Source organism: Paenibacillus haidiansis (assembly GCF_036553665.1).
Classification (GTDB): domain Bacteria; phylum Bacillota; class Bacilli; order Paenibacillales; family Paenibacillaceae; genus Fontibacillus; species Fontibacillus haidiansis.
In genome coordinates this window covers 455,510-570,852 of sequence record NZ_JAZHPZ010000001.1, presented here as the reverse complement: position 1 = coordinate 570,852, position 115,343 = coordinate 455,510, and the positions used below count along the sequence as shown (strand labels likewise).

Below are 115,343 nucleotides of genomic sequence, written 5' to 3'. Positions count from 1 at the left end.
CGGCAGAATCGACGGCCTTATCGATATTATCGCTTATACGTATAACGATCCCGTTCGCGGGGCGATCGACAAAGAGGTTCATTATTACCTCGTGGAGAGCCGGGGCGGCGAGCTGCGGCCCCAACTGGAGGAAATCCGCAGCGTGGCTTGGTACGAACCGATGGATGCCTGGGAGAAGCAGCAAAAATCGGGGTATGACAATAACGACTTCATTCTGGAAAAAGCGCTCAATATGCTGGGATTGGAATTTTAGCCGCTACGGATTCTTCGGCAGTGCGGGGCCGGCCGGTGTTGACTCGGGCGGCGGGTCCAATCTTGACCAAACCGGAAGGTAACAGGCCGGTAAGGCCAGCAAAGAGCAAACGACATTAAAGATCGTTTGAGAATGGGCGATTTGCGCCGCCGGTTCGGAGGACAGCCAGGCGGCGGCACCCTCCAGCCAGGGCGTAAGCGGCAGAAACAGGGCGGCCCCGATCGCGTTCAGGGCGACATGCGACCAGGCGACAAAGCGGCCGGAACGCGTCCCGCCAAGGGAAGCGATCACCGCCGTAACGCAGGTGCCGACATTGGAGCCGATTACCATGGCGATGCCGAGCGGAACCGGCAGCGCGCCGGTGGCGACGAGTCCCATCGTCATCGCGATCGTGGCCGCGCTGCTGTGGATGAGCGCGGTTAGCAGCGCGCCCGCGGCGGCGCCCCAGAGCAGGCTGTCTCCGGCATGGCCGAGCAGCCAGTCGATGATGCCGTAAGCCATGAGCGCGGGGCCGGTCGACTGCATCCAGCGGATCGCGATCATGATCAGGCTGAACCCGGATACGGCTAACGCGCCGTATTGCAGCGTCTCAAGCAGCGAAGCCCATCCCCCCGACCGCCGCTTGGGGAGCATTTCCTGTGCGGTTACGGCCCCTGCCCAAACGAGTAAGGATAGAATGAACAGCGGAACGCCTATACTGGAAATATCCAGGGCGATCAGCTCGGTGGTCAGGCAGGTGCCGATATTGCTGCCGAGAATGATGCCGAGCGTGCGGGCGTAGGTCAAGAGCCCGGCGTTCACGAGACCGATCGTCATGACCGTGATCGCGGTGCTGCTTTGCAGAACCGCCGAGACGAACGCGCTGGATAGCAGCCCGGTCCAAGGCGTCTTCGTCGCCGCGCGTAGCACCGCGATCAGCCGGGGGCCGGCCCAGGCGTGCAGCGCGCCTTCCATCACCTTCATGCCAAACAGAAAGAGGGCCAGTCCGAATGTGACGGGAAAAACAATGTCTTGAAACACCGGAAAGCGTCCCCCTCTCGCAAAAAAAGTGTACAAGTTACATATATGCCCCGCCGCCCCGGTCCATGCCATAGAGGACGCCGAAAAGGCCGAAGTGGCGGGCGGGACCTGTGGGCGTTAAACAAACGGGGGAATAAGTAACGCTCACAAAACTAAGCGGATGCTTTCGAAGCAAGTTTGTACGAAGTAATTCGCAAAAGTAACGCTCATAAAACTGAGCAGATGCTTTCGAAGCAAGTTTTGTACGAAGCATTTTCACAGTGGTAACGCTCACAAAACTTTAGGAGTTGAACATATTGGCATCCGTTATATTGACGCGCAGCCGCAAAAAGCGGCTGGAACAAGGCCACCCTTGGGTATACAAAAGTGAAATCGAAAATGTGGAAGGGGAACCGGCGCCGGGAAGCCTGGTGGAAATTTTGGATCACCGCCGCCGCTTTCTGGCCACGGGCTACTACAATCCCGCCTCGCAAATTACGGTCCGGGCCGTTTCTTTTACGCCGCTTGAGGCGATGGATGCCGCCTTTTTCGAGCGGCGGTTTTCGGAATGCCTGAAACACCGGCAGCGGTTTGTGGACGAGGACGCCTACCGTTTCGTGTATGGCGAGGCCGATTTTTTACCGGGGCTGATCGTGGACCGTTTCGGCGATGTACTGGTGGTGCAGCTGCTGACGCTCGGCATGGATCTTTGCCGCGACGCGATCGTGAAGGCGCTGGTCGCCGTGCTTAATCCGGCGGGCATCTACGAGCGCAGCGACGTACCGATCCGGGAAATGGAGGGGCTGGAGCAGGTCAAAGGGCCGCTGTACGGCAACCCGCCGCGCCATGTCACCGTAACGGAGAACGGGCTTAAGGTGCTTGTTGACATCGAGCAGGGGCAGAAGACGGGATATTTCTTCGATCAGCGTGAAAATCGGGCCTCGATCAAGCCGCTGATGACCGGCTGGGGCGAAAGAAGCGGAATCACGCTGCAGGAAGCGGCGGACGAGGTCGGGCATGTGCGGACGGTCCCCGTCAACCGCAACGGAAAAGAAGTGGCTTTTCCGTATTGGGACGGAGCGACGGTGCTGGAGTGCTTTTCCCATACCGGCAGCTTTACGCTGCACGCCTGCAAATACGGGGCCAAGAAAGTGACCTGCCTGGACATTTCCGAGCACGCGATCGAGAGCGCCAAACGGAATGTGGAGTTGAACGGATTTGAAGAACGCGTCGAGTTCGTGGTCGCGGACGCCTTCGATTATCTCCGCAGCCAGGTCAAAGGGCTGGCCGAACGCAGCGCCCGGGCGGCGGGGAACGACGGCAAGGCCGACACCTCGGTGCCGATGACCGCCGGAGGCGGACGGACCTGGGACGTCGTGATCCTCGATCCGCCGGCCTTCGCCAAAACCCGCAGCGCCGTCAAAGGCGCCTGCCGCGGATACAAAGACATCAATCTGCACGGAATGAAGCTGGTCAACGAGGGCGGCTATCTGGTCACCGCGAGCTGCTCCTATCATATGCGCCCGGAACTATTCCTGGAGACGATCCAGGAGGCCGCGGCCGATGCCGGAAAAATTCTCCGCTTGATCGAATGGCGCGCCGCCGGTAAGGATCACCCGCAAATTTTGGGCGTGAACGAAGGGCACTATTTGAAATTTGCCATTTTCGAAGTCCGCAGCAAAAATTTTTAGAAGCCTGTGCGGCTGTGCCGGAGATAACTGTATTTTCTCCAGCTAATTTGCGCAGATTTCCCAAGCAGGAAGAAATAACTGTAAAACCTCCAGCTAATTTCGTACTATGGCGAGTTCTAAGCTGAAATTCACGGAAATAGCTGTATGTTTTCCAGTTAATTCCGGAATAGAGGGGAGAACGGGCGAAATAACAGCAGGTTTTCCAGTTAATTTGTAACCTGGCCAGTACGGGTGGCCTGCGATTAAGCGCAAATGCCGCAATCCTTTCCGGTTTTTACCGGAAGGGATTTTTTTGTCGGGACTGGGAACGTACATTCCTATTTTGGCGCGATATGGTATACTTGATGGTAATCTAGTTAATTGGACGGAGGCAGCTTTATGTCATTACAATTCATCATCGGCCGGTCCGGCAGCGGCAAAAGCGCCCTGGTACTGGAACAGATCACCTCGAAACTCCGGGAGGACCCGATGGGTCCCCCGATGATATTGCTGGCTCCCGAGCAGGGAACCTTCCAGATCGAGCAAGCGCTTGTCAGCGCTCCGGAGCTCAAGGGTACCGTACGGGTTCAGGTGCTGGGCTTCCGCCGGCTCGCGCTTCGCGTCATGCAGGAGACGGGTGGGGCCGCGCTCGTACCGATCAGCGAAGAGGGCAAGAAAATGCTGCTCTACAAAATTCTGAGACGGCATAAGGAAGAGTTGAAGCTGTACAGTCACGGCAGCGACCAATTGGGGCTCATCGATGAGATCAATGACCTCTATACGGAATTGAAGAAGTACAATGCCGATTTCTCCAAACTGGAGGACCATCTCCGCACGCTGGAGTCGGCCTCGGGAGAGTCGAGATTGCTCAAGGACAAGCTGCACGATTTGAGTATTTTGTATGCCGAATTCGATGCCGAGCTGGCCAAGCTTTATCTCGATGCGGAGGATCATGTCATCAAGCTGGCGGAGGGAGCGAAGGATTCGGCTTATTTGCGTGGTGCGGAGCTGTGGATCGACGGGTTTCATACATTTACGCCGCAGGAATACAAAACCCTGGGCGTTCTGATGCAGGTGGCTTCCTCCGTCACGGTCGCGCTGACGCTGGATAGGCCTTATGACGACGGTGCCGGACCGCATGAGCTGAATTTGTTTCATCCAACGGGATCGACATACATGAAGCTGCGCGCGCTGGCCGAATCGCTCGGCGTCGAGGTGAAGCCGGCCAAGCTGCTCGATGCCCGCCCGTTCCCGAGATTTCGCGGCAGCGAAACGCTGGCTTACCTGGAATCGGCTTATGAGTTCAGGACGCCTTGGCCGTCAAGCCGCCCCCCTGCGGATCTAGCGGCATCGTTATCCCTACATGCGGCGGGCAACCGCCGGACCGAAGTGGAGGGGGCGGCGCGAGAAATGCTGAGGCTGGCCCGGGAAGAAGGGGCGCGCTGGCGGGATATGGCGCTGTTCGTGCGCAATCTCGGCGACTACGAGCATATCGTCCGCCCGGTGTTTGAGGATTACGGCATTCCCTTTTTCATGGACCAAAAAGCGAGCATCCTGCACCATCCGTTGATCGAGCTGATTCGCGGAGCATTGGATGTAGCATTGAGATACTGGAAGTACGAGGACGTCTTCCGCTGCGTGAAGAGCGAGTTTTTGCTGCCGCTTGACGGGAGCTTGTCGCGGGGAGACATGGACCTGCTGGAAAACTATTGCCTGGCCAGCGGCATTCAAGGATACCGCTGGACCGACGGACGGCCCTGGAAAGGAGTTCCGAGCCTGTCGCTTGAAGAGGGGGAAGGGTCCCCGAGCCGTTCCGAAGGCGAACGCCTTCAATTGCTGGAGCGGTGCCGCACGGCGGTGACCCAGCCGCTGTCGGGATTTGAGAAGCGGCTGAAGCGGGCCAAGAGCGTCCGGGACATGTGCGCGGCCGTTTACCGCTTGCTTGAGGACACCGAGGCGCCTCGGCGGCTCGATCTGATGGCGCACCGCGCACTCCAAAACGGACAACCGCAGCAGGCGATGGAGCACCGGCAGCTATGGAGCGCGGTTTTGGACCTGCTCGACCAGATCGTGGAGATGATGGGCGAAGAACAGCTTTCCGCGGAATTGTTTGCGGGTGTGCTCGAAACGGGCCTCAAAGATTTGAAGCTCGGACTCGTTCCGCCCGCCATCGATCAGGTGCTGGTCGGCAGCACGGACCGGACCCGGACCCGCCATGTCAAACACGCCTTCCTGCTCGGCATCAATGAGGGCATTATGCCGGCCAGCCTTCAAGAAGAAGGTATTCTGAGCGATCAGGAACGGCAGCGCCTCGGTGAAATCGGGCTTGAACTGGCGCCCGGAATAACGCGCCGGTTGCTCGACGAACGCTTCCTGATTTACGGTGCGCTTTCGGCGGCCAGCGCTTCATTGTGGCTCAGTTATCCGTCCGCGGACGAGGACGGCAAGCCGCTGCTTCCTTCCGAAGTGATCCGGCATATCAAGCGGATTTTTCCGGCGGGAATGCTGGAGGAACAAACTATCGGCGATGCTCCGGCTGCCTCCGATCCGGAGGAGCGCCAACTGGAATATATAAGCGCCCCGGCCCCGACCTTGCCGCGATTGCTTGGCCAACTGCGGGTCTGGAAGTCCGGTCAGCCCGTTTCGCCGGTATGGTGGAGCGTCCTGCGCTGGTACCTGGAACGTCCCGAATGGGAAGCGTCCGTCAACCGCATGCTAGGCTCGCTCGATTACCGGAACCGGGTCGGCGGGCTCACCCCGGCAACAAGCCGCAAATTGTACGGGAAGCGGCTGCGCACAAGCGTATCCCGCATGGAGAAGTTTTCGGCTTGTCCGTTCTCCCATTTCGCTTCCCACGGGCTTAAGCTGAAGGAACGGCAGTTATACCGGCTCAAGGCGCCGGATATCGGCCAATTGTTCCATGCGGCGCTGAGCCAGATGGCGATCACGTTCAAGCAGCAGAACCGGAGCTGGGGAAGCCTGACCCCGGAGGAATGTCTCCGGGAAGCGGACGCCGCCGTGGATAGGCTCGCGCCGAAGCTGCAAGGGGAAATATTGCTCAGCACGAAGCGCTACGGCTATATTTCCCGCAAGCTGAAAAATATCGTCGGCCGCGCGTCGATCATCTTGGGCGAGCAGTCCCGGCGCGGCAGCTTTGAGCCGGTCGGCCTGGAGCTCGATTTCGGGCCGGGACGGCCTTTGCCGCCCCTGACGTTCGAGCTGCCGAACGGTTGCGTGATGGAGATCGTCGGCCGGATCGACCGGGTCGATATGGCGGAAGGCGAAGACGGCGTGCTGCTGCGCGTCATCGACTATAAATCGAGCCAAACCGATTTGAAACTGCACGAAGTGTATTACGGCTTGGCGCTGCAAATGCTCACTTATCTGGACGTGCTGCTGAGTTCGGCGGAAACATGGCTCGGCCAACCGGCGATCCCTGCGGGGACGCTGTATTTTCATGTGCATAATCCGCTTCTGCAAAGCAGCAACGGGCTGAGCGAGGAAGAAGCCCGGCTCGAGCTGCTGAAGCGATTCAAAATGAAGGGACTGCTGCTGGCGGACCGGGACGTCATCGCGAAGATGGACGGGACGCTGGAAAAGGGCTATTCCGAAATTTTGCCGGTGGCGGTCAAGGCGGACGGCGGCTTTTACAGCAGCGCTTCCGTAGCCACGCCGGAGCAGTGGCGGACGCTGCTCGGATCGGTACGCCGTACCATCGTGGATATCGGGACGAGAATTACGGATGGCCATGTGGACATATCCCCTTACCGGCTCGGGACGGAGACGGCTTGCACCTTCTGTGCGTACAAGCCCGTTTGCCGGTTTGAGGAGTCGCTTGGCGGAAGCCATTATCAGATATTGAACAAGCCCGGCAAGGACCGGCTTTGGGAACTGCTGGAGGCAAGGGATGGAGAGAAGGAATAAACCATGTTGACGATACCGAAACCGGCGGGAAGCTATTGGAGCGATGACCAGTGGAAGGCCATTTCGCTCTCCGGCGGCGACATCCTGGTGGCGGCGGCGGCCGGCTCCGGTAAAACCGCGGTACTAGTGGAGCGGATTATCCGCAAGCTGTCCGCCGCCGATCACCCGCTTAGCGTGGACAGGCTGCTCGTCGCCACATTCACGAAAGCGGCGGCCTCGGAGATGCGCCAGCGGATTCGCGAGGCGCTGGAGAAAGAACTGGCCGGCGACCCCGGCAGCGAGCATCTTACCCGCCAGCTCGCGATGCTGGGCCGGGCGTCGATTACGACGCTGCATTCTTTTTGCATGGAGGTCATCCAGCGTTATTACACGCTCATTCCGCTCGATCCCGGTTTCCGAATCGCTTCGGAAAGCGAGACGGCGCTGCTCCGTCAGGAGGTGCTGGAGGATCTGTTCGAGGAGAAATACGGCACCGAGCGGGAGGGGAGCTTGTTTTTTGCGCTGGTCGACTGGTTCAGCGGAGAACGGAACGATGACGCGGTATTCGCGCTCGTGCACAAATTGTACGATTTCTCGCGCAGCCATTCCTGGCCGGAGCATTGGCTGCGTCAGGCGGCTTCCGCCTTTCGGGCATCCGATATCTCCGAGCTTGAACACAGCTCCTGGGTGGGCAGCATATTGGCCGATACGTCGATTATGCTTGCGGGCGCGGCGGAACTGCTTCGCCAGGCCAAGGCGCTGGCCTTGTCCCCCGGCGGGCCGGAGCCTTATGCCTCCACGCTGGAGGAAGAACTGGAGATGTTACTCGGTTTGCAAGCGGCGGTGATGGAGGGGGCCTGGACCAGTCTCTACGGAAAGTTTCAGTCGGCGGCTTTCGGCAAATTGAAGCCATGCAAAAAGGATCAGACCGATCCGGGCCTGCAGGAACGGGTCAAGGCCATGCGCGAAGAAGCGAAAAAAACGGTTACCGATCTGCGCAGCCAGCTGTTCGGTCGCCCGCCTGAGACTTTTCTGCAGGAACTGCGGACGGCGGCGCCGTTGATGGAGCAGCTCGCCGAGCTGACGATCGAATTCGGAGACCGGTACAAGCGGGAAAAAGCAGCCAAAGGCTGGCTCGATTTTTCCGATTTGGAGCATTATTGTCTACAGATTTTGCGCTCGCCCGAGTCCACGCCGGATACGGCGATTCCATCTGATGCGGCGCTGGAATACCAGGCACAGTACGACGAAGTGCTGCTGGACGAATACCAGGACACGAACACTGTACAGGAAGATATCGTACGGCTGATTTCCCGCCGGGACCAAGGGAACCGTTTCATGGTCGGCGATGTCAAGCAGAGCATATACCGCTTCCGTTTGGCGGAGCCGGGGTTGTTCCTGGAGAAATACCGCAGCTACGGTGACAGCTTCGCTACCGGCGGATTGAGAATCGATTTGGCCCGCAATTTCCGCAGCCGCCGGGAGGTCGTTGACGCGGTCAATCTGTTGTTCCGGCAGATCATGAACGAGGGCGTAGCGGAGATTGCTTACGATGCGCGGGCGGAGCTCGTTTACGGCGAGGGATTCCCCGACGGGGCGGACGGCGATTACCGGCCGGAACTTCTGTTATTGGACCGCAGCGGAGATGCGGTTCACGCTTCGTCCGGAGAGTCCGGCCTGGCCCATGAGAGCGAAGCGGAATCCGGCACGGAGGAAGAGACCGCCGCCGAACTGGAAGCGGTCCGGCTGGAGGCGCGGGCGATTGCCGCCCGGATTAGAGAACTGACGGGCGAGGGCGGACAACCGGCACTGCGCATTTACGATAAAAGCCTGAAACAATTGCGTCCGGCCGAATACCGGGATATGGTGATCCTGCTGCGCTCGACTTTGTCCTGGGCACCCGTGATGATCGAAGAGCTGCGCATGGAGGGCATCCCGGCGTACGGAGAGTTGAACCAGGGTTATTTCCAGGCTTCGGAAGTGGAGACGATGCTGTCGCTGTTGCAAATTATCGACAACCCGCTGCAGGATATCCCGCTCGCCGCCGTATTGAGGTCACCCATTTACGGCTTGTCCGAAGAAGAGCTGGCGGAGATTCGTTTGGCCAAAAGCACGGGCAGTTTTTACGAGGCGCTTCTGGCCGCTGCGGAGGGGACGGAAGAGTCCGAAGCCGAGGCCGAAGCGGGGGCCGATTTTGGCGGCAAAGCCTCTTTGTCGTCCAAATTGCAAGCGTTCCTCGATCAATTGGAATCCTGGCGCAACCTGGCCCGGGAAGGCGAGCTCAGCCGCCTGATCTGGGGGATTTACCGGGATACCGGGTATCTGGACTGGGTAGGCGGACTGCCGGGAGGCGCTATGCGGCAGGGGAATTTACGCGCCCTGCACGACCGGGCGATACAGTATGAGACAGCGACTTCCGCCAGAGGACTATTCCGCTTCCTGCGGTATGTGAACCGTCTGCGGGAGAACGGCGGCGACCTTGGCGCGGCGGCATCGACCGAAGGCCGGGACGACGCGGTGCAAATTATGACGATCCATAAGAGCAAAGGGCTGGAATTTCCGGTCGTCTTTGTCGCGGGGCTGGCCAAAATGTTCAACCGCCAGGATTTAAACGCCAATTTTCTCATGCACAAGGAGATGGGCTTCGGTCCGAAATTCGTGGACGGAGCCCTGCGCGTAAGCTACCCGACCTTGCCGAATCTGGCGATTCGCAGACGGGCCCAGATGGAACTGCTGGCGGAGGAGATGCGGGTTCTATATGTCGCGCTCACCCGTCCAAAGGACAAGCTGATCCTGGTCTCGTCGGTCAAAGACCTGGCCGGGGCGGCGAAGACTTGGGGAGGAGCTCTGGAAATCGGGGAAGAGAAGCTGCCCGACTACCTGCTGGCCCGGGGCAGATGTTATCTCGACTGGATCGGTCCGTCGCTCATCCGGCATCCTTCGGCCGTGGAGCTGCGCCGCTTCGCCGGTCTTCCCGAGGTGACTCCGGCACTTTTTGCGGGCAGCGCTTCGGATTGGATTATCGGCTTTGCGTCCGCCCGGGAGATGCTTCTGTCGGGCAATGCGTTGGAGGATGCGGCTGCGGGAAGGGAAGACGGAAACGATACGATTTTGAACCTGGATTCGCTTTACGGAAATAATGGAGCTGCCCCGGGAGAAGTTCTCCTTTCGGGTGGCCCGGCGGCCGCGGAAAGGACGGCGGAAGCAGAACAAGCGGTTAATGCCAAGCTCGGCTGGTCATACCCCTATGAACAGTCAACCCGGATTTCGGCCAAAACTTCCGTCACGGAAATGAAATCGCTGCTGGCCGATCAAGAGTTCCCGCCCAGCGATATTTTTGCCGGGGAAGAGTTGCGGATCGAAGCGGGACGGGAGCCGGAGCAAGCCGATTTCAAGCTTCATCTCCGCCGGCCGCGGTTCATGGAGCAGGCGCAGCTTACGCCTACCGAACGCGGAACGGCTTACCATACGGTGATGCAGCATTTGCGACTGGACGAGGAGCCCGGCGAGGATACGGTACGGGACACTTTGGCCCGGCTTGTCGAACGCCGGATTATGACGCCGGAGCAAACGGCGGAAATGGATGTGCCGCGCATCGCCGATTTTCTGAGAAGCGAGCTTGGGGCAAGACTGCGGAGAGCGGATTGGGCGCGCCGGGAAATGCCGTTCAGCTACGGTCTTTCCGCCGCGGACGCATTTCCGCGGCTGGCCCCGTATGTGGAAGGGCCGCTCTGGGAAGCGGACGATTCCAAGCTGAGCATCGCCAAAATGTCCGGCGGGGAAACCGTGCTGATTCAAGGGATTGTCGACTGCCTGTTTCAAGTCGACGGCAAGCGGATCCTGCTCGACTATAAAAGCGACAAGGTCCTTCCTCACCGCGGCGGCGTCTCCGCGCTGACGGAAACATATCGTTTCCAGCTCGAACTCTACGCCGCCGCAGTTGAGGATATCACCGGCGTGCCGGTAGACGAGAAATGGCTTTATTTCTTTGATAGCGGCGACGCGGTCAAGCTATAGTTTTTAAAGTGTACGAAGCGGAGGGGAAAATAACATGCGGATACTGCATACCGGGGACTGGCATTTGGGCCGTACCCTGGAAGGGAGAAGCCGGCTTGCGGAGCAGGCTCAATTTCTGGACGAGCTGGTCCTGGTGGCGGACAATCAGCAGGCGGACGTCATTCTGATGGCCGGCGATGTCTATGACAGCGTCAACCCGCCGGCCGCGGCGGAATCGCTGTTCTATGAAGCCGCCGCGCGGCTGACGGAGAACGGCCGCCAGCTCGTGGTCATCTCCGGCAATCACGACCAGCCGGAACGGGTATCGGCGGTGGCGCCGCTTGTTTCGGGCCGGGGAATCACGCTGGTGGGGTTGCCGACGGCGGAGAGCGTTACACTGCATGTACCGCGGACGGGAGAGACCGCGGTGATCGCGGCCTTGCCTTATCCGTCGGAATCAAGGCTCTCCGAACTGCTGGCCGGGGACGGCGATGAAGGGGAACTCCGCATCGCGTACAGCGCCAAGGTCGGCAAATTGATGGCGCAGCTGGGCGGAGCCTTTCAACCCGATACCGTAAACCTGGCCATGAGCCATATTTATGTGCTCGGAGGCCTGGAATCCGACTCGGAGCGGCCGATCCAGGTCGGCGGGGCCTATACCGTGGACCCTTCCGCGCTGGATATCGGTGCGCAGTATACGGCACTAGGCCATCTTCACCGCCCGCAGGCGGTCAAGGGCAAGGGAATGATCCGGTACAGCGGATCGCCGCTTGCTTACAGCTTCTCGGAGGCGGGCCAGGCCAAATCGGTGATGCAGCTCGATCTTGCCCCCGGCGGAACGCCGCAGGCGGAGGAGCTGTTCCTATACAGCGGAAAACCGCTGGTTCGCTGGAGCTGCCGCGGCGGCTTGGACGAGGTGTGGCGTTATTTGGACGAGGGGAGAGACGGCAGCGCGTTTATCGATCTGGAAATACACCTCACCGAAGCGATGTCGCTGGGCGAGATTCAGAAATTGCGCAAGGCGCATGAAGGCATCGTACATATCCGTCCGGTCTATCCCGGCAGGGATGCGGAGGAATTGATCCAGTCCCGTGCCCAGATGCCCGTTCATGAGATGTTCCGTAAATTCTATCAGCGGCAGAGCGGGGGCGCTGAGCCGGAGGCGGAACTGGTCGAGCTGTTTATGTCCCTGGTGGCCGAGGATGAAGAAGCGCAGGACAAGGAGGCGGAAGCATGAAGCCGATATCGCTGAAATTGTCCGGTCTGCAAAGCTACCGGGAGACGCAGGAGATCGATTTTGCCGAATTGTGCGACACGGGGCTGTTCGGGATATTCGGACCGACCGGCAGCGGAAAATCGACCCTGCTGGACGCCATTACCCTGGCGTTGTACGGCAAAGTAGGCCGCGCCGCGAACGGTACGCAAGGGATTATGAACCATTCGGAGGACAGCCTGTTTGTCGCGTTCACTTTTGAACTGATGTCCGCCGGGGGGGCCGAACGGTACCGGGTCGAGCGGCGTTTCAAACGGCAAAGCGAGCTGTCCGTGAGCAATACGATCAGCCGCTTTATCGAAGTTACTGCGGAAGGCGAGAAGGTGCTTGCCGATAAACTCGCGGAAGTTACCCGCCAGGTGGAGGAAAAAATCGGGCTGAAGATGGACGACTTCACCCGTGCGGTCGTACTGCCGCAGGGCAAATTCGCCGAGTTCCTGTCGCTCAAGGGAGTAGACCGCCGGCAGATGCTGCAGCGGCTGTTTCATCTGGAGAAATACGGCGATCTGCTCGTTCAGAAGCTGGCCCGCAAGGCGAAGGAAGCGGAGCAGGGGCTGAAAGAGCTGGCGGCCGAGCAGCAGGGGCTCGGCAGCGCCTCGGAAGAAGCGCTGCGGGAAGCGGAGGCCGCGCTGAAGGGCGCGCTGGAGCAGGCGACAGCGCGGCGCAAGGAGCTCGGCGAGGCCGAGCGGCGTACGGAGTCGCTCGCCAAGGTGCGCGAGCTGAGCCGGGAGCGCGCCCGCCGGGCCGCGCTGCTCGCGGAGCTGCGGCAGCAGGACGCCGCCATCCGCGAGCTGGAGGCGCGGCTTGCCAAGGCGGCCGCCGCGGAAAGCATCAGGCCGGCGCTCACGGCCTGGAAAGCGGCGCGGCAGCTGACGGCGGAACGCGAAACCGCCGCCGTCCGCGCCGCAGCGGACGCCGCCGAAGCCGCGGCCGCAGCATCGCAGGCCGCCGCCGCGGCGGAAGCGGCGGCAGGGGCGCTCAGCCGCGAGGAGCCGGCGCTGCTGCTGCGCCTGGACCAGCTGGAGCAAGCGAAGCTGCTCCAGCGGGAAACGGCCGAGCTGGCGGCCGGGCTGCGGGAGTTGCAAGCCTCCCGCGAGCAGGGGAGCCGCCAGCGTCAGGCCCTTGGCGAAGAGATGCAGAAGGAAGAGCAGCTTCTCGCCAAAGCCCGGCAGCGCCAGCAGGAGCTGGAGCTGATGCTGAAGGACTGCGAAGTGAAGGCTTCAGAACGGCAGCGGATCCAATTGGCCGTGACCCGGAAGCAGGAGATCGCCAGGCTGCGGGAGGAAGCCCGCAAGGCCGGGCTGGAAGAGGCCGCCCAGGCGGCGAAGGCCGAGCAGGCATCGTCCCGGCTGCAGGAAGTGGCGGCCCGCGAACGGACGGCGGAAGCGAAATGCCGGGAATTGGCGGCCGGGGCGCTGGATCTGCTTCGGCAATTGAATAGGCTGACCGTAGACATCGCGTCCGCCGAAAGCGTTCTGACAACGCTGGAAGCCGAGCATCGCGCCCGGCTGAAGCACAGGGAGCGCCAGCTCTGGGCGCTCCGGCTCGCCGAGGAGCTTCAAGCGGGAGACCCGTGCCCGGTGTGCGGTTCGGTTCATCATCCCGGCGCGGCGTCTGGCGCTGAAGAACAGGCAGTAAACGAGGCCGCAGCGGAAGAGCTTGCCGCATTGCTTGCGACGGTCCGCGAGTTGAATTATGCGGTGTCCCGGCAGGCCGATGGCTGCCGAAGCTTGCTGCAGTTGCTCGGTGCGGAAGAGGCCGAGACGGAAGCCCTAAGACCCGGGGCAGCGCAATTGGAAACGGCGGCCACAGCCGGGTTTGAGGCGGCAGCCGGGAAACCCGGGGTTCCGGGCGGGCTGCAGGCTGGCGATTTCGATGGGCGCGATCCCGGCGCTCTGCGTGGCCGTGCCGCGAAGCTGGGGGAAGAGGCAGCACGGCTGCAGACGGCACTGGAGCGGCTCCAGCGCGACGCCAAGGAGGCGAAAGCCGCGCTCAACGCTTTGCAGCCCCAAGTGGCAGCCGCGCAGGCGGAGGCGTCCGCAGCCATAAGTTTGCGGGAGCAGGCCGCTTCGCTCGGCCAAGCCGGCCGGACGGCGGTCGAGAATAAGCTGGCCGAATGGAACGCCGAGTATCCGGAGTTGTCCTTGGAAGAGGCGGAGCGGCTTCAACAAAGCATCGACGAGAAGGATCGGAAGGGTGAGGACCTGAAGCAGCGGCTCCAGGTCAGCGTTCCGTTCATCGAGGAGAAATCCGGTGCTATATCAAGGCTCAGCCAGCAGATCATCGACTTGGACAAGCGATTGCTGCAATGGGAAGTGCAGGAAGAGGGAAAGAGCTCCTTGCTCCGGGAAAAAAGGGATCGGCTTGCCTCCTGGATCGGCGAAGACTCCGTGGAACGGCTGCACGCGGAAACGGACGGGCGTCTTAAGGCGCTGCGCCAGGCGGCGGAGGACACCCGCAAGCGTCGGGAAACAAACGACGCCTTGCACCGCGGGGCCGCTGAGGCTGACGCCCTGGCCCGCCAGGCGCTGCAATCGGCCCACGAGCAGGAGAAGGAATGCCTGGCGCGCTGGCAGAGCGGTCTGGCGGCGTCTCCTTTTGCTGCGGAGGAAGAGGTCACGGAGTCATTCATTGCATCGGAACAGATTATCACGGATACCGCCAAAATCAGTGATCACCGCGACCGGGAGCGCGAACATGAAATCAATCTCAAAGAGCTGGACACGAAGCTGAAGGGGCAAGTTGTGACGGAGGAAGAGTGGGCGGACGCGGCCAATGCTCTGGAACTGGCCAAAGCGCAGGACGAAGCCGCGCTTCAGGCGAAGGCCAGGGCCGAGCGGGATCTGGAGGATCTTGCGGCAAGGCATATCCGCTGGAAGGAGCTGGAGGCGGAAAGGCTGAAGCTTGAGCACCGGTCGGGCTTGCTGGGCAAGCTGCAGTCAACCTTGCGCGGAAATGCATTTGTGGAATACGTCGCGGAGGAGCAGTTGATGAATGTCAGCCATGCGGCATCGCAGCGGCTGCGATCCCTGACCAAGCAGCGCTATGCGCTGGAGACGGATTCGGGCGGCGGCTTCGTCATTTGCGACGATGCCAACGGGGGCGTGAAGCGGCCGGTTTCCACACTGTCCGGCGGCGAGACTTTCCTGACCTCGCTCGCACTGGCGCTGGCATTATCCGCGCAAATTCAACTGCGGGGGCAGTATCCGCTGCAGTTCTTTTTCCTGGATGAAGGATTCGGCACCCTGGATCCGGAATTACTCGATACGGTCATTACCTCGCTGGAGCATCTGCATCACGATCATCTCGCCGTCGGCATTATTACCCATGTCACAGAGCTGCGCGACCGGCTGGCCCGCAAGCTGATCGTCATTCCCGCGGAAAGCGGGGGCGAGGGTTCTAAAATTATGGTCGAACGGATGTAGTATATTAAGCGGGATTTTTTCGGAAAAGAGGTCCGATCCATATGAAGATTCGGGTGCTGATTGCGGACGACAATTCCTTTATCAGGGAAGGCATGCGCATTATTTTGAACACGTTTGAGGACTTCGAGGTGCTTGCCACGGTGGCGGACGGCCGCGAGGCCGTCGAATACTGCAAGGCGCATGAAGTCGACGTAGCCTTGCTTGACGTCCGCATGCCGAACATGAACGGCGTGGAGGCTACGCGGGCGTTGGCGGAAGAGACGAAGACGAAGCCGCTGATCCTGACGACGTTTGACGATGACGAGTATATTGTGGATGCGGTCCGTTTCGGCGCCAAAGGATACTTGCTGAAAAACAACGACCCGGAGCGGATATGCGACGCGATCAAAAGCGTTTATCATGGTCATAATGTGCTGCAAAACGCGGTTTTGGACAAGCTCAAGAGCAGCCTTGGCGAAATCCGTACGGCGCCGGATACCCCGCCGATCGATACGAAGCTGTTCACGGAGCGGGAGCTGGATGTGATGTCGCGGATCGCCAAAGGGCTGTCCAACAAGGAGATATCCAAGGAGCTGTTCATTTCCGAAGGCACGGTGGCCAATCACATCACCTCGATTTTGAATAAAACGGCCCTGGAGCACCGGACGCAAATCGCCATTTATTATTTGACGGGAAAGGTCCGCTGAAGTCATGGAATTGTGGAGTGTCGGGAATAAACTGGTCGTGCTGTTTTTTGTGGTCGCCTACGCTTATTTCATCGCGGCCGCTCCGTCGCCCTGGCTGGTGCTCTTTTTCCTGATCTACATCGGCCTGAACCTGCTGACGCATCTTTTTAAAAATATAGCGTTCAAATGCTTCTCCATGGTTGCCGCCAACCTTTATCTGCTGTTATGCACGCTGTATGTTCAGCCCGATTTCATCCTGCTTATGCCGCTTGGCCTGCATGAACTGGTTGCTTCCTATTCGCGCAGGCGGCTGCCGATGTATATCGCCTTGTTTGCCCCGACACTGATCATCGGCGATCGAAGTCTGCTTTTTCTATACGTCTTCATTGCGCTTCTGACTCTTTTCAACGGGGGGCTGGCCAACCGGAATACGGGCAAAATTCAGCGGCAGGAGGCGCAGCTTGACAAGATGCGCGCGGACGGGGAAAAGCTGCGGAAAAAACTGCACGATAACGAGGAACTGATCCGCGTTTCGGAGTATATGCACAAGCTCGAGGAGCGCAGCCGTTTGTCCCAGGAGCTTCACGACGGCGTCGGCCATTCCATGACCGGGGCGTTGATCCAGATGGAGGCGGCCAAAGTGATGCTGCATACCGATCCCGCCGCGGCGGAAAATCTGCTGCAAAACGCGATCGGCATTTCCAAAGAGGCGATCGAGCAGATCCGGCTTACGCTCAAAAATATGAAGCCCCCCGTGCAGCAGCTCGGCATCCATCGGCTGAGAGCGGCGGTGGAGGCTTTCGGCGGCAAATTCGGTTTGATGACCACCGTCGTGCATGAGGGTGAGATCGAGCGGATTACGCCGCTGCAGTGGAAGATCATTCAGGATAATGTGACCGAAGCGCTGACCAATACGGGCAAATACGCCTCGGCGACGGCGGTTCATGTAGAAGTGAAGGTGCTCGGCAAGCTGATCAAGGCCGTGGTGACCGACAACGGGCGCGGAGAAGCCAAGATTGTCAAAGGACTCGGGCTCATCGGCATGGAAGAGCGGACGGCTGCGGTAGGCGGGACGGTCATCGCAGACGGAACCCGCGGTTTCAGCGTAACCACGCTGATGCCCTACTAAGCGGCGTGAGATTTTTCACGTCTTAAACCGGCAGCCGTTTAGGGATAATTATGAAAATACTCATGTTCAAAGGATGAACTTATGCACTGTCATAAGGTCATCCTTTTTTCTTACAATGAGGTCATGATCGAAGCTGTTTCCAAGATAAACAAAGAGCGGAGTGAAGTAGGATGAATGTGCTGGATATTCGCGGATTGACCAAAAAATTCGGCGATTTCGTCGCGGTCGACAACATGTCCTTGACGGTGCGCGAAGGGGAAATTTTCGGTTTTCTCGGTTCGAACGGGGCGGGGAAGAGCACGACGATTAATCTTGTCGCCTCGTTGCTAAGGCCGACGAGCGGAGAAATCCATATTCTGGACCGGAATATCGCGAAGCATAGCCGCTTCGCCAAAATGAATCTCGGGATCGTTCCGCAGGACTTGGCGATTTACGAGGACATGACCGCTTCCGAGAATGTGAAGTTTTTTGCCGGGCTGTACGGTCTTCGAGGGGAAGAACTTAAAGAAAGAACCGAGGAAGCTTTAAGGTTTGCCGGCCTTGAGGACAAAGCGAAAAGCTATCCGAAAAATTTCTCCGGGGGCATGAAGCGGCGGCTGAATATCGCTTGCGCCATCGCACACCGTCCCAAGCTGATTATCATGGATGAGCCGACCGTCGGTATCGATCCCCAGTCGCGGAATTACATTCTTGCATCGGTACGCAAATTGAACGAGATGGGCTGCACGATTATATACACGAGTCATTATATGGAAGAAGTCGAGGAGATCTGTTCGCGGATCGCGATCATCGATCACGGTAAAATTATCGCCGACGGTACAAAGGAGCAGCTCATCTCGGCGATTACGGATATGAAAGAAATTCGTATCGAATTGAAAAAAGGCGATCCCGAACTTGCTCTATTATTAGAAAATGTCACCGGTGTTAGGCACGTTATTTTGGAGGAGGGACAGGTGATCCGCATCGGCAGCGACTTGTCGGTGGATAATCTGAGCATGATTTTGAAGACGCTGATCGACAGCGGTGCGGACATCCGGTCGGTGGAGGAGCAGGAACCGAATCTCGAAACGGTATTCCTGACGCTGACGGGCCGCAACCTCAGGGATTAATCTATGGGACAGATCCGAGCGACGGGAGGATAATGCATTGAATATTTTGAACATCGCATTTAAAGAAATCAAACACGATATCCGTGACCGGTGGACGCTGATCTTTATGCTCGCTTTTCCGATCGTGCTGATCCTGATTTTGGGAGTCTCCCTGTCCAATGACTTCTCCGGCGGTTCAGGGCTGGGGGATATCCGCGTGCTGGTCCGGGATAAGAGCGGGGGCGGGACTTTGGAGCAAAGCTTTGAGGCTTTCATGAAAGAGGCGGAGAAATCCGGCATCCGGTTCGAGGCTTGGAGCGAAGGAATGAACGGGCGGGAGGAAGTGGAGCAGGACCGGTATGACGATTACGTTGAACTGGGGAGCGGGGGTATTTCGCTATACGGCAGCAGTCGCAATACCATAGAGAGCACGATTGTCCAAGGCATGCTGACTGCGTTTGCCGATAAATACAAAACCGTGTCGGCTTTAGCCCATGCGGGGCAGGATATAGCCGTCATGCAAATGACGGGCACGGGGGAACAGCTTGAACAAAACTATATCAAAGAGACGTCTATCGTACCCGACCGTCAGCCTGGGGCCGTCGATTATTATGCCTTGGCTATGACCTGTATGGTCGCCTTATGGGGGTCTTGGTCGGCAAGCCGGTTGATCGCCTTCGAGACGAAGAGGGGGACGGTGAAGCGGCTTATTGCAGCCCCGGTTTCAAAAGGAGCTATTTTTGCCGGGAAAGTACTCGGCAGCATCTGTTCGAATATGATCTGTGTTTGTCTGATCATTGTCGTCAGCAAATTTGTATTTAAAGCATACTGGGGCGATCATATGCTTTATGTGCTCGGCGTATTGCTCACCGAAGTCATATTGGCGGTAAGCTTGGGCCTAACGGTCAGTTATCTCTTTAAAGATACCGCAAGAAAGAGCGTGATTATGATCATCACACAATTGGCCGCTTTATTCGGCGGCGCGTACTTTCCGATGAGCGTGGACGAGGATTTGGGAGCGATCGGATGGATCGCGGGCCTGTCCCCCATTCGCTGGGGAAATGTGGCGTTGACCAAAATCGTCTATGGCGGAGAAACGGCGGCCATGTGGCCCGTCGTTGGACTGAATATCGGATTGGCTATATTGATGCTGCTTGGGTCGGCCGCGCTTATGCGCCGTAAGGAGGGAGTCTAACATGGACAGGAATATATGGTGGCTTGCTGTAACCACGCTGCGGCGGGAATTTCGGAAACGCGGCAGCCTCATCATTTACTTTGGACTGCCTTTGGCGGGAGTCTTGATCTCGACGTTTCTCTTTGCGAATTCCGGGCAAAGCGCGCTGCGTGTCGGCGTGGTCAATATGGACGGGAGCGAGGCCATTGCCGCGGATACCGTCCGGTTCATCTCCGAAATGGGCCAGGTTAAGGTCGAGAATGTGACAGAAGAGGAATTATCCCGCCGGCTTGTCGCAGGTAAGCTGGATAGCGGGGTGCTGCTGGAGCAGGGATATTCGCAAAGCGTGCTCGCCGGACAGCCGGAGCATATCGCCATCCAATCGGTGAAGGGCGCCCAGGTTACAGCTTATTTGAAGGCAATGCTGTATAGTTATATTGATAATATGGCGGAGATCGGAAAAGCCGCCCTCGGGAATCCTGCGAGATTCGACCAGATTTTTGGGGAATATCGCGATATGTCCTTCGAATTCGGGGCCGAATCCGTGGGCGATAAATCCGTCTCGAAGGATATGACCTATCAATCCGTGGGCTTCCTGATTCTGTTCATGATGATGTCGTCGGTCAATCTGTCGGAGCTGATGCTGAAACAACGGGAGGATCGGACGTTTTTCCGGATTATCTCTTCGCCGGTGAGTTCCAAAACCTATGTCATCGCTAATGTGATCGTCAATATCGTTGTAATGCTGCTGCAAATTATCGTGACTTTGTTCTTTTTAAGATATGTGTTCAAGCTGGATCCCGGCATTCCAATGGCTTCGCTGGCGGGCTTGCTGGGGCTGTTCGCTCTCGTGTCCGTCGGGTTGTCGCTTGTGATCGTGGCCTTCTCCAAAAACACCGGGATTTCCGGTTCCTTGGATAATCTGATCATCACGCCGACCTGTCTGCTTGCCGGATGCTTCTTTCCGGTCGAAATCATGCCTGCGGTCATCCGCCGGATTGCCGATTTTATGCCTCAGCACTGGGTGCTGCAGGCGATCGAGGAACTGCAGGGCGGCGGTGGTTTCGTTGGCGTTTGGCTCAGCTTGTCGATCCTGATCATTTACGCGGTCGTGTTCTTTTTGATCGCCACTTACAAGTTCGGACGCAATAATGATACACGTACATTTATTTAGCGCCCAAATTTTTACTTCGTGATGTAGATCACAGATACAGTGTCAACCCGCTGTTATACTACAGTTAGCCGACATCAATTTGGTAGCACCCCGACGGACGTATTGGTGACAGAGATTAGACTTCGTTATTTCGGTCCAATACGTCCGTGCGACGAGCAAACTCTTTCGAGGGAGCTGGGTGCTTCTTTTTTTTGCCCATTTTCGGTATGATGGATGTTAAGAGTAATTTTTAAGGAGGTCTTTCAGGTGGACAACTGTTTGTTTTGCAAGATTGCCGAAGGCACGATTCCTTCGAATAAAGTATACGAGGATGACCGCTTTCTCGTGTTCCATGATATTGAGCCTGCGGCGCCGACCCATGTGCTGATTATTCCGAAGAAGCATATCCCGACGATGAACGATCTGGCGGCGGAAGATGCAGGGTTGATCGGCGAGCTGCATCTTGTAGCCCGGGAAGCGGCCAAAAAGCTCGGCGTGGCGGAGAGCGGATACCGCCTGATCAACAATTGCGGGCCGGACAGCGGACAAGCGGTGTATCACATCCATTATCACCTGCTGGGCGGAGCAAAGCTCGGCGCGCTGGTGCAAAACTCCAATTCGCATGCCTGATTGACGATGCATTATCTTCCAGGCATCTTAAATATGGGTGTCCAGGTTGACACCCTATTTATTTTTCCCCTATAATGAAGTTTGATGAACCGTGTTAGGCTCTTGGACGGTCTGGTCGGAGGGAGGGAAAACTGGTGTCTGAAACTAAAGTTCGCAAAAACGAGACAATTGATGCTGCACTTCGTCGCTTTAAGCGTTCCATCGCTAAAGATGGCGTCTTGGCTGAGGTGAAGAAACGCAAGCATTATGAAAAGCCAAGCGTAAAGCGCAAGAAAAAGTCCGAGGCTGCTCGTAAAAGAAAGTTTTAGGAGGATTATGCTACCATGAATCTTAGCGAGCGATTGAACGAAGATATGAAGCAAGCGATGAAGAGTCAAGACAAGTTCAAACTCTCCACCATTCGAATGGTTCGTGCTACGATCAAGAATCTTGAGATAGATTTGAAAAGACCTTTGAACGATAATGAAGTGCTTGATATCCTCAGTCGTGAAATCAAACAGCGCAAAGATGCCCTCCAAGAATTTGAAAAAGCAGGTCGTGACGATCTTGCGGTACAAGTCAAAGCGGAAGCCGAGATCATTGCCGAATACCTTCCCGAACAGCTGAGCGAAGAAGAAATTAAAGTTATTGTACAGCAGACCATCCAGGAAACCGGTGCTACTTCGAAAGCCGATATCGGGAAAGTAATGAGCGCGCTGATGCCCAAGGTTAAAGGCCGGGCGGACGGCAAGCTTGTCAATCAGGCAGTTCAACAGCTTTTGCAATAGTGAGAACGAAAGCAACGAAGCTGTCTCTTAGCGGCATGCTTAGGAAATAGCTCGCTTTGAACACGAATATTCATGAAAGTGCGGCACAGGGTTGAACCCTGTGCCGCTTTTCTATTTCGGCCTTGCTTCGGAAGCTTCATTGGAGATTTTCCAATGAATAACTGGCTCATCCGAACGTGTCCGGGACCTTCATTGGATGAAATCCAATGAAATGTAGGTTTAAGGGGTTGCAGACGCCCCGGAACGGCTCGTCCATTGGATAATATCCAATCAAGCCTAACCGTAAGCCCCCATGCTGAAATAAAGTTGGATTTTATCCAATGAAGGCATTTAACTGAACCTTCTGTACCATATCAAACTTTGTGCCATATCAAACTTGCAGCACATCAAACTTAACCCCACCTTACCACTGTACTATCGTACAAACCTATATCTAACTTCACACCCCATACTTAATTACTGACTTTTATTCTCAACCTCGATCTCAGCAGCAAACTCAACTTAACCTCAATCTCATTTTCAACCCCAACGTTCAAGCGGCGATTGTTTCTCATAAATCGGGATAGCACCGCATAATTTGTAAAGTAGGGGAAGGGGGATTGCCTCATATGAGCCGGTTTGTCCGCAAATTCCGCAAGTGGACGGTCGATGCGCTCGACCTGCCTAGCGATCTTGTAATGAATTTACCCAGGCTCACCTTGATCGGAGGTAAGCAATTATATATAGAGAACCATCGGGGTGTGGTGCATTTCTCCCCTGAAGCGCTGCATCTCAAGCTCAGCCAGGGCATGCTGGAGGTCGAGGGCAGCGGGCTGATGATTAAAGAGATTATGCCGGAGGAAGTCGTCATCGAAGGACGGATCTTCGGCATCAAATATCGCGAAACGGAGGAATCCTAGTGAAATCACCGGTATTTGCCGCATTGAGCGGCGCTGTTACGGTCATTGTTCGCGGCGGGGCCAGTGAAAAATTGATCAATGAGCTCTCCGGGCGCGAAATCGAGACCTGGGACGTAAAGCCTTTGCCGAACGGGAATATGGAAATGAGTTTAACGGTAAAAGATTTTTTTCGCCTGCGTCCGTCTTTGAAACGGACAGGCTGCCGCGTGCATGTGAAGCGGCGCTATGGTTTGCCGTTCTTGATGGTCCGTCTGTGGCGCAGAAAATGGTTCGTCTTGGGCTTTGCCTTGTTTATGGCGGTTATTTTCAGCCTGTCCCAGTTGGTATGGGACATCGAGGTCAAGGGCAATGTGAAAATCGCAGATGAAGATGTGCTGAACGCGGCCCGCGAGGAAGGGATGTACCCCTTCCAATGGATTTTCAAGCTGCCCAAACAGGACAAGCTCTCCGCGGAATTGAACCGCAAGCTCCCGGGGACGTCTTGGGTCGGGGTATCCCGGACAGGCACCAAGATTTCCATTGAAATTGTTGAGGCGACGCAGCCAAAGGAACAGCAGCTTTTAAGCCCGCGGCATCTGGTCAGCACGGCCGATGCGGTGGTCACCTATATTTATGCGGAGAAAGGCCAACCGGAAGTCAAGAAGAATGACCGGGTACGAAAAGGACAGATACTCATTTCCGGGATTCAAGGCGGGCAAAGGGTGGTGTCCAAAGGCGAGGTCAAAGGGATCGTGTGGCATGAATACAATATCGAGGTGCCGCTCGTTCGGAAGCAGCAGGTGTACACTGGAGAGAAGAAAGAGCGCGGTTATCTCTATTTCGGAAAAACGGCGATCCAGCTTTCCGGATACGGAAAGGCGGCTTTTGAGGATGCCCAGGTACTTACGGAATTCGATCCGTTGACCTGGAGAAGCCTGAAGCTTCCGATCGGCTGGATGAGCGAAAAGGTGCTGGAAACGGCCGAACTTGAGATCAAGCTGTCCAAGAAACAGGCGGCGAGCGACGGGATCGAGCGGGCAAAGCGCGATATTTTGGCCAAAAACGGGACGGGAACCGTCATATTGAATCAAAAAATTTTGCATGAGAAGACAGACAATGGTAAAGTTTATATGAAAGTGCTTTTTGAAGTGGAACAAAATATATCGGAAGAACTTCCAATTGTATGATCAAGGAGAATGAGGCTATTTGGCAGAACAACAACACAGTATAAAGATAACGCTGCAAAGCGCCGCGGAGGGCCTGTCTTTGTTCGGGCCGCAGGATATGTTTCTTAAGCTGATCGAACGGCACCTGAAGGCGGGGATCGTTCTGCGGGAGTCGGAAATCACGGTTCGCGGCGAAGAGCGCGAGGTAGAGCGGGTAGAGCAATTATTCGAGGTTCTGCTGGAGTTGATCCGCAACGGCTATATCCTTACCGAAAGAGACGTACTCTATGCGATCGAGCTCGCGAAGGAGCTTCGCGCCGATCAATTGCTTGATTTATATAAGGGCGAGATCGCGACGACCTACCGCGGCAAGCCGCTGCGGGTCAAAACGATCGGACAGAAGCATTATGTCACCACGATCCGCAAGAGGGATATCGTATTCGGGATCGGTCCGGCCGGTACAGGGAAAACGTATTTGGCCGTCGTCATGGCCATTACGGCTTTGAAGGAAGGGGCGGTCAAACGGATCATTCTGACCCGGCCGGCGGTCGAAGCCGGCGAGAGCCTCGGGTTTTTGCCCGGCGATTTGCAGGAAAAGGTTGACCCGTATCTCCGCCCGCTGTATGATGCGTTGTACGATGTGATGGGCCCCGACCAGACGGCGAAAGCGCTGGAGCGCGGCCTGATCGAAATCGCGCCGCTTGCTTACATGCGCGGCCGGACGCTGGACGATTCCTTCATCATTTTGGACGAGGCTCAGAATACGACCCCCGAACAGATGAAGATGTTCCTTACCCGGCTCGGGTTCGGTTCGAAAATGGTCATTACCGGCGATGTCACGCAGATCGATTTGCCGAAAGGGAAAAAATCGGGTTTGGTGGAGGCCAGAAACATTTTGGAACCTATCGAGGAGATCGGGTTCGTCTATTTTGCGGAGTCGGACGTCGTCCGCCATTCGCTCGTCCAGAAAATTATTGTCGCTTACGACCGTGCTGCTGAAAATCAGGGTTAATGATCCAGCCCCCGGCCCCTTTCCGATCGGGATTCGCATGCACCCGCATTCATGCCGTGCAATGCGTATCCCCGCAATGTGCAATCTGCAATAAAGGGTCCGTAGGGCTTTAAATTTTTCAGGAGGGCTGTCATTATGACCTCAAACGATCAACAAGGAAAAAGCAAATTTCAATCCAGAACGGCGGGATGGAAGCATAGCGCCACGGTTCGCTACGCCCTGTACGTGCTGCTTGTCGTGATGCTCTATATCAGCTTGTCTCCCAAGCTGCTGCCGGAAACTTACGATATCGCGGTCGGTTTGCCGAGCGACAAAGAGATTTTGGCCCCGATGGATATTCCGAATACGAAAGAGACGCTGAAAGCGCAGGAAGAAGCCGCCGAGAAGGTGGGGGAAGTGTATACCATTCTTCCGCTCCGCAATGAGGCGTTGGTAGGGCAATTGCTCGACCGGATTTTCAGACTGAATCAAGACGATCAGGTCGCGACGGAGGACAAAATCAACATCTACCGGGAAGAGCTGCCGCAGCGCGTCAAGGACCATGTGCAGAACTTTATCATGAACAACCGCAATTCGGCTACATATTCCAGCACGCTGTTTAAAGAAGTGACCGAAAAGGTAAACGAGCAGCAGTATCAAATCTCGGAGGAAACGTTTATTAAAATTCCGAAGCTTACCCCCGAGGATATCAATGAGATGAAGCCGGTGGCCGCGGATATCGTCGCGCGTCTGATGACCGATCAGATCGTCGATGCCCAAACGGCCCGGGCCAAGGTGGCCGAGATGGTCAGCACGAGCTCGCTGAGTAAGCGGATCTCCCGCGAAGTCGTTCAGGAGCTGGCGCGGCTGTCGATTACCGCCAACAAGTTTTACGATGAGGAAGCGACGAAAACGGCGAAAGTGGAAGCGCGCGAAAATACCCCTACCGTTTATATCAAGCAGGGGGATGTCCTCGTCGGAAAGGGCGAAAAAATTACCCAGGAAATGTACACGCTGCTGGAGAAGAACGGACTTTTGAAGGATGAGGTCAACTACTGGCCGCAATTCGGCCTAATTCTGTTGTCGCTGCTGATGGCGATCGGGCTGATTATGTTTATGCGCCAATCCGAAGGCGTGAGCCGGTTCAAATATAACAACTCCCAATTTGCCATGCTGCTGATGATTATTCTGATCACGATCGTGTCGATGCACATCATCGCGATTCTGCAGAACGAGCAGCGTCCGTACATCGGCTATCTGGCTCCGATCGCAACCGGAGCGATGCTGATCACGCTTCTGATTGATCTTTCTTTGGCCTATATCTGCTCCATATTGTTTAGTATATTGGCCAGTGTTATATTAAATGTCCACCAGGGACAAATTTTCGATTTCGAATTCGGATTTTTTACGCTGGTTATCTCGTTCGCTTCGATTTACGCAATCCACCGCGCCAGTCAGCGTTCGACGCTGCTGAAGGCCGGGATTATGATCTGCCTGTTCGGCTCGTTGTCGGTCTTTACGCTGATTGTACTCAACAACGACGGATTTACGGAATCGAATACCTTGTACGCGCTCGGGTTTGCGATTGCCGGCGGCCTTTTGACAACGATTCTCGTCATCGGGCTCATGCCGTTCTTTGAGGTCACGTTCGGTATTCTCTCCGCGCTGAAGCTGGTGGAGCTGTCCAACCCGAATCACCCGCTGCTGCGCAAGCTGCTGACCGAAACGCCGGGAACCTACCATCACAGCGTCATGGTCGGCAATTTGTCGGAGGCGGCCGCGGAGGCGATCGGCGCGGACGGACTGCTGTGCCGTGTGGGGTCCTATTATCACGATATCGGGAAAACGAAGCGCCCGAGCTATTTTATCGAGAACCAGAACAATATGGAAAATCCGCATGATTTCATCGATCCGAAGCTCAGCAAATCGATTATTATCGCCCACGCCCGCGACGGTGTCGAAATGCAGAAGGAATACAAGCTGCCGAAGCCGATCCGGGATATCGCCGAGCAGCATCACGGTACGACCTTCCTGCATTACTTCTATCACAAAGCGCTGACTTTGGCGGAGGAGCAAGGGGTGGAACCGGATTTTACCGAGGATGATTTCCGTTATCCCGGCCCCAAGGCGCAATCGAAGGAAGCCGCGGTGGTCGGCATCGCCGATAGTGTGGAAGCCGCGGTCCGTTCGCTGCGCCAGCCGACGGTCGAACAGGTGGAAACGATGATCGAGAAGATCATCAAGAGCCGTCTCGACGACCACCAGTTCAACGAATGCGATTTGACCATGCGGGAGCTTGATGTGATTGCCCAGACATTGAAGGAAACGGTAATGGGCATTTTCCATTCCCGGATCGAATATCCGGAACAGATGAAAAAGACGAAAAGCAATGACGAGAAGGATAGGGGGCTTGATGTGAATGGGTCTAAGTCTAGCTTGGAACAATGAGCAGGAAATCATGGAGATCGGTGAAGATTTGATCGGGCTGTTGGAGCAATTGCTGCAAAAGGCGGGCGAAGCCGAGGGGATCGAGGAAGGAGAGGTCGCCCTGACGTTCGTCACCGATGAGGCGATTCATGAATTGAACCGGGATTACCGCGGGATCGACCGGCCGACGGATGTGTTGTCGTTTGCGATGAACGAGTCGCTGGACGAGGAAATGGATATCGTGTATGAACTCGAGGAAGGCGAGGAGCTCGACGATCTGACCGATGTGCTCGGGGATATCATTATTTCCGTAGAGCGCGCAAAGGTCCAGAGCGAAGAGTACGGCCATTCGCTTAACCGGGAAATCGGATTTTTGTTTGTGCACGGATTTTTGCATCTGCTCGGTTACGATCATCAGGATGTGGCGAGCGAGAAGGTTATGATGGGAAAACAGGAAGCCGTGCTGGCGCAGGTCGGCCTAGTCCGTTGATATGAAGACCCGGAGAAATTGGGGCTCCGTTTTCCGGGATGCCTGGAACGGCATTTGGTCGTCGCTGAAAAGCGAGCGGAATTTGCGGATTCATGTCCTGGCCGCGGTCATCGTGTTGCTGGCGGCGGCTTTTTTCCGTCTGCCGGTCCGGGATGTGGCGCTTCTCTTGCTTGTCATCGCTTTAGTCATCACGGCGGAACTGATCAATACCGCCATCGAAGCTGCGGTTGATCTGGCGGCTCCGGAATGGCACAGATTGGCCAAAATCGCCAAGGATGCCGCGGCCGGAGCCGTTCTTGCCGCCGCGGCTTTCGCCGTCGTCATCGGCATTATGTTATTCTATGGCCCGGTCATGGCATGGCTCGGCTGGGGACCATGATTCAAACACGAGGGAGATGGAGATAAGATGAGTATAGATTCCAGCGCATTGCTGCAGGAAGCGATCAAAGCCAGGGCCTCGGCATACATACCTTACTCCGGTTTCGGGGTCGGCGCGGCCCTGCTGGATCAGGACGGTCACGTCCACCATGGCTGCAATATCGAAAACGCGGCGTACGGCCCGACGAACTGCGCCGAACGGACGGCGGTGTTCCGGGCGATTGCCGACGGGCTCAAGCCGGGCATGTTCAAGGCGATCGCGGTCGTCGGCGATACGGAGGAACCGGTCGCCCCTTGCGGCGTTTGCCGCCAGGTGCTGGTTGAACTGTGCGGGCCGGATATGCCGGTCTTTCTCGGCAATCTGAAGGGAGACATCCGCGAAACGACGGTCGGGGAATTACTGCCGTACTCTTTTAATTCTTCGGCCCTAAAAGACAAATAATAATCCGTAAAAACTACATGCACGGAAAGGAACAGCATCATGGCAAAAAATAAATTCAAGTCCGGATTTGTGGCCATCGTCGGCCGGCCGAATGTAGGCAAATCGACCTTGATGAATCACATTATCGGCCAGAAAATCGCGATCATGTCCGATAAACCGCAAACGACCCGGAACAAAATTCACGGGGTATATACCTCCGAAGAGATGCAGGTCGTATTCCTCGATACGCCGGGGATTCATAAGCGCCAGTCCAAGCTCGGCGATTATATGAACACGACGGCGCTCAACACGCTGGGCGAAGTGGAGGCCGTCCTGTTCCTGGTGGATACCGCGGAAGGTCTTGGCGGCGGCGACCGTTTTATTATCGAACGGCTCAAAGGGATCCGGACCCCGGTCATTCTCGTGCTCAACAAAATCGACAAGGTCCAGCCGGAAGAGCTGCTGCCGATCATCGAGGAATACCGGAAGCTGTACGAATTTGCGGAAATCGTGCCGATTTCGGCCAAGCTGGGCAACAATGTAAATACCCTGCTTGAGCAGATCGGCAAGTATTTGCCGGAGGGCCCGCAATATTATCCGGAGGATCAAGTTACGGACCATCCGGAGCAGTTTGTGTGCGCGGAGCTAATCCGCGAGAAAATTCTGCATTTGACCCGGGAGGAAGTGCCGCATTCCATCGCCGTGACCATCGAGGATATGCGCGTGGAGGACAATGGCGTCGTCTACATTTCGGCGGTCATCTTTGTGGAAAGGGATTCGCAGAAAGGCATTATCATCGGGAAGCAGGGTTCGCTGCTGAAAGAAATCGGCAAGCTGGCCAGACAGGATATCGAGAACCTGCTCGGATCGAAAATTTTCCTTGAGCTGTGGGTAAAGGTGAAAAAGGATTGGCGCAACCAGGAGCGGATTTTGCGGGATTTGGGGTTCCATAAGGACGCCTGACCCCCGGCTTCGCGTTTTATACTGGGAGTTATTGCAACGAATACTTCGCGTCCGACCGTACATCCTATTCTTTGAACATGCAGGCGTCATTTCCGAAGAAAGGGTGAATACGAATGCGAGATTTTTCGTGGAAGTATTTTGCGATGACTGGAGATGTCGATGCTTATTTGTTATACAAAGAAGCCTGCGGCACATGCGAGGAGGAGGCCGCGGCGGCGGAAGAGCTTCCGCTTGAGGAAGAGCAAGCCGAGTAAATCGGCACGAATTTTTTATCGAATCAAGGCTAGGCTTGGGGGAAGAGACATGCTTTACAGGGTGGAAGGAATCGTCATCCGCAGCATGGACTACGGCGAGGGGAACAAGATTATCACGCTGTGTACGGAAGCCCACGGAAAAATCGGGGTGCTGGTGCGCGGAGCGAAAAAAGTAAAAAGCCGCCATGCTGCGCTGACCCAGCTATTTACCTTCGGAGAATATGTGTTTTATCGTCAAAACAGCGGGCTCGGCACGCTGAATTCCGGTGAGATTATCGAATCTCACTTTTCTTTGCGTGAAGACCTTTATCTTGCCGCCTATGCTTCCTATGCCTGCGAATTGCTGGATAAAGTGCTGCAGGACGAGGAAGTCGGCAGCTTCTGGTTCACCCAATTAAGGGCTTGTCTGGACGCACTCTCGGCCGGAAAAGATCCGCAGATCGTCATCCATCTCTTCGAAATGAAAATTTTGCAGGCGGCCGGATACGGTCCTTCGTTCGACAGCTGCATCTCCTGCGGACGCGTCGACGATTCGCTTGCGGTCAGCCCGCGGTTGGGAGGAAAATTGTGCCGCGCTTGCCGGCATCACGATCCTGCGGCGATGCAAGTCTCGCCGGGAACGTACAAGCTCTTGTCCCTTTTTGAAAAAGTGGACCTGCGCAGATTGGGAAATATAGAGGTGAAGGATGCTACAAAAGCGGAGCTGAAATCCGTGATGCGAGCCTTTAACGATATGCAGCTTGGGCTCAAGCTCAAATCCCGTCAATTTTTGGATCAGTTGGACAAATACGAAATTTGACGAATTTTAGAAAATCATCTATCATTAATTAGTATGTCTCAATGTTAAGGAATTTTCTGCGTTGAAACCAACGCTTCGCAAATCAAGTAGGGTTGAACCGTGGGATAACCTCTCGCCCCTACGTCTGACAGCAGGCGTAGGAGCGGGGGGTTTTTGCGTATGCTCCCGTCTTCGGAATCATCGCTTTGGGTATAATTGATAGATAGAAAGGCGGGAGTAAGATGACAGCGCGGATCGTCGTGGACGGGGACTCCTGCCCCGTCAAGAATGAGATTATCATGGCCGCCGGACAATTTAATGTCCCTGTTCTTATGGTTTCATCTTATGACCATGTACTTAGCGGGAGCGATGGCGTGGAGGTCGTGCAAGTGGACCGCAGCCAGCAGAGCGCGGATTTGTACATAGCCAATCATATCGGGAAGGGCGATATCGTCGTTACCCAGGATTATGGTCTGGCGGCGCTGGCGATTGCCAAATCTTGTAAGGGGTTGTCTCCCCGGGGCGATATGTTCCATGCCGGGAATATCGATTATTTGCTGGAGCGCCGCCACGCCCATGCGAAGGCGCGGCGCGGAGGCCGGTACGCCAAAGGGCCCAAGCCCTTTACGGACGAGGACCGGAGCCGTTTTACAGGAGTGTTGCTAAAACTTTTGCGAGATATGCAGGAGAATGTACAATTTTAGCGAATTATTATTTACGTGTCTAAGAAAGATGAAGGTGGTTTAGATGAGTACCGGACGAGGAAATATTCCGGAGGAAGTCATCGAGGCAGTCTTGCGGCAGCATGATATCGTCGACACGGTCGGCAGGCACGTTCATCTGACTAAACAGGGCAAGTATATGAAGGGGCTTTGTCCGTTTCACTCGGAGAAAACCCCCTCTTTTACGGTGACGCCCGAACGGCAAATATTTCATTGCTACGGCTGCGGCAAAGGCGGGAACGCCATCAAATTCAGGATGGAAATCGAAGGATTGACTTTTCCCGAAGCCGTAAGAATGATGGCCGAGGAGGCGCATATCCCGTTTGATTTCGGGACGGCGGGCCAGGGAGGCCAGCCGCGCAATCTCGAATTGGAGCAGCAGCTGCAAGCCCACGAATGGACGGCCAAACTGTATCATTTCCTGCTAAAAAACACGGAGCACGGTAAACCGGCCATGGAATATCTGAAGGCCAGAGGCTTTACCGACAAGGCGATCGACACGTTCCAAATCGGCTATGCGCCGGCGCGTTGGGATACGCTCGTCCAGTTTCTGGAGAAGCGTTCCTTTGATCTGGGAACGATGGAGAAGGGCGGCTTGATTTCCGCAAAGCAGGACGGTACGGGCTATGTCGACCGTTTTCGGGATCGCGTTATTTTCCCGCTCCATAACAGGAACGGCAAAGTGATTGCTTTCGCCGGAAGGGTGCTCGGGGACGGGCAGCCCAAGTATTTGAACTCGCCCGAAAGCAAGCTGTTCAGCAAGAGCCGGACACTGTACAATCTTCATCAGGCCAAGTCGGAGATTCGCAAATCCCGGCAATTCGTTCTGTTCGAAGGTTACGGCGACGTGATAAGCGCTTGGGAAGCGGGCGTTCACAACGGGATCGCCACAATGGGCACCGCATTGACCGACAGCCATGCTTCGATGATGCGGGGGCTTGCCGATGAGGTGATTGTCTGCTACGACGGCGACAATGCGGGACAAGCCGCAGCGCTCAAGAGCATTCCGATTCTGGAGGAACTCGGATTCACCGTGAAGATTGCCCTGCTCAGCGAGGGGCTGGACCCCGATGAGTTTATTCGGAAGTACGGGCCGGAGCGGTTTAAACACCAGGTGTTGGATGGAGCTGTTTCATCCGTCAAATTTAAGCTTATATATCTGAAAAAAAACCATATACTGCTAGAGGAAGACGGAAAGGTCGCATACATCAAAGAAGCGCTCGAAGTGATAGCCCCCTTGCCGTCGCCGACAGAGCGGGAAATTTATTTGAAGGAATTGTCCGCCGACCTCCAGGTCTCGTTTGACAGCTTGAAGCAGGAGTGCAACGAAATGCGCCAGGCTATGCAAAAAAAGAGCCCTGCAGGGGATAATAAGGCCAAAAGGTGGAATAATGGTAGGCATAAAAAGGGGCAGGCCTCGATGCCGGTTCTTATGCCCGCTTATCATGTCGCGGAACGCAGGCTGCTTTCCTTTATGCTTCAGGACGATGAAGTCGCACGATACGTGGGCGAGCGTCTGGGAGACAGCTTTAACATCGATGATCATGCAGCGATTGCTGCTTATCTATACGCCTATTACGCGCAAGGAAAACCGCCGGATGCCAGCATGTTTATCTCTTCGCTTCAGGATGAACGGCTGGAGCAAACCGTGATTTCCATCGCTATGATGGATACTCCGGGAGCATGGAGCACCCAGGAACTGGACGATTGCATCAGGGAAATCCGGAAGGTGCCGCTGCTCGCACAGATCAAGGCGAAGAAGGAAGAAATGGTTTCGGCCGAACGGGCCGGGGATTTTTTGCGTGCGGCACAGATTGCAAGTGAGATTATTGCCCTAGAGAGACAGTAACGAGGAAGGATTTTTCGAATCGTTCTAGGGAGGAGGGAGCCAGGTATGACGAATGATCAGCATACAGAACTAGAAACGGAACTAACCCTGGATCAGGTCAAGGACCGTCTGATTGAGCAAGGCAAGAAGAGGTCTTCGCTTACGTATAAAGAAATTATGGAGAAGCTGTCACCATACGAGCAGGACCCCGAGCAAATGGACGAGTTTTTTGAACATTTGGCCGATCTTGGGATCGATATTACGAACGACAGCGATGAAGAGCACCATAGCGGGAATAACGATGAAGATAATGAATCGAGCGACGACTATAGCTTTGACGATGATCTGACACTGCCTCCCGGAATTAAAATCAACGATCCGGTACGCATGTACCTCAAAGAGATCGGCAGGGTGCCGCTGCTTACCGCCGAGGACGAGATGGAGCTGGCTAAACGGATCGAGAACGGCGACGAGGAAGCGAAGCGCCGCCTGGCCGAAGCCAATTTGCGGCTCGTGGTCAGCATCGCCAAACGCTACGTGGGACGGGGCATGCTGTTCCTCGATCTGATACAGGAAGGCAATATGGGCCTGATTAAAGCGGTCGAGAAATTCGACCATAAAAAAGGCTTCAAATTCAGCACCTATGCCACATGGTGGATCCGGCAAGCCATTACCCGGGCGATTGCCGACCAGGCCAGAACGATCCGGATCCCGGTGCATATGGTCGAGACGATCAATAAATTGATCCGGGTTTCCCGCCAATTGCTGCAGGAACTCGGACGCGAACCTACGCCGGAAGAAATCGCGGCGGAGATGGATCTCAGCGTCGAGAAGGTCCGCGAGATCATGAAGATTGCCCAAGAGCCCGTATCGCTTGAGACACCGATCGGCGAAGAAGACGATTCCCATCTGGGCGACTTCATTGAGGACCATGAAGCGTTGGCGCCTGCCGATGCGGCCGCTTACGAGCTTCTTAAAGAACAACTTGAAGATGTTCTTGATACGCTGACGGAACGCGAGGAGAACGTTCTTCGCCTGCGTTTCGGACTGGATGACGGCCGAACGAGAACCTTGGAGGAAGTCGGCAAGGTATTCGGCGTAACGCGGGAGAGAATTCGCCAAATCGAGGCGAAGGCGCTCCGCAAGCTGCGTCATCCCAGCCGCAGCAAACGGCTGAAGGATTTTCTCGAATAGCTAGACTTATGGGCCTTCTGCAGCCAAGCAGCAAGGTCTTTTTTTCAGGATGAAGAAGAGAGGCTTCTTTCTTTTGGAATTATTTCCTGCTTTTTCTTTATTGTTTTTTATTTTAGCTTTTTTGGCGGGGCAATGCAAATAAGGGGCTCCGCTAATTTCCGACTAGAAAAACGGTGGAGTTGGTATGTACATGAAACTTTCAGCTAGATTACAGCTTATCGCGGACCGGATTCCGCCCGGTTGCAGGCTTGCGGATATCGGGTCGGACCATGCGCTGCTTCCCGTTTACGCGGTTCGGCATGGACTCGCCTCGTTCGCCGTAGCCGGCGAAGTGAACGAAGGCCCGCTGGAGGCGGCAAAACGACAAGTCGCCGAGGCGGGGGAGGGCGGTCGCGTGTCCGTGCGCAAGGGCGACGGCCTGGCGGTGATTGAGCCCGGCGAAGTCGATTGTATCACCATCGCCGGCATGGGCGGTGCCCTGATCGTTTCGATTTTGACGGCCGGGGCAGGCAAGCTGGAGGGCGTTTCCCGGCTGGTGCTTCAGCCGAATGTCGGCGAAGATACGGTACGCCGCTGGCTGCTGGAAAACGATTGGTATTTGGCGGAGGAAACGATCGTTGAAGAAGACGGCAAAATCTACGAGATTCTTACGGCGGATCGGACGACGGATGCACCGGCCTTAAATGAGCAATTATATCGGGAGCGCCCTCTTCATGACGAAGCCGGCGAAGCGGTCGTTCTGACCAAAGAGCTGTTATTAATGATGGGCCCCTGGCTGACCCGGCAGCCCGCCCAAACCTGGTTTGCCAAATGGGAGATGGAATTGGACAAGCTGGAGAAAATCCGGCGGTCGGTAGCCGCCTCCAAGCAAGGGGCGGCTAGAGAGAAAGAGGAGCAACTAAAAACGGTGTTAGGCCGGCTTAAGGAGGTATTGGCATGTTTGCGAAAGGTCAAACCGTAATACAGTACATGGAGCAATTGGCTCCAAAGCACGTGGCCATGGAGGATGACCGGATCGGGCTGCAGCTCGGCAGCCTGCAGAAGGAAATCACGGGCGTCCTCACCGCGCTCGATGTCAATGAAGCGATCGTGGACGAGGCCATCCGGCTCGGCGCGAATCTCATCATCGCCCATCATGCGATCATCTACCGCCCGCTCCGCAATCTGCAGGTGGATACGCCGATGGGCAAAGTATATGAGAAGCTAATCAAGAACGATATCGCCGTCTATGTGGCGCACACGAACCTGGACGTAACCGAGGGCGGGATGAACGACTGGATGGCCGAGGCGCTGGGGATCGAGGCGAGCGCGTCCGTGGAGGATATTCACACGGACCATCTCTTCAAGCTGGTCGTATTCGTGCCGAAGGATCATCATCAGCAGGTGCTTGATGCCGTTCTAAACGCCGGCGCGGGGGCGATCGGCAATTACAGCCACTGCAGCTTCAATATCGAAGGCTACGGGACGTTTGTGCCCGGCGAGGGCACCGACCCCTACATCGGCAAGCAAGGGCGGATGGAGAAGGCCGAGGAAATCCGGATTGAAACGATCGTTCCGCAGAGCATCCGCAGCAAGGTGATTCAGGCCATGCTCAAGAGTCACCCTTATGAAGAGGTCGCCTATGACTTGTACCCGATGGACCTGAAGGGGCGGACGTTCGGGCTCGGCAGAGTGGGCAAATTAAGCGAGCCGGTCACCTTGCGGCAGTTTGTGGAGCGGGTGAAAGAGAAGCTGGAGGTTCCAAACGTGCGCGTTGTCGGCGACTTGGACCGGACGCTCAAGAAGGCCGCGGTCATTGGCGGTTCGGGAGGAAGATACTGGAGCACGGCGATGTTTCGGGGCGCGGACGTGCTCGTCACCGGCGATATCGATTATCATACCGCCCAGGACGCACTGATGGCGGGTCTAACGCTGATCGACCCCGGCCACAACGCCGAGAAAATCATGAAAGCGCGGGTTGCCTCCTGGCTGGAGGAGAAGCTTTCGGAAAACAAATACACGACCAAGGTATATGCTTCCAAGGTTGACACGGAACCGTTCGTTTTCCTTTAGTTTCTACTTGTGCTTAAGCGGCAATGCCTGTTATACTATCAAGTGTTGCTCTCGAAAGTTTGACAGACAATCGCCGGCGGCCTAATAAGGCCGCGGGAGGAAAGTCCGGGCTCCATAGGGCAGGGTGCTGGATAACGTCCAGTCGGCGCGAGCCGAAGGATAGTGCCACAGAAACGGACCGCCGATGGCCGCTGCAAAGCGCGCACAGGCAAGGATGGAACCGAGGTGTAAGAGACCCCGAGGAACGCTGGTGACTTCGTTCCTGGTAAACCCCACCTGGAGCAAGACCTAATGGGACGCGGCTTCTTAGCGAAGCAGCCTTAGCCCGAGGCGCGTCCGGGTTGGTCGCTGGAGCCGTACAGCAATGTGCGGCCTAGATAGATGATTGTCGCTCATAGCGGGAGGGTAGTTCCCGTTATACCGCGAAGAGTACAGAACCCGGCTTACGGCAAACTTTCATCACTGCAACCCATGTATAGCTAATAAAAATGAAAAACGGTTGGACGAATGGCCTTGGCCTCGTCCAACCGTTTTTATTTGATTTTTTCCAGAATCTCGTTGATTTTACGCTGCATGGACTGCGGCCAGAGTTGGAGAGGCGAGCCGTTGCCTCCCGCCGCTTCCAGAGCGGAATAAACGTCGATCTGCCCGTATCCGAAATATTTGTCATGCCCCGGATCGCCGAGATCGATCACATTGTCGCGGATGATATCCATGACTTCGGTATTTTTCAGCTCAGGGTTGATCGAGCGGATCAACGCCGCCAGCGCCGTGACATGGGGGGTCGCCATCGACGTGCCGGACAGGGCGGCATATTGGTTGTCGGGATAGGTACTGGCGATGCTTTCCCCCGGCGCCATCACATCCACGTAATCGCCGTAGTTGGAGAAGGAGGCGCGTTGAAGATTGTAGTCCGTCGCCGAGACGGACAGCACTTCAGGATAGGCGGCGGGATACCCGGGGCGTTCCGTGTTATCGTTACCGGTTGCCGCGATCAGCACGACATCGCGGTCAAAAGCGTACTTGACCGCCTCATGCAGAAATTGGGCGTCCGCGTAATTACCGAGGCTCATATTTATAACTTTGGCCCCGTGATCCGTAGCCCAAATAATCCCCTGGGCGACCGAATAAGTCGTTCCCGAACCTGTGCTGTCCAACGCTTTGACCGGAAGGATTTTGCCTCCCCACATCATGCCGGCGATGCCTTCGGTGTTGTTGACGTTGGCCGCGATGATTCCGGCGACATGGGTGCCGTGTCCGACGTCATCGGCGGGAGTGTCGCCCGGTGCGACCACATTATATCCTTCGAGCAGCCTGCCCTGAAGGTCGGGATGCTTCGTATCTACGCCTGTATCCACCACCCCGACAATCACGTCATTGCTGCCCTTGGACAGCCTCCAGCCCCGATTGGTCTCAATGATCGGCAAGTTCCACTGATATTCCGAAAACAGCAGATCATTGGGGATTTCCGGACTGTCTCCGGTCAAAAAACCCGTGTCATCCCCGGTTGCGTCATTCGTCAAATAGAGATAGTGGGGCTCCACGTAATTCGGTTTCCAATGTTTTTTGAAGTAATCCCGAAGCTGCTCCATACTCATGGTTTCCGAATGAAAAATATAAGTATTGCCAAGCTTCCGCGCCGGATCGCAGTGAAGATGGGCTTCAATGGATTTCATCTCGCTGGTGGAAGGAGCCTTGGCAAAAGTGACGACGATTTCGTTCTCGTAGTAATGGCTGGCCTTTTCATTGTCATGGCCCGTTTTGACGGTGATATCCTTCAAGGTGTCGGCATGCACCGATTCCACCTTGTATTTGCCTTCCTTCGGATAGGGGATGAGGCGCAAATTTTTGTGCTGATGCTCCTGCACCCGCTTTAGGATGCCGATATCCATCACGCCGATCATTCCTTTTTTTTGGCCTTTCGCGGGCTCCGCGGCGACAAAGTATTTCGGATTCCCCTGCGGGAAGCAAGGGGATTCATAAGCTTGGCCTTTGAGCAGAGCCTTGCGGGCAAAGCTTAAATAGCTTTCCAGCTGTTTCTCCTCGCTTCCCGATAGCTCGAACTTGCTTCCGCGAAATTCCCGCTCCCCTTTGTCCGAAAACCAGCGGATCGACGGGAATTGTTTATGATCCTTTTGCAGATTGGTCGCGTCCTGAGGCAATTTCCCGTCCGGTGCGGCGGCATACTTGGTTGCCAGGGTCCGCAGATGCTGTTTGGCATCCAATCTGGCCAGCCTTTCGGTCGCGGTCATATCATGCCGCAGCATGGTTTGCTTCAGCTTCTGCTCCTGGGACGGTCCAAGCCCCGCTTTGCTCCCCGCTTGCTGCCGGACCGCAGGGGGCGTATTGCCGCCGTCCGGAATCAGGGTGTAGAGCGTTGCGGCGGCTATCCCCATCAGACCGAGCGCGGCCCATCTTTGCCATCTCATATGGCATCCTCCTTTGCGCGTTGTCACGATAGGGATATAATGAGGCAAAAAGGATGCTTTTATTCTTAAAACCTTAGTGTCAAGGATACCGCTTTCAGCCGTTTTGTGATAATATGATACCGTCGTTAAGGACAACTATAAAGTGCCGGAAGCGGAACGGCTCACGGGAGAAGGAGAATTGTTAGCATGCCACAAGCGAACATCCAGCAACTGTGCGTTACAGCGAAAGAAAATTTAAAAACCGCGATTTCCAGAATTGAAGCCTTTTTGAATCAGACAACGTTGCCACAGCTAACCGAAGGACAGGACGAAGAGGCGGTTCTCTTTTATCGGAGATTTTTGTCCGATCTGCGGCAATTGCTTGTTTTCTGCGAAGTGTGCGAAGAGAAACTGGGCATCGTGCTGCGCCGCGGAACATTCGATCCGGAGTCGGCCGAGAAGACGCTTTATCATGTTTATCACGATTGCGTGAACCGCTTTTTTTATCCGAAACACGAAAGCTATTCCGAAGACGGCCGGTATGCTTACACAGGTCAGGATGCCATCCGGTTCCGCAAGAAACCGGTGCGCGCGGTAAGGGATGTCATTTTGGACGTCACCAAGCTGTTCGAAGAGCTGCGGGATGATTTGACATATTACGAAAGCAATTACTTAACCGAGCTGCGGATGCGCCAGCCCAAATAACATCGTGTTCGGCGCAAGCCGAAGTGACATAGCAATCCCAAGAGAGATGCCGTGAAGGCATCTTTTTTTGTATCGAATTTACAGTGTAAAGCCCGCATAGAGCCAAACCGGACCGGGGAAAATGAACTGTGAGGTGATCATAATGCCAAACGGGGACAAACCCATAGTTAAATGCAGCGTATCGAATTGTACCTATTGGGGCGATAAGAACGTCTGCAACGCCGATTTAATCATGATCGACATCGATCAGCACGCAAGCCGGGTTTACAACGCGGAATTTGCCGGGGAGTCGTTTGATACCGGCCACCAGGATACCGCCGAATCGTCTTCCGCCACATGCTGCCATACTTTTAAGCCGAAATCATCGTAACCTGTTAAGCCAAATTCAGGAGGTGCTGTGATGACTGATCATCCGAAGGAAAACCAAGACCATCCCGTGTCCTCTAATAACCGGATCGATTATCCGCGAAAAGCCCATCGGGAAGAATACGCTGCAGAAGTAACGCCGCAAAAAAACCATCGGGAAGAATACGCTGCAGAAGTAGCGCCACAGAAAAACCATCGGGAAGAATACGCTGCAGGAGTAGCGCCGCAGAAAACCCATCGGGATAAATACGCGACCGAAGTGGCGCCGCGGAAAACCCATCGTGAGGAATATGCCGCCGAAGTGGCACCGACTCCTGTCGTAAGCAGAGATGTGCGGAAGGAAGATCGCCACGATGGAGAGCAAGGGGTGAAACAGTCCGACGCCGGTGAGACGGCGGGACGGACGGTCGGATATGTTGGTGTAGGCTTGGGAATCGCATCGCTGTTTATGTGGTCTATCATTCTGGGGCCTTTGGCGGCAGTTCTCGGTTTTTACGCCTACAGCCAAGGAAGTAAAACAACGGGTGCCTGGGGGATCGGTCTGGGCGTTGTAGCGACTTTGAGCTATTTTGTTCTTATTCCGTTCACGCGTTAATCCGGTCGTTTGCAAGGCTGGCGTCCTTGATGACGTCGGCCTTTTTCGTCGTATTATCTTTCACATTTCGGCAAATTTATGATAATGGGTGGTCAAGCCTGCGGACATAATGGTAAAATGGCATATATACCTAATTGAATGGGGATAAGGAGTAAAGCCATGCAAATTGATCCGCGCACCACGGGGCAGTTAATCCAGCTTCAGACGCTGAACAGCATCGATTTACAGGGAAACGAAACAGGGAGAACCACTTCGGCCACCGACGGCTCCCTGTTTGACATATTGCTTCAGGAGATGATGACGGCGGAAGGCAGTGCCGACACTGAAGATTTGATCGGCAATCTTTCGTTGTCCCAGCTCAATTCGGGAACGGCTTACGAAAGTCTGTTATGGCAGACTTTACCGAGCGTTTCTGGAGATGCGGCTTCCGCCCTTTCGGAAATTGACGCCGGGATTTCACCTTATGCGCCCACGATCCGCGGCGATCTGAACGCTTTGATCCTCGAGGCCAGCAGGAAGTACGGCGTGCCGGAGAGCCTGATCAAAGCCGTGATCGAAACCGAGTCCTCCTTTAATCCGGAGGCCGTTTCGGGGGCAGGGGCCAAGGGCTTGATGCAATTGATGGACGGGACGGCATACGGACTCGGCGTCACCGATCCGTTCGATCCGGCGCAAAATATCGACGGAGGCACCCGCTATCTGTCCTCCCAGCTCAAGCGTTTCGGGGGAGAGAACACCGCGCTTGCCGCTTATAACGCCGGACCCGGAACACTGCAAAGGCTGGGCATTTCCAATGACCAGGAATTGATGGACAAGCTTCATATGTTGCCGAAGGAAACACAGCAATACATTGCCAAGATCGCCGCGGCGCGTATGAAGTATGAAATGTAAAGAAATGACTTAAGCCTGTGCAAAAGATCAAATGGGAAACGCTCGGCTTTTCGAATGACCGCGTTTTCTTTTGGTCTTTTTTAATGGAAAAAACCAGAAATTTTATCAAGGCTCGAGGGGGGAATACAATGAAATATTTTGACCATGCGGCTACGACGCCTCCCTACGACGAGGTAACGCGAACGATTGCGGAAGTGATGTCGCGCCATTACGGCAATCCTTCGTCACTGCACCGCCTCGGGGAAGAGAGCAGCAAGCTGCTGCGCAAAGCGCGTGAGGTGTGCGCGCAGGCGATGGACGTCAAGCCGGGCGAAATCGTGTTTACCTCGGGAGCGACCGAGAGCAACAATATGGCGATCAAGGGCGCCACGCTTCAATATGCGGGCCGCGGCAAACATCTGATCACCACGGCGACGGAGCATCCGTCGGTGTTTGAATGCTGCAAACAATTGGAGCAGCTGGGCTGGGAAGTCACTTACCTGCCGGTCAACTCGGAAGGGCAAGTCACGGAGCGGCAGGTGGAAGAGGCCTTGCGCAAGGATACGGTGCTGGTGTCCGTCATGCACGTCAATAACGAGACGGGGGCGGTTCAGCCTGTGACCGCGATCGGCGGCATGCTGAAGGAGAAGCACCCGCGCGTGCTGTTTCACGTCGATGGCGTGCAGGGATTCGGGAAGGTTCCGCTGCAATTGAATAATAGCGGCATTGATTTATACAGCCTGTCCGCGCACAAAATAAAGGGACCGAAAGGCATCGGTTTGCTATACGTTCGCGAGGGCGTTTCCCTGTTTCCGCTGCTGGCCGGCGGAGGTCAGGAGGAGGGGAGACGCTCCGGCACCGAAAATATCCCGTACATCGTCGGCTTCTCCAAAGCGGTGCGCCTCGCCAAGGAAGGCGAACGCGAGCGGCAGGCAAGGCTGAAACAGCTAAAGGCGGAGCTCGTACGGGGAATTAAGGCAATCCAGGAGCTGACGCTGAATTCCGTCCCGGAAGGCGCGCCTCATATCGTGCATTTTTCCTATCCCGGCATGAAGGCCGAAGCCCTGCTGCACATGCTTGAAGAAGAAGGCTTCCTGGTGTCGACCCAATCGGCCTGCTCCTCGAAGAAGGCCGAGCCGAGCCGGGCGCTGCTGGCGATGGGCAAGGGGGCGGAGGCGGCCGCCTCCGGCATCCGGATCAGTTTGGGAGAAGAGCATACGGAAACCGATATTAGCGATCTGCTGAAAGCGCTGGACAAGTGCGTCCGGCGCCTGCAGAATTTAAAGGGAGAGAGAAAGTCATGACATCCTGCGATATGCTGCTGCTTCGTTTTGGAGAAATTACGGTCAAAGGAAAGAACCGTTCCCGCTTTGAAAAGGCGGCGTTATCCCATGTGAAATCGCTGCTGCGGCCGTACCCGGCCGCCAAGGTGATTCATGAATTCGGACGGATCTATGTCGAATTGAACGGGGAGCCGGCGGAGAACATTATTGATGCGCTGAAAAATGTGTTCGGCGTCACCTCGATCAGCCCGGTGAAGGTCGTTCCGTCGGAGCTGGAGGCCATTGTGGCGGGCGCGATTGAATTTGTCTCGGCCATTTGTCCGGGGCCGGAAGCAACAACCTTCAAAGTGAGCGCCCGCCGGGTGTGGAAGCCTTTCGCTCACGGTTCACAAGAGATGAATAAGCTTGTGGGGGGCCCGGTGTTGAAGGCCAGTCCGCATCTGAAAGTCGATGTCCATCATCCCGAACTGGAGCTGCATGTGGAAATCCGTGAGCGGAGGACTTACCTTTACTCCAAGGTCATCCCGGCTGCCGGCGGTTTTCCGCTCGGTACGAACGGCAAGGCCATGCTGCTGCTTTCGGGCGGAATCGACAGCCCGGTCGCGGGATGGTCGGCCATGCGCCGGGGACTGGAAATAGAATGCGTGCATTTTCACAGCTATCCGTTTACCAGCAAAATGGCCGAGGAGAAAGTGATCGATCTGGCGAAAGTGCTGTCCCGTTATTCCGGGCAAATCAAGCTGCATCTCATTCCGTTTACGGAGATTCAGACGGTTCTGGCCGGAACGGGACAGGATAATTTGATCATTACGCTGATGCGCCGGGCGATGCTGCGAATCGCCTCGATGCTGGCCGAGCGCAACGGAGCGCTGGCGCTCGTTACCGGCGACAGTCTGGGTCAGGTGGCCAGCCAGACGCTGGCGAGCATGAACGTCATCGGACGCGTCACCGAGCTGCCGCTGTTGCGGCCGCTTGTAATGAGCGACAAGGAAGAGATCATCGGGCAGGCCAAGAGAATCGGCACCTATGATCTGTCGATTTTGCCTTATGAGGATTGCTGTACGCTGTTCGTGCCGAAATCACCGAGCACCAACCCGAATCTGCATATTGTCGAGCGGATCGAAGCGAGCCTGGCCGGCCTGACCGGAATGCTGGAAGCGGCCGTTGAAGGCACGGAAACGCTGGTGATCAAGCCTCACGAGCCGGTGCAAAGGAAAGCGGGCGACGAGGCGGAAATCAAAGAGGACTGGTTTTAAAAAACAAAGATCGCTCCGGCCTGATCCTTATAGGATCGGTTGGGGCGATCTTTTGCATTGTATGGTGTTCCTTTGTTTAACGAGTTGCCGGATGAGACTTCCGCTCCTTCTCTTCCTTGTTCTTCTCCCGCTGTTTCTTCCGGTAGCCGGCATACAGAACGCCGACGATGACAATGGCGATAAATAGCCAGCGAAGCACGGGGTTGTCCGCAAAGAAGGAAATAAAATGCGGCTCCTCGGTAATCATATGAGCCGCCGTATAAGCCAATACCGCCGCGCCTACGTAAGAAATCCAGGGAAACAAGCCGAGCAGCTTGATGAACAACGTGCTGCCCCATACCACGATCGGAACACTGATGAGCAGGCCGATGACCACAAGCACCATATGTTGTCCTGAAGCGCCCGCAACGGCGATCACGTTGTCCAGGCCCATCGCCGCATCGGCGATGACGATGGTCCGGACCGCGGCCCAAAGCGAGTCCTTTGCCTCGATGGTATCATGCGAACCGTCGTCGGCCAGCACTTTATAGGCGATGAATACGAGCAATAATCCGCCCACGGCGAGCAGCCAAGGGATTTTAAGCAGCCAGACGACCACGAGCGTCGCCGCAATCCGCAATATAACGGCACCGCCGGTACCGTAAAGAATCGCTTTCTTTTGAATGGTCTTCGGAAGCTTCCTCGCCGCCATTCCGATGACGATGGCATTGTCTCCGGCCAAGATCAAATCGATAAAAATGATATTGAGCAGAGAGAGAAAAAATGTTGCACTAAAAAAATCCACATATGTCACTTCCTCTTAAGGCGTATATACGTATTAACTCACTAAAAAGATTCATTTGTCCAGTCATTTTCATGCACAAATTTTTTGCAAACGCCGAATAAGCATAGCTTGGCCCCTTGGATCATACATGTATAAAAGGGGGGATAAGCGTGGATCAGTTGCTACTGCTGTCGGAAATCCTGATTATCAATTTGGTGCTGAGCGGAGATAACGCCTTGGTGATCGCCATGGCCAGCAAGGATCTGCCCTTGAAGCACCGCAAGCAGGCCGTTTGGTGGGGGGCGCTCGGTGCGGTGCTGCTGCGCTGCGTCTTGACCTGGATCGCAGTAATCCTGCTGAAAATTCCGTTTATTCAAGCGGCCGGCGGCTTGCTGCTGGCCGCTATCGCATTCAAGCTGTTGATGCCCCATGAGGAATCCTCACGGGTTGAAGAAGCGGGTACAGTGTGGCGGGCGGTTCAAACGATCCTTGCCGCCGATTTCATTATGAGCCTGGATAATGTGCTTGCCATCGCCGCGCTGGCCAAAGGGGATCTCGCCATCCTGGTGATCGGCATCGCGATCAGCATCCCGATCGTCATTTGGGGCAGCAACCTGATCGCGGACCTGCTGCGGCGCCTGCCGGTGCTGACCTACGTGGGAGCCGGCATTCTCGGATACACGGCCGGCGACATGCTGCTGCATGATCCGAAGCTTGGAGGGATGCTACAGGCGACCCTTCCGTCTTTGGCGGGAATACTCCCGGCCGCGCTGGCCGCGCTCGTTATTATGTTCGGGTGGATCAAAAAATATAACGCCGGCCGAGGTTAATCCGTACAAGCCTTAACCTTACGGGGAAAGTCAAAAAATCACTTCTTCCCACAGGGGAGAGAGTGGTTTTTTGCGCTGTTTTCATTTAAACTGATAACTAGAAGGGAATGTCGTAATTTGCCTGACGCCCGTCCCTCATTGTCATCTGGAAGGTGTGTGATGAAATGTCCGACAACAACAAGCTTACGACCGGAATCGTCATTCTGGCTGCCGGGATAATCATCCTGCTTGGGAAACTGGGTGTATTCAGTTTTCTTGGAAAGGCACTATGGCCGCTGCTGCTGCTGATACCGGGCATTGTGTTCCACCTGTGGCATTTTTGGAGGAAGGGTCCGTCCGAGCTGCTGCTTCCCGGAGGGATTCTGGTCGTTTACAGCATTTTGTTCTTTATCGCCAACTTTTGGGGCTGGAGTACATTCAAGTATACTTGGCCCGGGTTGATCCTGGGGATCGCAATCGGTCTGTACGAATATGAACGGTTCTCCCCCACCCGTCAAAACGGCGTTCTGATCACCGCGGGTATTTTGGGAGCGGTATCCGTTATCCTGTTCGGAATCACACTCTTCTCTCATGCGGTTATTTATTTGCTGGCCGCAGCGCTTATTATCGGCGGAATCTGGCTGATCGCGGCGAGGGGAAAAACTCGGCGCGGCTGGTGAATGTTTGCCAAGTTCTTGAATTTCTTTAAATTTTGCGTATAATATAAGGGATATGTTCAAGCGTCGGGTTGTCCAAATCTCCGACGCTTGTTTTATGGATTTTCAATCTAGGTAACCAGTAGCTACACAGGCTTTTCAGAATAAAGAAACAGAGACGAAAGGATATGGAGAAAACCAATGCATGAAAGAAGTAATATTCGCAACATTGCCATTATTGCTCACGTAGACCACGGCAAAACGACGCTTGTCGACAAACTGCTCCAGCAATCCGGAATTTACCGGGAAAACGAGGCTGTTCAGGAACGCGCGATGGATTCCAACGACCTGGAACGGGAACGCGGGATTACCATTTTGGCCAAAAATACCGCCATTACGTATAAAGATTATTTGATCAACATCGTGGATACACCGGGACACGCCGACTTCGGCGGCGAGGTTGAACGGATCATGAAGATGGTTGACGGGGTGCTCTTGGTCGTCGACGCTTACGAAGGCTGCATGCCGCAGACCAAATTCGTGCTGCGCAAAGCGCTTGAGCATCAATTGACGCCGATCGTGGTCGTCAACAAAATCGACCGTCCGGCGGCGCGTCCGGCCGAAGTCATCGACGAGGTGCTCGACCTGTTCATCGAGCTCGACGCAAACGATGAACAGCTTGAATTCCCTGTTGTCTATGCATCGGCATTGAACGGTACATCAAGCCTTGATCCCGACAAACAGGACGACAATATGCTCTCCCTGTATGAAACGATCATCGACCATATCCCGGCGCCGACGGAAAAAGTCGACGAGCCGCTGCAATTCCTGGTCACTTTGATGGACTATAACGAGTACCTGGGCCGGATCGCGATCGGCCGCGTCAACCGCGGCGTAATCCGCCAAGGACAATCCGTAGCGGTCATGACGCGCGACGGCAGCAAGAAGTCGGCCCGCATCGAGAAGCTGTTCGGCTTTTCCGGCCTGCGCCGTGTGGAGATCGACGAAGCGGGCGCCGGGGATATCGTGGCGATCGCCGGTATCAAGGATATTAACATCGGGGAAACGATCGCCGATCCGAACCATCCGGAAGCTTTGCCGGTACTGAAAATCGACGAGCCGACCTTGCAGATGACCTTCCTCGTCAACAACAGCCCGTTTGCCGGGCGCGAGGGGAAATGGGTGACTTCCCGCAAGCTGCGGGAACGGCTGCTTAAAGAGCTGGAAACCGATGTTTCGCTGCGCGTTGACGAAACGGACAGCCCGGACGCGTTTATCGTGTCGGGACGCGGCGAGCTGCATCTCGGGATTCTGATCGAAAACATGCGCCGCGAAGGTTATGAGCTGCAAGTGTCCAAGCCGGAGGTTATCGTTAAAGAGATCGACGGCAAGAAGATGGAACCGATCGAACGGCTGCTGATCGACATCCCCGAGGAAAGCATGGGCGCCGTGATGGAAAGCCTTGGCTCGCGTAAAGCGGAAATGGTCAACATGATCAATAACGGAACCGGCCAGGTGCGGCTGGAATTCCTGATTCCGGCCCGCGGCCTGATCGGATACACCACGCATTTCCTCACGTTGACCCGCGGCTACGGCGTCATGAACCATGCGTTCGACAGCTACGGACCGCTCGTTGGCGGCCAAGTCGGCGGACGCCATGAAGGCGTGCTCGTTTCGAGCGAAAACGGCGTGTCCACGCTGTACGGCATTCTGTCCATCGAGGACCGCGGGATTCTGTTCGTCGAGCCGGCCACGGAAATTTACGAGGGCATGATCGTCGGGGAACATACCCGCGACAATGACATTGTCGTAAATATTTGCAAAGAGAAGCAATTGACGAACGTTCGCTCGGCGACGAAGGACGAGACGGTCAAAATGAAAACACCGCGGCTGTTCTCCCTGGAACAGGCGCTGGAATATCTGAACGACGACGAATACTGCGAAGTTACGCCGAAGTCGGTTCGCCTGCGCAAAAAAATTCTCAACAAGAGCGAACGCGAACGGGCCGAAAAACATCGCAAAATGTCGGAAGCCAATCTATAATTAAATAATAAACGATAACGATGATGGCGAAGGAGGGACCCGCCTTGCAGGCATGGTTTGCGCAAAATCCGGTTATATCCTATATTCTTATTTTTGTGCTTGTGATTTTCGTGTACAACAAAGTGTTCCGAAGCGGGCAGAAGCTGCCGCTGCTGAAGGAGATCATTTTATACCTGCTGATGGCGATCGGTTCATTCCTTCTGCTCATTTTCCAAATCGACAAGCTGCCGATCATTCAATGTCTGCTCGTAGCGGTGGTTTTGATGCTGATGGTTCGCATCCGTTATTTCGTGGAAGGACGCCGGAAACGCAAGGAGAATGCTGCTTCCGGGCCGTCCGCCGTGAACAAGCAGGACTAAGCTTTCTGCCTCTGTTCCGGAATTTGTAACTTTGAGCGGCTTATTTTCGTCATTATTCATGCGGCTTAATCCAGATGAAATTAGGTGTTAAGATTTATGAGTTCCAATAACAGCGGTTTGCCTCCACGGGGGAAAAACCAAAGAACGGCACCAAGAAGTTCCGGTTCGAAAAAGAAGAAAAAGAAATCCGGCGGAAAAACCTTTTTGAAGGTGCTGCTGAGCATCATTATATTGGCTGTGATCGGCACGGGAGCTTATATCGGTTTCCTGTGGCTGACGCTCGACAACGTGATCGACGACACGGGAACCTCGGCGAATGTGGCCCCGGAGAAATCGGCCAAGGTCAAACCGCTCACCATGCTGCTCCTCGGTACGGATTACCGTAAAGAGACCGGCACGCATTTGAGCGACGTGATCATGGTTATCTCGATGAATCCGGACACGAAATCGGCCACCGTGGTCTCGCTGCCGCGGGATACCAAGTTTGAAATGGACGGTTACAAAACGAACAAGCTGAACGCTTTCTATCCGAATTTCCTCGCCGCCGAGAAAAAATCGGGCATTCCTGCCGAGGAAGAGATGAAAACGATGATGAGCAAATACTTCGGCCTAACGATCGATTACGTTACCGTCATCAATTTTCAGGGCTTCCGCGATGTCGTTGACTCCCTGGGCGGTGTAGACGTAAACGTGGACGCGAATATGTGTTACCGCGATACCGCGGACGGCACGGATATCAATCTGAAGGCCGGACCTCAGCATCTGAACGGCGAAGACGCGCTCGGTTACGTCCGCTACCGGAAGTCCAACTGCTCTCCGAAGACGAAGGCCTCGGACGATTTCGACCGCAACCGTCGTCAGAACGAGGTGCTGCACGCTTTGATCGATCAGGCGAAATCCCTGAACGGGGTTGTCGGAGCGGGCAAAGTCATCGAGTCGGTCGGGAAGAACATGGAGACGGATCTCGAATCCAAACAGATGAAAAATATGATTTCCGCCTACTGGAGCATCTCCAAGGAAAATGTAGAATTTGTCCCGGTGACCGGGGCATGGAAGAGTCCTTACGTTTACTTGAACGAGGACGAGTTCGAAGCCGCTAAGCAGGCGCTGAAAGACGAGCTCGCCGGAACCAAAGCGCCGGCCGGATCGGATGATGCGGGGGAAGGCGAACAAGCAGGCAACTGACGATTGAAGGCAAGTTTTCGGCCATGATATAATACAATTAGTTATACGACCTATTCTATCTTAAATATTGATATGTACTACGATAGGGGGGCTGGCCCGATGTCCGAGTTCGTTACCCAATTATCCGAGCCGCTATTTGCCGCATTCCAGTCCGAAACTTTTGTATTGTTGAACACGGTAGACGAAGAGTCGGGGGGACCTACATCCAGTGCGATTTCGTGGATATACGCTCCGGATTATTCCACGCTTCGTTTTGCGCTGGACCATCGGTCCAGACTGGTACGCAATATCAAAGCCCAGCCGAGAATTACGGTAACCGTGTTCGGCGACGAGACGATTTATGCAATCAACGGCATCGCCGAGGTGGTCCAGGACCCGCTCGCGGATGTCCCTTTCAAGATGTGCTGCTTCGATTTGAAGATCGATGCGGTCCGCAACGCCTTGTTTTACGGAGCGCAGCTTGCCTCCGCGCCGACTTATGCCAAGGTATACGACGAGCGTGCGGCTGAAATGCTGGACAACCGGGTGTTTGCCGCCATGAAAAAAGCCTAGCGAATTTTTCGCTGGGCTTTTTCTTTTTGGGACATCCTTCGATAAGGCGGCGTTATCTTCCGGGAGCGATTTCCATATGCTTTGTGCCACGGTTGCCGTTAGGTGCCATATTGCTTTTTGGCGTAACATTCCCTTTCCCGGAAGTCCCGGTTTGCTTCGTCCCTTGAACAGCAGGCGTAGTGGTCCTCGGCTTGACGTCGCTTGGCAATTGCGGCACAATCCGTCCGATAATATCGGCCATTTCCGTAGCAAACCCGGAGATCGGTTTGCCTTGGGCGACTTTATTGCCCATCTCCTTGATCCGCTGATTTAAATCGATGTCGGCCGTAACCAGCGCTCCGGCGCCTTGAGGGTCCTTGCGCAACGCTTCGGCCACGGTATATTTGATGCTGCCGACCCGCGCCCGCTCCAGCTTGGAATCGACATCGATTCCGACCACCGCCGTTTTCCCCATGACGACGCAGTGGGCGCCTTTGACGCCGGGAACCCGTCTTACAAGCTCCTCAATGTGGGCTTGCCGGGCTTTTGCCGGCAGAATTCCGTTATTGTTTACATTCATGCTTCCGTCCGTTGTACTTTGTACCCGGGGAACATTCGTTTGATTCTGGGGAGAAGGTGATGCCTTTTTAGTTGCCGTTGCACAGCTCGTAAGCAGGGACATCGTCAAAAATAAACACAGCCATATTCGCATGAACTGGTACCGTCCTTTCGTCAGGATTCTGGTGGGAAACTATACTTTTAACATTTCCAAAGGCGGGGGAAGTATGTATGTGAATTAACGGCTGTCAGATTTTCGGGTGGAGGGGATATCCGTGAAGAAAATCTTTGTGCTCGATACCAATGTTTTGCTGCATGATCCGGGTGCGATTTTTGCCTTTGAGGAGCATGAGGTGATCATTCCGGCCGTCGTACTGGAGGAAATCGATTCAAAAAAAAGAAATGCCGAGGAAATCGGCCGCAACGCGCGCCGGGTATCCCGTTTATTGGACGGCCTCCGCGAAAAGGGACATTTGCATGACGGCGTGCTTCTGGATCATGGAGGAAAGATCAAGGTGGAGCTGAACCACCGCAGTTTTCTCAAAGTTCAGGAGATGTTCGGCGAGATCACGAACGATAACCGGATTTTGGCGGTGGCGCTTAATTATCATCTCGAGCAACAGGAGGCTAGCGAAGCCCGCCCCGTGGTTCTGGTAAGCAAGGATGTGCTGGTCCGGATCAAGGCGGATGTGCTGGGCCTCACGGCGGAAGATTATTTGTCCGACCGGACCGCGGGTCCGAGCGATTTATATTCCGGATATTCCACAATCAAAGTTCATCCCTCGGTGATCGACGAATTTTATTCGTACCGCTATTTGCCAATCCAGCCGCTCGGATTATCCTATAATCTGTATCCGCATGAGTTCGTGATTCTCAAGGACGAAATGGGCACCGGGAAGTCCGCGCTGCTGCGGGTGAACCAGGAAGCGACGCGGCTGGAGCCGTTATATTTGAGCAATGACCCCGTCTGGGGAATCAGCGCGCGCAACGCCCAGCAAAGAATGGCGCTGGAGCTGCTGCTCAACGATGACATCCCGCTTGTGACGATCACGGGCAAAGCCGGTACGGGCAAAACGCTGCTTGCGCTGGCCGCCGGATTGCTGAAGGTCGAGGACGACCATAAATACAAAAAATTGCTGATCGCCCGGCCGGTTGTCCCGATGGGCAAAGATATCGGCTATCTGCCCGGTGAAAAGGAAGAGAAGCTGCGCCCATGGATGCAGCCGATCTACGATAATCTCGAGTATTTATTCGATACGAAAAAATCCGGCGACATCGAGAAAATTCTGATGGGGCTCGGCAGTATCCAGGTCGAAGCGCTCACGTATATCCGCGGCCGTTCGATTCCCGGGCAATTCATCATCGTGGACGAAGCGCAGAATTTAACCCGGCACGAAGTGAAGACAATCGTTTCCCGGGTGGGTGAGGGCAGCAAGATTATCCTGATGGGCGACCCCGAGCAGATCGACCACCCTTATCTGGACGCGGCCAGTAACGGTTTGACTTACCTGGTGGAACGCTTCAAGGAGCAGGGGATCAGCGGGCATATTACATTGGAAAAAGGTGAACGCTCGAAGCTGGCTCAGGTTGCGGCCGATTTACTGTAATATAGCAATATTTAGCAGAAATGATGAGCGGGTATGGGAAATAGCCGTTATGCGGCGCCCCTACCCGTTTTTGTTGGCTAAAAAGCTGAGTTCGCTTTCCCGGAGTTTCCGATTTGTAATCATTTGTAAGGACAACCGCTCGGAAGATTTGATACAATCAGGATAAATGTGTTTACCAAGCGGAGAGGAAGAACTGGTATGAAGCGAAAAAACCATTGGGTGCTTTTTGCCATCCTTTTGCTCGCCTTGATCAATTTATCGCCGAGCGAGACATCGACGCTGACGAGATCCGAGGATTACGACGAGGCCGAGCCGGTCGCGCCGCAAAATCAGGAGACGGAGCAGGATTTGGGGACGATCTCGGTGGCGGTTCAATTGCCGGAGGACGAATTCCTCCGTTTGCAGCAAATAAACGAGAAGGTAATGGATGAATACCGGGTCCAAGTTGAGTTGACCAATCTTCCCCCCGAAGACAACGAGGCGTCGATCCGGCAGAAGCTGGCGCTCGGCGATTCTCCGGATATTTTATTACTGAATAACGCCTGGATCCGCCGGTTTGCCTCCGCCGGATATTTGCTGCCGACGGAAAGCTATTATTCCGGCTCGTTGTCGGGTGAAGTATTAAGCGCTTCCCTGAACCAAAGCGAATGGAACGGATATATCTGGGCCGTCCCGATGGACGCCGATCCGTATGTTTTGATATACAATCCAGAGAGCCTGAAGAAGCTCGGCACGGAATTGCCCGCCTCGAAAAACGCCTGGCAGGACTTGATCGCCGCTTTCAAAAAACAGCAATCCTCTCCTTATATATTTGCACTGGATTACCGGGATCCTTACGCTTTCATGTCCCTGCTGTGGCAATTAACCGGACAGGCCAAACCGGCGGAAGCGACATCCTTGTTCAAACCTACGGAAGACGTGAAGGCGGCGGTAGAGCAGTTGGATGAGCTGCGGCCGAATATCGCGGATTTCTTGGGGGCGGAAGGAGAAGAGGGAATATGGAACAAGCTCTATAACGGGGAAGCGGTGTTTGCCCTGGTCAAATGGAGCGATGCGGCCTCGCATCCGCATGCGAACATCCGGGTCGTTTATCCCGACCGTGAATCACAGGCAGGGGCGATGTGGATCGGTGGACGAAGCTACGCCGTATCGGCGAGATCGGACAACACGGAAGCGGCGGGCGTATGGACATCGGCGATGACCTCGCAGCTTCAGCAGCGTACGTGGTATGACGAAACGGGATATTTGCCTGTCTTGAAAACCATGTACTATCAGGCGGCGCGAAACGGGCTGCCGTCATGGATTCCCGCATCCCTAGTTAACGGAAAAGGAACTCCGCTCCCCGCAGGGGCCGGAATTCCTTCGTCAATGGAGAAATATGCGCAGCTGTCGTCGGCTTTTCTAAACGGCGAGCTTGGCGTCAAGCCTTATCTGGAACGCCTCAATGAAATGTAGAAGCTATAATGAGAGCTTTAATCTGACAATCAGTTTTCCCTTCTCGATATCCGCTTCGGTGGCTTCGACGAAGGGAACTATTTTTTTGGGATAAAAACCGAGATCAAAATCGTTTTCCAATTCGGCAAGGGTCGTATCCGGCAGGTCCAAACCGTTAAACTGCAGCCGATCCACGTGGAAGGTAATGGAATTTTCCGGTTCATTGTCGACGGTATAATGTCCTTCAACCTTCAGTTCAAGATCCTCTCTGCGGCCTTGCACGACGATCCGCCCGTCTTCGAACAAGAAGGACATATTTTTGAGCAGATCGCTTCTGCTATGGAGGAAATTATTCAAATCTTCCTGTTTGACGGTGAGTGTGTAGCCGTTTTTGTCGGTCGCTAGGCTATCCTGATGCTCCTCCAAAAAGTCGGGAAAATCGGCCATGGCGTTGGACAGCTCCCGGAAATAGCGGCGGACCTCGTAGAGTCCGACATTTTCCCAGTATGCGGTAAATTCGGCGATCAGCGCCCGCAATTTTTCGGGATCCGTGCTGGCGTCAAGCGTGCCGTCCACACTTTGCTGCAGGGCCTCAACACGCTCACGTTGCCGAAGCAAATCGTCTTTCATCTGCGCAAGCTCGGACGATAATTTGTCGAGTTTGCGTTTATCGCTTGCCAGTAAGGCGTACTCCTCTTTATAGGCATTCAAAATCGTTCTGTCCCGCTCGGCAATCAGTTGGAAATAATCCAGCACGGTGAAGAAATCCCGCAGACTGTTCACGGAGAGCAGCGCGGAAAGCATCATTTCCCGCTCGCCCATGTAATACGCGGCCAACCGTTTCCCCGCCCGCTCCCGGCTAATTTGGATTTGCTCATTTTTATCCGCGAGCCTCAGTTCCAACCGTTCCACCGATTGCCCGGTCTCCTGCTGCTGCGCCTCGATCCGCGCGATCTCCCGGTCGATTTCCATAATGGTGAGACTTTCCTGCAGCACTTTGAGCTCCTCGTCCGATATCGGGGCGGCCGCCGCCACCCGGGGCAGCAAAAGCCCGGCCGCAAGCGATAGGGATATAAGCAGAGCTGAGCAACGTCTGTTCAAAATTCGGTCCCACCCCCTAAATTGGATATCATCCATATATATGATAACAGGAAAGCAATTATCAGTAATATGAAAAAAAGCGACCCGGCGGATAACCGGATCGCCCTTTGTTTATATCGGATTTAAAGCGGCAGTCCCATCTGGAAGATCGTCCAATAACTGAAGCCCGTGAAAGCGACGATCATGTAACCCCAGAAGAGCAGGATATACGTTCTTTCCGTAAATTTAAGATAACCGAACAATACGAAGAAAGCGGTTTGCAGGAAAAACAGCAAGGCCATTTCAATCAAATTGCCCGCGAAAGCCATGAGTCCGATGGCGAGGGTAAAGAAGCCAAGGACGCGAAACATCCGTGCCAAGTGATATTCCCCCTTTCCTATGTATACACGTCTACCGAATTCTAACCTCATTATACCCGCAGCCCCAGCAACTGTAAACGAAAAGTCAAGATTAAATGAAATATTTCTCGTTCGATGTGACTTTTATTATTGCCGAATAAATAAGTCTTATTAGTTTATCCTAGGATTTTTTTGTCGCAGGTATGGAGGCGCTTCAATTTGGAAATACATTTTAGTATCAAATAGATTCTATGAACTCTATGAGAGGCATAGAAATGGAGTAAGAAGTTTTTTACCAGCAAGCCCGTCGGTTTCCGGCGGAGACGGTATATTAGGATGTCGTTAGGAGGTTTTTATAGCATGACAGCAGTGAGACAAGATGCGTGGAGCGCCGAGGATGATTTGATTTTGGCCGAGGTGACCCTGCGCCACATTCGGGAAGGCAGCACGCAGTTGACGGCTTTCGAGGAAGTGGGAGAACGAATCGGGAGAACGGCGGCGGCTTGCGGTTTTCGCTGGAACAGTTGCGTCCGCAAGAAGTACGAAGCCGCGATCGGGATTGCCAAAGCGCAGCGGCAAAAACGGAATTATATGAAGAAACAGGGCTCGCTTGCGGGCAATCCGGCGATTTCGTCTTTGGCTCCGGCCGAGCTGGAAGAGGGAAGTTACCGGAGCGAGGGCGTGACGGAAGAAACGATTTCCATCGATGCGGTTATCCGTTTTTTGCGCGGTTGGAAAAATACGATTCAGGATACGAACAGACATGTCAAAACGCTTGAGAAAGAATTGCGCGAAAAAGAAGAAGAGCTCGCCAGACTGCGGGAGGAGAACGATCATTTGTCGGCGCAGGTCAGCGAGGTTCAAACCGACTATCGTGTAGTCAATGACGATTATAAGGCTTTGATTCAAATCATGGACCGCGCGCGTCGGCTCGCCTTCCTTAATGAAGAGGAAGAAGAGGCCAAAACAAGGTTCAAGATGGACGCAAACGGAAATCTGGAGCGAATCGAATAAAGCGAAACAAGCAAAATCCCGCCTGAGGAAGGCGGGATTTTTTGTATTTAAGGGGCCGTGTCTGGTATAAAGGAATAAGTAATGATTAGCGCGGGTGAAAGGAAGAGGAAGATGAGTGTGGTAATTGTTGGCGCGGGTGCGCTGGGGATGCTGTATGGAGGGCTTCTGGCGGCCGCCGGGGTGCAGGTTGTCTTTTGGACACGCACTTCCGGTCAAGCGGAGTTGCTGCGCAAGCAAGGTTTAATGATCGAAAGCGCCGATGGGGGAGCGGCAACAACAATTAGTCCCGATAAGTTTGCGGCCCGTTCGCTCGAGGAAAGGGGAATGACACTTGGGGGCGATCCGGAATGGGTCTTTCTGACGGTGAAACAGCGCCATATCGACGACAAGCTGTTGGATGCCGTGCGGAATCTTATGGGAACGGAGACGAAGATCGTTGCTTTTCAGAACGGTGTCGGCCATATCGATAAGCTGCGGCAAGTATTTCCCGGCTTGCGGGTTTATGCGGCGATTACAACGGAGGGCGCTAAACGGACAAGCCCTCGGACGGTCGTTCGCGCCGGGCTCGGAGAGACCAAGATCGGCATCCCGAAGGGGCCGGCCATGCACGAAGCGGATCATTCGGATGTAGAATTGGACTCCGAGGCGGAAAAAAGCGGCGAAAGTTTGATTATGCTGCTTGCGAAGGCAGGATTTCCCGCGTTTTTGTCGAATGACATCGATAAGGATATTTATCGGAAACTGCTGATCAACGCCGTCATTAACCCGCTGACCGCTCTCCTGCGGATTCCGAACGGAGAACTGCTGGCCGCGAAACAACGCGAGGAATTGATGCTGATGCTTTGCCGCGAGGGAGAGCTTGTTTACCGGACTTACGGGATTCCATATGATCCGGATATGTTTGAAGTTATTGCTTCGGTCTGCCGGTCAACTTCCGGCAACCTATCATCCATGCTTAAAGACGTTTTGGAAGGCGCCCCGACCGAAATCGATTATATCAACGGCCGGCTCGTGGAAATGGCCCGCGCGGCAAACGTGCAAATTCCCGTACACGAAACGGTATGGCGATTGGTCAGGGCATTGCCGTTATCCGGCGATATAAAATTATAGACGCCAAGCGGCTTATCAATAATTTGAAAATACGCTGAGGAGGTGGAACATGGGGTTTCTGCTCACATCAGTAAGCATTCTTTCAATATTGCCGGTCATCCCTTTTGCTGTCGTATATTTCATCGCTTTTTATACGAAAAAAGACAAGAAATCGGCGCTGAAGCTCGCGATGGACATAACGACGCTGTTTTTGATTCTTTCCGTCTCCGCTTTATTTAACAATGTTTTTCATTCCAAATTCGGGTTTTATCTGATTTTGCTCGTATTATTGATTGCGATCGGATTGATCGGCGGAGCGCAGAACCGGTTAAAAGGGAAGGTAGATGTGCGGAGGCTTTTGCGGGCCGTATGGCGGCTTACTTTTGCCGGAACGGGAATCGCCTATATCCTGCTCTTTCTCATTAGCTTCATTACATACATTTCCGCAGCTTAGAATATGCTAGGGGAAAGAAGAGAGAAGAAAACGCCTACATAAAAAAATAACATCATTGGTTAATTGTTAATGAAATAAAATGTCAATATTGTATAAAGGACTTTTTTGTTAAATATATACCCGTTTTTATGCGAAAATGAATCGATTTCTGAAAATAAATGTTGGATTTTTTTGACCGCTGGTTGTATAATCTAAAAACATATACCACATTATTTAAGGGGGATACTGCAAGATGAAGAAGAGTAAGAGTTTATTGCTCCTTTTGACGCTTGTGCTTGCGGTCGGTACGCTGCTCTCGGCATGCGGATCGAACAACGGCGGCAACAGCGCGTCAAACGGCGGCAACAACGCAACTACCAACAGCGGCAACAACGGCGCCAACAGCGGCAGCGAAACTTTGGCCGCAGATCAAACGCTGAGAATCAACTTGAGTGCAGAACCGCCTACATTCGACCCTGCCCAAGCGCAAGACAGCCAAGCCAACACGGTTCTCAAGACGATGTATGAAGGTTTGACTCGCATGGACGACTCCGGCGAACCTCAACCGGCTGCTGCCGAAAGCTGGGAAGTGAACGGAACGAAGTACACCTTCCATCTTCGTCAGGATGCTAAATGGAGCAACGGCGATCCTGTAACTGCAAACGACTTCGTGTTTGCTTGGGAACGCGTTCTCAGCCCGAACACCACTCCGGCTCCTCCTTACGCTTATCAATTGTTCTATCTTAAGGGTGCCGAAGATTATAATGACGGTAAAATCACCGACTTCAGCCAAGTTGGCGTAAAAGCGGTTGACGATTACACGCTGGAAGTAGAATTGACGGGTCCAACTCCTTATTTCCTCGGTCTGCTGTCTTTCTATACCTATTATCCGGTTCACCAGTCCGTTAAAGACGATGAAGCATGGGCTGTTGACGCAAGCAAAATGATCGTAAACGGCGCGTTCACGCTGACTAACTGGACGAAAGGCCAAACGATTGAAGTTACCAAGAACGAAAACTATTGGGACAAAGACAATATCAAGCTGAGCAAGATTTCGATGTCCCTTGTTAATAGCGGCGCTACCGAGCTCGCAAGTTACAAAAACGGCGAATTGGATCGTGCGGGTCATCCGAACGGTGAAATTCCTACCGACCAAATTCCGATCGTGAAGCAAGAACTGCCGGACGAATTCAAAGTTAAAGGGATTTCAAGTACGTACTACTTCCAATTCAACAATCAAGCTGAACCGTTCGACAACGCGAAAATCCGTAAAGCATTCTCCATGGCGATCGACCGTCAAGCTATCGTAGACAATGTAACACTGGGCGGACAATTGCCGGCATTCGGTTTCGTTCCTCCGGGCATCAAAGGCTTGAACGATGAATTCCGCACCGAAGTGAAAGACGACTACTTCACGGAAAATGTGGAAGAAGCCAAGAAACTGCTTGAAGAAGGCATGAAAGAAAAAGGCTATACCACTCTCCCTCAAATCACTTTGATCTATAACTCCAGCGAAGCTCACAAGAAAATTGCTCTCGCTGTAGCGGATATGTGGAAGAAAAATCTCGGTGTTGAAGTGAAAACGGAAAACCAAGAATGGGCCGTATTCCTTGAAAACCGCCAAAGCCTGAACTACCAAATCGCACGTGCAGGCTGGAGCGCGGACTACAACGATCCGATGACTTATATCGATGTATACACTACCAACAGCGGTAACAACGATATCGGCTTCAGTAACGAAGAGTACGATAAACTTGTTGCCGAAGCTAAGGCTTCCGAGGACAACACAAAACGTAACGAAAACTTCAAACGTGCGGAAGAAATTCTGATCGGCGAAGAACAAGCGCTTATGCCGATCTACTACTACACGAACGTTGCGGTAGAGAAACCTTATCTGAAGGGCGTTGTTCTTGATTTCAGCGGCGCTATCGACTACACTCGCGCTTACTTGCTTGAACATTAATCCCACAGACTGGCGCGCATTAAGCACATAGCAATCTCGGGATATATATGTGGGTATTCCATATATATCCCGTTTTTTTTGTGTGAACTGGAAATCTTCCAAGCTTTGAGCGAATATACCAATTATATAGAATAGACAAAGCCGGGGAATTATTCTAAAATTTTTTTATGTCGAATTTTGCGAGAAGGAGGTGCTAACGGGCATGGTGCGTTATATTGCCAATAAGTTTTTTTACATGTTGGTTTCGCTGTTTATTTTGATTTCCGCCACCTTCTTTCTGATGAAAGCCATTCCAGGCGACCCTTTTACCTCGGAGAAAAAGGTGCCGGAAGCGATTCAAGAACGCCTATATCAACAGTACGGATTAGACAAGCCCGTTTATCAGCAGTATTTTAAGTATTTGGGTGATGTTGTACAAGGCGATTTCGGTATCTCGATGAAGAAAATTAATCAGGACGTTTCCGGAATTATCGGGCAAACGTTTTCGGCGTCGCTGAAGCTCGGTCTAGTGGCAATCATCGTAGCCATTATCGTAGGGGTTCTGCTCGGAATGCTGGCAGCGCTGTATCATCGCAAGCTGATCGATAACGTCGCGATGGTGTTAGCGGTGCTGGGCATTGCGGTCCCCAGCTTCGTCGTCGCATCCCTGATTCAATATATATTTGCCTCCAAACTGCATTGGCTCCCGACGATGGGCTTCAAGGGGCCGTTGTATTACATTATGCCGGTAGCCGCATTGACGGCGCAGCCGATCGCGTTTATCGCGCGTCTGACCCGTTCGAGTATGCTGGAGGTGCTGCATGCAGACTATATCAAAACGGCTAAAGCAAAAGGTTTGAAATGGTTTGCCATTCTGTTCCGCCACGTTATCCGCAACGGAATTATGCCGGTTATTACTTATATCGGTCCGATGACGGCGAATATTGTTACCGGTTCGGTCGTAATCGAGCAAATTTTCGGGATCGGCGGTATCGGCAAACAATTTGTCGAAGCTATCGGCGTCCGCGATTATCCGGTTATTATGGGGATCACGATCTTTTACGGCATCATTCTGATGCTCGCCCGCTTCCTGACCGACATCGCTTATATCTTTGTCGATCCGAGAATTAAACTCGCAAAAGGGAAGGAGGGTTAAGGATGGAAAGCAATCAAATTCAAGTGATGCCTACGCCGGTTGATTTGAAACCGGAAGATTTCAAGAAAATCGGAACCGACGAGAAACAGGCCGAAGTCATTCAGCGCGAAAGTATTTCCGCTTGGCGCGATGCCTGGCAGCGGCTTTGCACCAATAAGATGGCCATAGCGGCGCTTGTCGTACTCGCAATCATCATTGTCATGTCGATCCTAGGTCCGCTCATTTCCAAGTGGGTACACGGATACAACTATTACTCCAATGATTTGCTCAACACGAACAAAGCTCCATCCTCGGAACACTGGTTCGGCACCGACGATCTCGGGCGCGATATGTGGGTTCGTACCTGGAAAGGTACGCAGATCTCTCTGATCGTAGGTTTGGCCGCGGCTTGTATTGACTTGCTGATCGGCGTCATCTACGGCGGCATCATGGGCTTCTTTGGCGGCCGTGTCGATGAAATTATGAATAAATTTTCAGAGATCTTGTACTCGATTCCGTACCTGCTCGTTACGATTCTGCTGCTCGTCGTCATGGAGCCGAGTCTAGGCACGATTATATTGGCCTTGACCATTACGGGCTGGATCAACATGTCATGGATTGTCCGCGGTGAGATAATGCAACTCAAAAACCGCGAGTTCGTACTTGCTTCCCGCTCGATGGGCGCGGGTTCGGGACGCCTTTTGTTCCGTCATCTGCTGCCGAACGCGGTCGGACCGATTATCGTAACGGTAACGTTGTCCGTACCGAACGCCATCTTTTCCGAAGCCTTCCTGAGCTTCCTTGGTCTCGGCGTGCAGGCGCCTGTCGCTTCGCTCGGTTCGATGATCAACGATGCGCTTACCGGCTGGCTGTACTATCCATGGCGCATGCTGTTCCCGGCTGCCGTCATCAGCTTGACGATGCTGGCGTTTAATATTTTCGGCGACGGTCTTCGCGACGCGCTGGATCCTAAACTGAAAAAATAGGAGGTGAGAATGATGGAGCCGATTCTACAAGTCAAAGATTTGCACGTCTCCTTCCAGGTTAAAGGCGGCGAAGTAAAAGCCGTTCGCGGTATGAACTTTGAAGTAGGAAAAGGGGAAACGGTTGCGATCGTCGGTGAATCCGGCAGCGGCAAGAGCGTGACCGCCCAAACGATCATGCGCTTGATTCCGTCCCCTCCGTCTATCATTAAGCAAGGAGAAATCCTGTTCCAGGGACAGGACCTGCTCAAGAAAAGCGAAAAGCAAATGGAAGCGATTCGCGGTAAAGATATTGGCATGATTTTCCAAGATCCGATGACCTCTTTGAATCCTACGATTAAAGTAGGCAAACAAATCACGGAAGTGCTTATCAAACATCAGAAAATGTCAGCGGGCGAAGCGAAAGAACGCGGCATTGAAATGCTGAAGCTCGTCGGCATCAAAAATGCCGAAGCCCGCTTTAACCAATACCCGCACGAGTTCTCCGGCGGTATGCGGCAGCGCGTCATGATCGCCATTGCGCTGGCTTGCCGTCCCGCTCTGCTGATTGCGGACGAACCGACGACTGCGCTCGACGTTACGATTCAGGCGCAAATTATGGATGTCATGAAAGAGATGCAGGAGCGTCTCGGGACTTCCATCATTCTGATTACCCACGACCTGGGTGTCGTGGCGGGCATGTGTGACCGCGTAATCGTCATGTATGCCGGTGAAGTGGTGGAAACCGGAACGAAATGGGAGATCTTTAAGAACCCGCAGCATCCTTACACCAAAGGTTTGCTCAGATCGATGCCGCGCCTCGACCAAAAGAAGGGCGAGCCGCTCATTCCGATCATCGGCACCCCGCCGGACCTGATCAAACCGCCAATCGGCTGCCCGTTCGCGGCCCGTTGTGACCATGCGATGAAGATCTGCGAACGCATTGATCCGGGGGCGACCGTATTCAGCGACACGCATATGGCCCGTTGCTGGGATCTGCATCCGATGGCCAAGGAGGGTAAGTCGTCATGAGCAAAAACCTGATTGAAGTCGAAGGTCTCAAAAAATATTTCAATGTCGGCGGAGGCAGCGTGTTGAAAGCCGTCAACGATATCAGCTTCTCGATTGCCGAAGGCGAAACGCTTGGCCTTGTAGGCGAGTCGGGCTGCGGCAAATCGACGGCAGGCCGGACGATTCTGCGTTTGTACGAACCGACGGGCGGCAGCGTCCGCTTTAACGGAGTCGACATCAACACCTTGTCTCCGAAAAAGATGAAGGCAATGCGCCGCGATATGCAGATGATTTTCCAGGATCCGTACGCTTCGCTGAACCCGCGGTTCACGGTTACGGATATTATCGGGGAAGCGCTGGATATTCACGGCATGGCCGGTTCCCGGGCCGAACGGAAGAAACGGGTGGAAGAGCTGCTGGATATGGTAGGATTGAATCCCGACCATGCCACACGCTATCCGCATGAGTTCTCCGGCGGTCAACGTCAGCGGATCGGGATCGCCCGCGCGCTTGCGGTAAATCCGAAATTCATCATCTGCGACGAACCGATCTCCGCGCTGGACGTGTCGATTCAGGCTCAGGTGGTAAACCTGCTTGAAGATTTGCAGGACCGTCTAGGCTTGACTTACCTGTTCATTGCGCACGATTTGTCGATGGTGAAGCACATCAGCGACCGCGTGGCCGTAATGTACCTCGGACGGATTGTGGAGCTTGCCGAAAGCGAAGAGCTCTACGCCAACCCGCTCCATCCGTATACCCAAATGCTCTTGTCGGCGATTCCGATTCCGGATCCGGAAGTGGAAGCCAACAAACAGCGGATCAGAATGGAAGACCATGGCGATGGCCCGATTCATGCGAAGAATGCCGCCGGCGGCGGCGCGTTCGATCTGGAAAATTCCGAACTCGTCGAAGTGTCCAAAGGTCACTGGGTATCCATGCCGAAGAAAGGATAATCTCCTTTTTGGTCTCATTAATCATATGCTTTCAAGCTCTCGCACCGGTTGTTCCCGGTGCGGGAGCTTTTTCGTTTAGCCATTTTAGGTAGGGTATGCTATATTTTTAGAGTAGTCATGCTTAGTATGGACAGGAGGACCGAAAGTCTGATGAATATCGTTCAAGAGCAGCTCCCTGCCGGACAACCGCTGGCGGAAGCGCTCATTCAAGATTTTACGCGAGTTAGCGATTATTATGAATACAACCCTGCGGAAGAACAAAGCTTTGGCAGACGGCTGGCTTGGCTGGACCAAAGCGAACACCTGAGGGTGGATCGGAAAGAGCTGGTCAAGCGGCTGCGCGCTTTCAACCAGCTCCATAACCGGCATGAAGCCGTATCGGCCAGCCTGGATCAGTTGGAACAGCCGGGAACGCCAGTCATCGTCGGCGGACAGCAGAGCGGCCTCTTTACCGGCCCGCTGCTTGTCATCTATAAGGCCGCGACGATTATCAAAGCCGCCAGACAGGCCGCTTCGCAGCTAGGACGTCCGGTTGTGCCCGTATTCTGGATCGCCGGGGAGGATCATGATTGGGATGAGGTGGACCATACCTACGTATTGTCGTCCGATCTGAAAGTAACCCGGATCCGGCTGGCCCATGAACATGCGCAGGGAACGCCGGTCAGTTGGACCGAGCTTGACGCCGAGGCTTGGGAACAAGCCGCTGGAGAATTGGAACAGCTGCTGCCAGGAACCGAGTTCAAACCGGGATTGATGGAGCTGTATCGCAATGCCGCGGCTGGGTCCGCGACGCTGACCGATTGCTTTGCCAAGCTCATGGGAGAATGGTTCGGGCAGTATGGACTTGTGCTGCTGGACTCCGCCGATCCGGAGATCCGCCGCCTGGAGACTCCCGTATTCGCGGCGATGATATCCAGGAATGATGAGCTGGAGCAAGCCTACCGGGGAACTGCGGATGAAATGACCCGCCGGGGGTTCACCCTGCAGGCCGATGCCCGGGAGAATGGAGCTAATCTGTTCTACATACACAAAGGCGAGCGCTTGCTGCTGTTCAAACAGGACGGCAAATTTTGCGACCGAAAAGGCCGGGTGGCTTTCACTCGGGATGAATTGCTGGCGGAGCTTGAGCTTCATCCCGAGCGCTTCAGCAATAATGTGCTGACCCGGCCGCTCATGCAGGATACGCTGCTTCCGGTGCTGGGCGCGGTGCTCGGCTCCGGCGAAATCGCGTATTGGGCGCTGACCCGGCGCGCGTTCCCGGTACTGGATTTGCAAATGCCGATCCTGCTGCCGCGGGAATCGTTTACGGTGCTGGAGGGCACGCTGCAAAAGCATATGGAGAAGTACGATTTGAGCTGGGATGACGTGAAGCGTCCGGAAGCTTTTCAAGCGAAGCGCCAAGCCTGGCTTGCCGGGCAAGATTCGCTGAACTTGGAGGAGCGGTTCGCCGAGATCAAGTCCGTATTTACCGGGATGTACGATCCGCTCATTGAGCAGCTCGGCGGCATCCAGGCCGGATTGATCAAACTGGGCAGCGCTAACCGCGACAAAATCGTCGATCAGATCGAGTATTTGCGCGGCAAAGCGATGGACGCACTGGAGAAATCGAATGAAGCGGGATTGCGCCATTTCGACCGGATCGAGCTTTCTTTGTTTCCTCTGGGCAAACCGCAGGAGCGCGTATACAACATCTTTTATTATTTGAGCCGTTACGGAACGGACTGGATTGACGGGTTGTTGGGAATTCCTTATGATGTAACGGGAAAGCATCGGATCCTAAATTTATAGGAGGGAAATCATTATGAGTTCTGCGATTCAAAACAGCATCGTAGCGGATATGAAGCTGGCCCCGGAAGGCCATTTGAAAATCGACTGGGTGGAAGCCCATATGCCGGTACTGGGCCGCATTCGGAAACAGTTCGAAGCGGAGCAGCCGTTCAAAGGCTTGAAAGTCACGATTTCGCTCCATCTGGAAGCCAAAACGGCATACTTGGCAAAAGTGGTGCAAGCCGGCGGTGCCGAGGTAACGATTACCGGCAGCAATCCGCTGTCGACGCAGGACGATGTATGCGCGGCTCTGGTGGAAGACGGAGTTACGGTCTTCGCCAAGTATAATCCGGAACCGGCCGAATATAAAGAGCTGTTGATTCGCGCCCTCGAGACGAAGCCGGACCTGATCATCGACGACGGGGGCGATCTCGTCACGATTTTGCATTCGGAACGCCCCGATCTCCTGGAAAATGTCCGCGGCGGCGCCGAAGAAACGACGACCGGGATTTTGCGCCTGAAAGCGATGGATAAGGAAGGCGGGCTGAAATTCCCGATGGTTGCCGTCAATGACGCTTATTGCAAATATTTGTTCGACAACCGTTACGGAACCGGACAATCCGTATGGGACGGCATCAACCGGACGACCAACCTCGTCGTGGCCGGCAAAACCGTCGTTGTCGTCGGTTACGGCTGGTGCGGCAAGGGCGTGGCCATGCGGGCCAAAGGCTTGGGCGCCAATGTGATCGTGACCGAGGTTGACGCGATCAAAGCCGTCGAGGCGCACATGGACGGGTTCCGCGTGATGCCGATGCTCGAGGCCGCCAAGATCGGCGACTTCTTCGTCACCGTCACCGGCAACCGCGACGTAATCCGCGGCGAGCATTACGATGTAATGAAGGACGGGGCGATCCTGTCCAACGCCGGCCATTTCGATGTGGAGGTCAACAAGCCGGAGCTCGCCGAACGTTCGAGCTCGGTGCGGACGGTACGCCGCAACATCGAGGAATATCAGCTCAAGGACGGGCGCAAAGTTTATGTGCTTGCGGAAGGCCGCTTGGTCAATCTTGCCGCCGGCGACGGGCATCCCGCCGAAATCATGGACATGACATTTGCGCTGCAAGCCCTGTCGCTGAAATACGTCAACGAACAGTATGAGCGGATCGGCCAAACGGTGGTCAATGTCCCATATGAACTGGACGAACAAGTGGCCCGTTTCAAACTGGAAAGCCTCGGCGTCTCGATCGATACTTTGACGGCCGAGCAGCGCACTTACCTCGACAGTTGGCAGGAGCATTAATAGGGTAACTCAACCCATTCAAATTAATATCGATCTGCCTAAAAGGCCCTTCCCGAATAGCGGGAAGGGCCTTTATTAGCTGCGAAAATCCGCAGCGTTCGCAAAAATCTCTCCAATCTTTCCTCCATAGTCTGAATTTGCCACTAAAAAAAGTTTGAACATTAGAAGGATTTTACCTTTCTATGCAGAATAATTACTATTCAAGTGGTGGAAAGTGGTGCAAAGTGGGGGAAAGAGGTAAGGAGTGAGCTATCCAATGTTTATGGGGGAATTCCAACATAGCATTGACGAGAAAGGCCGAATCATTATTCCGGCCAAGTTTCGCGATCTCCTCGGCGCCTCTTTCGTCGTGACCCGCGGCCTGGACCAGTGCCTGTTCGTTTATCCGCAGGCGGAGTGGGAAGTGCTGGAACAGAAGCTGAAAGCTCTGCCGCTGATGAAATCCGATGCCCGCGCATTTACCCGGTTTTTTTTCTCGGGGGCGACGGAATGCGAGTGGGATAAACAGGGAAGGGTAAATTTGCCGGGCAATTTGCGGCAGTACGCCAAGCTTGAGAAAGATTGCGTCGTTCTCGGCGTGTCGAACCGGGTAGAAATTTGGAGCCGGGACATCTGGGAGCAGTATTTCCAGCAATCCGAGGATACGTTCAATGAGATTGCGGAGAAGCTGGTCGATTTTAATTTTGACTTATAGAATGACGTCGACATATTTTTCATACACAAATTTTTGAAAACGGAGGGTTGCAGTCTTGTTCCATCACATCACGGTGCTAAAGAAAGAAGCGACAGAAGGGCTGCATATCAAGCCGGACGGTATTTACGTGGATTGTACCTTGGGGGGAGGCGGGCACAGTTCCGTTATCCTGTCCCAGCTTACGGAGGAAGGACGGCTGATCGCCTTTGACCAGGACGATTGGGCGCTTGATAACGCCAAGGAGCATTTAAGCGCCTACGGGGAACGCTTGACCTTGGTAAAAAGCAATTTCCGCCATCTGGAGGAAAAGCTGCTGGAACTCGCCTGGATTCCGCGGCGCAATGGAGTTCCGCAGGTTGACGGCATCCTGTTCGACCTCGGCGTGTCCTCGCCGCAATTTGACGAGGGGGAACGCGGGTTCAGCTATAATGCGGACGCGCCGCTCGATATGCGGATGGATCAGTCGGCCGGACTGACAGCCAGAGAGATCGTCAACGAATGGCCGGAGCGGGAAATCGCCCGGATTTTGTTCCAATACGGGGAAGAGAAGTTTTCCAGGCGAATCGCCAAGGTCATCGCCGCCAAGAGGCTGGAGTCGCCGATCGAAACGACGGGGGAACTGGTCGAGCTGATTAAAGAAGGAATCCCCGCGGCCGCGCGCCGAACCGGCGGGCATCCGGCCAAGCGCAGCTTTCAGGCGCTGCGGATCGCGGTCAACGATGAGCTGGGCGCGTTGGAGGAGGGGCTGCATGCGGCGGTCCGCTGCCTGGCGCCGGGAGGAAGAGTCTCGGTCATTACGTTTCATTCGCTCGAAGACCGAATTTGCAAGCAGATTTTTGCCGGCTATGTAGAGAAATGCACCTGCCCGCCCGATTTTCCGATGTGTGTATGCGGGGGCAAAGGCGAGCTAAAACTGATTAACCGGAAGCCGCTGGTTCCCTCGGACGAGGAACTGGAACAAAACCCGCGGGCGCGGTCGGCGAAACTGCGCGTGGCGGAGAAATTGCAAACGATAGCGGAGGAATTGTGAGATGGCCTATACACGGGGGAATTTGGCTGTAAAAGAGAAAGCGGATGAGCGCGGTTACAAAGCACAGCGATACCGCGAAACAACGAAAGTAGTAACCCGGCGCGCGCCGCTTCCCGTAAAGGAGAAGCTGCTGTACATGGTGACGGTTCTCTTTTGCGCGGCCGTGATGGGCGGTTTGCTGTGGCAAAATGCCAGTCTCTACAATGTCAAGCGGCAGATGTACAATCTGAATACGGATATCCAGGCTATTTCCGCGGAAATCAAGGAACTTACGATCCAGAAGGAAAAGCTGGAGGAGCAAATTCCGCAAAAAGCGGCCGAGTTGGGTTATGTTGAACCCGTGGACGAGGGCTTCATGATCGAAGTTCCGGCAAATGCAAAAACCGGCGGTAACGAGGATGAAATTACGACCGCACGCAAATAAATTTTTAAATGAGGTACCGATATGATCAAGCGAATAAGACTTCGGACACTGCTGATAGGGGGATGCGTCACCCTCTTTTTTGCTGTTTTGATGGGGAGAGTCTTTTGGCTCCAGGTCGTTGAGGCTGATTTCTGGCAGGCGCACGCCGAGGAACTGTGGTCCAAAAAGAAGGTGCTTCCCGCCACGCGGGGGACGATCACCGACCGCAACGGCGATATTTTGGCCGTGGATGCCCCGGCATATACGGTAGCCGTTAACCCTTTGCTGATCAACAAGCTGAACCTGCAGAACGAAGTGATTGACGGGTTAAGCGAATTGCTTGGAAAAGACAAGGGAGAACTCGAAAAGCTGGTTAATGCCAAAAAAGAAAACGGGGAGTTCTACTCTCAGCGCGAGATTCGTAACGAAGGCTGGAAAATCGATCAGGAATTAAGGGATCAGGTAGAGGCTTTCACCGACGAGCTGAAGGATAAGAATAAGGTTGACGATGCCGGCATTTATTTGCTCAAGGAACAGAAGCGATATTATCCTAAAGAGACTCTCGCCTCTCATATTCTCGGCTACATGAATCGTGAAGGAGAGGCCGTTTCCGGGCTAGAGGCTTATTACGACGAAGAACTGAAGGGGCAGGACGGTTCCATTGAATATAAGAGCGACGGCAGAGGCATTGAGATCCCGAAGGCGAGCGAAGTATACAATCCGGTGAAGGATGGAAAGAACATCCAGCTGACGATCGACGATACAATACAGTATTATATCGAAGAAGCAATGAAAGAGGCTTACGACGAACTGGATCCGATCAGCATGACGGTCATCGCGGCCGATCCGAAGACGATGGATATTTTGGGCATGGCCAATATGCCGACCTATAATCCGAACGAATATTGGGTTGATGTGGATCAGAAGAATTTCTACAATCATGCGATCAAATCGGTTTACGAGCCGGGCTCGACATTTAAAATCGTGACCTTGGCGGGTGCGGTGCAGGAAGGCTTGTTCAATCCGAACGCGACCTATATGTCGGGAAGCATCCGGGTGCCGGGGCAAACGATCCATGACCTCAAACGATCGGGCTGGGGCGAAATCAGCTACCTTGAAGGGGTCAAACGTTCAAGCAACGTCGCCTTCGTCAAATTGGGCTATGAAATGCTAGGTCCGGATTTGCTCAAACAGTATGTCGACAGCTTCGGATTCGGCCAAAAGACGGGTATCGAACTGCCCGGCGAAGCCGCCGGGGTCGTAACCCCTGTGCAGCAGGCCGACTTTGCGGCTATGGCGTACGGTCATGGTAAGCTGCTGGTTACGCCGCTGCAGCAATTGACCGCGGTCGCGGCCGTGGCGAACGGCGGCAAGCTGCTGGAGCCGCATATCGTCAAGTCGATCACCGATCCGCAGACCGGCGAAACCGTAAAGACTCAGGTCAAGGAAGTACGGCAAATCATTACCCCGGAAACGGCGAAGGAAGTCGGCGGGATTTTGGAACAGGTCGTATCCGACCAGAAGATCGGGACGGGGCGACACGCCTACATTGAAGGGTACCGGGTCGCCGGGAAGACGGGGACCGCCGTCAAGGTAGTCAACGGAGAGTACGATTACACGAAACAGGTTATATCCTTTATCGGCTATGCGCCGGTGGACGACCCGAAGATCGCCATCATCGTTCTGATTGACGAACCGAAAGACTCGGAACTCGGCGGCGGGGCGGCGGCCGCGCCTGTATTTCAAAAGATAGCCAACCAGACCTTGCAATACTTGGGCGTTCCGAAAAAGCTGGACGATCAGACTAAAACCGTCCAGTCATCAAGCAGCGGCATCAAAACGCCGGACTTGAGCGGGCTTTCCCTGCAAGAAGCGAAAAGTCAGCTCGGCAATAAAGGGATTTCCTACGCAACTTTGGGCAGCGGCAGCGAACTGGTTTCGCAATATCCGAAAGCCGGCACCACTTTAAAAGCGGGCCAGCACATGTACCTGCTTACCGAGGACGGCCAGACGATGACGATTCCGAACTTGAAGGGAGAGTCGCTGCGCGAGGCGATGGAATTGTTGTCGGCTATGCAGGTCGCCGTGACCGCGGAAGGGGAAGGCTATGTCGTCTCCCAATCCGCCTCCGAAGAGAACGGTCAAAGAAAAGTCCATCTTGTACTCGAGCCGCCGTTCAAAGACGCCGATGAAACCGGTGAAGCCGGCTCCGGGGAGGAGGAAGCGGACGGTGATGATGCCGGAGAGACATCCGGGTCGGGATCTTCTCCATAGCTTGTTCTAACCCCTGTTTGTCCTGAATATGCATGTGATGAGAACAACCATGTGTCAGGATGGAACAGGGGGGCAATCGATGAGAATATCCAAAGTAACCGTCAGACGGAGACTGTTCTTGCTGCTCGTGCTGCTGTGCCTGCTATTCGCGGCGCTTGCCGTCCGGCTTGCCTATGTGCAGCTCGGCAAGGGGGAAGAGTTGTCGGCCAAGGCCGAGGAATCGTGGCGCCGCAACATTCCGTATTCCGCGAAACGCGGCGAAATCAGCGACCGCAACGGCAACGTGCTTGCTTACAATATTACGACGCCGACGGTGATGGCGATTCCCGTTCAGATCAAATTGCCGCAGTCGACGGCCAAAAGCTTGGCTCCGCTGCTCGGCATGAGCGAGGATGCCGTGCTCAAAGCGATCACCAAGAAACAATCCATAGTCAGGCTGCAACCCGGCGGACGCAAAATTACGATGGAAAAAGCGCAGCAAATTCGTGATTTGGCTCTTCCGGGTATTGTCGTTGCCGAAGACAATAAAAGGTATTATCCTTATGGAGGTCTTGCCGCGCATATTCTCGGGTTTACCGGAGGGTACAATCAGGGATTGACGGGAGTCGAGAGCAAGTATGACAGTGAACTGAGCGGCATGAACGGCAGCGTCTCTTATTTGTCGGATGCCGGCGGAAGGCTGATGCCGGGCTCCTCCGAGAAATACGTCGCGCCCAAGGATGGGCTGAACCTCACGCTGACGATCGACAAGTCGATCCAGAGCATCATTGAGCGGGAGCTCGATCAGGCGATGGCCCGCTTGCAAGCCGATTCGGCACTGTCGATCGCGATGGATCCGAACACCGGCGAAATATTGGGGATGGCGGCAAGACCCGGGTATGAACCTGCCGAATATCAGGAAGTCGATCCGTCGGTATATAACCGTAACCTGCCGATCTGGATGACGTACGAGCCGGGCTCCACTTTTAAAATCATTACGCTCGCGGCGGCATTGGAAGAGAAGAAAGTGGATCTGAAGAACGAACGCTTTTTCGATCCGGGGTATGTCAAGGTCGGCGGGGCGACGCTCCGCTGCTGGAAAAGAGGCGGGCACGGCAGCCAGACGTTTCTGCAGGTCGTGGAAAATTCCTGCAACCCGGGCTTCGTGGCGCTGGGCCAGCGGCTCGGCAAAGAAACCTTGTTTAAATATATCAAGGATTTCGGCTTCGGTACCAAAACCGGAATCGATTTGAACGGAGAGGAAAACGGAATTCTGTTCAAATTGTCCAGGGTTGGCCCGGTTGAACTTGCGACCACTTCCTTCGGCCAAGGGGTATCGGTGACGCCGATCCAGCAGATTACCGCGGTTTCGGCCGCAGTCAACGGCGGCAAGCTGTATAAGCCGTATGTAGCCAAGTCCTGGACCAATCCGGAAACCGGGGAAGTGGTTTCCACGAATTCGCCGCAGCTTGTGCGGCAGGTCATTTCCGAGGAGACGTCCAAGCAGATTCGGGAGGCGCTGGAGAGCGTCGTCGCCAACGGAACCGGGGGCAATGCCTTCATCGACGGGTACCGCGTCGGCGGCAAAACGGGGACCGCGCAGAAGGTCATCAACGGACGGTACTCGCAGAACGAGCATATCGTTTCCTTCATCGGCTTCGCGCCGGCGGACGATCCGCAGATCGTCGTGTACACGGCGGTCGATAATCCGCAGGGCATCCAGTTCGGGGGCGTCGTCGCGGCGCCGATCGTCCGCAACATCATGAAGGACGCGCTCGAATATATGCAAATACCGCCCCGCAAGGATCAGCTGGCAAAGAAATATAAATACGGCGAGACGCCGATGGTCACGGTCCCCGATTTGATCGGGCATTCGGCGGCGGAAATTTACGAGGATCTGAATATGAATTTCAACCTCGCAAGATCCGGAGCCGGCAATTTGGTGATCAACCAGGCGCCCAAAGCCGGAACCCGGGTGGAAAAGGGCTCGACGATCCGGATTTACATGGGCAGCGAGGCGGATGCGGAGCAAAATCATAATCATGAAACTAGTGAATAAAATTCCTGAACCTCATCTTTTTTGGTGATAATATGAATAGTGGCGTTTTGATCATTGACGGAGGGGTAACTTATGCTGCTAAAAGATTTGGCTACTTATATAATAGCTTCCGAAATAAGAGGAAATAGCGAAACGGACTGTAAGGACATATCCATCGATTCGCGCAAAATCGCGCCCGGCGACCTGTTCGTTTGCCTGCCGGGACATACGGTAGACGGACACGATTTCGCCGGAAAAGCGGCGGAGCAGGGAGCGGCCGCGCTTGTCGTGGAACGGTGGCTGGACGATGTGTCCCTGCCCCAGCTTAAAGTAAAGGACAGCCGGCTGGCGATGGCGGTGCTTGGCAATGCCTTCTTCGGCTCCCCGAGTTCGCGATTGCAAGTCATCGGAGTGACCGGCACGAACGGAAAGACGACGACGACCTATTTGATCGAGCGGATTCTGGAGGATCAAGGGAAGAAGACCGGATTGATAGGGACGATCCAGCGCCGCTATGCCGGGCGGACGTTTCCGATGTCGGGCACGACACCGGAATCTCTCGATCTGCAGCGTTATTTGCACGAAATGGACGCGGCGGACATGGCGTATTGCGTCATGGAGGTTTCCTCCCATGCGCTGGAGCAAGGCCGCGTGAAAGGAACGAGATTCCGCACGGCGGTATTCACCAATCTGACCCAGGATCATCTGGATTACCATCATACGATGGAAGAATACCGCGCGGCCAAGGGCCTGCTTTTCTCGCGGCTCGGCAATACCTATGAAGGCGACCCGACTCAACGCAGCTACGCGGTTCTGAACGCCGATGATCCGGCTTCGGCTTACTTTGCCAAACAGACCGCGGCCGAGATCGTTACCTACGGTGTAGAGCATGAGGCCGATGTGCGGGCGTCGGGCATTTCCGTTACCGCGAAAGGGACTTCGTTTCATGTGGACACGTTCCGCGGCAGCGCCGATATCGCCCTCAGAATGGTCGGCAAGTTCAATGTGTACAACGCGCTTGCGGCGATATCCGCCGCGCTGCTTGAGAATATTCCGCTTGCGGATATCAAATCCAGCCTGGAATCGATCAAAGGTGTGGAAGGCCGTGTGGAAGCGGTGGACGAAGGCCAGGATTTCGCGGTCGTCGTCGATTATGCGCATACGCCCGACGGGCTGGAAAATGTGCTCAATACGGTCAACGAGTTCGCCGAAGGCCGGGTGATCACCGTGTTTGGCTGCGGCGGGGACCGCGACCGGACCAAGCGCCCGATTATGGGCAAGATCGCAGCGAGGTTGTCCGGACATGTCATCGTTACCTCCGACAATCCGCGCACGGAGGATCCTGAATTGATCCTGAAGGATATCGAAGCGGGCCTGACCGAGGACGGAGTTCCGGCGGAACGCTACGAAATGATCGTCGACCGGCGCGAAGCGATCCAAAAGGCTATTGAAATGGCAAGCCCCGGGGATGTAGTATTGATTGCGGGGAAAGGGCATGAAACCTATCAATTGATCGGCAAAGAGGTGCACGATTTCGACGACCGGGTCGTGGCCAAAGAAGCGATAAGGAGTCTTAATCAGTGATAAAACGAAAATTAGCGGATATCGCCGCCATGTGCGGCGGGGAAATCGCACATGGCGGCGATGCCGAAGTTATTATAGAAGGAGTCGCGACCGACTCGCGCAAAATCGTTCCCGGCTGCTTGTTCATCCCGATCAGCGGCGAACGCTTTGACGGCCATGACTTTGCCGGGGATACCCTGGCGGCCGGCGCGGGCGCCGTGCTGTGGGCAAAGTCCAAGGGAACTCCGCCGGGCCCTGCCGTCTTCGTGGAGGATACGCTCGCGGCGATGCAGCGACTGGCGCAGAGCTATCTGGCGGCTTGCGGAACGAAGGTCGTCGGCATCACGGGCAGCAACGGCAAGACGACGACCAAGGATCTCGTCTTTTCGCTCCTGGCGACGACCTATAAGGTGCATAAAACCCAAGGCAATTTCAACAACCACATCGGCTTGCCGCTGACGATCCTCGGCATGCCGGAAGACACGAATATCGCCGTGCTGGAGATGGGGATGAGCGGCCGCCGCGAGATCGAGCTGCTGTCGGGCATCGCCGAACCGGAATGCGCCATCGTGACCAATATCGGCGAATCCCATTTGCTGCAGCTCGGCTCGCGGCTGGAAATCGCCCGGGCCAAGCTGGAAATCCTATCGGGGATGAAACCGGGGGGGCTGTTTGTCTATAATGGGGACGAACCTCTGATTCCCCGGGTGCTGGACGAACCGTCAACCGTGAAGCCGGAAGGGATGCGCACCTTCACCTTCGGCCTGGGAAGCGGCAATGACGATTATCCGACAGGAATTATGTATTTTGAGGACAAGACGGTATTCACTTCCAAAGCCGGCGGGAACGATACGCTCGAGCTGCCGCTGCCGGGCGAGCATAATGTGGTGAACGCGCTTGCTGCTCTGGCCGTAGCCCGACATTACGGGGTAACGGAAGAACGCATCCGGGAAGGGCTGCGCGGGGCGGAGCTCACGGGTATGCGGATCGAGACGGTGGTGGGCGCAAGCGGCATCACGATTCTCAACGATGCCTACAACGCGAGCCCCACTTCCGTCAAAGCCGCGATCGGCGTACTGGAGAAGAAGCGCGGGTACCGTAAAAAGATCGCCGTGCTTGGCGATATGCTGGAGCTTGGAGACGCGGAAGCGGATTTCCATCTGGAAATCGGCAGGTTCCTGACTCCGGCCAAAGCGGATCTATTGTTCACTTACGGCCCGCTTTCCGAAAAAATCGCCGAAGGCGCGGCGGAAAATTTGGAGCAAGACGCGATTTTCGCATATCATGATAAAAGTGAGCTTATTGAAAAGTTGATTTCCGTGCTGCATCCGAAGGATGTGGTGCTCGTGAAGGCTTCGCGCGGGATGAAGCTGGAGGAAGTCGTCGACGCGGTCAAAAATTGCAATCTTCATCGATAAAACCGGCGAAAGGGGGGTGATCCCAGGTGGACTTTGGACTCATACTTTTAACGATCTGCGTATCATTTATTTTAGCGGTGATCTCGGCCCCTTTGCTGATTCCTTTGCTGCGGCGGATGAAATTCGGACAGCAGATTCGCGGCGAAGGGCCGCAAAGCCATTTGAAAAAAGCGGGAACGCCGACGATGGGCGGAATTATCATTATTTTGGCGTTTACGCTCGCCTTTTTGAAGTTTTCCGTTATCAATACGGATTTCTATGTCCTGCTCATCGCCACGCTCGGCTTCGGGCTGGTCGGATTTTTGGACGACTACATCAAAATCGTATTCAAGCGATCTCTGGGACTGACGCCCAAACAGAAAATGTTCGGACAGCTGCTGTTCGCCGCTATCATCTGCGGATTGTTGATCTCCGAAGGGCATAGCACGGCTATCGCCATCCCGGGAACGGATTTCGCCTTCGATTGGGGGCCGTGGTTCTATTATCCGTTTATAATCGTCATGATGCTGGCCGTGACCAATGCGGTCAATTTCACCGACGGACTGGACGGCCTGCTGTCCGGGGTTAGCGCGATCGCGCTCGGTGCCTTCGCCGTGATCGCCATGCAGGCGACTTCTCTGCCGGCGGCGGTCTGTGCGGCGGCGATGATCGGGGCCGTGCTCGGCTTTCTCGTGTTTAACGCGCATCCGGCGAAAGTATTTATGGGCGACACGGGCTCGCTCGGCATTGGCGGCGCGATTTCCGCGATTGCCATCGTCACCAAAAGCGAGCTGCTCTTCATTGTGATCGGCGGAATTTTCGTCATCGAAATGCTGTCCGTCGTCCTGCAGGTCGTTTCCTTCAAAACCCGCGGCAAACGGATTTTCAAAATGAGCCCGATTCACCATCACTTCGAGCTGTCGGGATGGTCGGAGTGGCGCGTCGTCGTCACGTTTTGGGCGGTCGGCCTGGTGCTGGCGGGTATCGGACTTTATTTGAACAAGGGGCTGTAGAACATGAAACATCCAGATGAATACCGAGGGCGGCAGACGGTCGTCCTGGGTTTAGCGAAGAGCGGCGTTCAGGTCGCCAAAACGCTGCACCGGAGCGGTGCGGTCGTCACGGTCAACGATAGAAAGACGAGGGAAGAATGTCCCGAAGCATCCGAATTGGAGGCTTTGGGAATTTCTGTTGTATGCGGGGGTCACCCGGAGGGGCTGATTCATCCCGGTGTGGAACTGGTGGTGAAGAACCCCGGCATCCCTTACAGCGCGCCTCCCGTGGCCAAAGCGCTGGAGCTCGGCATCGACGTCGTCACCGAAGTGGAGGTCGCCTACCGGATCGCCAAAGCGCCAATCATCGGCATTACCGGCTCGAACGGCAAGACGACGACCACGACCTGGATCGGCAAGATGCTGGAGGCCGCCGGCCTAGCTCCGATCGTCGCCGGCAATATCGGGACGCCGCTGTGCGCGGCGGCGGAGGAAGCCGAACAGGGCAACGTCCTCGTCGCCGAGCTCAGCAGCTTTCAGCTCAAAGGGACCGAGGCCTTCCGGCCATCCGTCGCGGTGCTGCTCAATGTCGCCGAGACGCATCTGGATTATCACGGTACGATGGAAGACTATGTTTCATCCAAAGCCAAGCTCTTCGCCAACCAAACCGAGGGCGACACGGCTGTCATCAATTGGGACGACCCTGTTTGCCGGGAACTCGTGCCCTATATCAAGGCCAGGCTGCTGCCGTTTTCCATGACGGAGGAGCTGCGTACGGCGGGCGTATACGTCCAGCCGGCATACGTGCCGAATGTGCAGGACGGACTGGAACGGTACGTCGTGTATCGCAATGAAGCGGGCGCAGAGCACCGCATTGTGAAAACAAGCGAAATCGGCCTGCCCGGCCGCTTCAATGTGGAGAACGCGCTCGCGGCGGTCGCGGCCTCCGTGGCGGCCGGAGCGGCTCCGGAATCGCTGGCCGGGCCGCTGCGATCCTTCCGCGGCGTGGAACACCGCCTGGAGTTCGTCGCCGTCAAACGCGGAGTTGCTTACTATAACAACTCCAAGGCGACCAATTCCAAGGCGACCGTTATGGCGCTGGGGGCGCTGGATAAGCCGGTCGTCCTGCTGGCCGGGGGGCTCGACCGCGGCTCGGACTATATGGAATTGCTGCCGGTTATCAAAGAGAAGGTCAAGGCTGTCGTGGCCATCGGCCAGACGAAAGAGAAAATCGGACGCGTGGCGGAGCTTGCGGGACTAAGCGATATCGTCCTGGTCGATACTGTTGACAGCGCCGCGGAAACGCTGCGGACCGCGATCTCGCAAGCCGCATCCTTAGCGGAGGACGGGGATATCGTGCTGCTGTCGCCGGCTTGCGCAAGCTGGGACATGTTCTCGTCCTATGAAGAGCGTGGACGCATTTTTAAAGAGGCGGTGCATACCCTTTAAGTAGGGGGGTGGAAAAGCCCCTACTTTCTGTTAAGAGGTGGCATCCACGATGGGCAAAAGCCAAGGCAAACCGGATTTTTGGCTGCTGGCAAGCATTCTCGGCTTGCTGACAATCGGAATTGTGATGGTCTACAGCGCGGGTTCGGTACTCGCTTTCCATGATTACGGCGATTCTTTCTATTTTGTCAAGCGTCAGCTCTTGTTTGCCGTGCTAGGTTTGGTGGCGATGTTTTTTATGATGAACCTGGATTACCGGATTCTGAAAAAATACGCCAAGGTGCTGCTGCTGATTTGCTTCGGCCTGCTGATTATCGTGCTGATCCCCGGCATCGGCGTGGTCCGCGGGGGAGCGCGAAGCTGGCTCGGCATCAGCTCGTTCGGCATCCAGCCTTCCGAGTTTATGAAACTCGGCATGATTGTGTTTCTTTCGTATTTTTTAAGCCGCGAGAATTATAGAATCACGCATTTTACGAAAGGTCTGCTGCCGCCGCTCGGCGTCATCGGCGCCGCCTTCGGCCTCATCATGCTGCAGCCGGATCTGGGAACCGGCACCGTGATGCTCGGCGCTTCGCTGCTGATCGTGTTTACGGCAGGCGCGAGCATCAAGCATCTCGCCGGGCTGGCCGGCATCGGGGCGCTCGGCTTCGTCGGGCTGATTCTGGCCGCGCCTTATCGGCTCAAGCGGATCACGGCTTTCCTGGATCCTTGGTCAGACCCGCTCGGCGCGGGCTATCAGATCATCCAGTCGCTTTACGCGATCGGGCCGGGAGGACTCGCCGGATTGGGCCTCGGAATGAGCCGGCAGAAGTACAGCTATGTGCCCGAGCCGCAGACGGACTTTATTTTTTCGATTTTGGCCGAAGAGCTAGGTTTTATCGGCGGACTGCTGGTCCTGCTGTTGTTTTTGATTCTTGTGTGGCGCGGCATGAGGGTAGCGATGACGGCCCCCGACATGTTCGGCAGCCTGCTCGCCGTCGGGATCGTCGGGATGGTCGGCGTTCAAGTCGTCATCAATATCGGCGTTGTCATTGGCCTCATGCCTGTCACGGGCATTACACTGCCGCTGATCAGCTACGGAGGTTCTTCCCTCACGCTGATGCTGACGGCGCTAGGAATATTGCTTAATATATCCCGTTATTCGAGGTGATGATATGCGCGTCGTACTTAGCGGCGGCGGCACGGGGGGGCACATCTACCCCGCGCTGGCCGTTGCAAGCTCGTGTGCCGAACAATTTCCGGACGCCGAGTTTTTGTACATCGGCGGAGAAAGAGGGCTGGAAAGCTCTATCGTTCCGAAAGAAGGCATTCCGTTTAAAGCGATCGACATTACCGGCTTTCGCCGGAAGCTGTCGTTGGATAATATGAAAACCGTCATGCGCTTTCTCAAAGGCGTACGCAGCTCCAAGCGGATGCTGCGCGAATTCAAGCCCGATGTCGTTATCGGCACGGGCGGTTACGTCTGCGGTCCGGTCGTTTATGCGGCCGCCAAGCTGGGCATTCCGAGCATCATTCACGAACAGAATGCGGTTCCGGGGCTGACGAACCGTTTCTTAAGCAAATATGTGTCCACTGTAGCGGTGAGCTTCGAGGATTCGAAATCCGCTTTTCCGGGGGCCCGCAACGTTCTCTATACCGGCAACCCGCGGGCGACGACCGTGGCCCGGGCGGACAAAATGAAAGGCTATGAATCTTTGGGCTTGCCCGCGGACAGTTCCATCGTGCTTGTTATAGGCGGCAGCCGGGGAGCCAAGGCGATCAACGAAGCGATGGTGGAGATGGCTTCCGCCGTGCGGGAGCTTGGGGATTTGACATTCGTCTATGTGACCGGCGACAGTTACTATGAAGCGACGCTGGAAGCGATTCGGGCGAAAGTCGGCACTCTGCCGAAAAATTTGAAGGTGCTTCCGTACATTCACAATATGCCCGAGGTGCTGGCCGCGCTGTCGCTGATCGTGAACCGGGCGGGCGCGTCCTTCCTGGCGGAGATCACATCGCTCGGCATTCCGTCGATCCTGATTCCGTCGCCGAACGTAACGAACAATCATCAGGAGAAGAATGCCAGAATGCTGGAGAAATCCGGCGCGGCCAAGGTGATTTTGGAGCCGGAGCTAAACGGAGACAGCCTCGTTAAGGCGGTCAAGGAAATCATGGGAGACAAGGCGCGGCAGGCTTCCATGTCCTCCGCTTCCAAGGAGCTCGGCAAACCGGACTCCGCCCGTTTGATCGTCGCGGAAATGCGGCGCCTGGCGGAGTCGGGCCGCAAGTAAGAAGGGCCTGGGAGCGGGCTTTGGGCGAGTGTCACCTTCTTCATAAGCAAGGCATAAGATACCCTATAAATCGTGACATTCTTGTTTTATGGAGGCCTTGGGACACGAACACTCGCCGCTTTTCTTCCCAGGTCATTCGCGGACCCGGGTGCCGGCATTTCAGGCCGGCCGGGCAAACCGGATTTTCCAAACCCGAAGTGAGGTTTAGGTTGACCTAGAAATCCGGCACGTTAATCAGGGAGGGATTTTACGATGCAGCAATGGATATCGAAATTGGCACAACTAGAAGTCGGAATCGTACTGCCTGACGAACCGATGTCGAAATACACAACCTGGAAAATTGGCGGACCCGCCGATGCGCTTGTCGTTCCCGGGAACAAACAACAGCTTGCCCGCCTCATCACCTTTCTGTACGAAGAGGGAATACCTTGGATGACGGTCGGCAAGGGCTCCAACATGCTCGTTTCGGATAAGGGCGTCCGCGGCGCCGTTATCAAGCTGGCGAACGGGCTGGAGGATATACAGTTCCAGGGACACGATATCGTCTGCGGCGGAGGTGCTTCATTCGTCCGAATGAGCATCATGGCCGGCAAAGCGGGGCTAACCGGCCTTGAATTTGCCGGCGGCATACCGGGAACGGCGGGGGGAGCCGTTTACATGAATGCCGGCGCGCATGGGTCCGATGTGTCACGTATATTCAAATCCGCTGAAATTGTTCTGGAGACGGGTGAATTGGTAACTTACGGCCCCGAGGATATGGAATTTGCCTACCGCCATTCCGTCCTGCACGAGCGGCGGGGTATTGTGGCCGAGGCGAGGTTTGCGCTTGCGCCGGGAGACCGCCTCGAAATCGCGGCGGCCATGGCGGCCTACAAGGACCGGCGGCGCAAGACCCAACCGCTTCAGCAGCCTTGCGCGGGAAGCGTATTCCGCAATCCGCCGGGCGATCACGCGGCCAGATTGATCGAAGCCGCGGGGCTGAAGGGCTTGTGCGTAGGCGGGGCCGAAGTGTCGACGCTGCACGCCAACTTCATCGTCAATACCGGGCAAGCGACAGCAGAGGACGTTCTTACGCTCATGGAGCAAATCAAAGACACCATATCTTCCGAATACGGGATCGCGCTGGTGCCGGAGGTCTTCTTCGTGGGTGAACGGTAAACTCGGAGGTGATACATTGGACAAATTGGTGATCGAAGGGGGGAGACCCCTATCAGGATCCATTCGTATCCATGGCGCAAAAAATGCCGCTCTGCCGATTATGGCGGCCAGTCTGCTCACTGATGGGAAAGTGCAACTTCGAAATGTCCCCCGTCTGCTCGATATTGACGTCATGCTCGGGATCTTGAACCGTTTGGGCTGCACGGCGGCCCATCGGGACGATACCGTAATTTTGGATACCGGCGGCGCCAATTCCAGTCATGTGCCTGAAGATTTGATGAAACAGATGCGTTCCTCGATATTCCTGATGGGCCCGCTTTTGGCCAGGTTCGGCGAGGTATGCATCTATCAGCCCGGCGGCTGCGCGATCGGGGAGCGTAAGATCGATTTGCATCTGAGGGGACTAGAGGCGCTGGGAGCCGTTATCGAAGAGAATGAACAGCAAATTTGGTGCCGGGCGGGGAAATTGAAAGGCGCCGACATTCATCTCGACTTCCCGAGTGTCGGGGCGACGGAGAATATCATGATGGCGGCCGCGCTGGCGGAGGGGACGACGGTGATTACGAACGCCGCGCGCGAGCCGGAAATCCAGGACCTCCAAAATTTCCTCGTGGCGATGGGCGCGGACATCATCGGATCCGGTACCGGTACGATTACGATCCGGGGAGTCCAGGCGCTGGCGCCGGTAGATTATGAGATTATCCCCGACCGGATCGTGGCCGGAACCGCGCTGATTGCCGCCGCGGCGACCCGCGGGAGCGTGACGCTGACCCACTGCCATCCGGCTCACTTAACTTCGCTGTTTCACGTGCTGCGCAGGGCAGGTATTCAAATCGGGACGTGCAATGATATAATATCCGTAAGCGCAAGCGGGCGGCCGAAGTCCGTGGAAAGAATCGTTACATCGCCATATCCTTCTTTCCCTACCGATTTGCAGTCCCAGGTGATGGTGCTGTTGTCGCTGGCCGACGGGATGAGCCTCATGAAGGAAACGGTGTTTGAAGGCAGATTCAAGCATGTGGACGAACTCGTACGAATGGGCGCCGACATTTCGGTCGATTTGAATACGGCTTTCATCCGCGGCGTACCCCGTTTGTACGGAGCTACGGTTGAAGCCACCGATCTGCGGGCCGGAGCCGCGCTCGTGATCGCCGGGCTTGCGGCCCAAGGCAAGACGATCGTCGAACAGGTTCACCATATCGACCGCGGCTACGACCGGATCGAAGACATGTTCGCGCGGCTGGGCGGCGTGATGCACCGGGAGACACCGGCGTTGAAACAACTGGATTTGGCCTGATTTATGCCTCGAAAGTCCCCTCCCCCGGAGGGGATAAAAGGCATTATTTTATAGCATTTTTATTAAAATCGGAGAATGATTATGCCAAAAGCGAATGTGCCTGTCCTTAAAGAACCCAAACCGAAGAAGAAAGGCAGCCGCAAGGTAGCGCTTATCCTTTTCCTGCTTGTTTTTATATTGCTTTGCGTCCTATTTTTTCGCTCCTCTCTGAGTAAAATTTCGGAGATTTCCTTTGCGGGCAACACCTATATAACGGACGACGAACTGATAGAGATTTCAGGGCTGAAGGAGGGCGCCCCGTTTTTCGGGACAAGCTCTTCCGGAATTGAAGCGAGACTGTCCGGGATCGAATCGGTCGAAAATGTGACAGTGAACAAAACTTTTCCGGGGAAAATCGAAATCATCGTCAAGGAATATCCGGTCGTTGCCTACGAGCTTTCCTCCGACGGCAGCTTGAACGGGATGCTCGCCAACGGAACGAAAATCGCGCTGAAGAACGGTTCCATGCCGATAGCGAAGCCGATTTTGACCGGGTGGAGCGCGGACGACCCCATGTTGTCCAAGCTGTGCGGTACGCTGGCGCAAATTCCCGATTCGCTCGTTTCGGAAATTTCCGAGATTACGCCTTCACCGACCTTGTCTTATCCAGACCGCATCAAAATGTACACGAGATCGCATTTTGAAATCATCACCGCGATCTCCGTCTTGCCCGATAAAGCGGAGTATATGAACTTGATCATGGATTCCCAGGACCCGGGAACGCTGACTTTGCTTGAGGCCGATACCTACACGCCTTATATTTCCTCCGAAAGTGGCTCGGAGGCGGAAAATGATACTACTCACGAGTGAATTTCAATGTTAAAATACATTTTATGGGCCCGTTTCCTGTCTTCCTCTTTTTTATTGATTTTCATGTAAAACATGGAAACCAAAAAATTTGTAGAAAAAAGAGGGAAAGGTTAAACGGCGTTGAATAAGTAGATAGTGCATTTTTACAAACGCAATTCTATTTTTATGGGAAACAGGAGGTGCCAGGGCTTGAGCAACAATGACATCATTGTTAGTTTGGACATCGGTACATCCAAAGTTCGTGCTATTATTGGGGAAATTAGTAATGGAACCTTTAATATTATTGGGGTTGGATCTGCCGACTCGGAAGGAATTCGCAAAGGCGCGATTGTAGATATTGATCAGACGGTACAATCGATCCGCAGCGCTGTGGATCATGCGGAACGGATGGTAGGTATTCAAATATCGGAAGTATATGTCGGCATTTCGGGAAATCACATCGGACTCCAAACGAGCCACGGAGTGGTAGCTGTTCAAAATGAAGACCGGGAAATCGGAGAAGAGGATATCGACCGGGTCCTTAAGGCCGCCGAGGTCATCGCGATCCCGCCGGAGCGGGAGATTATCGACGTGGTGGCCAAGCAATATATCGTGGACGGACTCGAAGGGATTCAGGATCCTCGGGGAATGATCGGGGTTCGCCTCGAAGTGGAAGCAACCATCGTCACAGGCACCAAAACGGCGATACATAATTTGCTTCGCTGTGTGGAGAAATCGGGACTTAAGGTGCGTGACCTAGTGCTCCTATCTTTAGGAGCGGGCCAGCTTGCCTTGTCCAAGGACGAAAAGACTATGGGTTCGGTGCTGGTGGATATCGGCGCCGGTTCAACGACGATCGCTGTTTTTGAAAGCGGCACGATTGTCGCCACATCCACGCTTCCGATTGGGGGAGAATTTATAACGAACGATATCGCGTACGGACTCCGTACGCTGACCGACCAGGCGGAGAAGGTCAAGCTGAAGTATGGCTGCGCGTCGATCGAGGATGCCGCGGCCGATGTCACATTTAAGGTAACGCGCATTGGCAGCAATGTGGACAAGGAATTTACCCAGGAGGATCTGGCCGCGATCGCGGAGCCGCGTGTTCAGGAGATTTTCCAGCTGATCAAGCAGGAAGTCAAGCGGCTTGGTTACAGTGAGCAGCCGGGAGGTTATATACTTACCGGAGGCACTGTCTCCATGTCGGGCTTGCTGAAGATCGCCCAGGAAGAGCTTGCGGCTTCCGTTCGCATCGCCGTGCCCGATTATATCGGCGTGCGCGATCCCGGTTATACGGGCGGTGTAGGCATCCTGTATAAGGTCATCAGAAACATTCGCATCCGCAGCGCGGGACCGAAGAAGACGGCGAACCGTCCGAAATCGCCCGGGGCGCAGGAGCCGGACCGGAAGAACGGCGGCGTAATGGAGCGCCTCAAGAAACTATTCAGCGAATTCATATAATTTTGTATCCAAAATGATGGACGGGCCATTCACGGGAGAATGAGGGGGAGATGGAATAGTATGTTGGAATTTGATTTTGAAATGGAGAGCTTGGCTCAAATTAAAGTCATTGGGGTTGGCGGCGGCGGAAGCAATGCCGTGAACCGGATGATCGAGAATGGCGTGCAGGGGGTTGAATTCATTACGGTGAATACCGACGCCCAAGCGTTGCATTTGGCCAAATCGGAGCATAAACTGCAGATTGGCGATAAATTGACGCGGGGACTCGGCGCCGGTGCCAATCCGGAAGTCGGCAAGAAGGCGGCGGAAGAATCCCGCGATTTGATTGCAAATACGCTGAAAGGCGCGGATATGGTGTTCGTTACGGCCGGTATGGGCGGCGGCACCGGAACCGGTGCGGCTCCCGTCATTGCGGAAATCGCCCGGGAATGCGGCGCGCTTACCGTCGGGGTCGTCACTCGGCCGTTTACGTTTGAAGGGCGCAAGCGCTCCTCGCAAGCGGAGCTTGGCATCGAGGCGCTGAAGGAAAAAGTCGATACCCTGATCGTTATTCCGAACGACCGGCTGCTTGAAATCGTCGACAAGAAAACGCCGATGCTGGAAGCGTTCCGGGAGGCGGACAATGTGCTGCGTCAAGCGGTGCAAGGCATTTCCGACTTGATCGCCGTACCGGGCCTTATCAACCTCGACTTCGCCGACGTTAAGACGATCATGACCGAACGCGGCTCCGCCCTTATGGGCATCGGTTTGGCGACCGGCGAGAACCGCGCGGCGGAAGCGGCGCGCAAGGCGATTATGAGCCCGCTGCTGGAAACGTCGATCGAAGGCGCACGCGGCGTAATCATGAACATTACCGGCGGCGCGAATCTGTCGCTGTACGAAGTCAATGAAGCCGCGGAAATCGTCATCGCCGCTTCCGATCCGGAAGTGAACATGATCTTCGGCGCGATTATCGACGAGAACATGAAGGAAGAGATCAAGGTTACGGTCATTGCCACCGGCTTTGAAAACAAACCGAATGTCATCCCCGGACGCAAACCGGCACCTGGCGTCTCGGAACCGCAGGATAACCGCTCTTCGGCTTCCACGCTGAGACCGTTTGGGAATCAGCCTGCCGGAGACCAGTTGGATATCCCTACTTTCTTGCGCAACCGCCGGAATAATAACGAATAGTTTTCTGACGCTCATAAATGCAAGTCTTCCCCGAAGACCTTGTCCCGTAAATTTGGGACAAGGTCTTTTTTTATTTCCATACCCTCCCCGGTCGACAAAATTAGTGTCCTTCCGCTTTCAATTTTAGACAGACTTTACATATGAAAGTCTATATACTGATAACCATCTGCAAGGCTTTCACCAGTAAATTCTGATAGAGAAACAGCATAAGGCGGCAGGTGATGGGTCATAGTCGTTTATCTCGATCTGATTTTTTTAATGAACCTGCTTATCGACGGCAGCCTGCTGGCCGCAACCGCATGGATGAGAAAGCTTAAGCCCGCAATCTGGCGGCTGATCTTGTCCGCGGGGGTCGGGGCGTCCTACGTCGTAATGATGTTCCTGCCGGAACTGTCGTTTATGTTTACTTTTATCGTAAAGTTTCTTTTTTCCGTCGCGATGCTATGGATCGCGTTCGGCTTTGGCAGTCTGCAAAACTATTTGCGGAATTTAGGGGCGTTTTACATCGTCAACTTTGTCGCGGCCGGAGGAATTCTCGGCATCCATTACTTGATGCAAAATTCCGGTGAGTTGTGGAACGGCATTTTTTACACCGCTACCGGAGGGATGCAATTTTCGCTTAAGGTCGGGGCCGTATTCGTACTGGTCGTTTTTTTCGCCGTGCTCGCCTGGTTCAGGCTTGTGCTGGCGTCCAGGCGGAGACAGGAAAGGCTCGCTTCCTTTTTTGCCGAGGTCAGGGTTCGAATCGATGAGGCGGAGGTGCGCTGCACCGGCCTGGTGGACACCGGCAATCAGCTTACCGATCCGCTCAGCCGCCTGCCGGTGATGGTGATGGAGACATCCTTGTTTCGGGATTATCTGCCGGATACGCTGACGGAACCGGGGGCCGGTATGCAGGCGGACAACCTTCTGCTCGAATGCGCCGAGGACGAAGCTTTCCCTTGGCGCGACCGCCTGCGGCTGGTTCCTTACCGCGGCATCAATAAAGGTTCGCAGTTTATGCTCGCGATGAAACCCGACGAAGTCGGCATTATGGCGGACGGCCGGGAATTTGTGACCAACCGGGTGCTGATCGGGCTTGACGCCGGCAGATTGTCGGCGGAAGGAGCTTACCGGGCCATCATACATCCGGCGCTGACCGACGGGGAGGCTTGTGCACCAGGAGCGGGGAATGATGATGCGCCACCTTACAGAAATACGGGAACGTAATATGGGAGGAAGAAAGCCATGCGTGTAAAGTGGAAAATGATGATGCAGCTGCAGTACTACCGGTTGTTGTTTTTATTCGGACTGAAAAGCGAAGAAATATATTATATCGGCGGGAGCGAAGCGCTGCCGCCTCCATTGACGCGCGAGGAAGAAGAGTATTTGCTGCAGCGGCTGTCGTCCGGGGACGCCGCGATCCGTGCGATGCTGATCGAACGGAACCTGCGGCTCGTCGTGTATATCGCCAGAAAGTTCGAGAATACGGGCATCAACATCGAGGATCTGGTTTCGATCGGCACGATCGGTCTGATCAAGGCGGTAAATACGTTCGACCCGGAGAAAAAAATCAAGCTGGCGACGTACGCTTCCCGCTGCATCGAGAATGAAATCCTGATGTACCTGCGCCGCAACAGCAAAATCCGCACCGAGGTCTCCTTTGACGAGCCGCTGAATATCGACTGGGACGGCAACGAGCTGCTGCTGTCCGATGTGCTGGGGACGGAGAACGACACGATTTATCGCAACATCGAGGAGCAGGTCGACCGCAAGCTGCTGCATAAGGCGCTCGATAAGCTGAGCGAGCGGGAACGGATGATTATGGAGCTTAGGTTCGGGCTCGTCGACGGCGACGAGAAGACGCAAAAGGATGTTGCCGATCTGCTCGGCATCTCGCAATCATATATTTCGCGGCTGGAGAAACGGATCATCAAGCGGCTGCGCAAGGAGTTCAACAAGATGGTGTAGAGACCAAGGCCAAGGGTCGATTTCAGGAATAAAAATGCAGCCCGGGGAGATAATGATCATTAATGTTTCTCCTTGGGAGGTAAGACTTGATGACCCGAAACAAAGTCGAGATTTGCGGTGTAGACACCTCAAAATTGCCCGTTCTAACCAATACGGAAATGCGTGAATTGTTCCACTCTTTGCAGCAGGACCACGTAAGATCAGCCAGAGAAAAGTTAGTGAATGGCAACCTCAGACTCGTACTGAGTGTCATCCAGCGGTTCAACAATCGGGGGGAGTATGTGGACGACCTGTTCCAAGTCGGCTGCATCGGACTCATGAAAGCCATCGATAATTTTGATCTATCGCAGAACGTCAAATTTTCGACCTATGCGGTGCCGATGATCATCGGGGAAATCCGCCGCTACCTGCGGGACAACAACCCGATCCGCGTCTCGCGCAGCCTGCGCGATATCGCGTACAAGGCGCTCCAGATGCGCGACAGTCTGACGAATCAAAATTCGCGGGAACCGACGATCTTCGAAATTTCGGAGGCGCTGGGATTGCCGAAGGAGGACGTGGTATTCGCGCTGGACGCCATCCAGGATCCCGTCTCCTTGTTCGAGCCGATTTATCATGACGGGGGCGACCCGATCTATGTCATGGACCAAATCAGCGACGATAAGAACAAGGACGTTTCCTGGATCGAGGAAATCGCCCTGCGGGAAGCGATGCAGCGGCTTGGCCGGCGGGAGAAGATGATTCTCTCCATGCGTTTTTTCGAAGGCAAAACGCAGATGGAGGTCGCCGACGAAATCGGCATCTCCCAAGCCCAGGTGTCCAGACTCGAGAAATCCGCCATTTTACAAATGCAGAAACATGTGAAGTCGTAACCATCTTAGGTCCCTCACGGGGCCTTTTTTAGTTTAACTGAGCATCGCTTTGCGGGCATTTTATTATATGAGTAGAGGGGGGATTTGAGTATGTTTAATGTTTTGCCGGGACGGAACATATAGTAAAGGGATGATAGCATTCGGCTGACAGGGGGCGAGCGGGATGGAAAATGTGGTTCGGGCGAGCATGAAAATCTCCGATTTTCAAACGAAGGATGTCATTAACGTGGTTGACGGAAAGCGGCTCGGACATATCAGCGATTTGGAGCTGGATATGAAGCAGGGCGTGATCGAGGCGATCGTCGTGCCGGTTGGCGGGAAATTCCTCGGCCTTTTCGGCGGTGGCAGCGATCTGATTATCCCGTGGAAAAATATCGTGAAGATCGGCTCTGATGTCGTGCTGGTTAAAATGGAGGAGCTTAGGGAGCAGCGGCCGCAAACGTACGAAACAACCGTCTATATCGACAAGGACGGACGCGCGGAGCGGCGGGGATAAAGGTCCGTCACTGACGCGCCATTTTAAATGTTATGGTAAACTGGTCGTAGAGATAACCGAACATCAAGGGGAGATGGATCATGGAGCCGTTTATTAGGAATCCTATACAGCAATTGCCGGAGCGGTATGAAATTGCCGCATGGAATAATCTTGTCCCGGAGATTAGTGCGGGATTTACCGGACGTGCCGGCGGGGTCGGCGAAGGCCCTTATGACAGCCTGAACCTGGCGCTTCATGTCGGCGACGACCCGGAGGCGGTGCTGGAGAACCGGCGCCGGCTCGCATCGGCGCTGGGATTCGCGCCGGAGGCGTGGACCTGCGGTGAACAGATCCACGGCACCGCCGTCGCCGCCGTCGCGGCCGCTGACCGCGGGAAAGGGCTCGCGGACCGGGCCGGCGCTTTTCAGGACACGGACGCACTGGTCACGAACGTGCCGGGCGTGCTGCTGGCCTCCTTCTACGCCGACTGTGTGCCGCTGTACTTCCTCGATCCCGTGAACCGGGCCGTCGGTTTGGCCCACGCGGGCTGGAAGGGCACCGTCGGCCGGATATCGGAGGCGGTCATCGACAGGATGGAACGGGAATACGGAAGCCGCAGAAGCGATATCCGGGCGGCGATCGGTCCGAGTATCGGCGCATGCTGCTACGAAGTTGACGAACGCGTAATGGTTAAAGTGCGGGAAGCGTTCGCGGGAATCCTTAGCGGGGAATGGGAGCCGTCAGTCGCAGCGCCTTCGCCGCACGAGGGCCGAACGATGCTGAACTTGAAAGAAATGAATCGAATTATTATGATAAAAGCAGGAATATTGCCGACGCATATCGAATGTACATCATGGTGTACAAGCTGCCATAGCGACCGGTTTTTCTCTTACCGCAAGCATAGCGGGGTAACCGGGCGGATGGCGAGCTGGGTTGGTTTGAAAGGTAGGTGATCCTTCTTGTCGCTTCAAGAACGGATACAACATGTACAAGAACGGATTGAGGCGGCCTGCGGCCGCAGCGGGAGAAATCCCGCGGAGGTGCGGGTGATCGCCGTGACCAAATATGTATCGATCGAGATAACGCGTTCCGTGCTGGAGAGCGGCATCCTCCATTTGGGAGAGAACCGCCCGGGCGTAGCGGTGCCGAAATGGGAAGCGCTCGGCGGACAGGGGATCTGGCATTTTATCGGCCATCTCCAAAGCAGAAAGGTCAAGGATATCGTAGGAAAGTTTGCATATATTCATTCGTTGGACCGGCTGTCGCTGGCCCAGGAGCTGGACAAGCGGGCCGCCGCGACCGGAGCGGAAGTGAAGGCGTTTTTGCAGGTCAATGTCTCCGGCGAGGCTTCGAAGCAGGGGATCAAGCCGGAAGAGGCCGAAGCTTTCCTGAGGGAAGCCGCGCAATTTCCGCATGTGAAGATCGTTGGCCTGATGACGATGGCGCCGGAAAGCGATGATCCCGAACTGACTAGGCCGGTTTTCCGCGGGTTGAGGGAATTGCGGGACGAGTTGAACGCCAAGGGCGTCACGAATGAGCCCCTGACCGAATTGTCCATGGGTATGTCGGGCGATTTTGAAGTGGCGGTGGAAGAAGGGGCGACTTGGGTGCGCCTCGGGACTCTTTTAGTAGGGAAAGGGGAAGAGACGTAATGGGAGTAATGAACCGGTTTATGAACTTCTTGGGCCTGCAGGAAGAGGAAGAAATCGTGGAGCGGGAAAATTTTGCCGAGCGAGATGAACCTGAATTTGAAACCCCGAGCTTTGAAACGCGTAGAAATCAAAGAGGGAGCAATGTGGTCAGCATTCATTCGCAAAAGAACGTCAAAGTGATTCTTTACGAACCGCGCTCTTACGATGAAGCCCAAGAGATCGCGGATCATTTGCGTTCCCACCGGAGCGTCGTGGTCAACCTGCAGCGGGTGCGCAACGACCAGGCGATGCGGATTATCGATTTCCTGAGCGGCACGATTTATGCGCTGAGCGGCAGCATTTCCAAAATCGGCGGCAATATTTTTCTGTGCACGCCGGATACCGTGGAAATTCAGGGTGCGATTTCGGAAATACTGACCGATGATCTAGATTACAACAGAATGAGGTGAAGTCAGCTTGGGATACGCAATCGACAATATTATCGCGCTTCTATTAAACATCTACTCGACAATGATCATTATTTATATTCTAATGTCCTGGCTGCCGAACGTTCGCGAGAGCTTTATCGGCGAGTTGCTCGGCAAATTGGTCGAACCGTTTCTGGCTCCGTTCCGGCGGTTTATCCCGCCGCTCATGGGCATGATTGATTTTTCTCCGATCATTGCCTTGTTTGTGCTAAGACTGGCAGCGGTTGGGCTTAGCAGTGTGCTGAAATATATTTTTGTCGGGTGATTGAAGTATGCGGACCGACATCTATGAACATTTCAAACCGGAGGAGCGGCCATTCGTCGACCGGGCCTGGGAATGGGTGGTTAATGCCGGGGATTATCACGAGGTCAAGCTGAGCGATTTCCTTGATCCGCGGCAGTCCTTCATCCTGCAATCGTTGGTGAACCGCCATCCCGACGTTGCTTTAAGGCTCGACGGCGGTTACGATGGAGCGGAGCGCCGGCGCGGGCTTATCGCCCCCGATTACCGGGACTTGGACGCCGAACCGATGGGTATTAAGGTGCTGAGCGTCACTTCGGAGGATCAAAGGCTGGCCACTTTGCAGCATGGAGATTATTTGGGCGCCATTCTCGGGCTTGGATTAAAGCGGGAGAAGATTGGAGACATCCATGTCCGCGAAGACGGCTGTCATATTATCGTCGCGGAGGAGATCGCTCCGTTTATCAGCATGAATCTGCATCAGGTGCACCGGGTGAGCGTGATGACCGACATCTTGAATTTGGACTCGCTGAAAACGACGGAAGCCGAGCTTGAGCCGCTGGATTTAACGGTGGCTTCTTTACGTTTGGACGGAATTGCCGGCGATGTATTCCGGCTGAGCCGGAGCAAGGTGCTGATTCCGATCAAAGCCGGGCGCTGCCGGGTAAACTGGAGAACGGAGGAGGATCCGTCCAAACTGCTGAAAGCCGGAGATATTGTCGCTTTGCAAGGATTCGGCCGGTTTAAGGTGCTGGAGAGCGAAGGGATGACGAAGAAAGGCAGACTCCGTGTCAAAATCGGCAAATTTGTGTGAAGACCTTGCAGGAGATCGGCAATTCCTGTCGAATTTAACTACCTACGATTAAATGCGAGTTTATGTCTTCCGGTGAGGAAGTTCAAGTATATTAGGAGGTGCGGATCATGCCATTAACACCGCTGGACATACATAACAAGGAGTTCTCCAGACGCATTCGCGGCTATGATGAGGACGAGGTGAACGAATTCCTTGACCAGGTCATCAAAGACTACGAAATCGTGATCCGGGAGAACAAGGAGCTGCACAACCAGTTGTTGTCGCTGCAGGAGAAGCTGGATCATTTCGCCAATATCGAAGAAACCTTGAGCAAGACGATCATCGTCGCCCAGGAAGCGGCCGACGAGGTCAAGAACAACGCGAAGAAGGAAGCGCAACTAATCGTTAAGGAAGCCGAGAAGAACGCGGACCGGATCGTTAACGAATCGCTGGCGAAATCCCGCAAAATCGCGATGGAAGTCGAGGAATTAAAGAAACAGGCATCCATCTACCGCGCTCGTTTCCGCACGCTGGTGGAAGCCCAACTCGATTTGCTGAGCCAGGACGGCTGGGAGTCGCTCGATAGCCGCGACCGTTATGAGCAGGATCACGACCGGGAAGTCAAAGAAATATATTAATGCGGGGCTCCGCCCGGGTTGACATTCCCTGTGCAGATAAGTTATAAATAATAACATACTTAATAATGATTCGATGATGGGAAGCAGTACGCGGCAGTTTTTGTTCCCCAGAGAGTTGGCATCCCGCTGAAAGCCAACGTTCAAGACGCCGACGGAATATCGTCCCGGAGAAGCCTAGCTGAATTTCCTTAAGAAAGTGTAAGCTATGCCGGCAGCCGGCCGTTATACCGGACCCATATGAAGCGTATGGGAAATAAGGTGCCATGCCGTCCGAAGGTTGATATACAATGGATTGCATGGAATTAGGGTGGTAACGCGAGCACAAGTCTCGTCCCTTTTGGGGCGGGGCTTTTTTTGTTTGAATCGATATGGATACAGCTCAATTCGGTTCGCCAGATTTTAGAGAAGGAGTAACGAGAAGATGAAAAAAGTCGATGTCAAAGAGCATGCCCGCACCCGGGACTTGCGTATTTTAAGCAAATGGAACAACGAGAACACATTTAAGCGGAGTATCGAAAACCGCGAAGGTCGTCCGAACTATGTGTTTTACGAAGGGCCGCCGACAGCCAACGGTTTGCCGCATATCGGCCATGTGCTTGGTCGGGTCATCAAAGACTTTGTGGGCCGCTATCAGACGATGAAGGGTTTCCGGGTCGTCCGCAAAGCGGGCTGGGATACGCACGGCCTTCCCGTCGAGCTCGGCGTGGAGAAGGCGCTCGGCATCTCCGGCAAGCAGGAGATCGAGAATTACGGCGTCGAAGCCTTCATCAAAAAGTGCAAAGCCAGCGTATTCGATTACGAAAAGCAATGGCGTGAATTTACCGAAGCGATCGCGTACTGGACCGATCTTGATAACCCGTACATTACGCTCGACAATAATTATATCGAAAGCGTATGGAACATCCTGGCGACGATTCACGACAAAGGGCTGCTGTACCGCGGCCACCGGGTCAGCCCGTATTGCCCGTGCTGCCAGACCTCGCTCAGCTCCCACGAAGTGGCGCAAGGGTATGAGGATGTGAAGGACCTTAGCGCGACGGCGAAATTCAAGCTCGACGGCACGGGCGAATATGTGCTTGCCTGGACGACGACGCCTTGGACGCTGCCCGCCCACGTCGCTCTGGCGGTCAATCCGGATATGGAATATGCGAGAGTCAAGCAAGAGGACGGCGTTTATATCGTCGCCAAAAACCTGGTCGAGAAAGTGATGAAGGGCGATTACAGCGTGGAATCGTTCCTGAAAGGCTCCGAGCTGGTCGGCAAGACATACACTCCACCGTTTAGCTATATCAAGGCGGATAAAGTGAATGTCATCGTCGGAGCCTCGTTCGTTACGGATGCCAGCGGTACAGGGATCGTACACATGGCGCCGGCGCACGGGGAAGACGACTACAAGACCTGCCGGGAGAACGGCATCTCCTTTGTCAGCGTAGTCAATGGACAGGGCCGTTACACGGATACGGTAACCGATTTTGCCGGACGCTTCGTGAAGGATTGCGATCTGGATATCGTCAAACTGCTGACTGAGCAAGGAACGCTATACAGCAAGGAAAAATACGAGCACAGCTACCCGTTCTGCTGGCGCTGCAAATCCCCGCTGCTGTACTATGCGATGGAAAGCTGGTTTATCGAAACGACGGCCGTCAAGGATCAGCTCATCGCCAACAACAATTCGGTCGAATGGTTTCCGGGCCATGTCCGCGAAGGCCGGTTCGGCAAGTTCCTCGAAGAGCTTGTTGACTGGAACATCAGCCGGAACCGCTATTGGGGCACCCCGCTAAATGTCTGGGTCTGCCCTGACTGTGGCGGACAGTTCGCGCCGCATAGCTCCGAAGAGCTTCGCGCTCACGCGGTAGGCGAAGTTAGCCCTGACCTCGAACTGCATAAGCCTTATGTCGACGAGGTGAAGGTCCATTGCCCGCATTGCGAAGGCGGAGTTATGGAGCGGACGAGCGAAGTGATCGACGTCTGGTTCGACAGCGGCTCGATGCCGTTCGCGCAGCATCATTACCCGTTCGAAAACGAGGACACATTCAAACAGCAGTTCCCGGCAGACATGATCTGCGAAGGGATCGACCAGACGCGCGGCTGGTTCTACAGCCTGCTGGCCGTCTCGACGCTGTTTACGGGCAAGGCGCCGTATAAAGCCGTCATTGCGACGGGGCTTGTGCTGGATGAAAACGGCCAGAAGATGTCCAAATCCAAGGGTAATGTCATCGATCCTTGGGATATCATTAAGGAATTCGGCACCGATGCGTTCCGCTGGGCTCTCTTGTCCGACAGCGCGCCGTGGAACAACAAGCGGTTCTCCAAAGGAATCGTGGCGGAAGCGAAATCCAAAGTGGTGGATACGCTCGTCAATACGCATGCGTTCCTTACCCTGTATGCGGGTATCGACGGCTACAAGCCGGAGGAACACGCTTACCGTCCGTCGGTCAACAAGCTGGACCGCTGGATTCTGTCGCGGCTCAATAGCCTGATTCTGCTGGTCGACAAAGGGTTGCCCGTGAACGATTTCGTCAATACATCGCAGGCGATCGAGAACTTTATCGACGAGCTGAGCAACTGGTATATCCGCCGTTCGCGCGACCGCTTCTGGGGCAGCGGTCTTGGCGAGGACAAAGTGTCCGCGTACCAAACCCTGGTGCATGTACTGCTTACGCTGTCCAAGCTGATGGCGCCGTTTACGCCTATGCTGTCCGAGGATATTTACACGAACCTGGGCGGCGGAGAAAGCGTGCATCTGGCCGATTTCCCTGTAGCCGACGAATCGCTGATCGATGCCGCGCTGGAAGCCGATATGGAGAGCGCCCGGCAAATCGTCGAGCTGGCGCGCAATGTCCGCAACGAGACGGGCATCAAGACGCGTCAGCCGCTGTCGAGCCTGATCGTCTCGATGGACCGCGAGTTTGCCGTTGCCGAGTACGAGGAGATTATCAAGGACGAGATCAATGTCAAGGCGATCGATATCGAAACCAGCGACAGCGGGTTCGTCGATTTTACGCTGAAGCTGAATCTGAAAGTCGCCGGCAAGAAATACGGCAAAAACGTCGGTTTCCTGCAAGGCTTCCTCAAAGGCCTGCCTGCTGAGGAAACGCGCCGTATCGTCGAGAACGGCGTCGTCAATGTGACCTCGCCGGAAGGCGAAGAACTGTCCGTGACGGCGGAGGAACTTCTGATCGAGAAGCAGGCCAAAGCCGGCTTTGCTTCCGCTTCCGGCTACGGTATCACCGTTGCGCTGAACACCGACATCACGCCCGAGCTGGAGCAAGAGGGCTGGGTGCGCGAAGTGGTCCGCGCCGTGCAGGATACGCGCAAAAAGCTCGACCTGCCGATCGAGCAAAGGGTGCATCTGACGCTGGATGTTGACGATGAGCTGAAGGCGGCCATCGAAGCGTATGAGCATGTGCTGAAAGAAAATGTGCTGCTTAAAGATGTATCCTTCGGAACGGCGGAGGGTCAAGCGGAAGCCGTGGATTTGGGCAGCAAGAAGATCGGCGTTTATATTCAGGCGTAATCCGTACTGTACCAGCCACGGGTTATCGGGAGTAAACGATAAGAGTTAGGCACTACGGTTACCATCCTATAGAGTATGACGGGTACGCCCGGAGGCCATACTAGAAGCAACCAAGAAGAAACGAGCTTGGGTGCGGCATTCTTCATTTCAGAAAGAGGCCGCCCCGGCTCGTTTCATTTTGCTAGAGGAGGTGCCGGGTGAAGCGTAGTATATGGAACAGGAAAGCGCAGAAACGGGCGGATGAGGAGGAGCGGTGGACTCAGAGCGCACCCCCGGTAACCTCCGAAGAGCAGATTAGCGCCATATACCGGCTGATGCTGAATTGGACCCGGGAGCTGGAGAAATCCAGAATTACCGAGTATACGCAGCTGCTCAACCGGCCGTGGCGCTTGATCTGGCTGAATGTGCTGTCCGGAACGGCCAGGGGTGTCGGGATCGCGATCGGTTTTACTTTTTTTGCCGCGACGATCATTTATGTGCTTCAGATACTTGGGGCTTTGAATCTGCCGATCATCGGCGACTATATCGCCGACATCGTGCGCATCGTGCAAAGGCAGCTCGAGCTTAATACTTATTAGATCCCGTGCCCAGCGAATCTTCACTTTCCAGGTGCCGGGTGGCTTTCATATGTTTACGGTATACGCCGTTGCGGTAAAAACACGCGTTCTGCCCGTAAATATCGGTGGCGACGAACGACTCGTAAGGTTCGACAAACCCGTCGAGCTCACCGGAAGCTTCGATCTCCATATCGTTGTAATCGTCGATTTCGTTATCCTCGGCGAGCGCGGGCGTATTGGACGTGCCGAAGCTTTCGACGATCTGCCACGCGTCCTCGCCGTCGAAGCCGTTCTGATCCTGAAGCTCGTCCAGACTGGTTCGGCCGAACGGCGGCGCGAGGAATTGCTCTTCCACCGGGCGGCTGGCGGACACGAAAGATTGCGGGCTGTGCTCCTTGCAGTAAGACGTTTCCGGCACGGCCTGAAGCCGATCGAAGCCGATCGGCTGGCCGCAGGTTTCGCAGAAGCCGTAGGTCCCTGCTTCGATTCGTTCGAGCGCCCCGTCAATCCGGGTCAGCCGCAGCTCGTCATGTTCATTGAGCGCCAGATCCTTGCCGCGTTCAAACATCTCGGAGCCGACGTCGCCGGGATGGTTGTCGATGGCGGACAGCTCGCTCGTATTGTCGCGCAGGGAACCGCGGAGCCCGTAATGCTCCTTTTCCTCAAGCCTGGCGGAAATTTCCTGACGTGCGGCTTCCAGCTCGCTTTTTAGCTCTGACAATTGCTGTTTGTTCAAATGAGACATAGCGCATCTCCTTTCGGGTACATATCCGGCTTGGGTATGACAACGTAAAGCTATTTTGCGCAAATGTATGACGTTTTACCTAAGGAAATTCCTTTCGCTTAATGGACGGGCGAATTGCGGCTGTGCTACAATATACAGGTCCTACATGTGGTTATTTCTGCCGACCGAATGCTTCGGCAGCTATCGAAAAAACGAGGTGACTTTCCGCGTGATTTATTTTGTTATCGCATTGATTCTGTTTTTAATTGACCAGGGAACGAAGTATCTGATTGCTACGGGTCTGACGATCGGGGAACAAATCCCGGTCATCGGCAACTTCTTCCTGATAACATCGCATCGGAACACGGGCGCCGCCTTTAGCATTTTGGAGGGGCAGCGCTGGTTTTTTATCGTTGTCACGACGGTGGTTGTGATAGGGATCGTCTGGTATTTGCTGAAGATCAAATCGGGCGCGAACAAGCTGCTGCCCACCGCGCTCTCGCTTGTGCTGGGCGGAGCCGTCGGCAATTTTCTGGACCGGGCGCTGACCGGCGAGGTTGTCGACTTTTTGCAGTTTAATTTCGGCAGCTATACCTTCCCGATCTTTAATGTCGCCGATTCCTGCATCGTGGTCGGAGTCGCTTTGATCGTACTGGATTCCCTGCTGGAAATCCGCAGAGAAAAGCGCCAGCCGTCCGAAAGCAAACAAGAGGAGCAAGTATGAACACTGAGAAGCCTTTTATTGACATCGAAGACGGACAAGCAGAATGGACGGCGGATGCCGCGTCGGCCAAGGAACGGATCGATAAGCACATTAAAGAGCAGGTGGGCGAGGAGTATTCGCGCAGCCAGATCCAGCTATGGATCGAGCGCGGCGATGTGCTTGTCAACGGGGCGCCGATTAAGGCCAATTACAAGCTGTCCGAGGGCGATTTCGTCTCCCTGACGATTCCGGAAAGCGAACCGGCGGAGATTGTTCCGGAGGATATCCCGCTTGATATTTATTATGAGGACGGGGACGTAATCGTGGTCAACAAAGTGCGGGGCATGGTGGTGCATCCCGCACCGGGGCACGCATCGGGAACCCTGGTAAACGCCTTGATGTTCCATTGCAAGGACCTGTCGGGGATTAACGGGGAACTGCGTCCCGGTATCGTTCACCGGATCGATAAAGACACCTCGGGGCTGCTCATGGCCGCCAAGAACGACAAGGCCCATGCTTCGCTGGCCGCACAGCTTAAAGAGCATTCGGTCACCCGCAAATATTTTGCGCTCGTTCACGGCAATGTAAGCCATGACCAAGGGACGGTCGACGCGCCGATCGGGCGCGATCCGCAGGACCGCAAAATGTATACCGTCATCGAGCGAAACAGCAAGGAGGCGGTCACACATTTTCACGTGGTCGAGCGCTTTGGCGATTATACGCTGCTGGAGCTGAAGCTGGAAACCGGAAGAACCCATCAGATCCGAGTCCATATGAAATTCATCGGGCATCCGCTGGTCGGCGACCCGTTGTACGGGCGGAGCAAAGGGATCAAGATGGATGGCCAGGCGCTGCATGCCGCCGTTTTGGGGTTCGTTCATCCCACGACCGGTGAATATCTGGAGTTTAGCGCGCCGATCCCGGACGATATGGAAGAAGTGCTGCACGCTCTGCGCAACCGCTGATTTTGAAAATATATTAATGAATCAAAAAGTATAAAGCCGCATCTTTGGTACAATCATGTAATTAATCTCATGATAAAGCCAAGGATGCTTTTTTTATTGCATATAGGTTTACAGCGCATTCTTTACTCTTAGTGGAAAAGTACAAACGATCTGGTGATTAATCCATTCTCTAAAAACTTGAATTCCAGCATATTAAAAAGGGAGATTTTGAAGAAGGAGATGGGCTTTTAATGAGTATCGAACTCTATCAGGAAACATATATTCAGCAGCAATTCGCGGACCGGATCGGCGGCGCAAATTACGGAAAAGACACCGCTATTTATAAATTCGAAAAGATCAAACGGGCGAAAGCGGCGGCCAAAAAAGATTTTCCGGATGTGGAATTGATCGATATGGGCGTCGGCGAGCCCGACGAAATGGCGGATGCCGGCATCGTGGCGAAGCTGGCCGAGGAAGCGGCCAAGCCGGAGAACCGCGGATATGCGGACAACGGAATTCCCGAATTCAAAGTCGCGGCGGCCAGGTACTTGCACGAAGTATTCGGCGTGGACGGGATCGACCCGGACACGGAAATCGTCCATTCCATCGGCTCGAAGCCGGCGCTGGCCATGCTGCCGTCCTGCTTTATCAATCCGGGAGATATTACGATCATCACCGTACCGGGGTACCCGATCATGGGGACGCATACGAAATATTTGGGCGGGGAAGTGTACACCGTTCCGCTGACGGAGGAGAACCATTTCCTGCCGGATCTCTCTTCCATCCCGGAAGATATCGCCCGCAAGGCGAAAATGATTTATCTGAACTACCCGAACAATCCGACCGGCGCCAGCGCGACCGTGGAATTTTTCACGGAAGTGGTGGAATGGGCGAAAAAATACAATATCGTCGTCGTTCATGACGCGCCGTATGCGGCTTTGACATATGACGGTTTGAAACCGCTCAGCTTCCTCTCCGTGCCGGGAGCGAAGGATGTGGGCGTCGAGCTCCATTCCTTGTCGAAGTCCTACAATATGACGGGCTGGAGAATCGGCTTTGTGGCCGGCAACCCGCTGATCGTCAAGGCATTCAGCGATGTGAAGGACAACAACGACTCCGGGCAATTCATCGCGATCCAGAAGGCGGCCGCCTACGGTTTGGCACATCCGGAAATTACGGAAGGAATCGCCGAGAAGTATTCCCGTCGTCACAATATGCTCGTTGACGCTCTGAACGAACTGGGCTTCAGCGCCAAGAAGCCGCAGGGTTCTTTCTTCCTCTACGTGGCGATTCCCAAAGGCGTTGAGGGAGGTCCGACTTTTACGACAGCAGAAGATTTCTCCCAGTATCTCATCCGCGAGAAGCTGATCTCGACAGTGCCGTGGGACGACGCGGGGCATTTTGTCAGGTTCTCGGTTACCTTTGCGGCGCAGGGCTTTGAAGAGGAAAGACGCGTGATCGCGGAAATCAAACGACGTTTGGGCGAGGTCAAGTTTGTATTTTAATGTGTTTTATTGAGAAAATATTCTTTCTTCATCTATAAACCGTCCGGCCAAGCGCCGGGCGTTTTTTTATATCGGAACATGCATCCAAAAAATCGGATTGAATAAATATGAGATATGGTGTATATTTATAACTAATAAAATCTCAAGGACTCATTTAGATAATTCCATTGCCTTTTTGAACAGGAACACATATCCAGGGCCGACTGTCTTGACAGGCCGAACGTATTCTGTCATAATTCATGTAAATCAATAGCACCTTTAATTCAGTCCCGTGAGGCTGGCAAGGTAACGTGAATGAAGATGCAGGGAGAACCTACGCTTATTGCTGCGGCGATGCGTACCCTGATATCGACATGACAGTCATGGTTCGAACTGTGACTAAGACTCCTTGCCTGGATCAGGCAAGGAGTTTTTTTGTGGCCTATCACGGATGCTGGATAATAATAATCCCGAGGAGGCAGATTTAAGTGAGCACCGAGAGTCGTATTATTATGGATGAAATGGCTGTACGCCGCGCTCTGACGAGAATCGCCCATGAAATCATCGAACGCAATAGCGGTGTTGAAGGCTGTGTTCTGGCCGGTATCAAAACGCGGGGCGTATTCCTGGCCAAACGGCTTGCCGAACGATTGGAAAATATCGAAGGGACATCGATTCCCTGGTTTGAGCTTGACGTCACCTATTACCGCGACGATCTCCCCGCCGAGCGGCGAGAAGCCGAGCGGAAGGACGTTCCTGTAGATGTTCATAACAAAAAGGTCATTCTGGTGGACGACGTTCTATATACGGGCCGGACGATCCGCGCCGCGATGGACGCCCTCATCGATGCGGGCCGGCCGGAATCGATTCAGCTCGCCGTCCTTGTAGACCGGGGGCACCGGGAACTGCCGATCCGCCCGGATTACATCGGCAAAAACGTGCCGACCTCCAAGTCCGAAGAAATCGGCGTGCTGCTGGAAGAAAGCGACGGCTCCGACGAGGTCCGGATCTTGCAAGCGCGGGAGGGACAATGACATGACGATGACCGCATCCGCATTGAAAGAGCACAGTTTACTGGGGCTCAAAGAGCTTAGCGCCGGGGAGATCATGTCGATTTTGGACCGCGCCGCTTACTGGGAAAGCCGGGATGAGAAGGTGACTCCCGTCCTGAAAGACCGTTTCGTCGCCAATATGTTTTTTGAAAACAGCACAAGAACCCGCTTCTCCTTCGAAATGGCGGAAAAAAGACTCGGTGCGCAGGTGCTGAATTTCGCGGCCGCAGCATCCAGTGTGGAGAAGGGCGAGTCGATTTATGATACGGTGCGTACCCTGGAATCGATGGGCATCGACGCCGGCGTGATCCGGTTGAAGCCGGTCGGCGTACTGGCCGAGCTCGCTACCAAGGTGTCCGTGCCTCTCGTCAATGCGGGCGACGGAAACAATGAGCATCCGACCCAGGCGCTGCTCGATTTGTATACGATGAAAAAGCACTTCGGAGACTTAAAAGGGCTGAACGTATCCATCATCGGGGACATTAAACACAGCCGGGTAGCGCGTTCCAATCTGTGGGCGCTGCGAAAGCTGGGGGCGCAGGTCAAGCTGTGCGCCCCGGCGAGTATGCAGGCGCCGGAGCTCGCCGAGTATGCTCCTTATGTGCCGATGGACGAAGCGCTCTGCGCCGATGTGGTCATGATGCTGCGCGTGCAGCTGGAGCGCCATGCCGAGGGCCTGTTGAAATCGCCGGATCAATACCGGCTGGAATACGGGCTGACCGAGGAACGGGCGGCAAAGCTGCTCCCGCATGTACTTATCATGCACCCGGCTCCGGTGAACCGGAATGTGGAAATCGACGACGCCGTGGTCGAACACCCGCAATCGCGGATTTTCGCCCAGATGTCGAACGGTGTGCCGATCCGGATGGCGGTTATGGAAAGAGCAATGAAATAATCAGCCGAATTGATGCCGATGACTTGATAAATTATCTGAACTCATACTTGAACGTCTTTAAATAGAGCAAAGCGGAGGTTTCGGCAAATGCGCCTTATCATTCATAACGCAAGCGTCCTGAACGACGAAGGACAGTTGGAAATCAAAACAATCACGGCCGAGGATGGCGTGATTAAGCAAATCGCAGCTATGGATTCGGTACCGGATGCGGGAGCTTTCGGAGAGGACACGCGGGTGATCGACGCCGCGGGCAAGCTGGTAACGCCAGGATTTATCGACATGCACGTCCATTTGCGAGAGCCGGGATTCGAACATAAAGAAACGATCGAAACCGGCTCCCGCTCGGCGGCCAAGGGCGGATATACGACGATCGCCTGCATGCCGAACACCAAGCCGGTGACGGACAGTCCCGAAATCGTATCGCTGGTGCTGGAGAAAGCGCAGGAAGCCGGTCTCGTCAACGTCCTGCCCTATGCAGCGATTACGAAGAACGAGCAGGGCCGCGAGCTCACCGACTTCGCCGCCCTGAAAGCGGCGGGAGCGATCGGATTCACCGACGACGGCGTAGGCGTGCAGACCGCGCAGACGATGAAGGACGCGATGGCTTTGGCCGCTTCGCTGGGCATGACGATCATCGCGCACTGCGAAGACAATTCCCTGGTCGAAGGTGCTCCGGTAGCCGAGGGCGAATTTGCCAAGCGCCACGGACTGAAGGGGATTCCGAACGAATCGGAGGCGATTCATGTCGGCCGGGATATTCTGCTGGCGGAAGCGACCGGGGTTCACTACCACGTGTGCCATGTCAGCACGGAGCAATCGATTCGGCTGATCCGCCAGGCGAAGGAGATCGGGATCAACGTTACTACCGAGGTTTGCCCGCATCACCTGCTGCTGTCGGAGGAGGATATTCCGGGACTCGACGCCAACTGGAAGATGAACCCGCCGCTGCGCTCCAAGCGGGATGTGGAGGCCTGCATTCAGGCGCTCGAGGACGGCACGATCGACATGGTCGTGACGGACCACGCTCCGCACAGCGCGGAGGAGAAAGCCAGGGGCATGCAGCTCGCCCCGTTCGGCATCGTCGGATTCGAAACGGCCTTCCCGCTGCTTTATACGAAGTTCGTAGCTTCGGGCCGTTGGAGCCTCGATATGCTGGTTAAACGGATGACGGCGGACCCGGCCCGCGTATTCGGCCTCAGCGCCGGCCGTCTTGAGGCCGGGGCGCCGGCCGATTTGACCATCGTCGACCTGGAGAAAGAAAAGGAAGTGAATCCCGAGGAGTTTGCTTCCAAGGGACGCAACACGCCGTTCGGCGGCTGGAAGCTGAAAGGCTGGCCGGTGACGACGATCGTGGCGGGCAAAGTGATTTGGAGCGAGTAAATTTCGAATATATCAAGAGTCTGGCGTAAGTACAATTTACGGGAAGGTTGACTTTGACAACCTCTAATTATAGATGCAAAAGGAGTGCTGCAGGATGCAGGCAAGATTGTTGTTGGAAGACGGCACGCTGTTTACCGGAACATCATTCGGCGCGGAAGCGGAGAAGACCGGCGAAGTCGTTTTTAATACGGGAATTACAGGATATCAAGAAGTATTGTCTGATCCTTCTTACTGCGGACAAATCGTGACGATGACGTTTCCGCTGATCGGGAATTACGGGATTTCGCGCGACGATTTCGAATCGATCGCCCCGTCGATTCACGGATTCGTCGTCCGCCGCTATGAGCCGACGCCAAGCAATTGGCGGGCGCAGTACAACTTGGGAGATTTGCTAAAGGAATACGGTATCCCGGGAATTTGCGATATCGACACGCGCATGCTGACCCGGATTATCCGCCAGTACGGAACGATGAAAGGGATTCTGACGACGTCGACGAAATCGCTGGCCGAGCTTCAGGATATTATGGCCTCGACCAGCATCGACGAGCTGCGCAACCAGGTTGCGCGGACCTCGACACAGAGCGTCTACAGCAGCCCTGGCTCGAAGGAGCGGATCGTGCTCGTCGATTTCGGGGCGAAAAGCGGCATTCTCCGCGAGCTGAACAAACGGGATTGCGACGTCGTGATCGTACCGCACGATACGACGGCCGAGGAAATCCGTCGCCTTCATCCGGACGGGATCCAGCTCTCCAACGGACCCGGGGATCCGAAGGATGTACCGTATGCCGTGAACATGATCTCCGAGCTGCTCGGCGAGTATCCGATCTTCGGCATCTGCCTGGGACATCAGCTGCTGGCCCTGGCCTGCGGCGCGGACACGGAAAAGCTGAAATTCGGACACCGGGGCGGCAACCACCCGGTCAAGGAGCTGGAAAGCGGCCGGTGCTTCATCACATCGCAGAACCACGGATACACGGTGAACGAAGCTTCGCTTAAAGGAACAGACCTCGCGGTAACGCATATCAACAACAATGACAAAACGGTCGAGGGGGTCAAACACCTCAAATATCCGGCCTTCTCGGTTCAATATCACCCGGAGGCGGCCCCGGGACCGCATGATAACAGTTACCTGTTCGACCGGTTCATCGAGATGATCCGCGAACACAAACGGCTTAACCCGCAAAAACCGCGTCAAGCCGAACTGGTGGCCGCAGCGAAAGGAGCACTATAACATGCCGATCAACAAAGAACTCAAGAAGATCCTCGTCATCGGTTCCGGTCCGATCGTTATCGGGCAGGCGGCGGAGTTTGATTACGCCGGCACCCAGGCCTGCCAGGCGCTGAAGGAGGAAGGCGTCGAGGTGGTGCTGATCAACAGCAACCCGGCCACGATCATGACCGATACCAATATGGCGGATAAAGTATATATCGAACCGATCACTCTGGATTTCGTGACGCAAATCATCCGTCAGGAACGCCCGGACGGATTGCTCCCGACCCTCGGCGGGCAGACCGGCCTCAATATGGCGGTTGAACTGGCCCGCGCCGGGGTGCTGGAGCGGGAAAATGTGAAGCTGCTCGGAACGCAGCTCACCTCGATCGAGAAAGCGGAAGACCGCGATCTGTTCCGCGAGCTAATGCGGGAACTGGAACAGCCGGTGCCGGAAAGCACGATCATCACTTCGGTCGAAGAAGCGCTGAAATTCGCGGATGAGATCGGCTATCCGGTCATTGTCCGTCCGGCTTACACGCTCGGCGGCACCGGCGGTGGGATTTGCGCGGACGCCGAAGAGCTGAAGGAGACGGTGGCTTCGGGGATCCGCTATAGCCCGATCGGACAATGCCTGATCGAGAAATCGATCGCGGGTATGAAGGAGATCGAATATGAAGTGATGCGCGACGCGAACGACAACTGCATCGTCGTCTGCAACATGGAGAACTTCGATCCGGTCGGCGTGCATACCGGGGACAGCATCGTGGTGGCGCCAAGCCAAACGCTGTCCGATCGAGAGTACCAAATGCTGCGCTCCGCTTCGCTGAAGATCATTCGGGCCCTGAACATCGAAGGCGGCTGCAACGTCCAGTTCGCCCTGGACCCGCAAAGCTTCCAATACTATGTGATCGAGGTCAATCCGCGGGTCAGCCGCTCCTCGGCGCTCGCTTCCAAGGCGACCGGCTATCCGATCGCGAAGATGGCGGCCAAGATCGCACTCGGCTACACGCTCGATGAAATCGTCAACCCGGTAACGGGACAAACCTACGCCTGCTTCGAGCCGACGCTCGATTATATCGTCAGCAAAATTCCGCGCTGGCCGTTCGATAAATTCGTCCATGCGAACCGCAAGCTCGGCACGCAGATGAAAGCGACCGGCGAGGTCATGGCGATCGGCCGGACATTTGAAGAGTCGATTCATAAAGCGGTCCGCTCCCTGGAAATCGGTACGCACCGCCTTTACTTGAAAGGGGCGAATCAGCTTGATACGGAGACACTGAACAAACGCCTGATCAAGGCGGACGATGAACGGCTGTTCCTCATCGCCGAAGCGTTCCGCCGCGGCTACAGCTTGCAGCAGATCCAGGATTTAACTCAAATCGACTGGTGGTTCCTGGATAAAATCGAAGGTTTGGTGAAATTCGAACGCAAAATCGCCGCCGAGAAGGAACTGACTTACGAAACGCTGTATGAAGCCAAACGGCTCGGTTTTACGGACCGTGCGATCGCGGAGCTGCGCGCCGCCGGAGGGCTGTCGGGTACGCACTTGACCGAGCAAAGCGTGACGCTGCTTCGGAAGGAGCATGGCCTGCGTCCTGTATACAAAATGGTCGATACCTGCGCGGCCGAATTCGAGGCTTCCACGCCTTACTACTACTCGACGTATGAGACCGAGAACGAAGTCATCCATACAGATAAAGAGAAGATTGTCGTTCTGGGTTCCGGCCCGATCCGGATCGGGCAAGGGATCGAGTTCGACTACTCCACCGTGCACGCGGTGTGGGCGATTCAGAAGGCGGGCTACGAGGCCGTCATCATCAACAACAATCCGGAGACGGTATCCACCGACTTCAACACTTCGGACCGGCTGTATTTCGAGCCGCTCTTCTTCGAAGATGTCATGAACGTGATCGAGCAGGAAAAACCGGTCGGCGTCATCGTCCAATTCGGCGGACAAACGGCCATTAATCTGGCGGCGCCGCTGGAAGCCGCCGGGGTGCGCATTCTTGGTACGTCGCTGGAAAGCATCGACGAAGCGGAGGACCGCAAGCGGTTCGAAGCCCTGCTCTCCAGACTCCATATCGCCCAGCCGAAAGGCAGCACGGTGACCTCGGTCGACGAAGCGGTCGGCACGGCCCAGTCGCTCGGTTATCCGGTGCTGGTGCGTCCGTCCTACGTCCTCGGCGGACGGGCGATGGAAATCGTTTACTCCGACAAGGAGCTCCTGATGTATATGGAAGAGGCGGTCAATATCAATCCGGAGCATCCGGTGCTGATCGACCGCTACATGCTCGGCAAGGAAGTCGAAGTGGACGCGATCTGCGACGGCGAAACGGTGCTCATCCCGGGCATCATGGAGCATGTCGAACGGGCGGGCGTACACTCCGGCGACTCGATCGCGGTATATCCGCCACAGTATCTGTCCACCGAACTCAAAGAGAAGATCGTCGATATTACGATCAAGATCGCCAAGGAGCTTAAAACCATCGGTCTCGTCAACATCCAGTTCGTTATCTACAAGAACGAGGTGTACGTGATCGAGGTCAATCCGCGTTCCTCGCGGACGGTTCCGTTCCTGAGCAAAGTGACGAATATTCCGATGGCGAATGTGGCCACGAAATGCATTCTCGGCGCGAAGCTGAAGGATCTGGGCTACCGGGAAGGCTTATGGCCGGAAAGCGAGCAGGTCTCGGTTAAAGTACCGGTGTTCTCCTTCGCCAAACTGCGCCGGGTCGAACCGACGCTCGGACCGGAGATGAAATCGACCGGCGAGGTGATGGGCCGCGATCCGCAATACGCCAAGGCGCTGTATAAGGGCCTGATCGGGGCAGGGATGAAAATCCCGTCCACGGGCGCGATCATCGCCACGGTGGCGGATAAAGATAAAGAAGAAGCGGTGGAATTGCTGCGCGGCTTCTACAATCTCGGTTACAAGATTATCGCTACGGACGGAACGGCCGCGGCCCTGCTTAAAGCGGGTATTCACGTCACGACCGTGCACAAGCTGACCGAGGGTGTCCCGAACATTCTTGACTTGATCCGCAACGGGGAAGCGCACTTCGTGATCAACACGCTGACCAAAGGCAAAGAGCCGGAGCGCGACGGCTTCCGGATTCGCCGGGAAGCGGTCGAGAACGGAATCGTATGTATGACTTCGCTGGATACGGTGCGCGCATTGCTGAACATGCTGGAGACGATCAACTTCTCCTCCCAGGCGATGCCTACACCGTAACGAGATTCGATGATAAAATAGGCGGCTCCGTTTGCTTCGGCTTCGGGGCCGCTAAGTGTGAGAAGGAGAAGAGACATGGCGCATTCTTATGAACAGGCCGCGGGGAAACTGATGGTGGCGCTTGATTTTCCGACGGCGGAGCAAGCCAGAGGGCTTATCGAATCCCTGGAGGGAATCCCCTGCTACATGAAAGTCGGGATGCAGCTCTTTTATACGGGCGGTCCCGATTTTGTCAGGGAGTTGAAGTCGAAAGGGTACTCGGTGTTTCTGGATCTGAAAATGCATGATATCCCCAATACGGTCAAAGGCGGGGCGAACAGCATCACCCGGCTTGGCGTCGACATGTTCAATGTGCATGCGGCCGGCGGGCTAAAAATGATGAGCGCGGCCTTAGACGGCGTTGTATCGGCTTTGGAGAGCGACTCGGCACTCAAGCGGCCGCTGCTTATCGCGGTTACCCAATTGACGAGCACAAACCGGGATACGCTGAACCGGGAAATTGGCATTCCGGGGACCGTGGAAGATGCGGTGCTGTCCTATGCGGCCCTGACCAAAGAAGCGGGACTTGACGGTGTCGTCGCTTCTCCTTTGGAAGTACACGCCATTAAAGGACAATGCGGGGCCGGCTTCATTACGGTGACGCCGGGGATCCGTCCGGCGGGAGTTGACGCCGGGGACCAGTCACGGACGCTGACGCCGCGGGAAGCGATTGCTCAAGGAACGGATTATATCGTCGTCGGCCGCCCGATTACCGCGGCGGTGAAGCCGCGCGAAGCAGCGGAACAAATTATTGGGGAGATGATGCAAGCATGATGAATACGGAGAAAATCGCGAGCGAAATCGCCGAACGTTTGCTGGACATTGGAGCGGTGGCGCTGCGCCCGCATCAGCCTTTTACCTGGACATCCGGCATTAAATCGCCGATCTATTGCGATAACCGGCTGACGATGTCCTATCCTGACATTCGCGATTTTATCGCCGAATCTTTTGCGGAGGTCATCCGCGAGGCTTATCCTGGAGCGGAAGTGGTTGCGGGTACGGCGACCGCGGGCATCCCGCATGCGGCGTTCGTCGCCCAAAAGCTCGGACTGCCGATGGCTTATATCCGTGACAAAGCCAAGGGGCACGGCAAGGAGAATCAAATCGAAGGCTTGATCAAGCCCGGCCAACAAGTTATCGTCATCGAAGATTTGATCTCCACCGGCGGCAGCTCGATCAAAGCCGCCCAGGCCGTCCGGGAAGCCGGCGCCGAGGCGCTCGGCGTCCTCGCCATCTTCAGCTACCAGCTCGACAAGGCGGTTCGAGCCTTTGCAGAGGCGGGAATCGCGCTGCAAACTTTGTCCAACTACGGCGCTTTAATCGAGGTAGCGGCCCGGCGCGGCGTCATCAAGCAGGAGGACTTGGCCCTGCTGCAATCATGGCGTGAGGACCCGGCTTCCTTCGGGAAATGAAAGGCCATAGCCTGCCGGCGATCCTAAGCTAACGAACTGGAAACACGTTATCGCATCCATTGAGACGGATTTCAAAATCTAAAGCACTGAGGAGCCCTTATTCTTGCGATTTTCGCTCAAGCAGCGGCACATTTTACGAAATAAGGATGAACGGGTTCGTTACATTTTCAAACGGCTAGTTTCCGGACCATTAGTGGCGTCAGGATTCGTTAGATTGCCGTAACAATTAAAAGCCCGCAGAACTTTTGTTCTGCGGGTTTTATGTCGTTAAAATGCTTACTGCTGCGCCCTGATCGCCGCGTACTTCGCGGCGTTGCGCAGCGCCGGCCAGATTTCCGGCACTTCCCCGCCGATGCTCCAATAGGCGAACCCGGCGACGCCGTGCTCCATCGCCATGCCATATTTCCGCGAGAGGGAGCGGGACTCTTCGAGCCAGATCCGGTGTATGCTCCCGGCCGAGCTGTACTCGGCCGTATACTGCCCGAGCGTGCCGTTCCATTTCGGTTTCAGACCAAGCTGTCGAACTTGCTGAATCTGCGCCGCCAGCGTCAAATCCTCGGAGGCGGCGGTGGCGCCTTTACTGTTTACAGTCCAGTCCCGGGTATATAAGGGCATGCCCAATATGATCTTGGATGACGAGACCTTGCTCAGCAAGGTTTTCAGACCGTTCTCAACCCAGGCCAGTGAAGACACGGAGCCGGCCGCGCCGCCCGACCAATGCTCGTCATAACCCATTAGCACGATATAATCGGCGCTTTTTCCCAAGGCGGCGTAGTCGAAGGCTTCCGTCCAGTCGGTCCCGAGATCGGGAGAGACATCGACCGACAGGACCATACCCTTGGCGTGCAGCTGCCGGGACAGCTCGGCCACGAACGAAGTAAAAGCCTCCCTATCGGCGCCGCCGATATTCTCAAAGTCCAGGTTGATGCCTTGAATTCCGCTGGCTGCCGCCGAGGTTACGACAGTGGTAATCGCGGAGGAGGTTTTCCCCGGCGAGGACAGAAGCGCGTGGGTGTTTTCCATATTCAAGCGGTTGCCGAACATGGCCCAGACCTGTTTCCCGTTCTGTCTGGTCCAAGCGGACAGAGAAGGCACACTATAATCCGTAATGCCGCCGTCTTGATTCAAAAAGAACCACCGCGGCGATAGGACATTGATATTTGATTTCAGAATGGACGCTTTGTATTCGGCATCGGTTTGATCATACTGCCAGCCGATCTGAATGCTTGGCTCGGCCTCGGCCGCCAGCTTCGATGCCAATTCTTCGCTTTGCAGCAACCGGTCCAGAATGACCGCGATTTCCGCCCTCGTCAAAGATTGCGCCGGATAGAAGCGACCGTCGCTTCCCTCCATAAGGCCGAGACTTTTCATTGCCGCCACCGACGGACGGGCCCAAGCGGCGATCGCGGCATCGTCCCGATATCCGGTACGGATGCCCGCGTTATTCGTTCCCTCCGCATTCTCGGCCAAAATCCGAATGATCCACACCGCCGCTTCCTGTCTTGTAACCGGCTGGGAAGGGGCGAAGCTGCCGCCGCCTTTTCCTTCTGTCAACCCGAGTTCTGTCGAGGCCTGAACCTGGGCGTAATACCAGGCTCTGCTGCCGACATCTATGTATGCGGGGACCGGGGATGCGACGGGCTCCAAGCCCAGCAGCCGGTTGATCGTAACGAGAAATTCCGGGCGGGTTATCGGCTTGGATGGCGAAAAGAGAGATTCCGAGGTTCCGTTCATTATCCGCTGTTCGTAGAGCCTGATGATAGATTCTTTAGCAAAGCTCTGATCGATATCCGTGAAGGGCAGTTCTTTTCCGAATACGGGAAGCTTCGGCTGTAGGACTGCCGCCGATAGGAGGATGAGCAGGGCGAGAGCCGTTCTGATGGACTTCATGGTGCTTGCCTCTTTTCCAAAAAATAATAGGAACCACCATAATGCTATCAAAAAGGTTAAAATCTATCAGCGCTCAAATTATGGAAAAAATATATCAATATCGTAAAATTGTTTGTAACTTTTTGGCATGTTATTTCGTTTATAATGCAAGGCGGAAGGATACATAGATTTGCCATTTTCTCTGTTTAAAGCCGCATACAAAAATTGAAATCTAGGAGACCGATATAAGATGATGCGATGGCTTCGCAAACCAGTTCAGCGTGAAGAAACCACGGTACTTTCCGAGACCGCGGCGGCGGAAGAAATCCGCCGGGCGGATGAGTCGGTACCCGGAGCCCCGATTCTGACCGTGCGCGACGTGCACCGTTCTTTTCCGGTGGGAGGAGGAGAAATCCATGTACTGAAAGGCATCAACATGGAGGTGCGGGCCGGCCAGCTCGCGATGCTCAAGGGAAGATCGGGCTCGGGTAAAACGACACTGCTCAATATGCTCGGCGGCTTGGATCAGCCTACATCGGGGGAGATCCGGTTTAGGGATCAGCCGCTGCACGAATTAAACGACGACCAAAGAACGATGCTACGCCGCGACCAGATCGGCTTCATTTTTCAGGCATACGCGCTGCTCCCGCTGCTGTCCGCCTGGGAAAATGTCGAGCTTTCGCTGCGGATGGCGGGCGTTCCGGCGCAGGAATGGAAGCCCCGGGTGACGCACTGCCTGGAGCTCGTGGGACTCGGAAAGCGGATGTTTCACCGTCCGTTCGAACTCTCTGGGGGGGAACAGCAGCGGGTTGCCATCGCCAAGGCGATAGCGCACCGGCCCAAATTGCTGCTGGCGGATGAGCCGACGGCGAATCTGGACTCGCAAATGGGCGCACAGGTAATGGCCGTATTCAGAAACATTATACATACGGAGCAAATGACGATTTGCATGACTACTCACGATCCTACAATCTTGGAGGTAGCTGACCATGTTTACGAAATGGCGGATGGAAGATTTATCGAATAGGAAAAGAAAGTTCGGCCGGAGCCTGGGGGTATTGACATTATGTCTGGCCATCGCGGCTTCGGCGTCGGGCTGCGGACTGCTGCCGGACGAAGACGAGGAAGAGGTGCTGCCGGTCATTACGCCGCCTACGGTTTCGAAGAAACCGGAATACGAGGTGCGCTCGGAGACGATCGAGCTCAGCGTCAGCGCCGTGGGCAAGCTGATGAGCCAGCGGGAAGAGCCACTTTATTTCACCGAGGACGATCTCCATATCAAAGAGGTCAAGGTGAAGGCCGGAGACAAGGTGAATAAGGGCGATGTCCTGGTCGAACTGGATGTCGAAGATTTGCAGAAGGAGCTCCGCAAAAAGCGGCTTGATTTCCGCGAACAGGAAATCAACATGAAGGAGACGCTGCGGACGAGAGAAGAAATGGAAGAGGTCGAGTTTGAGAAAGCGGTCATCGTGTTTGAAGAGCAGCGGCAGGAACTCACCGACCTGGAGCAAAGAATCGCGAACGGAACGCTTACGGCTCCGTTTGCGGGTACGATTGTATCCATGAGCGCCAAGAAGGGCGATTCCATAGAAGCCTATAAATCGCTCGGAATCATTTCCGATACGTCTTCACTGGTCGTCGCGGCTTCTTTTGCCAAGGAGGATCTGGAGAAAATTTCGGTCGGGATGGGCGCGAAGGTTGACATCAATGCCGCAGGCGAATTTACGGGTAAAGTGAAAGCGATGCCGATAAGCACGTCTTCCGACGACGAGAATGGCGAGAACGTACCGGATAGCGACTCGATCGACAAATATCTGATCGTGGAGCTCGATAAGTGGCCCGAGGGCGTCGAACGCGGGCGTCAGCTCAGCGTCTCCATTGTCACCCAGCGCAAGGAGAACGCCGTGCTGATTCCGATATCGGCTTTACGGTCGATCGGATCGCGGACTTATGTGCAGGTGATCGAAGACGACGGCACGAAGCGCGAGGCCGATGTGGAGGTCGGAATGCAAACATCGACGGACGTCGAAATCCTTAAAGGACTCGAGCCGGGACAGAAAGTAGTGGGTCGCTGATGGGTGTTCCGCTGCT

The 115,343-nt window shown here is 54.9% G+C and carries 102 protein-coding genes, 1 other RNA gene and 1 other annotated feature (2 of these 104 running past the window's edge); of the genes, 95 read left to right on the top strand and 8 right to left on the bottom strand.

Features of this window, described 5'->3' with window-relative positions; translation table 11 throughout:
• Window positions 1-253, top strand: partial view of an NUDIX hydrolase gene (locus V3851_RS02765; protein WP_331844945.1) — the 3' portion only. The gene continues 179 nt to the left of window position 1, outside the view; only the last 253 of its 432 coding nucleotides appear in the window; its start codon lies off the left edge, out of view; its stop codon occupies window positions 251-253.
• Between the two features lie 3 nt (window positions 254-256).
• On the opposite strand, the gene V3851_RS02760 is transcribed toward V3851_RS02765, so the two are convergent.
• A complete protein-coding gene (locus tag V3851_RS02760) occupies window positions 257-1,273 on the bottom strand; it encodes a Na/Pi cotransporter family protein (RefSeq protein ID WP_331844944.1) in 1,017 nt (338 codons plus the stop codon).
• A gap of 296 nt (window positions 1,274-1,569) precedes the next feature.
• Here V3851_RS02760 and V3851_RS02755 point away from each other — a divergent pair, with 296 nt between their 5' ends.
• From V3851_RS02755 to rnpB, 29 genes are all read left to right on the top strand, one after another.
• Window positions 1,570-2,943, top strand: coding sequence for a class I SAM-dependent rRNA methyltransferase (locus V3851_RS02755; protein WP_331844943.1), 1,374 nt, complete (start codon window positions 1,570-1,572; stop codon window positions 2,941-2,943).
• Between the two features lie 378 nt (window positions 2,944-3,321).
• Window positions 3,322-6,846 carry a helicase-exonuclease AddAB subunit AddB gene (gene addB / locus V3851_RS02750; protein ID WP_331844942.1) on the top strand — a complete coding sequence of 1,175 codons (3,525 nt, stop codon included), beginning with the start codon at window positions 3,322-3,324 and terminating at the stop codon, window positions 6,844-6,846.
• A gap of 3 nt (window positions 6,847-6,849) precedes the next feature.
• Window positions 6,850-10,842 (top strand): helicase-exonuclease AddAB subunit AddA, encoded by a 3,993-nt coding sequence (gene addA / locus V3851_RS02745; protein WP_331844941.1) that lies wholly within the window; start codon window positions 6,850-6,852, stop codon window positions 10,840-10,842.
• Window positions 10,843-10,876: 34 nt separating this feature from the next.
• A complete protein-coding gene (locus tag V3851_RS02740; protein WP_331844940.1) occupies window positions 10,877-12,058 on the top strand; it encodes an exonuclease SbcCD subunit D in 1,182 nt (393 codons plus the stop codon).
• Window positions 12,055-15,519 carry an SMC family ATPase gene (locus V3851_RS02735; protein WP_331844939.1) on the top strand — a complete coding sequence of 1,155 codons (3,465 nt, stop codon included), beginning with the start codon at window positions 12,055-12,057 and terminating at the stop codon, window positions 15,517-15,519. The genes V3851_RS02740 and V3851_RS02735 overlap by 4 nt, the downstream gene beginning before the upstream one ends.
• A gap of 41 nt (window positions 15,520-15,560) precedes the next feature.
• Window positions 15,561-16,205 (top strand): response regulator transcription factor, encoded by a 645-nt coding sequence (locus tag V3851_RS02730; RefSeq protein WP_331844938.1) that lies wholly within the window; start codon window positions 15,561-15,563, stop codon window positions 16,203-16,205.
• A 4-nt stretch (window positions 16,206-16,209) separates the two neighbouring features.
• Window positions 16,210-17,313 carry a sensor histidine kinase gene (locus V3851_RS02725; protein WP_331844937.1) on the top strand — a complete coding sequence of 368 codons (1,104 nt, stop codon included), beginning with the start codon at window positions 16,210-16,212 and terminating at the stop codon, window positions 17,311-17,313.
• Window positions 17,314-17,483: 170 nt separating this feature from the next.
• On the top strand, window positions 17,484-18,422 hold the full coding sequence (locus tag V3851_RS02720) for an ABC transporter ATP-binding protein (RefSeq protein WP_331844936.1): 939 nt from the start codon (window positions 17,484-17,486) through the stop codon (window positions 18,420-18,422).
• Window positions 18,423-18,459: 37 nt separating this feature from the next.
• Window positions 18,460-19,596, top strand: a complete 1,137-nt coding sequence (locus V3851_RS02715) for an ABC transporter permease (RefSeq protein WP_331844935.1) — start codon at window positions 18,460-18,462, stop codon at window positions 19,594-19,596.
• Between the two features lies 1 nt (window position 19,597).
• Complete coding sequence (locus V3851_RS02710; RefSeq protein WP_331844934.1) at window positions 19,598-20,749, top strand: ABC transporter permease; 1,152 nt, start codon at window positions 19,598-19,600, stop codon at window positions 20,747-20,749.
• A 213-nt stretch (window positions 20,750-20,962) separates the two neighbouring features.
• Window positions 20,963-21,358, top strand: coding sequence for a histidine triad nucleotide-binding protein (locus V3851_RS02705; RefSeq protein WP_414859246.1), 396 nt, complete (start codon window positions 20,963-20,965; stop codon window positions 21,356-21,358).
• Between the two features lie 134 nt (window positions 21,359-21,492).
• The gene (gene rpsU, locus V3851_RS02700; protein WP_005547957.1) at window positions 21,493-21,666 is read left to right on the top strand and encodes a 30S ribosomal protein S21; all 174 of its coding nucleotides are present in this window, start codon (window positions 21,493-21,495) and stop codon (window positions 21,664-21,666) included.
• Between the two features lie 15 nt (window positions 21,667-21,681).
• On the top strand, window positions 21,682-22,125 hold the full coding sequence (locus V3851_RS02695) for a GatB/YqeY domain-containing protein (protein WP_331844932.1): 444 nt from the start codon (window positions 21,682-21,684) through the stop codon (window positions 22,123-22,125).
• Between the two features lie 608 nt (window positions 22,126-22,733).
• Window positions 22,734-23,024: a sporulation protein YqfC gene (gene yqfC / locus V3851_RS02690; RefSeq protein WP_331844931.1), complete on the top strand. Its 291-nt coding sequence runs from the start codon at window positions 22,734-22,736 to the stop codon at window positions 23,022-23,024.
• Window positions 23,024-24,190, top strand: coding sequence for a sporulation protein YqfD (gene yqfD / locus V3851_RS02685; RefSeq protein ID WP_331844930.1), 1,167 nt, complete (start codon window positions 23,024-23,026; stop codon window positions 24,188-24,190). The genes yqfC and yqfD overlap by 1 nt, the downstream gene beginning before the upstream one ends.
• A 19-nt stretch (window positions 24,191-24,209) precedes the next feature.
• Window positions 24,210-25,181 (top strand): PhoH family protein, encoded by a 972-nt coding sequence (locus tag V3851_RS02680; RefSeq protein WP_331844929.1) that lies wholly within the window; start codon window positions 24,210-24,212, stop codon window positions 25,179-25,181.
• Window positions 25,182-25,316: 135 nt separating this feature from the next.
• The gene (locus tag V3851_RS02675; RefSeq protein ID WP_331844928.1) at window positions 25,317-27,608 is read left to right on the top strand and encodes an HD family phosphohydrolase; all 2,292 of its coding nucleotides are present in this window, start codon (window positions 25,317-25,319) and stop codon (window positions 27,606-27,608) included.
• Window positions 27,580-28,077: an rRNA maturation RNase YbeY gene (gene ybeY, locus V3851_RS02670; protein ID WP_331844927.1), complete on the top strand. Its 498-nt coding sequence runs from the start codon at window positions 27,580-27,582 to the stop codon at window positions 28,075-28,077. The genes V3851_RS02675 and ybeY overlap by 29 nt, the downstream gene beginning before the upstream one ends.
• 1 nt (window position 28,078) lies before the next feature.
• The gene (locus tag V3851_RS02665; RefSeq protein ID WP_331844926.1) at window positions 28,079-28,456 is read left to right on the top strand and encodes a diacylglycerol kinase family protein; all 378 of its coding nucleotides are present in this window, start codon (window positions 28,079-28,081) and stop codon (window positions 28,454-28,456) included.
• Window positions 28,457-28,483: 27 nt separating this feature from the next.
• Window positions 28,484-28,897 carry a cytidine deaminase gene (locus V3851_RS02660; protein WP_414859245.1) on the top strand — a complete coding sequence of 138 codons (414 nt, stop codon included), beginning with the start codon at window positions 28,484-28,486 and terminating at the stop codon, window positions 28,895-28,897.
• 39 nt (window positions 28,898-28,936) lie between these two features.
• Window positions 28,937-29,839, top strand: a complete 903-nt coding sequence (gene era / locus V3851_RS02655) for a GTPase Era (RefSeq protein ID WP_331844925.1) — start codon at window positions 28,937-28,939, stop codon at window positions 29,837-29,839.
• Window positions 29,840-29,952: 113 nt separating this feature from the next.
• Window positions 29,953-30,093, top strand: coding sequence for a YqzL family protein (locus V3851_RS02650; RefSeq protein ID WP_331844924.1), 141 nt, complete (start codon window positions 29,953-29,955; stop codon window positions 30,091-30,093).
• A 49-nt stretch (window positions 30,094-30,142) separates the two neighbouring features.
• Window positions 30,143-30,892 carry a DNA repair protein RecO gene (gene recO, locus V3851_RS02645; protein WP_331844923.1) on the top strand — a complete coding sequence of 250 codons (750 nt, stop codon included), beginning with the start codon at window positions 30,143-30,145 and terminating at the stop codon, window positions 30,890-30,892.
• A 221-nt stretch (window positions 30,893-31,113) separates the two neighbouring features.
• A complete protein-coding gene (locus V3851_RS02640; RefSeq protein ID WP_331844922.1) occupies window positions 31,114-31,575 on the top strand; it encodes a YaiI/YqxD family protein in 462 nt (153 codons plus the stop codon).
• 43 nt (window positions 31,576-31,618) lie between these two features.
• Complete coding sequence (gene dnaG, locus V3851_RS02635) at window positions 31,619-33,442, top strand: DNA primase (RefSeq protein WP_331844921.1); 1,824 nt, start codon at window positions 31,619-31,621, stop codon at window positions 33,440-33,442.
• A 45-nt stretch (window positions 33,443-33,487) separates the two neighbouring features.
• On the top strand, window positions 33,488-34,615 hold the full coding sequence (gene rpoD, locus V3851_RS02630) for an RNA polymerase sigma factor RpoD (protein ID WP_331844920.1): 1,128 nt from the start codon (window positions 33,488-33,490) through the stop codon (window positions 34,613-34,615).
• Between the two features lie 190 nt (window positions 34,616-34,805).
• On the top strand, window positions 34,806-35,576 hold the full coding sequence (locus V3851_RS02625) for a tRNA (adenine(22)-N(1))-methyltransferase (protein WP_331844919.1): 771 nt from the start codon (window positions 34,806-34,808) through the stop codon (window positions 35,574-35,576).
• Window positions 35,552-36,667 (top strand): Nif3-like dinuclear metal center hexameric protein, encoded by a 1,116-nt coding sequence (locus tag V3851_RS02620; protein WP_331844918.1) that lies wholly within the window; start codon window positions 35,552-35,554, stop codon window positions 36,665-36,667. Before V3851_RS02625 ends, V3851_RS02620 begins: the two co-directional genes overlap by 25 nt.
• A 54-nt stretch (window positions 36,668-36,721) precedes the next feature.
• Window positions 36,722-37,128, top strand: an RNA gene (gene rnpB, locus V3851_RS02615) — RNase P RNA component class A.
• A gap of 72 nt (window positions 37,129-37,200) precedes the next feature.
• Here rnpB and V3851_RS02610 read toward each other — a convergent pair.
• On the bottom strand, window positions 37,201-39,096 hold the full coding sequence (locus V3851_RS02610; protein WP_331844917.1) for a S8 family peptidase: 1,896 nt from the start codon (window positions 39,094-39,096) through the stop codon (window positions 37,201-37,203).
• A gap of 186 nt (window positions 39,097-39,282) precedes the next feature.
• Here V3851_RS02610 and V3851_RS02605 point away from each other — a divergent pair, with 186 nt between their 5' ends.
• From V3851_RS02605 to thiI, 6 genes are all read left to right on the top strand, one after another.
• Window positions 39,283-39,780 carry a DUF3907 family protein gene (locus tag V3851_RS02605; protein WP_331844916.1) on the top strand — a complete coding sequence of 166 codons (498 nt, stop codon included), beginning with the start codon at window positions 39,283-39,285 and terminating at the stop codon, window positions 39,778-39,780.
• A 142-nt stretch (window positions 39,781-39,922) separates the two neighbouring features.
• Window positions 39,923-40,150 (top strand): DUF1540 domain-containing protein, encoded by a 228-nt coding sequence (locus V3851_RS02600; RefSeq protein WP_331844915.1) that lies wholly within the window; start codon window positions 39,923-39,925, stop codon window positions 40,148-40,150.
• Window positions 40,151-40,405: 255 nt separating this feature from the next.
• Window positions 40,406-40,741 (top strand): hypothetical protein, encoded by a 336-nt coding sequence (locus V3851_RS02595; RefSeq protein WP_331845255.1) that lies wholly within the window; start codon window positions 40,406-40,408, stop codon window positions 40,739-40,741.
• A gap of 159 nt (window positions 40,742-40,900) precedes the next feature.
• Window positions 40,901-41,632 (top strand): lytic transglycosylase domain-containing protein, encoded by a 732-nt coding sequence (locus V3851_RS02590; protein WP_331844914.1) that lies wholly within the window; start codon window positions 40,901-40,903, stop codon window positions 41,630-41,632.
• Window positions 41,633-41,760: 128 nt separating this feature from the next.
• Entirely contained in the window at window positions 41,761-42,915 is a 1,155-nt protein-coding gene (locus tag V3851_RS02585; protein WP_331844913.1) for a cysteine desulfurase family protein, read from the top strand.
• The gene (gene thiI / locus V3851_RS02580) at window positions 42,912-44,150 is read left to right on the top strand and encodes a tRNA uracil 4-sulfurtransferase ThiI (protein WP_331844912.1); all 1,239 of its coding nucleotides are present in this window, start codon (window positions 42,912-42,914) and stop codon (window positions 44,148-44,150) included. The genes V3851_RS02585 and thiI overlap by 4 nt, the downstream gene beginning before the upstream one ends.
• 76 nt (window positions 44,151-44,226) lie before the next feature.
• On the opposite strand, the gene V3851_RS02575 is transcribed toward thiI, so the two are convergent.
• Window positions 44,227-44,934 (bottom strand): TerC family protein, encoded by a 708-nt coding sequence (locus V3851_RS02575; protein WP_331844911.1) that lies wholly within the window; start codon window positions 44,932-44,934, stop codon window positions 44,227-44,229.
• A 149-nt stretch (window positions 44,935-45,083) separates the two neighbouring features.
• Between V3851_RS02575 and V3851_RS02570 the strand changes: the two genes are divergently transcribed.
• The 6 genes from V3851_RS02570 to V3851_RS02545 all read left to right on the top strand — a co-directional run bounded on the left by V3851_RS02570 (window position 45,084) and on the right by V3851_RS02545 (window position 50,517).
• Complete coding sequence (locus V3851_RS02570) at window positions 45,084-45,743, top strand: TerC family protein (protein ID WP_331844910.1); 660 nt, start codon at window positions 45,084-45,086, stop codon at window positions 45,741-45,743.
• A 164-nt stretch (window positions 45,744-45,907) separates the two neighbouring features.
• A complete protein-coding gene (locus V3851_RS02565) occupies window positions 45,908-46,402 on the top strand; it encodes a hypothetical protein (RefSeq protein ID WP_331844909.1) in 495 nt (164 codons plus the stop codon).
• Window positions 46,403-46,579: 177 nt separating this feature from the next.
• Window positions 46,580-48,421, top strand: a complete 1,842-nt coding sequence (gene typA / locus V3851_RS02560) for a translational GTPase TypA (RefSeq protein ID WP_331844908.1) — start codon at window positions 46,580-46,582, stop codon at window positions 48,419-48,421.
• A 44-nt stretch (window positions 48,422-48,465) separates the two neighbouring features.
• On the top strand, window positions 48,466-48,780 hold the full coding sequence (locus V3851_RS02555) for a YlaH-like family protein (protein ID WP_331844907.1): 315 nt from the start codon (window positions 48,466-48,468) through the stop codon (window positions 48,778-48,780).
• A 96-nt stretch (window positions 48,781-48,876) separates the two neighbouring features.
• Window positions 48,877-49,965, top strand: a complete 1,089-nt coding sequence (locus tag V3851_RS02550; RefSeq protein ID WP_331844906.1) for an LCP family protein — start codon at window positions 48,877-48,879, stop codon at window positions 49,963-49,965.
• Window positions 49,966-50,064: 99 nt separating this feature from the next.
• The gene (locus V3851_RS02545; protein ID WP_331844905.1) at window positions 50,065-50,517 is read left to right on the top strand and encodes a pyridoxamine 5'-phosphate oxidase family protein; all 453 of its coding nucleotides are present in this window, start codon (window positions 50,065-50,067) and stop codon (window positions 50,515-50,517) included.
• 52 nt (window positions 50,518-50,569) lie between these two features.
• Here the strand turns inward: V3851_RS02545 and V3851_RS02540 are convergent, their stop codons facing one another.
• A complete protein-coding gene (locus V3851_RS02540) occupies window positions 50,570-51,178 on the bottom strand; it encodes a YhcN/YlaJ family sporulation lipoprotein (protein ID WP_331845254.1) in 609 nt (202 codons plus the stop codon).
• Window positions 51,179-51,329: 151 nt separating this feature from the next.
• Here V3851_RS02540 and V3851_RS02535 point away from each other — a divergent pair, with 151 nt between their 5' ends.
• Window positions 51,330-52,661: a PhoH family protein gene (locus V3851_RS02535; protein ID WP_331844904.1), complete on the top strand. Its 1,332-nt coding sequence runs from the start codon at window positions 51,330-51,332 to the stop codon at window positions 52,659-52,661.
• 198 nt (window positions 52,662-52,859) lie between these two features.
• The gene (locus tag V3851_RS02530; protein ID WP_331844903.1) at window positions 52,860-54,116 is read left to right on the top strand and encodes an extracellular solute-binding protein; all 1,257 of its coding nucleotides are present in this window, start codon (window positions 52,860-52,862) and stop codon (window positions 54,114-54,116) included.
• Between the two features lie 3 nt (window positions 54,117-54,119).
• Here the strand turns inward: V3851_RS02530 and V3851_RS02525 are convergent, their stop codons facing one another.
• Together V3851_RS02525 and V3851_RS02520 are read right to left on the bottom strand one after the other, a co-directional pair.
• Window positions 54,120-55,196, bottom strand: coding sequence for a coiled-coil domain-containing protein (locus tag V3851_RS02525; protein WP_331844902.1), 1,077 nt, complete (start codon window positions 55,194-55,196; stop codon window positions 54,120-54,122).
• 122 nt (window positions 55,197-55,318) lie between these two features.
• Window positions 55,319-55,555, bottom strand: coding sequence for a DUF2626 family protein (locus tag V3851_RS02520; RefSeq protein ID WP_212942144.1), 237 nt, complete (start codon window positions 55,553-55,555; stop codon window positions 55,319-55,321).
• 339 nt (window positions 55,556-55,894) lie between these two features.
• Here V3851_RS02520 and V3851_RS02515 point away from each other — a divergent pair, with 339 nt between their 5' ends.
• The 38 genes from V3851_RS02515 to V3851_RS02330 all read left to right on the top strand — a co-directional run bounded on the left by V3851_RS02515 (window position 55,895) and on the right by V3851_RS02330 (window position 98,326).
• Window positions 55,895-56,548 carry an RsfA family transcriptional regulator gene (locus tag V3851_RS02515; protein WP_331844901.1) on the top strand — a complete coding sequence of 218 codons (654 nt, stop codon included), beginning with the start codon at window positions 55,895-55,897 and terminating at the stop codon, window positions 56,546-56,548.
• A gap of 111 nt (window positions 56,549-56,659) precedes the next feature.
• The gene (locus V3851_RS02510) at window positions 56,660-57,658 is read left to right on the top strand and encodes a ketopantoate reductase family protein (RefSeq protein WP_331844900.1); all 999 of its coding nucleotides are present in this window, start codon (window positions 56,660-56,662) and stop codon (window positions 57,656-57,658) included.
• 49 nt (window positions 57,659-57,707) lie between these two features.
• Entirely contained in the window at window positions 57,708-58,091 is a 384-nt protein-coding gene (locus tag V3851_RS02505; RefSeq protein WP_331844899.1) for a DUF3397 domain-containing protein, read from the top strand.
• Between the two features lie 232 nt (window positions 58,092-58,323).
• Complete coding sequence (locus tag V3851_RS02500; RefSeq protein ID WP_331844898.1) at window positions 58,324-60,033, top strand: peptide ABC transporter substrate-binding protein; 1,710 nt, start codon at window positions 58,324-58,326, stop codon at window positions 60,031-60,033.
• Window positions 60,034-60,235: 202 nt separating this feature from the next.
• Window positions 60,236-61,168 carry an ABC transporter permease gene (locus V3851_RS02495; RefSeq protein WP_331844897.1) on the top strand — a complete coding sequence of 311 codons (933 nt, stop codon included), beginning with the start codon at window positions 60,236-60,238 and terminating at the stop codon, window positions 61,166-61,168.
• Window positions 61,169-61,170: 2 nt separating this feature from the next.
• A complete protein-coding gene (locus V3851_RS02490) occupies window positions 61,171-62,133 on the top strand; it encodes an ABC transporter permease (protein WP_331844896.1) in 963 nt (320 codons plus the stop codon).
• Between the two features lie 12 nt (window positions 62,134-62,145).
• Entirely contained in the window at window positions 62,146-63,141 is a 996-nt protein-coding gene (locus tag V3851_RS02485) for an ABC transporter ATP-binding protein (protein WP_331844895.1), read from the top strand.
• A complete protein-coding gene (locus tag V3851_RS02480) occupies window positions 63,138-64,073 on the top strand; it encodes an ABC transporter ATP-binding protein (RefSeq protein ID WP_331844894.1) in 936 nt (311 codons plus the stop codon). Before V3851_RS02485 ends, V3851_RS02480 begins: the two co-directional genes overlap by 4 nt.
• Window positions 64,074-64,223: 150 nt before the next feature.
• Window positions 64,224-65,861, top strand: a complete 1,638-nt coding sequence (gene bshC / locus V3851_RS02475) for a bacillithiol biosynthesis cysteine-adding enzyme BshC (protein WP_331844893.1) — start codon at window positions 64,224-64,226, stop codon at window positions 65,859-65,861.
• Window positions 65,862-65,871: 10 nt separating this feature from the next.
• Window positions 65,872-67,140, top strand: coding sequence for an adenosylhomocysteinase (locus V3851_RS02470; RefSeq protein WP_331845253.1), 1,269 nt, complete (start codon window positions 65,872-65,874; stop codon window positions 67,138-67,140).
• A 256-nt stretch (window positions 67,141-67,396) separates the two neighbouring features.
• Entirely contained in the window at window positions 67,397-67,834 is a 438-nt protein-coding gene (gene mraZ / locus V3851_RS02465; RefSeq protein ID WP_331844892.1) for a division/cell wall cluster transcriptional repressor MraZ, read from the top strand.
• Between the two features lie 55 nt (window positions 67,835-67,889).
• Complete coding sequence (gene rsmH / locus V3851_RS02460; protein WP_331844891.1) at window positions 67,890-68,864, top strand: 16S rRNA (cytosine(1402)-N(4))-methyltransferase RsmH; 975 nt, start codon at window positions 67,890-67,892, stop codon at window positions 68,862-68,864.
• A 1-nt stretch (window position 68,865) separates the two neighbouring features.
• The gene (locus V3851_RS02455) at window positions 68,866-69,288 is read left to right on the top strand and encodes a hypothetical protein (RefSeq protein WP_331844890.1); all 423 of its coding nucleotides are present in this window, start codon (window positions 68,866-68,868) and stop codon (window positions 69,286-69,288) included.
• A gap of 21 nt (window positions 69,289-69,309) precedes the next feature.
• Complete coding sequence (locus V3851_RS02450; RefSeq protein ID WP_331844889.1) at window positions 69,310-71,541, top strand: penicillin-binding transpeptidase domain-containing protein; 2,232 nt, start codon at window positions 69,310-69,312, stop codon at window positions 71,539-71,541.
• 79 nt (window positions 71,542-71,620) lie between these two features.
• Window positions 71,621-73,579, top strand: coding sequence for a stage V sporulation protein D (locus V3851_RS02445; RefSeq protein WP_331844888.1), 1,959 nt, complete (start codon window positions 71,621-71,623; stop codon window positions 73,577-73,579).
• Between the two features lie 72 nt (window positions 73,580-73,651).
• Window positions 73,652-75,142, top strand: coding sequence for a UDP-N-acetylmuramoyl-L-alanyl-D-glutamate--2,6-diaminopimelate ligase (locus tag V3851_RS02440; protein WP_331844887.1), 1,491 nt, complete (start codon window positions 73,652-73,654; stop codon window positions 75,140-75,142).
• Entirely contained in the window at window positions 75,142-76,539 is a 1,398-nt protein-coding gene (locus V3851_RS02435) for a UDP-N-acetylmuramoyl-tripeptide--D-alanyl-D-alanine ligase (protein ID WP_331845252.1), read from the top strand. The genes V3851_RS02440 and V3851_RS02435 overlap by 1 nt, the downstream gene beginning before the upstream one ends.
• 26 nt (window positions 76,540-76,565) lie before the next feature.
• Entirely contained in the window at window positions 76,566-77,531 is a 966-nt protein-coding gene (gene mraY / locus V3851_RS02430) for a phospho-N-acetylmuramoyl-pentapeptide-transferase (RefSeq protein ID WP_331844886.1), read from the top strand.
• 3 nt (window positions 77,532-77,534) lie between these two features.
• The gene (gene murD, locus V3851_RS02425; RefSeq protein WP_331844885.1) at window positions 77,535-78,959 is read left to right on the top strand and encodes a UDP-N-acetylmuramoyl-L-alanine--D-glutamate ligase; all 1,425 of its coding nucleotides are present in this window, start codon (window positions 77,535-77,537) and stop codon (window positions 78,957-78,959) included.
• A gap of 49 nt (window positions 78,960-79,008) precedes the next feature.
• Window positions 79,009-80,106, top strand: coding sequence for a stage V sporulation protein E (spoVE, locus tag V3851_RS02420; RefSeq protein ID WP_331844884.1), 1,098 nt, complete (start codon window positions 79,009-79,011; stop codon window positions 80,104-80,106).
• A 4-nt stretch (window positions 80,107-80,110) separates the two neighbouring features.
• Window positions 80,111-81,226, top strand: coding sequence for an undecaprenyldiphospho-muramoylpentapeptide beta-N-acetylglucosaminyltransferase (gene murG, locus V3851_RS02415; RefSeq protein ID WP_331844883.1), 1,116 nt, complete (start codon window positions 80,111-80,113; stop codon window positions 81,224-81,226).
• A 252-nt stretch (window positions 81,227-81,478) separates the two neighbouring features.
• Window positions 81,479-82,384, top strand: a complete 906-nt coding sequence (gene murB / locus V3851_RS02410; RefSeq protein ID WP_331844882.1) for a UDP-N-acetylmuramate dehydrogenase — start codon at window positions 81,479-81,481, stop codon at window positions 82,382-82,384.
• A 16-nt stretch (window positions 82,385-82,400) separates the two neighbouring features.
• Window positions 82,401-83,681, top strand: coding sequence for a UDP-N-acetylglucosamine 1-carboxyvinyltransferase (murA, locus tag V3851_RS02405; protein ID WP_331844881.1), 1,281 nt, complete (start codon window positions 82,401-82,403; stop codon window positions 83,679-83,681).
• Between the two features lie 81 nt (window positions 83,682-83,762).
• Window positions 83,763-84,530, top strand: a complete 768-nt coding sequence (locus tag V3851_RS02400) for a cell division protein FtsQ/DivIB (protein ID WP_331844880.1) — start codon at window positions 83,763-83,765, stop codon at window positions 84,528-84,530.
• Between the two features lie 189 nt (window positions 84,531-84,719).
• The gene (gene ftsA, locus V3851_RS02395) at window positions 84,720-85,970 is read left to right on the top strand and encodes a cell division protein FtsA (RefSeq protein WP_331844879.1); all 1,251 of its coding nucleotides are present in this window, start codon (window positions 84,720-84,722) and stop codon (window positions 85,968-85,970) included.
• A gap of 60 nt (window positions 85,971-86,030) precedes the next feature.
• Entirely contained in the window at window positions 86,031-87,143 is a 1,113-nt protein-coding gene (gene ftsZ, locus V3851_RS02390; RefSeq protein WP_331844878.1) for a cell division protein FtsZ, read from the top strand.
• Between the two features lie 228 nt (window positions 87,144-87,371).
• A complete protein-coding gene (gene spoIIGA, locus V3851_RS02385) occupies window positions 87,372-88,352 on the top strand; it encodes a sigma-E processing peptidase SpoIIGA (protein ID WP_331845251.1) in 981 nt (326 codons plus the stop codon).
• An 18-nt stretch (window positions 88,353-88,370) separates the two neighbouring features.
• Window positions 88,371-89,093: an RNA polymerase sporulation sigma factor SigE gene (gene sigE, locus V3851_RS02380; RefSeq protein WP_331844877.1), complete on the top strand. Its 723-nt coding sequence runs from the start codon at window positions 88,371-88,373 to the stop codon at window positions 89,091-89,093.
• Between the two features lie 89 nt (window positions 89,094-89,182).
• The gene (gene sigG, locus V3851_RS02375) at window positions 89,183-89,965 is read left to right on the top strand and encodes an RNA polymerase sporulation sigma factor SigG (protein ID WP_331844876.1); all 783 of its coding nucleotides are present in this window, start codon (window positions 89,183-89,185) and stop codon (window positions 89,963-89,965) included.
• Between the two features lie 163 nt (window positions 89,966-90,128).
• Entirely contained in the window at window positions 90,129-90,461 is a 333-nt protein-coding gene (locus tag V3851_RS02370) for a YlmC/YmxH family sporulation protein (RefSeq protein WP_331844875.1), read from the top strand.
• Window positions 90,462-90,541: 80 nt separating this feature from the next.
• Entirely contained in the window at window positions 90,542-91,393 is an 852-nt protein-coding gene (gene pgeF, locus V3851_RS02365) for a peptidoglycan editing factor PgeF (RefSeq protein ID WP_331844874.1), read from the top strand.
• 6 nt (window positions 91,394-91,399) lie between these two features.
• A complete protein-coding gene (locus tag V3851_RS02360; protein ID WP_331844873.1) occupies window positions 91,400-92,092 on the top strand; it encodes a YggS family pyridoxal phosphate-dependent enzyme in 693 nt (230 codons plus the stop codon).
• Window positions 92,092-92,541 carry a cell division protein SepF gene (locus V3851_RS02355; RefSeq protein WP_331844872.1) on the top strand — a complete coding sequence of 150 codons (450 nt, stop codon included), beginning with the start codon at window positions 92,092-92,094 and terminating at the stop codon, window positions 92,539-92,541. Before V3851_RS02360 ends, V3851_RS02355 begins: the two co-directional genes overlap by 1 nt.
• A 7-nt stretch (window positions 92,542-92,548) precedes the next feature.
• On the top strand, window positions 92,549-92,824 hold the full coding sequence (locus tag V3851_RS02350; RefSeq protein ID WP_331844871.1) for a YggT family protein: 276 nt from the start codon (window positions 92,549-92,551) through the stop codon (window positions 92,822-92,824).
• A gap of 7 nt (window positions 92,825-92,831) precedes the next feature.
• Complete coding sequence (locus tag V3851_RS02345) at window positions 92,832-93,614, top strand: YlmH family RNA-binding protein (protein ID WP_331844870.1); 783 nt, start codon at window positions 92,832-92,834, stop codon at window positions 93,612-93,614.
• 107 nt (window positions 93,615-93,721) lie between these two features.
• Window positions 93,722-94,231, top strand: coding sequence for a DivIVA domain-containing protein (locus tag V3851_RS02340; RefSeq protein ID WP_331844869.1), 510 nt, complete (start codon window positions 93,722-93,724; stop codon window positions 94,229-94,231).
• 64 nt (window positions 94,232-94,295) lie between these two features.
• Window positions 94,296-94,570: a binding site (T-box leader), on the top strand.
• An 82-nt stretch (window positions 94,571-94,652) separates the two neighbouring features.
• Window positions 94,653-97,748 carry an isoleucine--tRNA ligase gene (ileS, locus tag V3851_RS02335; RefSeq protein WP_331844868.1) on the top strand — a complete coding sequence of 1,032 codons (3,096 nt, stop codon included), beginning with the start codon at window positions 94,653-94,655 and terminating at the stop codon, window positions 97,746-97,748.
• Between the two features lie 197 nt (window positions 97,749-97,945).
• A complete protein-coding gene (locus V3851_RS02330) occupies window positions 97,946-98,326 on the top strand; it encodes a DUF5665 domain-containing protein (RefSeq protein ID WP_331844867.1) in 381 nt (126 codons plus the stop codon).
• Here the strand turns inward: V3851_RS02330 and V3851_RS02325 are convergent.
• Window positions 98,313-99,050, bottom strand: coding sequence for a TraR/DksA C4-type zinc finger protein (locus V3851_RS02325; protein WP_331844866.1), 738 nt, complete (start codon window positions 99,048-99,050; stop codon window positions 98,313-98,315). The genes V3851_RS02330 and V3851_RS02325 overlap by 14 nt on opposite strands.
• A 208-nt stretch (window positions 99,051-99,258) precedes the next feature.
• Between V3851_RS02325 and lspA the strand changes: the two genes are divergently transcribed.
• From lspA to pyrE, 10 genes are all read left to right on the top strand, one after another.
• The gene (lspA, locus tag V3851_RS02320; protein WP_331844865.1) at window positions 99,259-99,753 is read left to right on the top strand and encodes a signal peptidase II; all 495 of its coding nucleotides are present in this window, start codon (window positions 99,259-99,261) and stop codon (window positions 99,751-99,753) included.
• Window positions 99,750-100,697, top strand: a complete 948-nt coding sequence (locus tag V3851_RS02315) for an RluA family pseudouridine synthase (protein WP_331844864.1) — start codon at window positions 99,750-99,752, stop codon at window positions 100,695-100,697. The genes lspA and V3851_RS02315 overlap by 4 nt, the downstream gene beginning before the upstream one ends.
• Window positions 100,698-100,927: 230 nt before the next feature.
• Window positions 100,928-102,181 (top strand): LL-diaminopimelate aminotransferase, encoded by a 1,254-nt coding sequence (locus tag V3851_RS02310; protein ID WP_331844863.1) that lies wholly within the window; start codon window positions 100,928-100,930, stop codon window positions 102,179-102,181.
• A 467-nt stretch (window positions 102,182-102,648) separates the two neighbouring features.
• Window positions 102,649-103,194 carry a bifunctional pyr operon transcriptional regulator/uracil phosphoribosyltransferase PyrR gene (gene pyrR / locus V3851_RS02305; protein ID WP_331844862.1) on the top strand — a complete coding sequence of 182 codons (546 nt, stop codon included), beginning with the start codon at window positions 102,649-102,651 and terminating at the stop codon, window positions 103,192-103,194.
• A gap of 1 nt (window position 103,195) precedes the next feature.
• The gene (locus V3851_RS02300; RefSeq protein ID WP_331844861.1) at window positions 103,196-104,107 is read left to right on the top strand and encodes an aspartate carbamoyltransferase catalytic subunit; all 912 of its coding nucleotides are present in this window, start codon (window positions 103,196-103,198) and stop codon (window positions 104,105-104,107) included.
• An 87-nt stretch (window positions 104,108-104,194) separates the two neighbouring features.
• The gene (locus V3851_RS02295; protein ID WP_331844860.1) at window positions 104,195-105,487 is read left to right on the top strand and encodes a dihydroorotase; all 1,293 of its coding nucleotides are present in this window, start codon (window positions 104,195-104,197) and stop codon (window positions 105,485-105,487) included.
• A gap of 94 nt (window positions 105,488-105,581) precedes the next feature.
• Complete coding sequence (gene carA / locus V3851_RS02290; protein WP_331844859.1) at window positions 105,582-106,718, top strand: glutamine-hydrolyzing carbamoyl-phosphate synthase small subunit; 1,137 nt, start codon at window positions 105,582-105,584, stop codon at window positions 106,716-106,718.
• A 1-nt stretch (window position 106,719) separates the two neighbouring features.
• Window positions 106,720-109,932, top strand: coding sequence for a carbamoyl-phosphate synthase large subunit (gene carB, locus V3851_RS02285; protein WP_331844858.1), 3,213 nt, complete (start codon window positions 106,720-106,722; stop codon window positions 109,930-109,932).
• A gap of 75 nt (window positions 109,933-110,007) precedes the next feature.
• Window positions 110,008-110,745: an orotidine-5'-phosphate decarboxylase gene (gene pyrF, locus V3851_RS02280; RefSeq protein WP_331844857.1), complete on the top strand. Its 738-nt coding sequence runs from the start codon at window positions 110,008-110,010 to the stop codon at window positions 110,743-110,745.
• Window positions 110,742-111,383 carry an orotate phosphoribosyltransferase gene (gene pyrE / locus V3851_RS02275; RefSeq protein ID WP_331844856.1) on the top strand — a complete coding sequence of 214 codons (642 nt, stop codon included), beginning with the start codon at window positions 110,742-110,744 and terminating at the stop codon, window positions 111,381-111,383. Before pyrF ends, pyrE begins: the two co-directional genes overlap by 4 nt.
• Before the next feature lie 276 nt (window positions 111,384-111,659).
• Here pyrE and V3851_RS02270 read toward each other — a convergent pair whose 3' ends face one another.
• Window positions 111,660-113,273: an S-layer homology domain-containing protein gene (locus V3851_RS02270; RefSeq protein ID WP_331844855.1), complete on the bottom strand. Its 1,614-nt coding sequence runs from the start codon at window positions 113,271-113,273 to the stop codon at window positions 111,660-111,662.
• Between the two features lie 229 nt (window positions 113,274-113,502).
• Between V3851_RS02270 and V3851_RS02265 the strand changes: the two genes are divergently transcribed.
• The 3 genes in view from V3851_RS02265 to V3851_RS02255 are tightly spaced (each overlapping or abutting the next) and all read left to right on the top strand, a layout consistent with a single transcriptional unit that may run on beyond the window.
• The gene (locus V3851_RS02265) at window positions 113,503-114,279 is read left to right on the top strand and encodes an ABC transporter ATP-binding protein (RefSeq protein WP_331844854.1); all 777 of its coding nucleotides are present in this window, start codon (window positions 113,503-113,505) and stop codon (window positions 114,277-114,279) included.
• Window positions 114,242-115,327, top strand: coding sequence for an efflux RND transporter periplasmic adaptor subunit (locus V3851_RS02260; RefSeq protein ID WP_331844853.1), 1,086 nt, complete (start codon window positions 114,242-114,244; stop codon window positions 115,325-115,327). Before V3851_RS02265 ends, V3851_RS02260 begins: the two co-directional genes overlap by 38 nt.
• A protein-coding gene (locus V3851_RS02255) for an ABC transporter permease (RefSeq protein ID WP_331844852.1) crosses the window boundary here: on the top strand, window positions 115,327-115,343 show its beginning. It continues 2,896 nt past the right edge of the window; only the first 17 of its 2,913 coding nucleotides appear in the window; its start codon is at window positions 115,327-115,329; its stop codon lies beyond the right edge, outside the window. Before V3851_RS02260 ends, V3851_RS02255 begins: the two co-directional genes overlap by 1 nt.

What these genes read in the sequence shown, in the direction of transcription:
- addB (WP_331844942.1), top strand. Translation starts at nt 3,322, where the DNA reads ATGTCATTACAATTCATCATCGGCCGGTCCGGCAGCGGCAAAAGCGCC.
- addA (WP_331844941.1), top strand. Translation starts at nt 6,850, where the DNA reads ATGTTGACGATACCGAAACCGGCGGGAAGCTATTGGAGCGATGACCAG.
- V3851_RS02740 (WP_331844940.1), top strand. Translation starts at nt 10,877, where the DNA reads ATGCGGATACTGCATACCGGGGACTGGCATTTGGGCCGTACCCTGGAA.
- V3851_RS02735 (WP_331844939.1), top strand. Translation starts at nt 12,055, where the DNA reads ATGAAGCCGATATCGCTGAAATTGTCCGGTCTGCAAAGCTACCGGGAG.
- V3851_RS02730 (WP_331844938.1), top strand. Translation starts at nt 15,561, where the DNA reads ATGAAGATTCGGGTGCTGATTGCGGACGACAATTCCTTTATCAGGGAA.
- V3851_RS02725 (WP_331844937.1), top strand. Translation starts at nt 16,210, where the DNA reads ATGGAATTGTGGAGTGTCGGGAATAAACTGGTCGTGCTGTTTTTTGTG.
- V3851_RS02720 (WP_331844936.1), top strand. Translation starts at nt 17,484, where the DNA reads ATGAATGTGCTGGATATTCGCGGATTGACCAAAAAATTCGGCGATTTC.
- V3851_RS02710 (WP_331844934.1), top strand. Translation starts at nt 19,598, where the DNA reads ATGGACAGGAATATATGGTGGCTTGCTGTAACCACGCTGCGGCGGGAA.
- V3851_RS02705 (WP_414859246.1), top strand. Translation starts at nt 20,963, where the DNA reads ATGTTAAGAGTAATTTTTAAGGAGGTCTTTCAGGTGGACAACTGTTTG.
- V3851_RS02695 (WP_331844932.1), top strand. Translation starts at nt 21,682, where the DNA reads ATGAATCTTAGCGAGCGATTGAACGAAGATATGAAGCAAGCGATGAAG.
- yqfC (WP_331844931.1), top strand. Translation starts at nt 22,734, where the DNA reads ATGAGCCGGTTTGTCCGCAAATTCCGCAAGTGGACGGTCGATGCGCTC.
- V3851_RS02675 (WP_331844928.1), top strand. Translation starts at nt 25,317, where the DNA reads ATGACCTCAAACGATCAACAAGGAAAAAGCAAATTTCAATCCAGAACG.
- ybeY (WP_331844927.1), top strand. Translation starts at nt 27,580, where the DNA reads ATGGGTCTAAGTCTAGCTTGGAACAATGAGCAGGAAATCATGGAGATC.
- V3851_RS02665 (WP_331844926.1), top strand. Translation starts at nt 28,079, where the DNA reads ATGAAGACCCGGAGAAATTGGGGCTCCGTTTTCCGGGATGCCTGGAAC.
- V3851_RS02660 (WP_414859245.1), top strand. Translation starts at nt 28,484, where the DNA reads ATGAGTATAGATTCCAGCGCATTGCTGCAGGAAGCGATCAAAGCCAGG.
- era (WP_331844925.1), top strand. Translation starts at nt 28,937, where the DNA reads ATGGCAAAAAATAAATTCAAGTCCGGATTTGTGGCCATCGTCGGCCGG.
- V3851_RS02650 (WP_331844924.1), top strand. Translation starts at nt 29,953, where the DNA reads ATGCGAGATTTTTCGTGGAAGTATTTTGCGATGACTGGAGATGTCGAT.
- recO (WP_331844923.1), top strand. Translation starts at nt 30,143, where the DNA reads ATGCTTTACAGGGTGGAAGGAATCGTCATCCGCAGCATGGACTACGGC.
- V3851_RS02640 (WP_331844922.1), top strand. Translation starts at nt 31,114, where the DNA reads ATGACAGCGCGGATCGTCGTGGACGGGGACTCCTGCCCCGTCAAGAAT.
- dnaG (WP_331844921.1), top strand. Translation starts at nt 31,619, where the DNA reads ATGAGTACCGGACGAGGAAATATTCCGGAGGAAGTCATCGAGGCAGTC.
- rpoD (WP_331844920.1), top strand. Translation starts at nt 33,488, where the DNA reads ATGACGAATGATCAGCATACAGAACTAGAAACGGAACTAACCCTGGAT.
- V3851_RS02625 (WP_331844919.1), top strand. Translation starts at nt 34,806, where the DNA reads ATGAAACTTTCAGCTAGATTACAGCTTATCGCGGACCGGATTCCGCCC.
- V3851_RS02620 (WP_331844918.1), top strand. Translation starts at nt 35,552, where the DNA reads ATGTTTGCGAAAGGTCAAACCGTAATACAGTACATGGAGCAATTGGCT.
- V3851_RS02610 (WP_331844917.1), bottom strand. Translation starts at nt 39,096, where the DNA reads ATGAGATGGCAAAGATGGGCCGCGCTCGGTCTGATGGGGATAGCCGCC.
- V3851_RS02605 (WP_331844916.1), top strand. Translation starts at nt 39,283, where the DNA reads ATGCCACAAGCGAACATCCAGCAACTGTGCGTTACAGCGAAAGAAAAT.
- V3851_RS02600 (WP_331844915.1), top strand. Translation starts at nt 39,923, where the DNA reads ATGCCAAACGGGGACAAACCCATAGTTAAATGCAGCGTATCGAATTGT.
- V3851_RS02590 (WP_331844914.1), top strand. Translation starts at nt 40,901, where the DNA reads ATGCAAATTGATCCGCGCACCACGGGGCAGTTAATCCAGCTTCAGACG.
- V3851_RS02585 (WP_331844913.1), top strand. Translation starts at nt 41,761, where the DNA reads ATGAAATATTTTGACCATGCGGCTACGACGCCTCCCTACGACGAGGTA.
- thiI (WP_331844912.1), top strand. Translation starts at nt 42,912, where the DNA reads ATGACATCCTGCGATATGCTGCTGCTTCGTTTTGGAGAAATTACGGTC.
- V3851_RS02565 (WP_331844909.1), top strand. Translation starts at nt 45,908, where the DNA reads ATGTCCGACAACAACAAGCTTACGACCGGAATCGTCATTCTGGCTGCC.
- typA (WP_331844908.1), top strand. Translation starts at nt 46,580, where the DNA reads ATGCATGAAAGAAGTAATATTCGCAACATTGCCATTATTGCTCACGTA.
- V3851_RS02550 (WP_331844906.1), top strand. Translation starts at nt 48,877, where the DNA reads ATGAGTTCCAATAACAGCGGTTTGCCTCCACGGGGGAAAAACCAAAGA.
- V3851_RS02545 (WP_331844905.1), top strand. Translation starts at nt 50,065, where the DNA reads ATGTCCGAGTTCGTTACCCAATTATCCGAGCCGCTATTTGCCGCATTC.
- V3851_RS02540 (WP_331845254.1), bottom strand. Translation starts at nt 51,178, where the DNA reads ATGTCCCTGCTTACGAGCTGTGCAACGGCAACTAAAAAGGCATCACCT.
- V3851_RS02530 (WP_331844903.1), top strand. Translation starts at nt 52,860, where the DNA reads ATGAAGCGAAAAAACCATTGGGTGCTTTTTGCCATCCTTTTGCTCGCC.
- V3851_RS02515 (WP_331844901.1), top strand. Translation starts at nt 55,895, where the DNA reads ATGACAGCAGTGAGACAAGATGCGTGGAGCGCCGAGGATGATTTGATT.
- V3851_RS02510 (WP_331844900.1), top strand. Translation starts at nt 56,660, where the DNA reads ATGAGTGTGGTAATTGTTGGCGCGGGTGCGCTGGGGATGCTGTATGGA.
- V3851_RS02505 (WP_331844899.1), top strand. Translation starts at nt 57,708, where the DNA reads ATGGGGTTTCTGCTCACATCAGTAAGCATTCTTTCAATATTGCCGGTC.
- V3851_RS02500 (WP_331844898.1), top strand. Translation starts at nt 58,324, where the DNA reads ATGAAGAAGAGTAAGAGTTTATTGCTCCTTTTGACGCTTGTGCTTGCG.
- V3851_RS02495 (WP_331844897.1), top strand. Translation starts at nt 60,236, where the DNA reads ATGGTGCGTTATATTGCCAATAAGTTTTTTTACATGTTGGTTTCGCTG.
- V3851_RS02490 (WP_331844896.1), top strand. Translation starts at nt 61,171, where the DNA reads ATGGAAAGCAATCAAATTCAAGTGATGCCTACGCCGGTTGATTTGAAA.
- V3851_RS02485 (WP_331844895.1), top strand. Translation starts at nt 62,146, where the DNA reads ATGGAGCCGATTCTACAAGTCAAAGATTTGCACGTCTCCTTCCAGGTT.
- V3851_RS02480 (WP_331844894.1), top strand. Translation starts at nt 63,138, where the DNA reads ATGAGCAAAAACCTGATTGAAGTCGAAGGTCTCAAAAAATATTTCAAT.
- bshC (WP_331844893.1), top strand. Translation starts at nt 64,224, where the DNA reads ATGAATATCGTTCAAGAGCAGCTCCCTGCCGGACAACCGCTGGCGGAA.
- mraZ (WP_331844892.1), top strand. Translation starts at nt 67,397, where the DNA reads ATGTTTATGGGGGAATTCCAACATAGCATTGACGAGAAAGGCCGAATC.
- V3851_RS02455 (WP_331844890.1), top strand. Translation starts at nt 68,866, where the DNA reads ATGGCCTATACACGGGGGAATTTGGCTGTAAAAGAGAAAGCGGATGAG.
- V3851_RS02450 (WP_331844889.1), top strand. Translation starts at nt 69,310, where the DNA reads ATGATCAAGCGAATAAGACTTCGGACACTGCTGATAGGGGGATGCGTC.
- V3851_RS02445 (WP_331844888.1), top strand. Translation starts at nt 71,621, where the DNA reads ATGAGAATATCCAAAGTAACCGTCAGACGGAGACTGTTCTTGCTGCTC.
- V3851_RS02440 (WP_331844887.1), top strand. Translation starts at nt 73,652, where the DNA reads ATGCTGCTAAAAGATTTGGCTACTTATATAATAGCTTCCGAAATAAGA.
- murD (WP_331844885.1), top strand. Translation starts at nt 77,535, where the DNA reads ATGAAACATCCAGATGAATACCGAGGGCGGCAGACGGTCGTCCTGGGT.
- spoVE (WP_331844884.1), top strand. Translation starts at nt 79,009, where the DNA reads ATGGGCAAAAGCCAAGGCAAACCGGATTTTTGGCTGCTGGCAAGCATT.
- murG (WP_331844883.1), top strand. Translation starts at nt 80,111, where the DNA reads ATGCGCGTCGTACTTAGCGGCGGCGGCACGGGGGGGCACATCTACCCC.
- murB (WP_331844882.1), top strand. Translation starts at nt 81,479, where the DNA reads ATGCAGCAATGGATATCGAAATTGGCACAACTAGAAGTCGGAATCGTA.
- V3851_RS02400 (WP_331844880.1), top strand. Translation starts at nt 83,763, where the DNA reads ATGCCAAAAGCGAATGTGCCTGTCCTTAAAGAACCCAAACCGAAGAAG.
- ftsZ (WP_331844878.1), top strand. Translation starts at nt 86,031, where the DNA reads ATGTTGGAATTTGATTTTGAAATGGAGAGCTTGGCTCAAATTAAAGTC.
- sigE (WP_331844877.1), top strand. Translation starts at nt 88,371, where the DNA reads ATGCGTGTAAAGTGGAAAATGATGATGCAGCTGCAGTACTACCGGTTG.
- sigG (WP_331844876.1), top strand. Translation starts at nt 89,183, where the DNA reads ATGACCCGAAACAAAGTCGAGATTTGCGGTGTAGACACCTCAAAATTG.
- V3851_RS02370 (WP_331844875.1), top strand. Translation starts at nt 90,129, where the DNA reads ATGGAAAATGTGGTTCGGGCGAGCATGAAAATCTCCGATTTTCAAACG.
- pgeF (WP_331844874.1), top strand. Translation starts at nt 90,542, where the DNA reads ATGGAGCCGTTTATTAGGAATCCTATACAGCAATTGCCGGAGCGGTAT.
- V3851_RS02355 (WP_331844872.1), top strand. Translation starts at nt 92,092, where the DNA reads ATGGGAGTAATGAACCGGTTTATGAACTTCTTGGGCCTGCAGGAAGAG.
- V3851_RS02345 (WP_331844870.1), top strand. Translation starts at nt 92,832, where the DNA reads ATGCGGACCGACATCTATGAACATTTCAAACCGGAGGAGCGGCCATTC.
- V3851_RS02340 (WP_331844869.1), top strand. Translation starts at nt 93,722, where the DNA reads ATGCCATTAACACCGCTGGACATACATAACAAGGAGTTCTCCAGACGC.
- ileS (WP_331844868.1), top strand. Translation starts at nt 94,653, where the DNA reads ATGAAAAAAGTCGATGTCAAAGAGCATGCCCGCACCCGGGACTTGCGT.
- V3851_RS02325 (WP_331844866.1), bottom strand. Translation starts at nt 99,050, where the DNA reads ATGTCTCATTTGAACAAACAGCAATTGTCAGAGCTAAAAAGCGAGCTG.
- V3851_RS02315 (WP_331844864.1), top strand. Translation starts at nt 99,750, where the DNA reads ATGAACACTGAGAAGCCTTTTATTGACATCGAAGACGGACAAGCAGAA.
- V3851_RS02310 (WP_331844863.1), top strand. Translation starts at nt 100,928, where the DNA reads ATGAGTATCGAACTCTATCAGGAAACATATATTCAGCAGCAATTCGCG.
- V3851_RS02300 (WP_331844861.1), top strand. Translation starts at nt 103,196, where the DNA reads ATGACGATGACCGCATCCGCATTGAAAGAGCACAGTTTACTGGGGCTC.
- V3851_RS02295 (WP_331844860.1), top strand. Translation starts at nt 104,195, where the DNA reads ATGCGCCTTATCATTCATAACGCAAGCGTCCTGAACGACGAAGGACAG.
- carA (WP_331844859.1), top strand. Translation starts at nt 105,582, where the DNA reads ATGCAGGCAAGATTGTTGTTGGAAGACGGCACGCTGTTTACCGGAACA.
- carB (WP_331844858.1), top strand. Translation starts at nt 106,720, where the DNA reads ATGCCGATCAACAAAGAACTCAAGAAGATCCTCGTCATCGGTTCCGGT.
- pyrF (WP_331844857.1), top strand. Translation starts at nt 110,008, where the DNA reads ATGGCGCATTCTTATGAACAGGCCGCGGGGAAACTGATGGTGGCGCTT.
- pyrE (WP_331844856.1), top strand. Translation starts at nt 110,742, where the DNA reads ATGATGAATACGGAGAAAATCGCGAGCGAAATCGCCGAACGTTTGCTG.
- V3851_RS02270 (WP_331844855.1), bottom strand. Translation starts at nt 113,273, where the DNA reads ATGAAGTCCATCAGAACGGCTCTCGCCCTGCTCATCCTCCTATCGGCG.
- V3851_RS02265 (WP_331844854.1), top strand. Translation starts at nt 113,503, where the DNA reads ATGATGCGATGGCTTCGCAAACCAGTTCAGCGTGAAGAAACCACGGTA.
- V3851_RS02260 (WP_331844853.1), top strand. Translation starts at nt 114,242, where the DNA reads ATGTTTACGAAATGGCGGATGGAAGATTTATCGAATAGGAAAAGAAAG.